Annotated in this window: 103 protein-coding genes and 1 tRNA gene (2 of these 104 only partly in view); 50 read left to right on the top strand and 54 right to left on the bottom strand. The window is 63.5% G+C overall.

Annotated features, from left to right (window positions below):
- Both napA and KI611_RS03355 read right to left on the bottom strand, forming a co-directional pair.
- Positions 1 to 1,909: the 5' portion of a nitrate reductase catalytic subunit NapA gene (gene napA / locus KI611_RS03360; protein WP_226418417.1), read on the bottom strand. 605 nt of this gene lie to the left of the window's left edge; 1,909 of the gene's 2,514 nt are visible here — the first part of the coding sequence; it begins with the start codon at positions 1,907 to 1,909; its stop codon lies off the left edge, out of view.
- Positions 1,906 to 2,166 (bottom strand): chaperone NapD, encoded by a 261-nt coding sequence (locus KI611_RS03355; RefSeq protein WP_226418416.1) that lies wholly within the window; start codon positions 2,164 to 2,166, stop codon positions 1,906 to 1,908. Before KI611_RS03355 ends, napA begins: the two co-directional genes overlap by 4 nt.
- A gap of 298 nt (positions 2,167 to 2,464) precedes the next feature.
- Between KI611_RS03355 and ahpC the strand changes: the two genes are divergently transcribed.
- Both ahpC and ahpF read left to right on the top strand, forming a co-directional pair.
- Positions 2,465 to 3,028, top strand: a complete 564-nt coding sequence (gene ahpC, locus KI611_RS03350) for an alkyl hydroperoxide reductase subunit C (protein WP_226418415.1) — start codon at positions 2,465 to 2,467, stop codon at positions 3,026 to 3,028.
- A gap of 106 nt (positions 3,029 to 3,134) precedes the next feature.
- A complete protein-coding gene (gene ahpF, locus KI611_RS03345; protein ID WP_226418414.1) occupies positions 3,135 to 4,688 on the top strand; it encodes an alkyl hydroperoxide reductase subunit F in 1,554 nt (517 codons plus the stop codon).
- Positions 4,689 to 4,770: 82 nt separating this feature from the next.
- On the opposite strand, the gene tsaD is transcribed toward ahpF, so the two are convergent.
- Complete coding sequence (gene tsaD, locus KI611_RS03340; RefSeq protein WP_226418413.1) at positions 4,771 to 5,796, bottom strand: tRNA (adenosine(37)-N6)-threonylcarbamoyltransferase complex transferase subunit TsaD; 1,026 nt, start codon at positions 5,794 to 5,796, stop codon at positions 4,771 to 4,773.
- Between the two features lie 140 nt (positions 5,797 to 5,936).
- On the opposite strand from tsaD, the gene rpsU reads away from it, so the two are divergent.
- From rpsU to KI611_RS03310, 6 genes are all read left to right on the top strand, one after another.
- Entirely contained in the window at positions 5,937 to 6,149 is a 213-nt protein-coding gene (gene rpsU / locus KI611_RS03335; protein WP_226419868.1) for a 30S ribosomal protein S21, read from the top strand.
- A gap of 91 nt (positions 6,150 to 6,240) precedes the next feature.
- The gene (locus KI611_RS03330; RefSeq protein ID WP_226418412.1) at positions 6,241 to 6,687 is read left to right on the top strand and encodes a GatB/YqeY domain-containing protein; all 447 of its coding nucleotides are present in this window, start codon (positions 6,241 to 6,243) and stop codon (positions 6,685 to 6,687) included.
- A 6-nt stretch (positions 6,688 to 6,693) separates the two neighbouring features.
- Positions 6,694 to 8,430 (top strand): DNA primase, encoded by a 1,737-nt coding sequence (dnaG, locus tag KI611_RS03325; protein WP_226418411.1) that lies wholly within the window; start codon positions 6,694 to 6,696, stop codon positions 8,428 to 8,430.
- A gap of 46 nt (positions 8,431 to 8,476) precedes the next feature.
- Positions 8,477 to 10,456, top strand: coding sequence for an RNA polymerase sigma factor RpoD (gene rpoD, locus KI611_RS03320; RefSeq protein WP_226418410.1), 1,980 nt, complete (start codon positions 8,477 to 8,479; stop codon positions 10,454 to 10,456).
- A 7-nt stretch (positions 10,457 to 10,463) separates the two neighbouring features.
- Positions 10,464 to 10,540: transfer RNA gene (locus KI611_RS03315), tRNA-Ile, on the top strand.
- 357 nt (positions 10,541 to 10,897) lie between these two features.
- Positions 10,898 to 12,184, top strand: coding sequence for a haloacid dehalogenase-like hydrolase (locus KI611_RS03310; protein WP_226418409.1), 1,287 nt, complete (start codon positions 10,898 to 10,900; stop codon positions 12,182 to 12,184).
- A gap of 78 nt (positions 12,185 to 12,262) precedes the next feature.
- Here KI611_RS03310 and KI611_RS03305 read toward each other — a convergent pair whose 3' ends face one another.
- From KI611_RS03305 to eutS, 17 genes are all read right to left on the bottom strand, one after another.
- Positions 12,263 to 12,811 (bottom strand): BMC domain-containing protein, encoded by a 549-nt coding sequence (locus KI611_RS03305; RefSeq protein WP_226418408.1) that lies wholly within the window; start codon positions 12,809 to 12,811, stop codon positions 12,263 to 12,265.
- Between the two features lie 10 nt (positions 12,812 to 12,821).
- The gene (locus KI611_RS03300) at positions 12,822 to 14,138 is read right to left on the bottom strand and encodes a 4Fe-4S dicluster domain-containing protein (RefSeq protein WP_226418407.1); all 1,317 of its coding nucleotides are present in this window, start codon (positions 14,136 to 14,138) and stop codon (positions 12,822 to 12,824) included.
- Positions 14,139 to 14,183: 45 nt separating this feature from the next.
- The gene (locus tag KI611_RS22130; protein WP_319002324.1) at positions 14,184 to 14,780 is read right to left on the bottom strand and encodes a BMC domain-containing protein; all 597 of its coding nucleotides are present in this window, start codon (positions 14,778 to 14,780) and stop codon (positions 14,184 to 14,186) included.
- A 6-nt stretch (positions 14,781 to 14,786) separates the two neighbouring features.
- A complete protein-coding gene (gene eutL / locus KI611_RS03285; RefSeq protein ID WP_226418406.1) occupies positions 14,787 to 15,446 on the bottom strand; it encodes an ethanolamine utilization microcompartment protein EutL in 660 nt (219 codons plus the stop codon).
- Between the two features lie 20 nt (positions 15,447 to 15,466).
- Positions 15,467 to 16,366, bottom strand: a complete 900-nt coding sequence (gene eutC / locus KI611_RS03280; protein WP_226418405.1) for an ethanolamine ammonia-lyase subunit EutC — start codon at positions 16,364 to 16,366, stop codon at positions 15,467 to 15,469.
- A gap of 12 nt (positions 16,367 to 16,378) precedes the next feature.
- Positions 16,379 to 17,740, bottom strand: a complete 1,362-nt coding sequence (locus tag KI611_RS03275; RefSeq protein WP_226418404.1) for an ethanolamine ammonia-lyase subunit EutB — start codon at positions 17,738 to 17,740, stop codon at positions 16,379 to 16,381.
- 16 nt (positions 17,741 to 17,756) lie between these two features.
- Entirely contained in the window at positions 17,757 to 19,184 is a 1,428-nt protein-coding gene (locus KI611_RS03270) for an ethanolamine ammonia-lyase reactivating factor EutA (protein ID WP_226418403.1), read from the bottom strand.
- Positions 19,185 to 19,210: 26 nt separating this feature from the next.
- Positions 19,211 to 20,449 carry an ethanolamine utilization protein EutH gene (gene eutH, locus KI611_RS03265; protein ID WP_226418402.1) on the bottom strand — a complete coding sequence of 413 codons (1,239 nt, stop codon included), beginning with the start codon at positions 20,447 to 20,449 and terminating at the stop codon, positions 19,211 to 19,213.
- Between the two features lie 70 nt (positions 20,450 to 20,519).
- Positions 20,520 to 21,350 (bottom strand): ethanolamine utilization protein EutJ, encoded by an 831-nt coding sequence (gene eutJ, locus KI611_RS03260; protein WP_226418401.1) that lies wholly within the window; start codon positions 21,348 to 21,350, stop codon positions 20,520 to 20,522.
- A gap of 1 nt (position 21,351) precedes the next feature.
- A complete protein-coding gene (locus KI611_RS03255; RefSeq protein ID WP_226418400.1) occupies positions 21,352 to 22,800 on the bottom strand; it encodes an aldehyde dehydrogenase family protein in 1,449 nt (482 codons plus the stop codon).
- A gap of 55 nt (positions 22,801 to 22,855) precedes the next feature.
- On the bottom strand, positions 22,856 to 23,140 hold the full coding sequence (locus KI611_RS03250) for a EutN/CcmL family microcompartment protein (protein ID WP_226418399.1): 285 nt from the start codon (positions 23,138 to 23,140) through the stop codon (positions 22,856 to 22,858).
- A gap of 184 nt (positions 23,141 to 23,324) precedes the next feature.
- Positions 23,325 to 23,615 (bottom strand): ethanolamine utilization microcompartment protein EutM, encoded by a 291-nt coding sequence (eutM, locus tag KI611_RS03245; RefSeq protein WP_226418398.1) that lies wholly within the window; start codon positions 23,613 to 23,615, stop codon positions 23,325 to 23,327.
- A 21-nt stretch (positions 23,616 to 23,636) separates the two neighbouring features.
- On the bottom strand, positions 23,637 to 24,752 hold the full coding sequence (gene pta / locus KI611_RS03240; RefSeq protein WP_226418397.1) for a phosphate acetyltransferase: 1,116 nt from the start codon (positions 24,750 to 24,752) through the stop codon (positions 23,637 to 23,639).
- Positions 24,752 to 25,585 (bottom strand): ethanolamine utilization cob(I)yrinic acid a,c-diamide adenosyltransferase EutT, encoded by an 834-nt coding sequence (gene eutT, locus KI611_RS03235; protein WP_226418396.1) that lies wholly within the window; start codon positions 25,583 to 25,585, stop codon positions 24,752 to 24,754. The genes pta and eutT overlap by 1 nt, the downstream gene beginning before the upstream one ends.
- A 12-nt stretch (positions 25,586 to 25,597) precedes the next feature.
- Complete coding sequence (eutQ, locus tag KI611_RS03230; protein WP_226418395.1) at positions 25,598 to 26,341, bottom strand: ethanolamine utilization acetate kinase EutQ; 744 nt, start codon at positions 26,339 to 26,341, stop codon at positions 25,598 to 25,600.
- Between the two features lie 3 nt (positions 26,342 to 26,344).
- The gene (locus KI611_RS03225; RefSeq protein WP_226418394.1) at positions 26,345 to 26,851 is read right to left on the bottom strand and encodes a EutP/PduV family microcompartment system protein; all 507 of its coding nucleotides are present in this window, start codon (positions 26,849 to 26,851) and stop codon (positions 26,345 to 26,347) included.
- Complete coding sequence (gene eutS / locus KI611_RS03220) at positions 26,830 to 27,177, bottom strand: ethanolamine utilization microcompartment protein EutS (RefSeq protein WP_226419866.1); 348 nt, start codon at positions 27,175 to 27,177, stop codon at positions 26,830 to 26,832. Before eutS ends, KI611_RS03225 begins: the two co-directional genes overlap by 22 nt.
- 491 nt (positions 27,178 to 27,668) lie before the next feature.
- Between eutS and KI611_RS03215 the strand changes: the two genes are divergently transcribed.
- The gene (locus KI611_RS03215; RefSeq protein ID WP_226418393.1) at positions 27,669 to 27,914 is read left to right on the top strand and encodes a FaeA/PapI family transcriptional regulator; all 246 of its coding nucleotides are present in this window, start codon (positions 27,669 to 27,671) and stop codon (positions 27,912 to 27,914) included.
- Positions 27,915 to 28,008: 94 nt separating this feature from the next.
- Here KI611_RS03215 and KI611_RS03210 read toward each other — a convergent pair whose 3' ends face one another.
- The 15 genes from KI611_RS03210 to KI611_RS03140 form a co-directional block, all read right to left on the bottom strand.
- Complete coding sequence (locus tag KI611_RS03210; protein ID WP_226418392.1) at positions 28,009 to 28,812, bottom strand: anti-sigma factor family protein; 804 nt, start codon at positions 28,810 to 28,812, stop codon at positions 28,009 to 28,011.
- A complete protein-coding gene (locus KI611_RS03205; protein ID WP_226418391.1) occupies positions 28,809 to 29,309 on the bottom strand; it encodes an RNA polymerase sigma factor in 501 nt (166 codons plus the stop codon). Before KI611_RS03205 ends, KI611_RS03210 begins: the two co-directional genes overlap by 4 nt.
- 5 nt (positions 29,310 to 29,314) lie before the next feature.
- Positions 29,315 to 29,683: a hypothetical protein gene (locus KI611_RS03200; protein ID WP_226418390.1), complete on the bottom strand. Its 369-nt coding sequence runs from the start codon at positions 29,681 to 29,683 to the stop codon at positions 29,315 to 29,317.
- A gap of 79 nt (positions 29,684 to 29,762) precedes the next feature.
- Entirely contained in the window at positions 29,763 to 30,899 is a 1,137-nt protein-coding gene (locus tag KI611_RS03195; RefSeq protein WP_226418389.1) for a 50S ribosomal protein L11 methyltransferase, read from the bottom strand.
- 66 nt (positions 30,900 to 30,965) lie between these two features.
- Positions 30,966 to 32,879 (bottom strand): LTA synthase family protein, encoded by a 1,914-nt coding sequence (locus tag KI611_RS03190; RefSeq protein WP_226418388.1) that lies wholly within the window; start codon positions 32,877 to 32,879, stop codon positions 30,966 to 30,968.
- A gap of 37 nt (positions 32,880 to 32,916) precedes the next feature.
- Positions 32,917 to 34,209: a sensor histidine kinase gene (locus tag KI611_RS03185; RefSeq protein ID WP_226418387.1), complete on the bottom strand. Its 1,293-nt coding sequence runs from the start codon at positions 34,207 to 34,209 to the stop codon at positions 32,917 to 32,919.
- Entirely contained in the window at positions 34,202 to 34,870 is a 669-nt protein-coding gene (locus KI611_RS03180; protein ID WP_226418386.1) for a response regulator transcription factor, read from the bottom strand. Before KI611_RS03180 ends, KI611_RS03185 begins: the two co-directional genes overlap by 8 nt.
- A 5-nt stretch (positions 34,871 to 34,875) precedes the next feature.
- A complete protein-coding gene (locus KI611_RS03175; RefSeq protein WP_226418385.1) occupies positions 34,876 to 36,177 on the bottom strand; it encodes a GGDEF domain-containing protein in 1,302 nt (433 codons plus the stop codon).
- A gap of 7 nt (positions 36,178 to 36,184) precedes the next feature.
- Entirely contained in the window at positions 36,185 to 36,985 is an 801-nt protein-coding gene (locus KI611_RS03170) for a substrate-binding periplasmic protein (protein ID WP_226418384.1), read from the bottom strand.
- Positions 36,986 to 37,095: 110 nt separating this feature from the next.
- On the bottom strand, positions 37,096 to 40,503 hold the full coding sequence (locus KI611_RS03165) for a UvrD-helicase domain-containing protein (protein ID WP_226418383.1): 3,408 nt from the start codon (positions 40,501 to 40,503) through the stop codon (positions 37,096 to 37,098).
- Positions 40,504 to 40,586: 83 nt separating this feature from the next.
- Positions 40,587 to 42,425 carry a bifunctional diguanylate cyclase/phosphodiesterase gene (locus KI611_RS03160; protein ID WP_226418382.1) on the bottom strand — a complete coding sequence of 613 codons (1,839 nt, stop codon included), beginning with the start codon at positions 42,423 to 42,425 and terminating at the stop codon, positions 40,587 to 40,589.
- Positions 42,426 to 42,586: 161 nt separating this feature from the next.
- The gene (locus KI611_RS03155) at positions 42,587 to 45,292 is read right to left on the bottom strand and encodes a PD-(D/E)XK nuclease family protein (protein WP_226418381.1); all 2,706 of its coding nucleotides are present in this window, start codon (positions 45,290 to 45,292) and stop codon (positions 42,587 to 42,589) included.
- Between the two features lie 24 nt (positions 45,293 to 45,316).
- On the bottom strand, positions 45,317 to 45,577 hold the full coding sequence (locus KI611_RS03150; protein ID WP_226418380.1) for a hypothetical protein: 261 nt from the start codon (positions 45,575 to 45,577) through the stop codon (positions 45,317 to 45,319).
- A gap of 56 nt (positions 45,578 to 45,633) precedes the next feature.
- Entirely contained in the window at positions 45,634 to 47,826 is a 2,193-nt protein-coding gene (locus KI611_RS03145; protein ID WP_226418379.1) for a patatin-like phospholipase family protein, read from the bottom strand.
- A gap of 66 nt (positions 47,827 to 47,892) precedes the next feature.
- The gene (locus KI611_RS03140) at positions 47,893 to 48,552 is read right to left on the bottom strand and encodes an OmpA family protein (protein ID WP_226418378.1); all 660 of its coding nucleotides are present in this window, start codon (positions 48,550 to 48,552) and stop codon (positions 47,893 to 47,895) included.
- 166 nt (positions 48,553 to 48,718) lie between these two features.
- Between KI611_RS03140 and KI611_RS03135 the strand changes: the two genes are divergently transcribed.
- The 6 genes from KI611_RS03135 to KI611_RS22080 all read left to right on the top strand — a co-directional run bounded on the left by KI611_RS03135 (position 48,719) and on the right by KI611_RS22080 (position 59,836).
- Positions 48,719 to 50,773 carry a site-specific recombinase gene (locus tag KI611_RS03135; RefSeq protein WP_226418377.1) on the top strand — a complete coding sequence of 685 codons (2,055 nt, stop codon included), beginning with the start codon at positions 48,719 to 48,721 and terminating at the stop codon, positions 50,771 to 50,773.
- 9 nt (positions 50,774 to 50,782) lie between these two features.
- Positions 50,783 to 52,483, top strand: a complete 1,701-nt coding sequence (locus tag KI611_RS03130) for an autotransporter assembly complex protein TamA (protein ID WP_226418376.1) — start codon at positions 50,783 to 50,785, stop codon at positions 52,481 to 52,483.
- Between the two features lies 1 nt (position 52,484).
- Entirely contained in the window at positions 52,485 to 56,147 is a 3,663-nt protein-coding gene (locus KI611_RS03125; protein WP_226418375.1) for a translocation/assembly module TamB domain-containing protein, read from the top strand.
- Positions 56,148 to 56,252: 105 nt separating this feature from the next.
- Positions 56,253 to 57,176 carry an AAA family ATPase gene (locus KI611_RS03120; protein ID WP_226418374.1) on the top strand — a complete coding sequence of 308 codons (924 nt, stop codon included), beginning with the start codon at positions 56,253 to 56,255 and terminating at the stop codon, positions 57,174 to 57,176.
- 3 nt (positions 57,177 to 57,179) lie between these two features.
- Positions 57,180 to 58,454: a DUF58 domain-containing protein gene (locus KI611_RS03115; protein ID WP_226418373.1), complete on the top strand. Its 1,275-nt coding sequence runs from the start codon at positions 57,180 to 57,182 to the stop codon at positions 58,452 to 58,454.
- Positions 58,451 to 59,836: a DUF4129 domain-containing protein gene (locus KI611_RS22080; RefSeq protein ID WP_264180086.1), complete on the top strand. Its 1,386-nt coding sequence runs from the start codon at positions 58,451 to 58,453 to the stop codon at positions 59,834 to 59,836. Before KI611_RS03115 ends, KI611_RS22080 begins: the two co-directional genes overlap by 4 nt.
- Before the next feature lie 6 nt (positions 59,837 to 59,842).
- Here the strand turns inward: KI611_RS22080 and KI611_RS03105 are convergent, their stop codons facing one another.
- Both KI611_RS03105 and KI611_RS03100 read right to left on the bottom strand, forming a co-directional pair.
- Complete coding sequence (locus tag KI611_RS03105; protein WP_226418372.1) at positions 59,843 to 61,144, bottom strand: ATP-binding protein; 1,302 nt, start codon at positions 61,142 to 61,144, stop codon at positions 59,843 to 59,845.
- Between the two features lie 124 nt (positions 61,145 to 61,268).
- A complete protein-coding gene (locus tag KI611_RS03100) occupies positions 61,269 to 61,847 on the bottom strand; it encodes an SCO family protein (RefSeq protein WP_226418371.1) in 579 nt (192 codons plus the stop codon).
- Between the two features lie 304 nt (positions 61,848 to 62,151).
- On the opposite strand from KI611_RS03100, the gene coxB reads away from it, so the two are divergent.
- From coxB to KI611_RS03075, 5 genes are read left to right on the top strand one after another with little or no spacing between them, the layout of a single operon-like run.
- On the top strand, positions 62,152 to 63,321 hold the full coding sequence (coxB, locus tag KI611_RS03095; RefSeq protein WP_226418370.1) for a cytochrome c oxidase subunit II: 1,170 nt from the start codon (positions 62,152 to 62,154) through the stop codon (positions 63,319 to 63,321).
- Between the two features lie 9 nt (positions 63,322 to 63,330).
- A complete protein-coding gene (gene ctaD / locus KI611_RS03090) occupies positions 63,331 to 64,923 on the top strand; it encodes a cytochrome c oxidase subunit I (protein WP_226418369.1) in 1,593 nt (530 codons plus the stop codon).
- Complete coding sequence (locus KI611_RS03085; protein ID WP_226418368.1) at positions 64,920 to 65,057, top strand: hypothetical protein; 138 nt, start codon at positions 64,920 to 64,922, stop codon at positions 65,055 to 65,057. Before ctaD ends, KI611_RS03085 begins: the two co-directional genes overlap by 4 nt.
- Before the next feature lie 4 nt (positions 65,058 to 65,061).
- Positions 65,062 to 65,670 (top strand): cytochrome c oxidase assembly protein, encoded by a 609-nt coding sequence (locus KI611_RS03080; RefSeq protein WP_226418367.1) that lies wholly within the window; start codon positions 65,062 to 65,064, stop codon positions 65,668 to 65,670.
- Positions 65,667 to 66,533: a cytochrome c oxidase subunit 3 gene (locus KI611_RS03075; protein WP_226418366.1), complete on the top strand. Its 867-nt coding sequence runs from the start codon at positions 65,667 to 65,669 to the stop codon at positions 66,531 to 66,533. Before KI611_RS03080 ends, KI611_RS03075 begins: the two co-directional genes overlap by 4 nt.
- On the opposite strand, the gene KI611_RS03070 is transcribed toward KI611_RS03075, so the two are convergent.
- A complete protein-coding gene (locus tag KI611_RS03070; protein ID WP_226418365.1) occupies positions 66,521 to 66,721 on the bottom strand; it encodes a twin transmembrane helix small protein in 201 nt (66 codons plus the stop codon). The two genes, KI611_RS03075 and KI611_RS03070, sit on opposite strands and share 13 nt — an antisense overlap.
- Here KI611_RS03070 and KI611_RS03065 point away from each other — a divergent pair.
- From KI611_RS03065 to KI611_RS03045, 5 genes are all read left to right on the top strand, one after another.
- A complete protein-coding gene (locus tag KI611_RS03065) occupies positions 66,720 to 67,487 on the top strand; it encodes an SURF1 family protein (RefSeq protein ID WP_226418364.1) in 768 nt (255 codons plus the stop codon). The genes KI611_RS03070 and KI611_RS03065 overlap by 2 nt on opposite strands.
- Positions 67,484 to 68,089, top strand: coding sequence for a hypothetical protein (locus KI611_RS03060; protein WP_226418363.1), 606 nt, complete (start codon positions 67,484 to 67,486; stop codon positions 68,087 to 68,089). The genes KI611_RS03065 and KI611_RS03060 overlap by 4 nt, the downstream gene beginning before the upstream one ends.
- A 9-nt stretch (positions 68,090 to 68,098) precedes the next feature.
- Positions 68,099 to 68,992, top strand: coding sequence for a heme o synthase (gene cyoE, locus KI611_RS03055; protein WP_226418362.1), 894 nt, complete (start codon positions 68,099 to 68,101; stop codon positions 68,990 to 68,992).
- Positions 68,992 to 69,978 carry a COX15/CtaA family protein gene (locus KI611_RS03050; protein ID WP_226418361.1) on the top strand — a complete coding sequence of 329 codons (987 nt, stop codon included), beginning with the start codon at positions 68,992 to 68,994 and terminating at the stop codon, positions 69,976 to 69,978. Before cyoE ends, KI611_RS03050 begins: the two co-directional genes overlap by 1 nt.
- A 122-nt stretch (positions 69,979 to 70,100) precedes the next feature.
- Positions 70,101 to 72,125 (top strand): GumC family protein, encoded by a 2,025-nt coding sequence (locus KI611_RS03045; RefSeq protein ID WP_226418360.1) that lies wholly within the window; start codon positions 70,101 to 70,103, stop codon positions 72,123 to 72,125.
- Positions 72,126 to 72,220: 95 nt separating this feature from the next.
- On the opposite strand, the gene KI611_RS03040 is transcribed toward KI611_RS03045, so the two are convergent.
- Positions 72,221 to 73,249 carry a dienelactone hydrolase family protein gene (locus tag KI611_RS03040; RefSeq protein WP_226418359.1) on the bottom strand — a complete coding sequence of 343 codons (1,029 nt, stop codon included), beginning with the start codon at positions 73,247 to 73,249 and terminating at the stop codon, positions 72,221 to 72,223.
- Positions 73,250 to 73,501: 252 nt separating this feature from the next.
- Here KI611_RS03040 and KI611_RS03035 point away from each other — a divergent pair, with 252 nt between their 5' ends.
- From KI611_RS03035 to bcsS, 6 genes are all read left to right on the top strand, one after another.
- Positions 73,502 to 75,067 carry an ABC transporter substrate-binding protein gene (locus tag KI611_RS03035; RefSeq protein ID WP_226418358.1) on the top strand — a complete coding sequence of 522 codons (1,566 nt, stop codon included), beginning with the start codon at positions 73,502 to 73,504 and terminating at the stop codon, positions 75,065 to 75,067.
- A 235-nt stretch (positions 75,068 to 75,302) separates the two neighbouring features.
- Entirely contained in the window at positions 75,303 to 75,620 is a 318-nt protein-coding gene (locus KI611_RS03030; RefSeq protein ID WP_226418357.1) for a PqqD family protein, read from the top strand.
- Positions 75,617 to 76,705 carry an ATP-grasp domain-containing protein gene (locus KI611_RS03025; protein ID WP_226418356.1) on the top strand — a complete coding sequence of 363 codons (1,089 nt, stop codon included), beginning with the start codon at positions 75,617 to 75,619 and terminating at the stop codon, positions 76,703 to 76,705. The genes KI611_RS03030 and KI611_RS03025 overlap by 4 nt, the downstream gene beginning before the upstream one ends.
- Positions 76,702 to 78,129, top strand: coding sequence for a hypothetical protein (locus KI611_RS03020; RefSeq protein ID WP_226418355.1), 1,428 nt, complete (start codon positions 76,702 to 76,704; stop codon positions 78,127 to 78,129). The genes KI611_RS03025 and KI611_RS03020 overlap by 4 nt, the downstream gene beginning before the upstream one ends.
- 121 nt (positions 78,130 to 78,250) lie before the next feature.
- A complete protein-coding gene (locus tag KI611_RS03015; RefSeq protein WP_264180085.1) occupies positions 78,251 to 80,368 on the top strand; it encodes an urea transporter in 2,118 nt (705 codons plus the stop codon).
- A 169-nt stretch (positions 80,369 to 80,537) separates the two neighbouring features.
- Complete coding sequence (gene bcsS / locus KI611_RS03010) at positions 80,538 to 81,254, top strand: cellulose biosynthesis protein BcsS (protein WP_226418353.1); 717 nt, start codon at positions 80,538 to 80,540, stop codon at positions 81,252 to 81,254.
- A gap of 73 nt (positions 81,255 to 81,327) precedes the next feature.
- Here the strand turns inward: bcsS and KI611_RS03005 are convergent, their stop codons facing one another.
- A complete protein-coding gene (locus KI611_RS03005; RefSeq protein WP_226418352.1) occupies positions 81,328 to 81,819 on the bottom strand; it encodes an ester cyclase in 492 nt (163 codons plus the stop codon).
- A gap of 213 nt (positions 81,820 to 82,032) precedes the next feature.
- On the opposite strand from KI611_RS03005, the gene KI611_RS03000 reads away from it, so the two are divergent.
- The 5 genes from KI611_RS03000 to KI611_RS02980 all read left to right on the top strand — a co-directional run bounded on the left by KI611_RS03000 (position 82,033) and on the right by KI611_RS02980 (position 88,878).
- A complete protein-coding gene (locus KI611_RS03000) occupies positions 82,033 to 85,044 on the top strand; it encodes a PAS domain S-box protein (RefSeq protein ID WP_226418351.1) in 3,012 nt (1,003 codons plus the stop codon).
- Positions 85,045 to 85,223: 179 nt separating this feature from the next.
- Positions 85,224 to 85,607, top strand: a complete 384-nt coding sequence (locus KI611_RS02995; protein WP_226418350.1) for a hypothetical protein — start codon at positions 85,224 to 85,226, stop codon at positions 85,605 to 85,607.
- Positions 85,608 to 86,336: 729 nt separating this feature from the next.
- Complete coding sequence (acsA, locus tag KI611_RS02990; protein WP_226418349.1) at positions 86,337 to 88,076, top strand: acetate--CoA ligase; 1,740 nt, start codon at positions 86,337 to 86,339, stop codon at positions 88,074 to 88,076.
- Positions 88,077 to 88,087: 11 nt separating this feature from the next.
- On the top strand, positions 88,088 to 88,345 hold the full coding sequence (locus KI611_RS02985; protein ID WP_226418348.1) for an acyl carrier protein: 258 nt from the start codon (positions 88,088 to 88,090) through the stop codon (positions 88,343 to 88,345).
- Between the two features lie 5 nt (positions 88,346 to 88,350).
- Positions 88,351 to 88,878, top strand: a complete 528-nt coding sequence (locus tag KI611_RS02980; protein ID WP_226418347.1) for a GNAT family N-acetyltransferase — start codon at positions 88,351 to 88,353, stop codon at positions 88,876 to 88,878.
- 71 nt (positions 88,879 to 88,949) lie between these two features.
- Here KI611_RS02980 and KI611_RS02975 read toward each other — a convergent pair whose 3' ends face one another.
- A complete protein-coding gene (locus KI611_RS02975; protein ID WP_226418346.1) occupies positions 88,950 to 90,161 on the bottom strand; it encodes a glutaredoxin family protein in 1,212 nt (403 codons plus the stop codon).
- A gap of 253 nt (positions 90,162 to 90,414) precedes the next feature.
- On the opposite strand from KI611_RS02975, the gene KI611_RS02970 reads away from it, so the two are divergent.
- The 5 genes from KI611_RS02970 to KI611_RS02950 all read left to right on the top strand — a co-directional run bounded on the left by KI611_RS02970 (position 90,415) and on the right by KI611_RS02950 (position 93,344).
- Positions 90,415 to 91,350, top strand: a complete 936-nt coding sequence (locus KI611_RS02970; protein WP_226418345.1) for an RNase A-like domain-containing protein — start codon at positions 90,415 to 90,417, stop codon at positions 91,348 to 91,350.
- Positions 91,347 to 91,649: a contact-dependent growth inhibition system immunity protein gene (locus KI611_RS02965; protein WP_226418344.1), complete on the top strand. Its 303-nt coding sequence runs from the start codon at positions 91,347 to 91,349 to the stop codon at positions 91,647 to 91,649. Before KI611_RS02970 ends, KI611_RS02965 begins: the two co-directional genes overlap by 4 nt.
- A gap of 71 nt (positions 91,650 to 91,720) precedes the next feature.
- The gene (locus KI611_RS02960) at positions 91,721 to 92,458 is read left to right on the top strand and encodes a transposase (protein WP_226418343.1); all 738 of its coding nucleotides are present in this window, start codon (positions 91,721 to 91,723) and stop codon (positions 92,456 to 92,458) included.
- 143 nt (positions 92,459 to 92,601) lie between these two features.
- The gene (locus KI611_RS02955) at positions 92,602 to 93,093 is read left to right on the top strand and encodes an SMI1/KNR4 family protein (protein ID WP_226418342.1); all 492 of its coding nucleotides are present in this window, start codon (positions 92,602 to 92,604) and stop codon (positions 93,091 to 93,093) included.
- Positions 93,087 to 93,344, top strand: a complete 258-nt coding sequence (locus KI611_RS02950; protein WP_226418341.1) for a hypothetical protein — start codon at positions 93,087 to 93,089, stop codon at positions 93,342 to 93,344. Before KI611_RS02955 ends, KI611_RS02950 begins: the two co-directional genes overlap by 7 nt.
- Positions 93,345 to 93,383: 39 nt before the next feature.
- Here KI611_RS02950 and KI611_RS02945 read toward each other — a convergent pair.
- From KI611_RS02945 to KI611_RS02935, 3 genes are all read right to left on the bottom strand, one after another.
- Positions 93,384 to 94,504, bottom strand: a protein-coding gene (locus KI611_RS02945; protein WP_413464014.1) for an IS3 family transposase whose coding sequence is annotated in 2 segments (ribosomal slippage) — positions 93,384 to 94,258 and positions 94,258 to 94,504 — 1,122 coding nt in all. Because the reading frame shifts where the segments join, the coding sequence is not laid out codon by codon here.
- Positions 94,505 to 94,674: 170 nt separating this feature from the next.
- The gene (locus KI611_RS02940; RefSeq protein ID WP_226418340.1) at positions 94,675 to 95,877 is read right to left on the bottom strand and encodes an ammonium transporter; all 1,203 of its coding nucleotides are present in this window, start codon (positions 95,875 to 95,877) and stop codon (positions 94,675 to 94,677) included.
- 136 nt (positions 95,878 to 96,013) lie between these two features.
- A complete protein-coding gene (locus tag KI611_RS02935) occupies positions 96,014 to 97,195 on the bottom strand; it encodes a murein transglycosylase A (protein WP_226418339.1) in 1,182 nt (393 codons plus the stop codon).
- A gap of 104 nt (positions 97,196 to 97,299) precedes the next feature.
- Here KI611_RS02935 and KI611_RS02930 point away from each other — a divergent pair, with 104 nt between their 5' ends.
- Positions 97,300 to 98,190, top strand: coding sequence for an ATP-binding protein (locus tag KI611_RS02930; protein WP_226418338.1), 891 nt, complete (start codon positions 97,300 to 97,302; stop codon positions 98,188 to 98,190).
- Entirely contained in the window at positions 98,187 to 99,131 is a 945-nt protein-coding gene (locus KI611_RS02925; protein WP_226418337.1) for a Nudix family hydrolase, read from the top strand. The genes KI611_RS02930 and KI611_RS02925 overlap by 4 nt, the downstream gene beginning before the upstream one ends.
- Before the next feature lie 3 nt (positions 99,132 to 99,134).
- Here KI611_RS02925 and KI611_RS02920 read toward each other — a convergent pair whose 3' ends face one another.
- The 5 genes from KI611_RS02920 to KI611_RS02900 are packed head-to-tail and all read right to left on the bottom strand — an operon-like array spanning position 99,135 to position 102,868.
- Positions 99,135 to 99,341, bottom strand: a complete 207-nt coding sequence (locus KI611_RS02920) for a DNA gyrase inhibitor YacG (RefSeq protein WP_226418336.1) — start codon at positions 99,339 to 99,341, stop codon at positions 99,135 to 99,137.
- Positions 99,341 to 100,099: a cell division protein ZapD gene (gene zapD, locus KI611_RS02915; RefSeq protein ID WP_226418335.1), complete on the bottom strand. Its 759-nt coding sequence runs from the start codon at positions 100,097 to 100,099 to the stop codon at positions 99,341 to 99,343. Before zapD ends, KI611_RS02920 begins: the two co-directional genes overlap by 1 nt.
- A gap of 60 nt (positions 100,100 to 100,159) precedes the next feature.
- Positions 100,160 to 100,783 carry a dephospho-CoA kinase gene (coaE, locus tag KI611_RS02910; protein ID WP_226418334.1) on the bottom strand — a complete coding sequence of 208 codons (624 nt, stop codon included), beginning with the start codon at positions 100,781 to 100,783 and terminating at the stop codon, positions 100,160 to 100,162.
- On the bottom strand, positions 100,780 to 101,499 hold the full coding sequence (locus KI611_RS02905; protein ID WP_226418333.1) for an SPOR domain-containing protein: 720 nt from the start codon (positions 101,497 to 101,499) through the stop codon (positions 100,780 to 100,782). Before KI611_RS02905 ends, coaE begins: the two co-directional genes overlap by 4 nt.
- A 4-nt stretch (positions 101,500 to 101,503) precedes the next feature.
- On the bottom strand, positions 101,504 to 102,868 hold the full coding sequence (locus KI611_RS02900; RefSeq protein ID WP_226418332.1) for a TrpB-like pyridoxal phosphate-dependent enzyme: 1,365 nt from the start codon (positions 102,866 to 102,868) through the stop codon (positions 101,504 to 101,506).
- A 166-nt stretch (positions 102,869 to 103,034) separates the two neighbouring features.
- Between KI611_RS02900 and KI611_RS02895 the strand changes: the two genes are divergently transcribed.
- From KI611_RS02895 to KI611_RS02885, 3 genes are read left to right on the top strand one after another with little or no spacing between them, the layout of a single operon-like run.
- The gene (locus tag KI611_RS02895; protein ID WP_226418331.1) at positions 103,035 to 103,589 is read left to right on the top strand and encodes a DOMON-like domain-containing protein; all 555 of its coding nucleotides are present in this window, start codon (positions 103,035 to 103,037) and stop codon (positions 103,587 to 103,589) included.
- A complete protein-coding gene (locus KI611_RS02890) occupies positions 103,586 to 104,803 on the top strand; it encodes an exo-beta-N-acetylmuramidase NamZ domain-containing protein (protein WP_226418330.1) in 1,218 nt (405 codons plus the stop codon). Before KI611_RS02895 ends, KI611_RS02890 begins: the two co-directional genes overlap by 4 nt.
- A 38-nt stretch (positions 104,804 to 104,841) precedes the next feature.
- On the top strand, positions 104,842 to 106,425 hold the full coding sequence (locus tag KI611_RS02885; RefSeq protein ID WP_226418329.1) for an ATP-binding protein: 1,584 nt from the start codon (positions 104,842 to 104,844) through the stop codon (positions 106,423 to 106,425).
- A 69-nt stretch (positions 106,426 to 106,494) separates the two neighbouring features.
- Here KI611_RS02885 and KI611_RS02880 read toward each other — a convergent pair whose 3' ends face one another.
- From KI611_RS02880 to ftsY, 5 genes are all read right to left on the bottom strand, one after another.
- Complete coding sequence (locus KI611_RS02880; protein WP_226418328.1) at positions 106,495 to 107,166, bottom strand: M48 family metalloprotease; 672 nt, start codon at positions 107,164 to 107,166, stop codon at positions 106,495 to 106,497.
- A gap of 253 nt (positions 107,167 to 107,419) precedes the next feature.
- Entirely contained in the window at positions 107,420 to 109,051 is a 1,632-nt protein-coding gene (locus KI611_RS02875) for an NAD(P)/FAD-dependent oxidoreductase (protein WP_226418327.1), read from the bottom strand.
- Positions 109,044 to 109,943 carry a permease-like cell division protein FtsX gene (gene ftsX, locus KI611_RS02870; protein WP_226418326.1) on the bottom strand — a complete coding sequence of 300 codons (900 nt, stop codon included), beginning with the start codon at positions 109,941 to 109,943 and terminating at the stop codon, positions 109,044 to 109,046. Before ftsX ends, KI611_RS02875 begins: the two co-directional genes overlap by 8 nt.
- Positions 109,940 to 110,590, bottom strand: coding sequence for a cell division ATP-binding protein FtsE (ftsE, locus tag KI611_RS02865; RefSeq protein WP_226418325.1), 651 nt, complete (start codon positions 110,588 to 110,590; stop codon positions 109,940 to 109,942). Before ftsE ends, ftsX begins: the two co-directional genes overlap by 4 nt.
- The gene (gene ftsY, locus KI611_RS02860) at positions 110,587 to 111,549 is read right to left on the bottom strand and encodes a signal recognition particle-docking protein FtsY (protein ID WP_226418324.1); all 963 of its coding nucleotides are present in this window, start codon (positions 111,547 to 111,549) and stop codon (positions 110,587 to 110,589) included. The genes ftsE and ftsY overlap by 4 nt, the downstream gene beginning before the upstream one ends.
- A 126-nt stretch (positions 111,550 to 111,675) precedes the next feature.
- Here ftsY and KI611_RS02855 point away from each other — a divergent pair, with 126 nt between their 5' ends.
- The 4 genes in view from KI611_RS02855 to coaD are tightly spaced (at most 38 nt apart) and all read left to right on the top strand, a layout consistent with a single transcriptional unit that may run on beyond the window.
- Positions 111,676 to 113,028: a M16 family metallopeptidase gene (locus KI611_RS02855; RefSeq protein ID WP_226418323.1), complete on the top strand. Its 1,353-nt coding sequence runs from the start codon at positions 111,676 to 111,678 to the stop codon at positions 113,026 to 113,028.
- A gap of 38 nt (positions 113,029 to 113,066) precedes the next feature.
- Positions 113,067 to 114,356 carry a M16 family metallopeptidase gene (locus tag KI611_RS02850; RefSeq protein ID WP_226418322.1) on the top strand — a complete coding sequence of 430 codons (1,290 nt, stop codon included), beginning with the start codon at positions 113,067 to 113,069 and terminating at the stop codon, positions 114,354 to 114,356.
- Positions 114,353 to 114,895, top strand: coding sequence for a 16S rRNA (guanine(966)-N(2))-methyltransferase RsmD (rsmD, locus tag KI611_RS02845; protein WP_226418321.1), 543 nt, complete (start codon positions 114,353 to 114,355; stop codon positions 114,893 to 114,895). Before KI611_RS02850 ends, rsmD begins: the two co-directional genes overlap by 4 nt.
- Positions 114,892 to 115,343: the 5' portion of a pantetheine-phosphate adenylyltransferase gene (gene coaD, locus KI611_RS02840; RefSeq protein ID WP_226418320.1), read on the top strand. The gene runs 43 nt beyond the window's last position; the window shows 452 of its 495 coding nt (coding positions 1–452); the start codon lies at positions 114,892 to 114,894; its stop codon lies off the right edge, out of view. The genes rsmD and coaD overlap by 4 nt, the downstream gene beginning before the upstream one ends.

Raw genomic sequence — 115,343 nt, 5'->3', positions numbered from 1 at the left:
CCTTCTGAATATAGAAGCCCAGCAATTTGGAATCTTCATTATCGAAGCCGGCAGCTGTTTCATTCAGCTTGTACTTGTTCACCACGCCATTGGCGTAGAGCACATCAAACAGCGTCTTGCCCTTGAGCTTCGGCGCCTTGGCGACCAATTCGGCCGGCCAGACTTCCTCGACCTTGAAGCGTTTGGAGAATTCCATCAGTTGCCACAGATCGGAGCGAGACTCGCCCGGCGCCTTGACCTGCTGACGCCAGAACTGGGTACGCCGCTCGGCATTGCCGTAAGCGCCTTCCTTTTCGACCCACATGGCGGTCGGCAGGATAAGGTCGGCGGCCATGGCCGATACCGTCGGATACGGATCGGACACGACGATGAAGTTCTCCGGCTTGCGCCAGCCCGGATAGAGTTCTTCATTGATATTCGGACCGGCCTGCATGTTGTTGTTGCACTGCTGCCAGTAGAAATTGACCTTGCCGTCCTTCAGGGCGCGCGCCATGGCCACGGCGTGGTAGCCAACCTTGTCGGGAATCGTGCCTTCCGGCAGGCCCCACAGCTCTTCCGTATGCTTGCGATGTTCCGGGTTGGTGACGACCATGTCGGCCGGCAGGCGATGCGAGAAGGTGCCGACTTCGCGTGCCGTGCCGCAAGCGGAAGGCTGGCCGGTCAGCGAGAACGGGCTGTTGCCGGGCTCGGATATCTTTCCGGTCAGCAGGTGGATGTTGTAGCAGAGGTTATTCGCCCAGGTGCCCCGGGTGTGCTGGTTGAAACCCATGGTCCAGAAGGAAACAACCTTGACCTTGGGATCGGCATACAACTCGGCCAGCGCCTTGAGATCCTTCTCGGCCACACCGGACAGTTTGGAGACTTTTTCGACGGTGTATTCGGAAACAAATTTCTTGAATTCGTCGAAGGTGATCGGATCGGACTTGCCGGTATCGCCCTTCGGCTTGCCATCAGCGCCAGGATAACCGTTGCTCGTCGCATTCTTTTCCAGAGCGTGTGTCGGACGCAGGCCATAGCCGATATCGGTGGCGCTCTTCTTGAAATTGACGTTCTTGTCGACAAACGCCTGATTGACCTTGCCGTTCTGGATGATGTAATTGGCGATGTAATTGAGGATCGCCAGATCCGTCTGCGGCGTGAAGATCATCGGGATATCGGCCAGCTCGTAGGAACGATGCTCGAAGGTCGATAGCACAGCGACCTTGACGCCCTTGTTCGAGAGCTTGCGGTCGGTGATGCGGGTCCACAGAATCGGGTGCATCTCGGCCATGTTCGAGCCCCACAGCACGAAGGCGTCGGCATGCTCGATGTCGTCATAGCAGCCCATCGGCTCATCGATACCGAAGGTACGCATGAAGCCGGCAACGGCCGAGGCCATGCAGTGGCGTGCATTGGGGTCAAGATTGTTGGTGCGGAAGCCGGCCTTCATCAACTTGGCGGCAGCATAGCCTTCCCAGATGGTCCATTGGCCGGAACCGAACATGGCCAGACCATTCGGCCCCTTGGCCTTCATGGTGGCCTTGGCCTTTTCTTCCATGATGTCAAAGGCCTTGGTCCAGGAGATCGGCGTAAACTCGCCGTTCTTGTCGTACTTGCCGTCCTTCATGCGGAGCAGTGGCGTCTTCAGACGGTCGGCGCCATACATGATCTTGGACAGGAAATAGCCCTTGATGCAGTTCAGGCCACGATTGACCGGTGCATCGGGATCCCCCTGAGTGGCGACGACGCGCCCATCCTGAGTGCCGACCAGAACACCGCAACCGGTGCCGCAAAAGCGACAAGCTGCCTTGTCCCAGCGAATCTCGTCCTTGCCTTGGGCCACAGCTGCACCCGGTGCGGACAAACCTGCCGCAGAAATCGCCGCCGCTGCTGCATTGGCTTTGATGAAATCCCGTCGATTGAGCTTCACGCCTCTACCTCCTCGGTATCTTTTGATTCGTCGTCGCTGTATTGATAGACCATGGCTACCGATACGACGCCGGCAACACCATGCAAGGCCACGTAACTGTCCGCAGCCGAATTGGTATCGTCATCCTCCAGAGTAACGACGACCTTCCCCTCAGGACTCCTGGCATGAATTTCCACACCCGGCATCTGGAGCAACGCCACACATGCCTCTTCGAGGCTTTCTGGCGCAATGTACAAAATGGCACTGGATATGTTCATCCGGCCTAATCCTCCTGGGACACTTACTGTCGATAACTGCTTCGCCGGCAATGTTCCGGATCCTGAATAGATCAGCATTTGATTTGAATCAACTGGATACTGCTGACAGAATCACGCTAGTTCCAATGATGGCGAGGTATTAGTTCTTTTGGACTAAGCGCTGACCACCGACCAAATCGCGCCACTGGAACAGATAGGCAATCGCTATATTGTTTATTTAGGCAATCAATTAGCTCAATTGATTGCCGCCCCCTAATATTGCTCTGTGTTCAATTTTTACCCACCAGGAGAAAACCCCATGTCGCTCATCAATACCCAGGTTCAACCGTTCAAGGCCCAGGCTTTCCACAACGGCAAGTTCATCGAAGTCACCGAAGCCGACCTGAAGGGCAAGTGGTCCGTCGTGATCTTCATGCCGGCCGCCTTCACTTTCAATTGCCCGACTGAAATCGAAGATGCCGCCAACAACTACGCCGAATTCCAGAAAGCCGGCGCCGAGGTTTACATCGTTACCACCGACACGCATTTCTCGCACAAGGTCTGGCACGAAACCTCCCCGGCCGTCAGCAAGGCTCAGTTCCCGCTGGTCGGCGACCCGACGCACCAACTGACCCACGCTTTTGACGTGCATATCGACGCAGAAGGCCTGGCCCTGCGCGGCACCTTCGTGATCAACCCGGACGGCGTGATCAAGACTGTCGAAATCCACTCCAACGAGATTGCCCGCGACGTCTCGGAAACCCTGCGCAAGCTGAAGGCTGCCCAGTACACCGCCTCCCACCCGGGTGAAGTATGCCCGGCCAAGTGGAAAGAAGGCGAAAAGACCCTGGCTCCGTCACTGGACCTGGTCGGCAAGATCTAAGTAATAGTTAGCTCTCAGTTATTAGCTCCTGGTTGTTAGTTGCTGGCGCAAGCCGGCCAGTGACTAGCAACCAGTGTCTAGCGACTAAAAAACCTGAGGAAACATCATGCTCGACGCAAACATCAAGACGCAACTCAAGGCTTATCTCGAAAAGCTGCAACAACCGATCGAACTGATTGCCTCATTTGACGATAGCGCCAAGGCCGAGGAAATGCGCGGCCTGCTGGTCGACATCGCCGAACTCTCCGCCAAGGTCAGCCTGCGTGAGGACGGCACGGCCAATTTGCGCCCCTCGTTCGCCATCGCCCAACCCGGCCAGGCGCCGCGCATTCATTTTGCCGGCATCCCGATGGGCCATGAATTTACCTCACTGATCCTCGCCCTGCTGCAAACTGGCGGCCACCCACCCAAGGTCGATGCCGAGGTTATCGCCCAGATCAAGGCCCTGCCCGGCAACTTCAAGTTCGAGACCTTCATTTCACTGTCCTGCCATAACTGCCCGGACGTTGTGCAGGCCCTGAATCTGATGGCTGTGCTCAACCCCGGCGTGACCAGCACGATGATCGACGGCGGGATGTTCCAGGGCGAAGTCGAACGCCGCCAGATCATGGCCGTGCCGACCGTCTTCCTGAATGGCGAGGAGTTCGGCGCCGGACGGATGAGCATCGAGGAAATCATCGCCAAAGTGGACACCGGCGCAGCCGCCCGTGACGCCGAGAAAATCAATGCCCGCCAGGTCTTCGACGTCCTGGTCATTGGCGGCGGCCCGGCCGGCGCCTCGGCCGCCATCTACGCAGCCCGCAAGGGTATCCGTACCGGTCTGCTGGCCGAGCGCTTCGGCGGCCAGGTGATGGATACGCTGGCCATCGAGAACTTCATCTCGGTCAAGGCGACCGATGGTCCGAAGTTGGTCATGGGTCTGGAAGAGCACGTCAAGGATTACGACGTAGATATCATGAACCTGCAGCGCGCTGCCAAGCTGATTCCGGGCGACCTGATCGAAGTGCAACTGGAGAACGGCGCGACGGTGAAGAGCAAGTCGGTGATCCTGGCAACCGGCGCCCGCTGGCGCGAAATGAACGTGCCGGGCGAGCAGCAGTATCGCGGCAAGGGTGTCGCCTACTGTCCGCACTGTGACGGTCCGCTGTTCAAGGGCAAGCGCGTCGCCGTGATCGGCGGCGGCAACTCGGGGGTCGAAGCAGCGATCGACCTGGCCGGCATTGTCGGTCATGTCACGCTGATCGAATTCGACAGCCAGTTGCGGGCCGATGCCGTGCTGCAGCGCAAGCTGGCCAGCCTGCCGAACGTCACGATCATCACCAAGGCCCTGACCACCGAAGTCAGCGGCAATGGCGAAAAAGTCGATGGCCTGCTCTACAAGGATCGCAACACCGACGAGGTCAAGCGCATCGATCTCGAAGGGATCTTCGTGCAGATCGGCCTGCTGCCCAACACCGACTGGCTGAAAGGTACGGTCAACCTGTCGAATCGCGGCGAAATCGAAATCGATGCCAAGGGCCAGACCTCGGTAGCCGGCGTCTTCGCCGCCGGCGACTGCACCACGGTGCCGTACAAGCAGATCATCATCGCCATGGGCGAAGGCGCCAAGGCCTCGCTGAGCGCCTTCGACCACCTGATTCGCACCTCAGCGCCGGCCTGAACAGCCGGCGACGGAAGCGTCTGATCCTCAGATACCAAGGCCAGCCGGCAACGGCTGGCCTTTTTGCTGTTCGATGGCCCGATTAGCGGCGCGTCGAAATATCCATCAGCGGCCAGCGTGGCTGCACCGCAAAATCGCCGGCGACTTTCGGCAGCGCACCGGCCTGCAAGCGCAAGGCACCGGCCAGCGCGATCATCGCGCCGTTGTCGGTACAGAATTCCAGTTCCGGGTAATAGACCCGAAAGCGCTTGCGCTTCGCCTCGTCATCAAGGGTCGCCCGCAGTTGTTTATTGGCCCCAACGCCGCCGGCCACGACCAATTGTTTGAGGCCGGTCTGCTTGATCGCTTTCAGCGACTTCTTGACCAGCACTTCGACGATCGCCTCCTGAAAGGCGCGGGCCGCGTTGGCCTTGAACTCGTCGGTCAGCTCCGCCTGTTCCCGAACCAGCGTCAGCACCGCGGTCTTCAGGCCGGAAAAACTGAAATTCAGGTCGCCGGAATGCAGCATTGGCCGCGGCAATTGATGAATGCCCGATTGCCCCTGTTCGGCCAGTTTCGACAACAGTGCGCCGCCGGGATAAGGCAAACCGAGCAGCTTGGCGCTCTTGTCAAAGGCTTCACCGGCCGCATCGTCAAGGGTCTCACCAAGCAGTTCGTATTCGCCGACGCCGGTCACCCGCATCAACTGCGTATGCCCACCGGAAACGAGCAGCGCAATGAACGGAAAGCTCGGCGGATTGCTCGACAACAGCGGCGAAAGCAGATGGCCTTCGAGGTGATGCACCGGGATGGTCGGCTTGTCGAGGGCCAGGGCCAGCGCTTCGGCAAAGGCACAACCGACCAGCAAGGCGCCGGCCAGCCCCGGACCGCGCGTGTAGGCAACGGCATCGACGTCGGCCAGGCAGCGCCCGGCACCGCTCAAAGCCTCGCGCAGCAGCGGCACGACACGGCGAATATGGTCGCGCGATGCCAGCTCCGGCACTACCCCGCCGTACTCGGCATGCATCGCCACCTGCGAGTGCAAGGCATGCGACAACAGGCCGGCGGCGCTGTCGTAGAGCGCGATGCCGGTTTCGTCGCAGGAGGATTCAACACCGAGGATCAACATGGGCGCGGATTTTAACACTTGGAGCAAAAAGGTTTTTTGCAATATACTGTTCGGCTTTCCGCGATCATGCGGACACAATTTTTGCGCGCACTGCCGTTTTACTTGACCTGGCAGGCGCCTAACGGAAGGGGGTGATTTACATGCCGAACATTCGAGTCAAGGAAAACGAGCCGTTTGAAGTTGCCATTCGCCGCTTCAAGCGTACTGTCGAAAAGACGGGTCTCCTGACCGAGCTGCGCGCCCGTGAGTTTTACGAAAAGCCCACCGCCGAGCGCAAGCGCAAGGCTGCTGCTGCCGTTAAACGTCAACACAAGCGCCTCCGTAGCCTGACCCTGCCGCCGAAGATGTACTAATCAAGTACATTTCGCAGCAAAAAAGAGCCGCCCGCCTTTAAAAGCCGGCGGCTTTATCTTTTTTCCGGCGATTTTTCTGAAAAAGAAGACCATGAGCCTCAAAGCACGCATCACCGAAGACATGAAAACGGCCATGAAGGCCAAGGAAGCAAGCAAGCTGTCGGCCATTCGCCTGCTGCTCGCCGCCCTCAAGCAAAAGGAAGTCGACGAGCGCGTCGAACTCGATGACGCGGCCGTCGTCGCCATCATCGAAAAACTGACCAAGCAGCGCAAGGACAGCGTTACCCAGTACGAAACTGCCGGTCGCCAGGATCTGGCCGATGCCGAGAAGTTCGAAATCGACATCCTCGCCGCCTACCTGCCGGAAAAGATGAGCGCCGACGAGACCGCTGCTGCGGTTGCGGCGGCCGTTACCGAATCTGGCGCCAAGGGACCGGCCGACATGGGCAAGTTGATGGCCATCCTGAAGCCCCGCCTGGCCGGCAAGGCCGACATGGCGGAAGTGTCGAAACTGGTCAAGGCGGCACTGGCTGGCTAAACATCGATGATCCCGGATTCGTTCATCCAGGATTTGCTCGCCCGGGTCGACATCGTCGACCTGGTCGATGCTTACGTCCCGCTGAAAAAGGCCGGCGCCAACTATGCCGCCTGCTGCCCCTTCCACAACGAAAAATCACCGTCCTTCACGGTCAGCCCGACCAAGCAGTTCTATCACTGCTTCGGCTGCGGCGCCCACGGCACGGCCATCGGCTTCGTGATGGAGTATCAGGGCGTCGGCTTTATCGATGCCGTCAAGGAACTGGCCAGTCGCGCCGGCATGCAAGTGCCGGAAAGCGAAGGGCGCAGCTTCAAGGACGAAAAGCCCGGCCAGACGCGCACGCTGATCGACATCATGGCCCGCGCCGCGCAGTACTACAAGGATCAGCTCAAGGCCTCGCCGCGCGCCGTCGAATATTGCAAGAAACGCGGCCTGAGCGGCGAAATCGCCGGCCGCTTCGGCATGGGCTACGCACCGGACGGCTGGCAGAACCTGCAGGCCGTATTCCCCGATTACAACGCCGAAGAACTCAAGCTGGCCGGACTGGTCATCGAGAACGAGGCCGGCCGCCGCTACGACCGCTTCCGTGACCGGCTGATGATCCCAATCATCAACCCGAAAGGCGACATCATCGCCTTCGGCGGCCGGATCATCGACCAGGGCGAACCGAAATATCTGAACTCGCCGGAAACCCCGCTGTTTGAAAAGGGCCGCGAACTGTTCGGCCTGCCGCAAGCCCGGCAGGCGCTACGCGAAACCGATACGGCGATCGTCACCGAAGGCTACATGGACGTTATCGCGCTGGCCCAGAACGGCGTCGGCAATGCCGTCGCGACGCTCGGCACGGCGACCACGGCAACCCATGTCAACAAGCTGCTCCGTCAGGTCGACCGCGTGGTCTTCTGTTTCGACGGCGACAACGCCGGCCGCAAGGCAGCCTGGCGCGCCCTGGAAAACTCGCTGGAAGCACTGGCCGACAACAAGCGCCTCGGCTTCGTCTTTCTGCCCCAGGACGAAGATCCGGACAGCTACATTCGCACTAACGGCAAGGCCGAGTTCGACCGCCTGGTGCTGCAGGCCATGCCCCTCTCCGACTTTCTGCTGCGCGAACTCGCCCAGCGCTGCGACCTGACCAGCTCGGAAGGCAAGGCGCAGCTGATCTACGAAGCCAAGCCTCTGCTCCTCAAGCTACCGACGCCGCTGCTACGCCTACAACTGGTCAAGCGCCTGGCCGAGGCCAGCGGCTTCGCCCAGAGCGAAGTCGAGCGCCTCTGCGAACTGAAGTCCTTCACCCCAGCGGCCCCGCCCAAATCGCGGCGCACTGCGCCATCGCTGACCCGCAACCTGCTGCGCATCGTGCTGCACATGCCGCAACTAGCCGGCAAACTCCCCATCGACCTGCTGCCCGACACCCCGGAACGCGCCCCGCTGCTTCGCCTGCATCAACTGGTCAGCGCCAACGGCGAAACCAGCAGCTACGCCGGCCTGCGCGAACAACTGCGCGGACTACCGGAAGAGCAGATGATCGAAAACGCGGCAGCGGAACTTCTCGGCCAGCATTTTGACGAAGCGGAAGCCGAAGAGGAATTTCGCGACACCCTGGAGAAACTCCAGGAAGGCGGCCAGAAACGCGCCTTCGCCGAACTGCAGGCAAAAGCCCAGCAATTTGGCGTCGCCGGCCTGAGTGCGGCAGAAAAACAGACCTACATCCAGCTCCTCTCGGGGAAGCAAAATCGTAGCTAAGTTGTGGTATAATTTATGGTTTTCTAGATTTTAATGGATCGCGTTCATGGCTAAGGCAAAAGACACCGCTAAGGAAGCCCCGAAGGCTCGCATCAGCAAAGCCAAGGAAAAAGCTGCCGAAAAGGCGCTGCTCGATGGTGCAATGGCAGAAACCCCGGAGCCGCTCGACGCCGAGGCGCGCAAAATGCGCCTCAAGGCGCTGATCAAGCTTGGCAAGGAACGCGGTTTTCTCACTTACGCCGAAATCAACGATCACCTGCCCGACGACGTCGTCGATGCGGAAAGTATCGAAGCGATCATTTCGACCTTCAGCGACATGAGCATCAAGGTCTTCGACGAAGCCCCGGCTGCCGAAGACCTGCTGATGTCCGATACCGCTGCCGCCGCGACGGACGATGAAGAAGCCGAAGAGCAAGCCGAACAGGCGCTCTCCTCCGTCGATTCAGAATTTGGCCGGACCACCGACCCGGTCCGCATGTACATGCGTGAAATGGGCTCGGTCGAACTGCTGACCCGCGAAGGCGAAATCGAAATCGCCAAACGCATCGAAGAAGGCCTGAAGCACATGGTGCAGGCCATTTCCGCCTGCCCGACGACGATCGACGACATCCTCGAAATGGCGACCAAGGTCGAAGCCGAGGAAATGCGCATCGATGAACTGGTCGACGGCCTGATCGACCCGAACGCGGTTGTCGCCGAGCCGGTTGCCGAAGTGCATGAAGAAGCTGCCGCCGAAGAAGACGAGGATGCCGACGACGAAGACAGCGAAAGCGCCGCGGCCGGTGCCGTTTCGGCCTCCCTGCTGCAACTCAAGGTCGATGCGCTGGAGCGCTTTGCGATCATCCGGGAACTGCACAGCAAGATGCAAAAGGCATTGTCGAGCAAGGGTTCGCAGGACAAGACCTATCTGAAGATGCAGCAGCAGGTGTCCGACGAGCTGATGAACATCCGCTTCACCTCGCGCTCGATCGAAAAGCTGTGCGATAGCGTGCGCGGCATGGTCGAACAGATTCGCCGCTCGGAGCGCAAGATCCAGCAGATCTGCGTCGATCGCGTCAAGATTCCCCGCCAGCAGTTCATCCAGTCCTTCCCGGGCAATGAAGTCAATCTCGAATGGGCCGACGCCCAAATCGCTGCCGCACCGAAGACCTACGTCGCCATCCTGACCCGCAGCGCGCCGGACATCAAGGAACAACAGAAAAAACTGCTCGCCCTGCAGGATCGCATCGGCATCTCGCTGAAGGAACTGAAGGAAATCAACAAGCAGATGTCCACCGGCGAAGCCAAGGCTCGTCGCGCCAAGCGCGAAATGACCGAAGCCAACCTGCGCCTGGTCATCTCGATCGCCAAGAAATACACCAACCGCGGCCTGCAATTCCTCGACCTGATCCAGGAAGGCAACATCGGCCTGATGAAGGCGGTGGACAAGTTCGAATACCGTCGCGGCTACAAGTTCTCGACCTACGCCACGTGGTGGATCCGTCAGGCCATCACCCGCTCCATCGCCGACCAGGCACGGACCATCCGCATCCCGGTGCACATGATCGAAACGATCAACAAGATGAACCGGATCAGCCGCCAGATCCTGCAGGAAACGGGTGCCGAACCCGATCCTGCAACGCTGGCCAAGAAGATGGACATGCCGGAAGACAAGATCCGCAAAATCATGAAGATTTCCAAGGAACCGATCTCCATGGAAACCCCGATCGGCGACGACGACGACTCGCACCTCGGCGACTTCATCGAAGACCAGTCCACCCTGCTGCCGGCGGACGCGGCGATGTATTCCAGCCTGCGTGGCGTCACCAAGGAAATCCTCGACACGCTGACGACAAGGGAAGCCAAGGTCCTGCGCATGCGCTTTGGCATCGAAATGAACACCGATCACACGCTGGAAGAAGTCGGCAAGCAATTCGACGTCACCCGCGAGCGCATCCGCCAAATAGAAGCCAAGGCGCTGCGCAAGCTCCGCCACCCGAGCCGTTCCGACAAGCTGCGCAGCTTCATCGACACCAACGGCAGCTAAAGCTTTCGGGCCTGTAGCTCAGTTGGTTAGAGCAGAGGACTCATAATCCTTTGGTCCACGGTTCAAGTCCGTGCGGGCCCACCAATATTGAAAAGCCAACCTTCCGGGGTTGGCTTTTCTTTTTGTGCCAACCCACATTGGCGTGATGCATGAACGCGGCAATCGGGAGTCGATTGCCTCCCGCCGCGGGAAGTGTTTTCTCGTCTCGACACACTCCCCCTGCCGGCCGACTAGGAGCATAATTGATGGGCGTCCTGTTCGCGGGTCGTGGGGGGAGAAGCCTCTGCTGCACACGGTTAACAACGACTCGCGATTGTTTTATGTTGAAAAATGCGTGATCTACCGTCAGATCTTTTATTTATCGATCTGGCGCACATAATGTCCCGCAAGACATTGCTGGTAGTAGTTTCTTTTTAGCGATAACGAAAAAGGAGATACGCGATGAAACACAGATCCGCTGCACTGTTACTTGCTGCAGTCTTTTCCGCCACGATGCTCGGCGCCTGTTCGACGGAGCCGGTATCCGGAGTATCCCAAAGCCAGTCGGCGATAAAGCTCGCCGATCGCAACTGGGACAACTTCAACCGGGCGAAAATCGAAAAGTTTCTCAACACCTACGGCAAGAACAGTCCCTCATACAATCCGGCGAAGCCGCCTTACGCCGTTTTCGACTGGGATAACACGATGGTTTTCCTCGATGTCGAGGAAGCAACCTTCATTTATCAGTTGGAGAATCTCCGCTTTGCCATGACGCCGGAACAGATGGACAAGGCGTTGCGGATGGAGGTGCCGAAAACCAATTTCGCCAAGGATTACAACAACGCGGCCGGTCAGCCGGTCAATATCGATCTGGTTGTTCCTGATGCGGTCGACAGCTACCGCTGGATCTACAACAACTACAAAGGCATGAAGGGCCAACTGTCGCTGGCTGACGTCAAGAAGAATCCGCATTACGCGAATTTCACGACCAAAGCCCGCTACATGTATGAGGCGATTGGCGACACCTTCGACGTCTCGATTGCCTATCCTTGGGTTCTCTATCTATTCACCGGGATGAACGAGCAGCAAGTTCGCCAGATGGTCAACGAGACGCTCGAATGGCAAAAGACGCAGCCGATCGAGAAAGTTAAATGGACCAGCCCGGCTTCGCTGCTAGGCAAAGCCGGCGTTGTCTCGGTCAGTTGGAAGAACGGTCTGCGCCTGATGCCGGAAATGCAGGACGTGTTCACCGCCTTCCGTGAAGCGGGTATCGATATCTGGGTCTGCACGGCATCCTTTGTCGATGTGATCAAGGAAATTTCGTCGAACCCGAATTACGGCTACAACAATCCGGCTGATCGGGTAATCGGCATGGAACTCGAGCGGGACGCGAACGGCATCATCCAGACCGAATTCCGGCGTGGTTATGTGCAAACACAACAGAAAGGCAAAACCAAGGCGATCGAACGCTTCCTGGTTTCGAAATATGGTTATGGTCCGAGTTTTGTGGCCGGCGACAGCGAAGGCGACATGAACATGATGCAGGACTTTGCCGACACGAAACTGGTGCTGATCGTCAATCGTCTGAAGGGCAAGGACATCGCCACGCTGTCAAAACAGGCAGTGGACTCCTACCGCACGCCGGATGCGAAGATTTTGCTGCAGGGGCGCAACGACAACACGGGTGAATTCGTGAAGTCGCAAGCCCACATCAAGTTTGGCGCCACCCAAGGCCAGATCCTCAAGTAACGAGAAACCTGCTGCCTGCGGGCAGCAGGTGGGCAAAAAAACCCCGCCGCCTCCGGAAACGGAGCGGCGGGTTTTTTATTACATCAGATGTTCGATGACCTGCTTGTGCGGACGGGGAATGACGACGCGCTGCACCAGCATGCCCTTGTCGCCGGCCACTTCGCTACCGATCCGAACGCCGGCCTCGACGTCGGCAACATCGCCGGTGAAGACGACATAGCTCTTGCCGCCGATGCCGAAAGCCAGATGCATGCGCACCGGCTCGACCTTGGCGGCCTTGACCGCCGCGTCGGCCGCTTCGATGGTCGAGGCGACCGAGAAGGTTTCGATGATGCCGAGCGCCAGAACCTTGCCGATCGAATTACCGCCGCCAATCGCCGGCATCACCGAGGGATGGATATTCGGAATCAGGAAGTGATCGACGACATTCGGTCCGTCGAGGGCGATGGCGGCCTGTACCGATTGCTTGACCGAGGCGATGTCGCCGCCGACCAGCACGATGTATTTGCCCGGGCAGATCGCCTTCGAGACGAGGATCGTCACCTCGGCGGTCTTCGCCATCACGTCGCTCGCCTCGATGCCTTTGGCGATACTCGAGTACTCCACCAATCCGATTGCATGTAACACGCTAGTCTCCTTATGAACGGCTGATCGTGACGAACTCGTCCGTCACTTGTGTCACACGGCCATCGATGCTGGCATGAATGCGAGCGCCCATGGCCCCTTCGGGTATTTCGCCGATCGGCTGCCCGCAACTGACCTGGTCGCCCTGGCTGACCAGCGCCAGGCTCGGCGCGCCGATATGCTGTTTAAGTGGAATCCTGACTTGCGCCGGTGTCGCCGCCGCCTCGACAAACGGCGCCGGTACGTTGTAACTCCCGATGCCCAGGCGCTCGATCAGGCGCAGCGAAGGCACCAGGCGGTATTCGGCCATCGGGTCGAGCGGGTGCAACTCGCCTTCGTAATGCAGTCCCTGTTCGCGCATCTGGGCTTTCAGGGCAATGTTGATGCGCATCGGCGAGATATCGACCGGGCACGCCCAGGCTTCGCAGATGGCGCATTCCGAGCAGGTCAGGGCGCTCAGCAGGGTCGACGGCGAACCGACATGGTTATAGCTCAGCGACCGGACGATCAGGTGCGGCGGCAGTTCGTGACCGATCAGGTGGCGCGGGCACAACTCGGTACACAGACAGCACTGCTCGCAGGTCGTCTTGGCGATGCGCAGCACCGCATCCATGTTCTTGCGGTGGCGAAGAACGACGATATTGTCTTCCGGTAGCACGATCAGCGCGCCGGTCGTCTTGGTCACCGGCGTTTCCATGTCATGCACCAGATGCCCCATCATCGGTCCGCCTTCGACAACGGCCGTACCGCTGCGGGCCGGCCCGCCCGACATGCTCAAGGCTTCGGCGTAGGAGGTGCCGATCGGCACGCTGACCGTCACCGGATTGTGCACCGCGCCGGTCACGGTCAGCGCCCGGTGAGTCACCGGACGCTCGGCTTCGACGGCGTGGGTCACGTTGATCAGCGTCTGGACGTTGCTGACGATCACCCCGACATCCAGTGGCAGCTTGCCGGGCGGCACGCGGCGGCCGGTCGCCATCCAGATGGTGATCACTTCATCGCCGGCCGGGTACACGTCCTTCAGGATGTGGATGCGCATTTCCGCCGGCAGCAGCGGTTCGAGCACGGCGATCGCCTTCTTGTATTTTGCTTTCAGCGCGATGATGCCTTCCCTGGCGCCGGTTGCCTGCATGGCATAGCGCACGCCCCTGATCAACTCCTCGGGATGGTTGGCCATCAACTGCTGGTCCACGCGTAACAGCGGCTCGCATTCCGCCCCGTTGACGATCAGGATCTCCGCCTTGGCCGCCAGCTTGACATGGGTCGGAAAGCCGGCGCCACCGGCACCGACGATGCCGGCCTGGCGAATTTTCTGGAGAATGTCGCTCATCTGCTGCCCTTTCCTGTGCGTGGCGCCCGGCTCATCGGTTCGTTCTCAGCCAACGAGATAACGCGCCCCGGTGCGGCCGAGCCGGCCGGCGGCCGCCCATTGTTCCAGCAGGGCGCGGGTTTCGCTTACCGGCTGCTTGAAGTGACGCGCCACTTCCTGCGTGGTGCGTCCCCGATTGCTCGATCCGATATAGGCCAGAAGCGCCCCCGCTTCGCTGTCATTCGGCCAGCCGGCCGGCGAGTCGGCGGGCCTTGGCGGCACTTCAGACGTCTCTTCTGACGCAGGCTGCTCAATGATTTTGCTAACCTGGGTAACCGCTTTGCTGCGCCGGCCATTGAAGCCGCGCCGGCTCTTGTCGGCTGCGGCGAGCAGCGGCCCGGACAGGTTCCAGGTATCCGGATCGGGACGCCCGATGACCAGTTGCGCCAGCACGGTGCCGAGTTGCGCGGCGGCGGCAACCCCGGCATCGACGGCCGCCCGGCAGGAGCCGAGATCGCCTTCGACGATGACCGTGACGAAACCCGGTGAGATCGAATGCTGGCGCAGCAGCCGGACATCGGCCGCCTTGACCATGGCATCGCCGGCGGCAATGGCCGGCACCCAGCCGTGCACTTCGATCAGGCCGATCGAGTTCCAGTTCATCGCAACTCAGCTAACCCGAATCGGGTCGGCTGCCACTTCCAGTACGGCCTGCGCGAAGGCATCGCAGGCGGCCTTGCAGGCGGCCTGGCTGCCGGTCATGAAGGCACCCGAGTAGTTCGTTTCGGACGGTGGCGGGACATACATCACCATCTGCACATCGGCGGCTTTCAGCGCCGCATCGATGCCGTAGGTTGCCTCCAGCGGCGGCGCAATCAGGTACGCCATCGGCAACCCGGCCTTGATCCCGGCAACACCCGACAGGTAAGTCCCGGTCCGCGAGATCAGATGCGAGAGGAAGGCGATCGAGCCATCCTCGTTGGCGCAACGGAAAGCCGGGCCGGACTCGATAGTGGCGATCGCCGAGTCGAGGCCGGAACGCACTTCGCCGGGCGTCGGGCCGCCGAACATGATCAGCACCTCGCCAGCCGTCGGCGATGAACTGTGGGCGGCACCGGCATAGAGCGAACGGCCATAGACCACTTCCACCCTGGCCTGCTTGGTCGCTTCATCGGCGGCGATGTAGGTGACATCGTCGGAGTCCGCGGTCAGCAGCCCCAGACAGTTGATGTGGTCGCCAAGCTTGAGTTGTTTCTTGAAGTCGGCGTGCAGCGAAGCAATAAGACGCACCGCGCGGACCGAGGGTTTGATGATGTCCATTACAGCCATGACGTTCTCCTTGTGCGGAATCAGGCGCGATTCAAATTGATGCCGCTGGTTTGCTTCTGCAACATCTGCTTGGCCAGGTCGACAATGACTGCGGCGGCTTCGACCGGCGGCGTGCCGGAACGATGGATGTTGGAAATACAGGTGCGATCGGACTCGACCGTCTTGGCCAGGGTCGGGCTATACACCATGTAGCATGACATGCTCTCGGACTGCCCGAGGCCCGGTCGTTCGCCGATCAGCAGGATGACCACCTTGGCGCCGAGCAATTCGCCGATCTGGTCTTCCAGCTTGACCCGGCCGTAGCGGACGAAGAACGGCGTCCCTACCTCCAGTCCGGCGCTCTGCAGCCCCTTCAGTAGCGGCGGCAGGATTTCGTCGAAGTTGGCGGTAATCGCATCGGTCGACAAGCCGTCCGAAACCACGACCTGGACCTGCGGGTTCTTCTTGCACTTGGCAAGCACCGTGTCGATCGCCTCCTTGCTGAGCCGCCGCCCCTTGTCCGGACGGGTCAGGTATTCGTCCTTGTCGGAGATTTCGGTATGCACTTCGAAAAACCCGGTCTTGGCCACCCATTCGCCGGGAATTTCCTTGAGCACCGTATCCTTCGAGCGGGAATGGTCGGCCAGGAAGCGCAACAAGGCGGTTGTCCGCGGCCGCGGGCCGCAGCGGCCGCCGGCCACCCGGGCGCCGGTACTGCGCCGCAGGTCTTCCAGGACTTCCTTGCGATGCGGGCTCTGCACCCCGATCCAGTTTTTTATGTCGTCACTGCCGAGATCGGGCAAGGAACCTTCATCCCGCCGGGCCGGCGCCGCGGCCGACTGGCTCACGGCGCAAACCGTACTGTTGCCGGCACCTCCGGCATCCGCCTGGAGCTTGCTCATGACGGCCTGGACGATATCTTCGATCTGTTTCTGGTCCATTCTGCTTACCTCTCAGAAGAATACCGAGGCGTCACCCGCCTTCGGGGTCAGGGTGCCGTTTTCCATCAGGCCCATGCGTTCCAGCCAGGCCTCGAACTCGGGGGCCGGGCGCAGGCCGAGCAGTTGGCGGATGGTTGCCGTGTCGTGATAGGCCGTGGTCTGATAGTTGAGCATGATGTCGTCACCCATCGGCATGCCCATGATGTAGTTGCAACCCGCCGTGGCGAGCAGGATCATCAGGTTTTCGTTGGAGTTCTGGTTGGCTTCGGCATGGTTGGTATAGCAGCAGTCGACGCCCATCGAAATGCCGGTGAACTTGCCCATGAAGTGGTCCTCAAGGCCGGCCCGCAAGATCTGCCGGTCGTTGTAAAGGTATTCCGGGCCAATGAAACCGACCACGGTATTGACGATGAACGGGTCATAGCGCCTGGCCAGTCCGTAGTTGCGGGCCTCCATCGTCAGCTGGTCGGCCCCGTAGTGGGCATTCGCCGACAGCGCCGAGCCCTGGCCGGTTTCGAAGTACATCACGTTGGGCCCCGCCACCTTGTTGTGATTGCGCGCCACCTCATAGGCCTCATCGAGCAGGGCGATGCTGACCCCGAATTCGTTCAGCCCCTTCTCGCTGCCGCAGATGCTCTGGAAGATCAGGCCGCTCGGCGCCCCCTGGCGAATCGCTTCCATCTGCGTCGAAACGTGGGCGAGAACGCAGCCCTGAGTCGGGATGGCGAACTTTTCGATCACCTCGTAAATCTGGTTGAGCAGGCGCTTGACGTTCTCGACATTGTCGGTGACCGGGTTGACGCCGATCACCGCATCGCCGGCACCGTAGGACAAGCCTTCGTAGATCTGGGCCAGGATGCTTTTCACATCGTCGCGGGTGTCGTTCGGCTGCAGCCGGCAACTGAAGCTGCCAGGACGGCCGATGGTGGTGTTGGCCTTCTTGACCACCGGCATTTTCTTCGCCCCGTAGATCAGATCGGCGTTGGAACAAAGCTTGGCGACTGCCGCGACCATTTCCGAGGTGATGCCCTTGCGCAGGTATTCGACGTTTTCCAGCGTCGTCGTGTCGCTCAGGATGTATTCACGCAGTTCGCTGACCGTCCAGTTGCGAATGGCGGCAAACGACGTTTCATGCACCGCATCCTGGATCACGCGGGTGACCGCATCATCCTCATAGGGAATCGCCGGATTGTTGCGCAGGTCGGCCAGCGACAACTCACTGAGCACGTGCTTGGCCGCCACGCGCTCTTGCGCGGTCTGTGCGGCAATCCCCGCCAGAATGTCGCCGGAACGCAAGTCGCCGGCCTTGGCCAGCACATCCTTGACGTCCTTGAACTGGTAGGTCTTGCCAAATAGTTGAGTGGTCAGTTTCATCTCGTCGTCTTCCTTTTCATGAAGGAAATGCCAGTGATTTGACAGTCAGCGGCACAATGTCGCCGCCAAAATAACTTTTCCCGATATCGACGTAATCGCCCTCACGGGTTTCCACCTCATCGATGACGGCCAGTTCGCGGCCCTGGATATCGGGTTGCAACTCCATGCCGAGCACCTTGCCCATATCCTGGCGGGCGATGACGATGAGCGGGTTTTCCGGATTCGGGTGGCGCGAAATGAACTGGCGTAACGCCGCGCTGCAGTCGAGGACGACGCGATAGGAGACGGCTAGTTCAGGCGGAATGGCCAGGGCATAGCGATCGGCGCCAAGGTCGATGTCCATGCGCCGGGCCGAGGTTTCCCAGGCTTCGCACAACTGGCCCGAAGAAAAATCGGCGATGGCCAGTGAGGGATGGACGACCGGCACGTTGCGGATCGGCAGATTGGCGTAATTGAGCCAGATCGTGCTGCCGGACAGCGACAGCGAATAGGCGCCGGCCCCGATCACCGTAGCGCGCAGGGTCTGTTTCGGCTCGCGCACCGGCATCTTGGCGAAAGCGCGGTGACGATGCAGGGCGGCGGCCAGCAGCGGCCCGAGATCGCCGAAGGAAAACGCGGCATCCGGGGCAACCGGATGGTAGTAACACTCGCCGACGCCGCCGGAGAGAAAAATCGCATCAAGCGCATGACCGGGACGCAAGCTGTCGGTCATCAGCAGATCGCGGGCCAGCGGCGACGGCTGGCCTTCGATGACCTCGACGATCAGGACCGCCATGCGCTCGGCGACAGCCTCCAGGCGAGCGCGGTCCAGCGAGGATCGGTCGGCGGAGCCGAACAAGGCATCGATGATCTTCTGACCGGGCGCATGGACGAAATCGACCCGCCCTGCCGTATCGGTTTCGACCAGATGGCCGCCGACATTCAGGCAGGCCGTGTCGTCGACGCGGCCGCAGTCGAAGACGACATAGTTCGAGGTGCCGCCACCGATATCGATATTGAGCACCCGCGCCGAATTGCTGCTCGAGTATTCGCCGGCGCCCGAGCCGTGGCCGGCAATGATCGATTCAAGGTGCGGCCCGGCCGTGGCGACGACGAAATCGCCGAGCGATTCCGCCAGTTGCATCACCGTCGCCCGCGCGTTGCGGGCTTTCAGGGTTTCGCCGGTGACGATGATGGCACCGCTTTCGACCTGCTGGCGCGTCAGGCCGGCCGCCTGGTACTGCTGGTCGACGAAGGCGGCCAGTTCGGGCAGGCGGATATGGCCGTCATGATCGACCGGCGTGAAGATCACCGGACTGACATAGGTGATTTCCCGCCGGGAAAACTCGTAATGCGGTACCTGCGAGGCCGGCGCCCGGTTGATCAGCTCGAGCGCCGAAAAGATCACCTGCGTCGTCGTCGTGCCGACGTCGATGCCTACGCTGTTGATCTGCCGGGAACTCATTGTGGTCCGCTTTTTCCGTTGCCGTCTCAGGCTTCGCTCGTGGTCGCCGTGGCCTTCGGCGCGATCAGCATGGCCACCGCCAGGGCGGTGAAACCGCCGACCAGCTTGCCGACGATGACCGCGAAAATCATGCCGGGCATGTTGGCGGCGGTGAAGCCGAGATGGTCGCCAAAGGTGAAGGCGGCGCTGACGCAGAACGCGACGTTAAGCACCTTACCGCGGTCATCCATCTTGCTCATCATGCCGAACATCGGGATGTTGTTGGCCAGCGTGGCGACCATGCCGGCCGCCGCGTGGTTATTGATCTTGAGGAGCAGGCCGATGCGCATCAGCGGCTTCTCGAACCAGCGCGTCAGCAAGAAAACCATCGGGTAGGCACCGAGCAGGACGCAGGCGATATAGCCGATGACCTCGACGGCGCGCATCACTTCACCGGGCTTGTCGCCGGCGATCATGAAGATCGGATCCATGCCGGGCAGAATTTCCAACCCGATTGTCGCCTTGGCGACCGCCAGGGCAAGTCCGACGGTTATCAGGCTGACCAGGATCTTGGCGAAGATCTGGAAGCCACTGATCATTTTTTCCGGAATCAGCCACAGGCCGACGGCGACCAGCACCGAGAAGAACAATACCGGAATCAGATTCATCAGGATCATCGCCAGGTTGAAGACGACCGGTTCGCCATTGACCGTGACCCCGGAATTCATCGCTACCAGGCCGCCAGCGATGCAGCCGAGCGGAATGGTGACGATGCCGGCGAGTACGCCGAGCGCCAGGAAACGGCGGTCTTTTTCATCGATGATGCCGATGGCGACCGGGATCGAGAAGACGATGGTCGGCCCCATCATGGCGCCGAGAATCAAGCCGGCATAAAGCCAGGCGGCGCTATCGACGACACCGTTCACCGTCGCCAGCTCCTTGGCCAGGAAGAAGCCGCCCATGTCGTTGGCCAGCAGCGTGGTGGCGAACATCGCCGGGCTGGCCCCGACCGCCTTGTAGATTGGGATGACCACCGGACCGAGCAGTTGGGCGAGGACGGGAGCCAGGGCAATGACGCCGACCATGGCCAGCCCGAGGGCGCCCATGGCCATGAAGCCTTCTTCAAACTGGGCGCCGGCCCCGGCGAAGCCGCGGCCAACGGCGCCGAGTCCGATCTTGCCGAGGACCGCCTCGGCTCCGCCGAATTGGTTGAGGATGCGGTCCAGCGCGGCGATGGCCATGAAGCCCATCATCACCATCATGATTACCTGGTTGATCGTTTCCATGGCTAGATTCCAAAAATTGGCAGGAGAAGATGTTGTTTCATTGTTTTGCTGGCAGGCGATTCAGAAGTCGTCAATGACCGCCAATCTCCCGGTAGGCTGCAATCGACAGCGGAGTGAGGAACAATGGCTGGCTGGGCAGATGGACCGTCAACCCGGGAAATTCGCTGGCGAACAATTCGCGGACGCCGGGCAAGGCGCATGAGCCGCCGGACAAATAGAGCTCGTCGACCTGATGGCCGGCCAAGTGCTGGCGGACGATATCGCACATTTTTTCGAAGACCGGCTGGACGACCGGCCAGACGCCATCGCCGTCATGGCGTTTGAGAATCTCGGCCTCTTCCAGGGGGATCCGCCGGTTGCCGGCCAGGGTCAGCGAGACGTGATGGCCGCCGGTCGGCTCATCACCGGAATAGACGATCTGACCGTCGCGCACGACGGCGATGCCGGTGGTGCCGCCACCGATATCGACGACGGCGGCGCGCTCGATGCCGAGCAGGCTGGCAACGGCCGAAGGCTCATCGATGACCTGGGCGACCCGCAGGCCGGCCGCTTCGATGACATTCACCGAGATGCGCGGATTGGTGCCCGGCGGGAATGAGGTGTTGGCGCTCTCCAGCGACTGGCCAAGACGCGCCTGCAGACGTTCGAGCTGGTTGCGGACGATCGTCACGGCGCCGAAGTAGTCCCAGACAATGCCGTCGCGCACCACATCGGCCCAGTCGAGACAGACGGCGACGGGGTTGTCGTCGGCATCGAGAACCATCGAGACGATATCACTGGTCCCCAGATCGATCCCGAGGCGCAACGGTCCGCCGACGCGAACCGGATTGGCGTCGTTGATCAGCGCTGCCGCCTGATCGAGGCGGGGGGCCAGCCAGTGTTGGAAATCGCGGCGCGGCATCTCAGACAATCCGGAAGTGGTCGACCAGCACGCAGCGACGCAGGCGAACGAAACTGCTGGCCGAGGTAACGCCTTCACCGGTCGGCGTCGAAATGGTCATCGTCGTCCAGCCCTCCCCGCCAAAACCGAGGCCGGCCAGGCAGGGGCCGTTCTTGACGAAAATGCTGGTATTGATTTCGTTGGCCATGCGATCGAGGTTGTCGAGATTCTTGGAATGCATGGCCGCCGTATGGTGATAGCCGCCTTCCAGCTGCACCGCCAGATCGATCGCCTCGTTGGCATGGCCGGCCCGAATCAGCGGGATCACCGGCATCATCAGTTCGGTCGTCGCAAAGGGGTGATCGGCCGGGGTTTCGACGAACAGCAGGCGGGTGTCGGCCGGCACATCGAGACCGATCTGGCGAGCGATCAGTGCCGCATCCCGGCCAACCCATTTGCGGTTGACGATACCTTTGCCGCAATGGCCGGGCGTCGCGGGTTCCATGCCGGTCAGCAGAACATCCTGCAGTTGCCGGCCCTGGGCGGCCGTCAGTTCGACCGCCTTGTGCTTCGCCATCTCGTGTTTCAGCGCATCGGCCACCTCGGCGACGACGATGATCTCCTTCTCGTCGACGCAGATGATGTTGTTGTCGAAGCTGGCGCCCCAGACGATATCGCGCGCGGCCTGGACTATGTTGGCGGTTTCGTCGACGACGACCGGCGGATTGCCGGCGCCGGCGGCGATCAGCCGTTTGTCGGTATGACGCCGGGCCTCATGGACCACCGCCTCGCCGCCGGTGACGACCAGCAGATTGACTCCGGGATAGCGGAACAGCCGCTGGGCGACTTCGATCGTCGGTTCGGCGACCGTGGTCACCACCCCCTCCGGCCCGCCGGCCGCGACCACCGCTTCGTTGATCAGGGCGATGATCCGTTGCGAAGTCCGTTTGGCTGCCGGGTGCGGGGCAAAGACCACGGCGCTACCGGCCGCGACCATGCTGATGCTGTTATTGATGATGGTGCAGGCCGGGTTGGTCGACGGCGTAACCGATGCGATCACACCCCAGGCGGCATTTTCCGTCAGCGTCAGGCCGCGGTCGCCGGTGATGACCGCCGGATGCAGAGTTTCAGGGCCCGGCGTCTGGCGCGCCTGGGCAATGTTTTTGAGTATCTTGTCGTCGACCCGCCCCATGCCGGTTTCGCTGACGGCCAGTTCGGCCAGCTCACGGGCGTACTGTTCACCGACCGCACGAATGGCGGCGACCACCTTGTTGCGGGTGGCGAGCGAGCGTAACGCCCGGTAAGCCTTGTCCGCCGCGGCAACTGCATCGTCAAGCTCGACAAACACACCGGGCGCCAGCTTCCCGGCACTGCCCTTCGGTTTTTCCCCGGCGAGCAGCCCCGGGTTTTGACCGACCGACTGCAAAACTGCGCGAACGATCCGTTCGACTTCGTTGGCATCCAGATCCACGTTGATCTCCTGCTTTCAGGGGAAACCCCGTCCAACAACCAAACTTTCCGCGTACTTACTTGTGGTACGTGACGCGGTCCCCGAGGACAACCTCATCGACAATCCCGACGACGCTCATGTCGACCGGGACATCGTCGCTCAGCGTTTTGCGGGCGGAGCTCCCCTGCACGACGAGAACCCATTCGCCCGTGCCGGCGCCGATTCCATCCGCTGCGACGTGTGTCGAGCCCTGCGGCTTGCCATCGGCATCGATGAAATCGATCAGCAACAGACGATCCCCTGAAAAGCCCGAACATTTGACGGTTGACACGACTTGTCCGACGACAACTGCGAGTTCCATGCTTGCCTCAACTCAAAAAAGCAACCCTTGAGCTGACGACTGGCAGCCCATTGGGAAATGCGATGACTGATGGATGGTCATCCGCATGCAATACCCTCTGCTCCTCTGTCCCGCACCGGCCGACGAAGGCCGCGGGGCATGGCGGGAGTTCCGGTCGGGGTGGGGCAGGATGCCCCGCCCCCGATCAGTCTTCGAGAGTGCCGCGCATCTTGATCGGGAAAATTTCTTCCAGATCGCCATGCGGACGGGGAATCACGTGCACCGAGACCAGTTCGCCAATACGCTGGGCGGCTGCGGCGCCGGCATCGGTTGCCGCCTTACAGGCGGCGACGTCGCCACGCACCATCGCGGTCACCAGACCGCCGCCGATTTGTTGGTAACCGACCAGTTTGACGCGCGCTGCCTTGACCATGGCATCGGATGCCTCAATCAGTGCGACCAAGCCTTTGGTTTCGATCAGTCCGAGAGCTTCCATTTGCTTTGCCTCCTTAGGGTTTTACAACATTGAATGCGTGGCGGGAACCGGTGCACTCACGAACGGTGAAGCCGTGTAGAGCGGTGTGTTCTCGTTGCGCGACAAACTTGCCTGTGTGCTTGCTGTTACCAGATTATCGTTGGCAATGGGCGTTGCCATTTTGTTCGCGATCAAGCTCGCTTCAATCATGTCACCGACGCTGCACCCCCGCGACAAATCGTGCATCGGCCGGCGCAAGCCTTGAAGCATCGGTCCAAGCGCGGTGTAGTTGCCGAGGCGCTGAGCAATCTTGTAACCGATATTGCCCGCCTCGAGCGATGGAAAGATGAAGACATTGGCCTGGCCGGCCAGCGGGCTGTCAGGCACTTTCAGCAACGCGACCGACGGCACATAGGCGGCATCGAACTGCAACTCGCCATCGATGCGCAGCTGCGGGTCGCGCTGGCGGACCAGTTTGACTGCGGCACGGACCTTCTCGACCGCTGGATGCTTGGCACTGCCGCCACTGGAGAAGGAAAGCAGCGCGATGGCGGGCTCGATGCCGGTCACCGCACGGTAGCTGGCCGCCGTGGTCAGCGTGATATCCGCCAGCTGCTCCGGGCTTGGTTCGGGGACCACGCCACAGTCGGCAAAACCAAGTACCCGCTTGCGCTCCGGATCGAGCATGAAGAAGATGCTGGAAACCGTGTTGTTGCCTTCGGCCAGACCAATCACATGCAATGCGGCGCGGAGCACCGACGAGGTGGCCGAGAGGTTGCCGCCAATGCAGTAATCGACATCGCCGCTCGCCACCATCATGGCGCCAAACCACAAGGGGTCAGCAAGGTGCAGAAGAATCTCCTCCCGGGGCATCGGCGGCTGGTTTTTCTCGGCCAGCTGCGCGGCGAAAAGATCGGCATAGCGGGCAAGCTGCGAGGCGCACGCCGGGTCGATGATCGGCACGCCGCCGCTGAGCAAGCCGTGGTGCTGACTCAATGCCCGCAGGCCGAACGGATTACCGAGCAGAACGGGCCGGGCGAGCCCCTGGGTCAGCAGGCTGCTCGCTGCCAGAATGGCCCGGGTGTCCTGCCCATCGGGGAAGACGACACGCGCCGGATGTTGGCGACACCACTCGGTGCAGGTCCGGATCAGGTCCATCAGGAATGCCCCCCCGGCTGCTCGGGCCCGCCAAGAGTGGCGACGTAGCTGAGCATCATCAGCACATAGACCGCACTGCTCAGCCGGTTGAGCGATTCCAGGATATCCGGCCGCGTCAGCTGGTAATTGGCATCGATGTAGACATTGGCGGCCGCCAGTTCGGCTTCGCGAATCAGGGCGCGCAGGAGATTGAGGCGGGCCACCATTACGCCCTGGGCGGCATCCGGCACGATATGGTCATGGCCGAAATAACGCAAAGGGTCATGCGACAGGCGATGAATGGCTTCGGCGTCGAGTTCGCCCATATGGATGGCCGGCACCGTCTCGCCGGTCACTTCGCCACGCAACACCATGCCCAGACAGGAGCGGACATCGGCCAGCCAGAGCGCCACCTTGCCGTCGCCGCCGCTCGCCGGCAGTTCGCTTTGCACCCAGACGGCATGGGCGATGACGGTATCGAGCTTGCCGCGCAAATGCATGCGCGGGTGGTTTTTGGCGACCAGTTGCCGGGCGTCGAGATGGGTCATCGCCTCCGACTTGTGCGCGACTTCCTGGCCGCACAGCGTACACGCTGCCGCTTCCCGGGTGGCCTGGCTGGTCAGCGGATGTACCTTGAGGCGCGCCACCGCTTGATCACCCGAGTCGCGCGGCGCCGGGCCGCTTTCAAGATAGGTCCGCCCGGCGGCGTCGATGAACTTGACGCCGATGCGCCGCTCGCCGATCAGCGTGCGTGCCGCCGGCGTCAACTGCCCCTCCGCCGGCAGATGAATCTCGGTGCCGGGGGCGAGGCTGAAGTGTTCGCGCAGCCAGGTTTCGGTGATGAAAGTGCCCATGGTTTTCGCCGGTTACTGGTTTTGCCAGTCCGCCGGATAGGTGACGTAGAGGAAACGCACGTTGCTCGGCGAACCGAATTCGATGGCCGAGCCTTTGGGAATGAAAATGACGTCGCCGGGCAGGCCGATGACGGTCTTTCCCTGATGGCGAATATGCAGCTCGCCCTCGAGGATCACGTCGATTTCGTCGTAGGTCAGCGTCCAGGGGAAAAAGCAGTTGCTCCACGCCATGTACCCGGCAGCCATCGGACTGTGGTCGCTGGCCGTGATCACGTCGCTCAGGCCGACCGTATTGCCGGCCCCGGCGCCGTCGAAGCGGGAGAACTGAACCGAACTGCCCTTGACATGCTTGATGCCGTACCCGGCGCCCTCGGCATTGGCCTCGGCCGGGCCGGAAGCGACAGCGGCGACGCCGGCCGATTTCTCGTCGAGGGCCTTGCGAATCAATTGCTCGATAACGTCGTCGGAAACGCTGCCTTTCGGCAAACGGGCGACGATGGCAGCGCGAATTGCGGCGAGCTCTTCGGGATGCGGCGCCGGGCGCTCGGCGCGGTGCGGGATGGCCGATGCAGCGGGAACGGCAGTGCCGGTCTTTTCTTTCCGCGGCGCGACGCTCTCAACCAGTTCGATGTGCAACTGGGTCGCCAGCGTCCGGGCCTCGGGGGTAATGATGGTCGCCGGAAGTTCGACCTCAAGCCGCTGTTTGCCGGCGGCGTGCTGCTGGCGGATGGTTTCCGCAGTGATCAGTTTTTTCATGAGCTAAACCTCCAACGCCGTGGCGGATTCGGCCTCTCTTTGAAATTCGAGAAGCCGGAGGGCAAGGGGTGCAATGCTTTCGGGATGCTGGCTCGAGATCCGAAAAACGTCCCCGGCGATTCCCTGTTCGCGGAGCAGTGCTTCGACACGGTCAGGGTCAGCCTCGGGCAGATCGGTCTTGGTCAACGCGACGACCAGGTGCTTGCCCGGGTAGATCTGCAGAAAACCCGGCGGCATGCGACAGGCGAAGTCGTCGGCGGCATGGACATAGACCAGGGTGCCGACATCGGCGGCGGTATTGATCAAGGCACGGTAAAGGCGGGGGTGGCTGAAAAACTCGCCCGGCGTATCAACGCCGAGATCGCTTTCGTATTCGACCGCCTGCGTTTTCTGAACGTCGCTGCCGCGCTCGAACAGGGCATTGAACAGGGTCGACTTGCCGGCGCCGACCGGCCCCATCAGCATGAAGGCGTGCGCCCGGTCGATGATTACGTCTTTGTGGTCTGACATACCGCATACCCCAAGGAACGCTCAAGCGTTGCTATGACCTGGTTCAAGGCTTCTTCGACTGAGCCGACCGAACCGTAGATGACCAGCGCGCCACTGAAACGATCGAGAAAGCCGATCTGGATGTTGGCAGCCTTGGTGGCGATGTCGCCAGCGATCATCGCGGTTTCGCCGGGCGTGAGGGTCATGATGCCGATCGCTTCGGCGCCCGGAACACCGATTTTTTTACTCAGCTCGTCGGTCGGGTGAGCGATCAGATGGGCGAGAGTCACCTGCTTTCCAGGAACGAATTCCTGGATGATGCGCTCTTTTTCGACTCGGTTTTCCATTGCCATGAACTTCGGTACGCCCCCGTGTTGGATGTACTTATTCCGCCGTTCCGTCTGCTTCGATACTATGCCAAGCGCAGCCAACGCGCAATCGACATGCTGGCCGACAAGCGATGCAAATGCAGAGTAGGCGTGCATCTCCGGAACTACTGTCGCGACTCGCCCGGGCCGTTGACCGGTCGCGCTCGACAGTCTTCACGAAAAACCGGATTATCCGTTGATTTTGTTAGCAAAATCGTCATTTGAGGGGTATACTGTGCGGTTCCAAGGTCTTCTGTAACGCAAAGGCAAACGAGCCTCTTCATCCCGGCTCACCATCCTTTGACCTCCGGCGCAAGCCGGTGCAGACCACCAACGAATCAAACACTTAGCCTCGGCAACAAACCGGGGGCTGTTGCTTTACTGACTACATGCACCGACGGTGTAGCCATTTTTGGTCAATGCGGGATAGGCATACGATACCTGCAGCCATCTTCTTGAAAGGATTTCACATGCCCACCAACCCGGTCCTCGAACACCTGAAGAAGCACGGTCAGCTACTAGACTCCGAGATTGCCGCCGCAACTGGGATCTCGCTTAAACAAGTCCGTCTCTCGCTGACCGATCTCTCGGAGCGCGGCGAGATTTCCCGTTGCACCGTGACCACCTTCAAGGATGGCAAGCCCATCGAAGGCTTCCAGTGCCGCGTTTCCGGTTATTTCCCGCCGGCCGCTCCGGGCCGCAAGCCGACCAAATAGTCTGCCTTGGCAACCGCTTCCGGTTGCCCGGCTTGACTGAGCCAGATAACGAACGGGATGCTCGCAATGAGCATCCCGTTTTGTTTGGCGCCGATTATTTCGGCTCCAGCTGGTCGTAAACCGCCGTCGCGACTTTCGCCAATTCGCCCTTGGCGATGCTGGCCGACAAGGCATAGGAAAATTCTCCGTCGATCCAGTAGAAGACATTGACCTGCCCTTCCCTGGCAAAGCGGAAGCCGGTATCGCCATTGACTTGTCTTTCGGTGCTGACGTAGAGCGTCAGGCGCTGGCCGCTACTTTCCTGATACATGAACTGCGCGACCGGACCGGCGTTGCCCGGCAACAACCGGCCGCCGATCAGTTCGTAGCCGAGCCCCGCCAATTTGGGCGGGCGTACCGGGCTGCCCAGACGCTTCGACAACCACTTGACGAGCAGTTCTTCCTGATCGGCGGCGATTTCAACCGGCCGCCGGAGATCGGGACTATAGACGGCGTGAGCCACGGCAGCTTGGCGGGCCAGCGGAATCGCGGCAGCCAGGCGTTCGTTCGGCTGATACTGGAGATGCCCGAACCAGCCGGCAACGCCGCCCAACAGGGCGATCAGCAAACCGGCAGCAATGCGCTGCACGAACCAGCCCGGTAACCAAGACCCGGGCGGCGCCTCGCCCGTCGCAACCGGCGGCTCGGCCAACCGGCGCAGCGTTGCGGGCAACGGCTCGGCGAGCAGCGGAGCGAATAATTCGCGCAGGGCGTCCCGTTGCCCGCGGTAGGCCTGCAGGCGCTCGGCCGCCTCGGCATCGTTCGCCAGATAGGCATCGATCTCGCCACGCCGCGCCGCCGGCAGGCGGTCGTCGACATAGGCGTGCAGATCGGCTTCGCTGATTGGCAAGGAACTCATCGGACAACTCGCAAAATTGATGAAGACGAACGACCAGCGAGAATCTGGCGCAGCCGTTCGCGGCCGCGCGACAGGCGCGACATCACGGTACCGAGCGGAATGGCCAGCGCCCCGGCGACTTCCTCATAGCTCATTTCCTCCAGCGCGACGAGCAGCAGCACGGCGCGTTGCTCTTCCGGCAATTGGCCGAGCGCCGCTTCGAGATCGCCGACTTCCAGCCGGTCGCTTTGCGTCGCCCGGCTCGGCGCCAGGCAATCCGCGTCGTCGATCGCGACGGTGCTCAGACCGGGGCGGCGCAACTGATCGACGCGCAGGTTGTGCATGATGCTGAACAGCCAGGCGCGCAGGTCGCTCCCCGCACGCCACTGGGCAAGGCGCGACCAGGCCCGTTCGAGCGTGTCCTGGACCAGATCGTCGGCAGCCGCGCGATCGCCAACCAGCGCCCGCGCGTAACGCCGCAGGCGGGGCAATTCGGCCAGGATCGCGTTTCTCTCCACCGGGCTTAGGGTTTGGCGACGTGCCAGAGGTTGTTGAAGCCATCGCCGGTCTGGTCGCCCGGCTTCTGATCCTTGCTCCAGTAATACAGCGCCTTGCCCTTGACTGCCCACTGTTTCTTGCCATCGTCGCGGGTGACCACGGTGTAGGCGCCGCTCGCCATCTCGTCATCGCCCAGCAGGGCGGGCGGCCAGTTGGTCGCGCACGGACCGTTGCACATGCTCTTGCCGTCGGCATCCTTGTCGAAGGTATAGAGCGTCATGCCATTGTTGCCGGTGAGCACGCCACCGCTGGCCATCGGCGGTGCCGCGCCGGCGGTACCGGCAAACAGCGTGGCGGAAACAAGCAGGGCGAACGTCAGTTTGTCTCTTTTCATGATTTTCTCCGTTGGTTTTGGGGTGCTACACGGGATATACGAAAATCAGTCCGCCAATATTCCTGCCGCCGACAATTATTTATCCGCTGGCCAGCCCGAGCCGCCACAGCGAGGTCACTTCCGCAGCCCGAGCGGCATGCAGCGGGTCGCTGCGGTCGCTGGCCTTGGGATGCTGCGGACGGGTGTCGAGGCGGCCAAGCACGGCGAGACCGGCGGCGCCGATCCAGCCGAGCAGTTCGTCCCGGGTGCGCAGGCCGAGGTGTTCGGCGAGGTCGGAGATGATCAGCCAGCCCTCGCCGCCCGGCGCCAGATGTGCCGCGAGGCCGCCGAGGAAGCCGCGCAGCATGCGCGAATCCGGGTCGTAGACGGCATATTCGATGGGCGAACTGGGTTGCGCCGGAACCCAGGGCGGATTGCAGACGACCAGGGGCGCCTGCCCGGCCGGGAAGAGATCGGCCTTGATCACCTCGACGGCGGCGCTCAAGCCGAGTTTCTGCACATTTTCGCTGGCGCACTGCAGGGCGCGTTGATCCTGATCGGTCGCCAGCACGCGCTTGACGCCGCGCCGGGCAAGCACGGCGGCCAGGATGCCGGAGCCGGTGCCGATATCGAAGGCCAGTTGGCAGGCCGCCGGCAACGGTGCCGTGGCGACGAGATCGACGTATTCCCCGCGGACTGGTGAGAAGACGCCGAAATGCGGATAGATGCGGCCCTCGACCGCCGGCACCGGGATGCCTTTCTTGCGCCATTCGTGCGCGCTGACCACCGCCAGCAGTTCGCGCAGCGCGACGACGGAGTCTTCGCCGCCCGGACCATAGGCTTCGTGGCATGCCTGCCGGACATCCTGCGCCCGGTGCAGCGGGACGCTGTAATCGGCGGCCAGCGGCACCAGCAGCAGGCCGAGCAGCGCCGCACGGCGGCCCTGGCTGCGCCGATGTTGGGCGAAGGCGGCGGCCGGCGTCGCCGGCTTTGGCCCACTTTTCGTGCGGGCCTGGCGGTCGGCCCGCTGAGTCAGGGCCTGCAGCAATTGGCGGGCATTCTGCCAGTCGCCGCGCCAGAGGATCGCCGTGCCATCGGCGAGCAGACGGTAGGCGGCATCGGCGCCGAGCCGGTCGTCACCGACGACAACCTTGGCATGCGGCGCGATGGCCGCTTCGGAGCGCCAGCGGGCAGCATGCGGCGCGCCGGCTTCAAGCCATTCGATTGATGAATTCATCGCCGCATTGTAGGCGATTCGCCCCGCCGGCCGGCCCCCGCCAGCGCCAGCGGGGGTGACTGCCGCCTACAAGCCGCCGCGGCCGGGCGCCGCGGCTTCGCCATGTTCGCCGTGCCGATCCATCAGCAGCGCAGCGCCCTGGAAGTAGGCAATCGCCTCTTCGGCCAACTGGGGATTGGTCGGCATCGGCTGGGCGTCCTTGCCGTCGGCGCTGATCTTGAAGGTTTCGATCTTGCGCCGGGGCTCCAGCACCGTCATCACGTCGCCCTTCAGGTAACCGAGGTTCTGGTAGGTCGACAGCAGCGCCCGGCCCTCTTCCGGCGGCATGCGCAGGATGTCGCGGCCGACGAAGTGATCGTCGCCTTGCAGGCCGAGCATGGCGAGCATGGTCGGCACCAGATCGATCTGGCTGGCCAGCGTATCGACGCGCTTCGGCGCGATCAGCTTCGGCGCATAGACGATGGCCGGAATGTGGTAACGATGCACCGGGATCTTCGCCTTGCCGGCGCTGCTTGCGCAGTGGTCGGCGACGAAGACGAAAATGGTGTTGTCGAACCACGGCTTCTGCTTGGCCATTTCGATGAACCGGCCGACCGCATAGTCGGCGTACTTGACGCCGCCACGGCGCTTGCCGGGGGAAGGAATGTCGATGCGCCCTTCCGGGTAGGTGAATGGCACGTGGTTCGAGGCGGTCATGATGTGACCGAAGAACGGACGCCCGGCGGCGGCATCGGCATCGATTTCGCCGAGCACCTGATCGAACAGATGTTCGTCGGCGACGCCCCAGACATTTTCAAATTCGATCAGGCCGTCCTTGAAGCCGGTCCGGTCGGTGACCTGATAGCCCTGCGCCGCGAAGTAGCCGTTCATGTTGTCGAACATGCCATAACCGCCGTACAGGAAATGCGGCGACCAGCCGCGGGCGGCCAGCGCGCCGCCAAGCGTGTTCAGGTTGGTGATGTTCGGCCAGCGCACGACGGACTTGCCGGGCAACGGCGGCAAACCGGCGGAGAGCGCTTCGAGGCCACGCACCGTGCGGGTGCCGGCGGCGTAAAGACGGGTGAACAGCAGGCCTTCCTTGGCCAGGCGATCGAGATTGGGGGTCAGCCCTTCATCGTTGCCAAAAGTCGCCATGTATTCGGCCGACATGCTTTCCATCATCACGACGACCACGTTCGGTTGCTTGGCCGGCTTGTAGGCGACCTTTTGCACCGGTTGCTGGGTCGCCGTCACCAGGCCATGGCCGGACAGGCGTTGCAGGTCGGTCATCACTTCGCCATCCGGCCGGGTGGCGTAAAACTGGCGGTAATTCAGCTTGTTCTGACGGGCCGCCCAGAGGAAGCTGCGCCAGCCGTTGTCGGCCAGTTCGTTGGCGTAGGTGTTGGCGGCAAACTCCGGCGGCGCCATCTTGTAGGCGCTGACCCAGGCGACGACCAGCAGGCCGAGCGCCCAGCCCAGTTGGCTGCGCCGTTTGACATCGACCGCCAGGGCCAGGCGCAACGGGCGGCGCAGGCCCCAGAAGACGACGGCGGTCAGCACGGCCAGTGCCGCGACAATCTTGCCGACCGGATAGGATTCCTTGATGTTGCCGATCACTTCGGTGGTGAACACCAAGTAATCGAGGGCGATGAAGTTGAAGCGAACGCTGAACTCGTCCCAGAAAATGCCTTCCGAGACCGCGACAAAAAACAGTGTGAACAGATAGACGGCGAACAGCGGCCGGCGCAGCCGGTCGCGCCACTTGGCGCTGAACAGCAGCTCGAAGACCAGCCACGGCGAAGCGACCACGGCCGCTGCCGGAATGTCGCGCAGCACGCCGAGGGCCAGCGGAACGAGCAGAACGTCGAGCGTCTGCTGGCTGAAGATCACTGCATGGACGAGCAGCACGATCCGGGTGAGCAGAAAAACGCCCATCGCAATCAGCCCCGTCAAACCCCAGACGCGCAGTCCGTGCCCGTTCAAACCATCGAATCGCTTCATCGCCAACCACCGCAAAATGTATTGCGCGACAGTCTACTCAAGCGCCTGTGAGGAAATTGTGAGGCACCGCGTAACGCGACAGGCCGGCGCCGAAATCGACGGTTATTTCACCGCCGCCCGCTGCGGCATTGCCGGCGCTGACCTGCCAGCCGCTGGCCGAACAGACGTGACGGACGAGGGCCAGACCAAGGCCGTTGGCGCCGCGCGGGCCGACGAAAAAGCGGTCGAAAACGCGCGCCAGATCCTCTTCGGCAAAGCCGGGCCCAGTATCGCGCACGACCAGTTTGCTCTCGGCGAGGCGGCAGACGATCTCGCCGGTGTCGCTGTAACGCAGCGCATTATCGAGCAGATTGCGCAGGACCAGATCGAGCAAGGCGGGATCGGCGCTGACCGTGCTGCCTTCGGGTATTTCCAGGCGCAAACCGACCGCTTTCGGCGCCGCCAGCATCAATGCCGCCCAGACCGACTGGATCGCCGCTAGCAGCTGAATTTCCTCGAGCAGCGCCGGTTTCGCCTCGCGGGCCAGGATCAGCAGGCTATTGGCCAGGCCGTTGATGCGGTCGACGCTGTCGACGATGCGATTGCCCCGCCGGGCGACGGTCTCCGGCAGGTCCGGCAGGGCCGCCAGCAATTCGGCATCGGTGCGGATGCCGGTCAGCGGCGTGCGCAACTCATGCGACAGATTGGCGGCGAAAGCCCGTTCGCGTTCGAGCATGGCGCCCTGCCGCGCCCGGTAATGATCAAGGGCCTCGGCCACCGCCTGCAGTTCGCGCTCCATGCCGGGCTCGACCAGCGACCCCGGCGTTTCCTGCTCGACCCGGAGGGCCAGACGTTCCAGGCGGCGTGTCAGGCGGCCGGCCAGATGGAAGCCGGCGATCAGCGTCAGCAAACCGAGCAGCAGCGAGGCGCTGAGCGTCGTCAGCATCAGGCTGTCGAGCCGCGACTCGTGATCGTCGACGTCGTAGGCCAGGATATAGCGGGCGCTCTCATCCTCGCGGACGGCGACGTGATATTCCTTGCTGCCCAGATAAACCTCATGATTGCCGACCGCCAATCCGGCCAATAGCGGCGGTACGGCGCCAGCCGTCTCGCCCCGGCCGACCCGGTACAGCCACATCGCCGGGGTATTGGGCAGCGCGGCATTCGGCGACTGGCGCCAGATTTCCATGCTGTAGGCAATCTGGGCGTCGAGTTGGTGGTTGATGAACTCCTCTTCCTTCTTGTCGAAGAGCAGGACCGTGACCACCGAGTGCACCAGCAGCACGAGCAGGGCCAGCGCCGCCAGCGAGGCGGCGACCCGGAAGCGCATGCTGGGGCCGCGTTCAGGCACCGACGAGCTTGTAGCCAAGGCCATGGACGTTCTGGATGCCGATGGCCGCGTCGTCGCCGACCGCCTTGCGGACGGTGTGCAGGACGCTGCGCAGATTGTCGCTCGACGCTTGCTCATGGCCCCAGATGGCGATTTCCAGTTCGCGCCGGGAAAACAGGCGATTCGGATGCGGCATCATCACCGCCAGCAGGCGACTGGCCTTCGGCGGCAAGGCCAGCCGGCGGCCGTTCAGGCGAACCTCCTGGGCGACGCCATCGTAAGTCAGCGGCCCGGCGCTCAACGGTCCGCTGTCGGGGCGGCCGCTGCTCCGCCGCTGCAGCGCCTGCAGCCGCGCCTCGACCTCCTTCAGGGCGAAGGGTTTGGCCAGATAGTCGTCGGCCCCGGCGGCGAAACCAGCCAGCTTGTCGTCCAGCGCATCGCGCGCCGTCAACATCAGGATCGGCAGCATGTTGCCGGCACCGCGCAGCTGGCGGGCCAGGCTGGCCCCGTCGCCATCCGGCAGATTGCGGTCGAGCACCAGGGCGTCGATGCCGCCGGCCGCGAGCAGCGGCCGGGCCGCCGCCAGCGTCATGGCAAAGTCGCACTGATGGCCGCAGGCCTCGAGAAAATCGTAGAGATTCTCGGCAATCACGCGGTCATCTTCGACAATCAGGATATGCATCGGCCCTAGGCATCAAGCGGAAGATCGGCCGCCACATCGCCGCCGGCCACGACGACCCGGTTGCGGCCCTGGTGTTTCGCGGCATAGAGGGCATCGTCGGCATGCTTGAGGGCGATTTCGAGCGGGCACTCGCTGGCGTCGGCCAGCCCCATGCTCAGCGTGACCCGGACCAGGCGCCCGTCGGCCAGGCGGATATCGTAATCGGCGCAGCGGGCGCGGAACCGTTCGGCCAGCTTGGCGGCTTCGGCCAGCGAGCTTTCCGGGAACAGGAAGGCGAACTCCTCGCCGCCGTAGCGCCCGACCAGATCCGACTGGCGCAGCGTCTCCTGCATCAGCGCCGCGACGGCGCGGAGGACCGTGTCGCCGGCGGCGTGACCATAGCTGTCGTTCAGTTTCTTGAAGAAATCGAGATCGGCCATGCCGACGGTAATCGGCCGCCGGTAGCGCTGGGCGCGTTGCAGCTCGGCATCGGCCAGCAGCATGAAATGGCGCCGGTTGGTCAGCCCGGTCAATCCATCCTTGTTGGCCAGATTTTCCAGCGCCTGGCGGGCCTCTTCATTCTGCAGCAGCGACGCGTGCAACTCGCCGATCGCCTCCTCGACGACCTGAATCTCGATCATCGGCGAGGCCGCGAATTGCGGGGCCGGCCGTTCGACGCTGAGGCCCGACAAGGCCTTGTCGATCAGCTGTAGTGGGTGGATCAGGTGAGCCCGCAGCAAGACCAGGAAAATCAACAGGAACAGGCCGACCACCACCATCGCCCCGTACAACTTCAAGCGGGCCAGATTCATCGCCGCCGCGACGTCGCCAAGGTCTTTCGTCGCCAGGATGGTTCCCTGAATCGAAATATCGTCGACCAGCAGGCCGAGGCGGGCCGACAGCCGCTGCCATTCGGGCAGATTGGCGGCGAAGGCATTTTCGTCGCGGCTTGACTGGCGGAGCACATCGACCAGAAAACGCTCGAGCAGGCGCGCCTGCTCGGCTGCCTCCCGATGCTCCAGGACGCTCGGATGACTGGCCACCAGCGTCACGACGAACATCGCCTGCTGGCGGGCTTGCGGCGTACTGGCCGCGAAGACCCGTTCGCCTTCCTGACGCAGTTGCTCGAGATTGCGGGAGAGCCGCTGGTGACGGATGATCTCGGGCACCGTCTGGTCCTGCAGACGGGTCGTCGAATCGATCACCCGCTGCTGGTCGAGCGCGATGAGCACGACCATCGCCCCGAAAATCAGGACAAACAGGGCGGCCAGCAAGGCAAAGGCCCGACCGGCCCGAATGCCCTTGAAACCGGAAAAGTTATCGATCATCCCGGCCTCAATCCAGACTGAAAGGAAAATGCCGCCGCACGATGCGGTGGTAGGTGCCGTCGGCGCGCATCGCGGCGATGGCCAGGTTGACGCCCTCCCGCAAGGCACCGTCGGTTTTCGGCAGGGCGATATGGACCGTGCCGCCCAGCCCGCTTTCGGTCAGCGGCCGGCCGGCAAACTCGAAGGCCCCGGCCGGCTCGGAATTCAACATGGCGTAGGCGCTGAGCATCGGAAACAGGCAGAAATCGACCTTCCCTTCGCGCAACAGGGTGAGGGCGTCACCTATCGTCGGGGCGGTGAGTACCGTCAATTCCTGTGCCAGGGCAATGCTCTGCAGATAGCGGTGTTGCTGCGTTTCGGCGACGACGCCGAGGCGCGCCCCGCGCAAGCTGGCCAGGTCCGGCTCACGGCCGAGCCGCCTGGTAAAACGCTGTGTCGTCGCCGGCGCCGCCAGCAAGCGCGAGGACGAACGCCAGAGCGGGTCGCTGAAGGCCACTTGTTTTTCGCGTTCCGGCGTCCGCAGATAATTGCCGAAACCGAGCTCGAACTTTCCGCCCTCAATGCCCGGCAGTATTTCGCCGAACAGCACATGGCGCGTCACGCAACGGGCATTGATCCGCCGGCAGATTTCGCGCGCCAGATCTTCATTGAAAGCGATCAGACCGCCGCTCTGCGCGCCGCCCCTGGCGGACTGGCCGGGCGCTGGCGAGAGGTTGTTCTGCACCCCCAGGGCAATGCGCAATGACCCGGCCTGGGCGACGGAGGCGCAGGCAAGCAAGAGCAGGACGATGGATAAAAAGGCGCGCATCAATCAAGTCTGAAGGGCTGAAACCGGGGGCGCAACAGGAGGAACATGCCGCCTCACTCGCTAGTATCGATCGGCAAAGTATAACAATGAAGCGTTTTCCGGCGCCTCGCTTATCCGGCCGGCCGGGCCGGCAATTCGAGCAACTGACCTTGCAGCGGAAAATAGATCGCCATCCGTAGCGGCCGGGCATCGGCACGGAACAAGGCGGCGTAGCGCTCGAGTTGCGGCCGGAACTGTTCGGCGCGTTGCGGCAGATCGACCGCCGACCCGCGCACCGTCTTGTAGTCGACAATCCAGCGGCAACCGTCGGCGACGAAAACGCGGTCGATCACGTGATTCACCGCCGCCTGACGGGCCGCGCCATCGGCGGTCGCCGTATCGGACAGGCTGCTCCACGCCTGCTCGGCGGCGCCTTCCGGATGCTCGGCCAGGACCCAGCGGCCGCTCTCCGAGGTCAGCGTCGTGCGTACCGCCTGTACCGCTTCGGCGGCCCCGCCGGCCGCCGCGCTGGCGTCATGCCCCTGGTTCTGCAGCCAGCGCCGCCAGGCCGGCTCGAGACCGGCCAGGCGATCGACCGGCCAGTGGGCCAAACCCTGCCCGGCAATCAGTTCGAGACAGCGATGGACCAGCGTGCCGACCGACGCCTCGAGCGCCAGGCCGGCTTCGACGGCGTCCGGCTGCTCGGCGTTGCCGGCGGCCGGGGCCGCAGTCGCCGGCAGATTTGCCAGCAGCGGCGGCACACCGGGCGCGATCAGGCGGACCAGCGGCGGCACGAAAGTCGCCGGATCGATCTCGCCGGTCGCTGCAGCCGGCGCCACGCCGCCCCTCAGAGCGGTGGCAAACACCGGCTGGGCGACGCCCGGCCAGAGCAGCTTGAGCAGCGAGCCGCCGGCCGGCGCCTTCAAGCCGTCCTCCTTCTTGTCGTCGGCCTGTGCCACGCCGACCAGGTGCAGGCGGCGGATGGCACGGGTGGCGGCGACATAGAGCAGGCGCTCGTCTTCGTGCGCGGCGCGCTCGCCTTCCAGTTTCTTCAGGTAGTCGTAGGTGCTCGGCAAGTCATTGCCGGCGCCCTTGGCTTTCAGCGGGGCGACCAGCAAATGTTCGCTGCCGTCGGCCCCGGCCACTTCGTCCCAGAGCAGCAGGCTGCTCTCGTTAACCCCGGTGATGCGGTGCAGGCCGGGCAGGATCACGGTCTCGAATTCGAGGCCCTTGGATTTGTGGATGGTCATCATCTGGATGCTGTCGCCAGCCCGGGCGTCGGGCGGCGCGAACAGCTCGGCGGCCGCGGCGGCGAGCGTTTCGGCATTCAGCTTGCGAGCCGCCGCCAGCTTGTCCACCAGCCGGAAGAAAGCCTCGACGTCGGCCATCGCCTCCGGCGCCTCCAGGCACTGCGGGCCGCCGAGCATCAGCCAGACGCCCTCCAGCCAGCGCCGCGGGTGGCGGCGGTCCTGATGCGCGAAGGCCTGGCCCAGGACGGCGCGGACATGACCAAGGCGTTGCCGGCCATCGTCGGACAGCCGGGCGAGACGCGTCTCGTCCTGCATCAGTTGCCAGATGGTGCGCTGCTTGTCGTCCGCCGCCAGCGCGTGCAGATCGGCCAGCAGCAAGCCGCACCACGGGGCGCGCAGGACGGCCAGCCAGTGCACGCGGTCGGCCCGGTGGGCGAGCGCCGAATACAGGGTGAGCAAATCCTGGACATGCTGGCGGGCCGCCAGCCCTTCGATCTCGACCGCCTGGAAACGCAGGTCCGGCGCCCGCCGGCGGATCTCGGCGACGAGCGCGTCGAGATGGCTGCGCGCCCGGACCAGCACGGCGATGCGCTCGTCCGGGCTGACCCGGCGGCTGGCGAGAATCAGATCGAGAACGCGGCGCCCTTCGTCCTCGGCAGCATCGCTGTCGTCGCGGGCAATCAGCGCCTCGACGCTGACCCCGCTGTCGGGGTAGGCGGGCCGGGTGGCGGCCGACTCGGCGTAGCAGACGGCGCCGGAACCGGGATTATCGGCGGCCGGAAAAATGCTGGGAAAACTGGCATTGACCCAATCAACGATGCCGGGAAAGGAACGGTTGTTGCGGAACAAGCGCAGGTGTTCGAGCCGGATGTCGCCGATGCCGCGTTCGCGGACGCGCAGGAACAACCCGACATCGGCCTTGCGGAAGCGGTAGATCGACTGCATCGGGTCGCCGACCACGAACAGCGTCCGGCCGTCGTCCGGCATCCAGCCGCGCGTCAGCTTTTCGATCAACGAGACCTGGCTCGGGCTGGTGTCCTGGAACTCATCGACCAGCAGATGGCGAATGCGGTAGTCGAGCGCCTCGGCCAGGTCGGTCGGTGCTTCGTCATCGCCGAGCGCCAGCCCGGCACGGGCGGCGATTTCGATGAAATCGACCTCGCCGGCCTCCTGAAAGGTCAGCCACAACTGCCCGGCGGCCAGCCGGAGCAGGCGCGAGAAGCATTCGACGGTGGCCCATTCGGCATCGCTCAATTCCGGGTAGGGCAGACTGCCCAACTGACCGAGCCCGGCTTCCAGCTCGGGAACGGCGGCCAGATCGGCGAGCAACTCGCCCATCGCCTCCTTCTGCGCCTTGACCGCCTTGTCGGCCGGAAAACCGATGTTCTTGGTCAAGGCCTTGCGCAGCGTCCCGGTGCCGGTCAGCAGCAGCGTCGCCAGCGCCTGCCAGCGGGCCAGATCGGCGATTTCGCCGGCCAGCGGCGTCGTCCACTCGAGTAGCGGTGCGAGCACTTCCGGCACGTTGGCCGCGGCGAAGCGGGCGAGCGGCATCAGCCGGGCCTGCCAGCCGGCATCGAGCAGCCCGGCCAGCTGCGCCAGATCGCGTTCGATCAGGGCGGCAAAGCCGGCTTCGACTTCGTCCCGCATCTCGCCGCTTTCGATCCGCGTCGCATGGTGCAGCCACTGGTCGCGGCGGCCGAGCATGGCGACCAGCAGGCGCTCCAGGCGGCCGGCATTGTTGTCCATGAAGGCCAGCGCGGCGGCCACCACATCGGCATCGGCCCCCTCGCCTTCGAGCATTTCCAGCGTCCGCCGGGCGGCGGCCGCGTAATGCGCCGCGGCATCGTCGCTGACGCCGGGCTGGCTGCCGAACCGGCTGAGATACGGCATCTGCCGAGCCAGGCTGGCGCACAGCGCGTCGAGCGTGGTGATGCGCAGGCGCCCGGGATGGCCGAGCAGGCCCCAGGTCCGCGCCCGGTCGTGAGCCAGCACCCGCTCGGCCAGCTCGAAAGTCAGGCGTTTGTGCGGCTGTTCCGGCAGTTCGCCGGCCGCGGCGCGTTCCAGGCTGCCGAGGATACGGTCGCGCATTTCGGTTGCCGCCTTGTTGGTGAAGGTCAGCGCCAGCACTTCTTCCGGATGCTCGACGACGGCCAGCAGGCGCAGGTAGCGCTGCGTCAGCAACTCCGTCTTGCCGGCCCCGGCCGGGGCCTCGACGATGAAAGAGGCGACGTCGAGAGCCCGGCGCCGGGCAGTTTCGTCCTCTTGCAGGCGGTCGACCGCAGCGTTCATCTGGTTATCCTGGAAATTGTCCGGCGCGCCACGGCGCGGCGCCCGGCCGCAATTGTCCAATATCTCGGCCGTTTCGTCCCGCCTCAAGTCTCGGCCGGCGAGAAACGAATGCAGTCGCGGCCGGCGTCTTTCGCCCGATACATCGCGATATCGGCCAGCTTGAGCACCTCTTCCTCGGTGAACTCATGATTGAGGAACATCGCGACACCGATACTCGCCGTGCAATGCAGTTCGACGCTGCTCAGCGAACCGTCCTTGGCCCGGACTTCGAGCACGAACGGTTCGCCGATGGCCAAGCGGATCTTGTCGGCGACCATCCCGGCCTCAAGCATCGACGGCCCGAGATCGACGTTGAGTTCGCCCAGCATGACGACGAATTCGTCGCCGCCGAAGCGCGCCACGGTGTCGATCTCGCGGACGCACCGACTGATCCGCTCGGCCGCCTGGACCAGCAGGCAGTCGCCGACGCAATGGCCGTGGATGTCATTGACCGGCTTGAAATCGTCGAGATCGAGGAACATCAGCGCCCCATAGCGGCCACTCCGCCGGCTTGTCGCCATCGCCTGCTGCAAGCGGTCGTTCAACATCCGGCGATTGGGCAGCTGGGTCAGGGCGTCGTAGAAGGCGAGGTGATGGATCTTTTCCTCGGCCGCCTTGCGCTCAGTGACGTCATGGGTGACCACCACCACGTATTTGACCGCCCCCTGCTCGTCGCGGATCACCCCGCCGTGCGACTCCATCAGGCGGATGCTGCCGTCGGGCCGCATGAAACGATACTCAAGATGCTGCCCGACCCCGCTAACGACGCTCTCCCGGAAGGCCTGCACGACGCGCTCCCGGTCGGCCGGATAAACATCGAGAAAGGACGTGGTGCCGGACAGATTGCGCTCGCCGAGCAACTGGGCATAGGACGGGCTGTTGTAAACGCGCCGCCCATTGGGGTCGAGGACGGCGATAAAGCCCTCGATGCTCTCGGCGATCAGGCGGAAGAATTCCTTCTGCTCGCGCAAGGCGTCCTCGACCTGCTTGCGCCCGCTGATGTCGTGGAATTCGCCGAGAATGCACTGTCGGCCATTCAGGACAAACGGGCTGCCATTGATGTCGACGTAGATGATCCGGCCGTCATGGCGACGCACCGGGATGTTCTCGGCGGCCTCGATTTCGCCGCTCACCAGTTGGGCGAAGGCCTGGCTCACCTGCGGCACCTCGGCCGCCGGGTGAATGTCGGGAACGGCGAGTTCCGACAGTTCGTCGCGCGAATAGCCGACCATTTTCAGGAAAGCTTCGTTGGCACTGAGCAGGCGCTTGCTGGCCACATCGGCAACGACCAGGCCGTTGCGCGCCTTGTCGAAAATCGCCCGGTAACGCGCCTCCGACTCCTCGCGGGCGATTTCGGCATTCTTCTTGTCCGAGATATCGGTCAGCGTCACGTGCACGGCGAGCCTTTCATCCTCCCGGCGCACCCCGAGACAATCGAGTTGCAGATAAACGACGCCGGCCGCCGGTCGCTGCAGCTTGAATTCAGCCGTTTGCTGGCCACCGCGCAGGATCAGCGAGGCGAACAATTGTTGCCAGCGCTCGGTATCGTCCGTTGCCAGATAGGCGGCAAAACGGTGGTCAAGCAGGTCGTCGCGCGCGATGCCGAACAGTTCGGCACCGGTCAGATTGATTTCGGCAATCAGCCCGTCGCGCGTCAGGGTCAGATAGCCGACCGGCGACAGTTCATAGAGATCGAGGTAACGGTTGTGCGCCGCCTCGATTTCGGCCAGAGCCTGGCGCAACGCGGCATTCTTGTCTTCCAGCTCGCGTTTCTGGCATTCAAGCTCGTGCAGCAACGCCGGCATCGACAGGTCGGTCCCTCCCGTATCCTGCCGGTGCGCCGCATCGCCTGCTGCCGACGCCCGGCCAGCCTTGTCCTTCATCAGCGGAATCTCCTTGCATGACGCGATGGTGCTGTCGGCAGCACCGGAAAATCAGTCAATTTGCTTTTCCACTATAGGCCAATCCAATGCCAAATAGCTGGCCGACCGGTGGATGCCGCACGTCCACCAGCTAGCATACACCGGCGCCCTGCCGTCGCTGCTCAGTCGGCGACTTTGGCCTGCGCTTCAGCCAGCAGACGCTGGCGCTCGGCCAGACGGAGCAGCGGCTTGACTTCACAGTACTGCAACGCCTTGGCGTCGGCGAAACTGACCCCGGCGACACCCTGGCGAACTTCGCGGGCGACGGCATGCAGGCGTTCGCGCCAGTGCATGACGACGGCGATCCAGTCGGGGAATTCGGCCGGATCGAAAATCTTCTGCTTGTCGTCGCCGACCCCCTGGACACCCGGCAGGATGTCCTTTTCGTCGGCCACCCCGGCGAACCCCGGCTTGTCGAGCAGGACCTTGGCAAAGACCACCGCCGCCACCTCGTCGGCGACCAGCGCCGCGTAGATCGGCAATTGCGGCTCGGTCAGCCGGGCCGCGGCCCAGTTCTTGATGTCGATGGCGGCACCGGTCTTGTAGTCGATGATGACCTGCCGGCCATCGGCCAGCTGGTCGATGCGGTCGACTACCATTTTTACCCGGATCTCCTCGATCTCGACTTCGGCCGGCTGCTCGCAGGCGACCACCGTGAAATCCAGCCCGCGCTTGGCTTCGACGGCCAGCCAGACGATCAGCAGTTTTTCCAGGCGGGCCGCTTCCAGTTGGCGGAAGCGCTCCGGCAAACTCACCCGGCGCTCCGTTTCAAAGGTCTCCAGCGCCTGCCGCACCGCCGCCCCGATGACCTGCGCCAGCGCGGCCGGGGCCAGCGCAGCCAGCGCCTGCGAGCTGCGCACTTCACGCCAGAACGCTTCCAGCGCCTCATGCACCAGCGTGCCGCGAGCCGCCGGATCGAGGCCTTCGACCGGTTCCTCCATGGCTTCGCCGCCCAGCCGGTACTGGTAATAGGCCCAGGCCGGGCAGATCGCCTGGGCGCGCAGCAACCAGCTGCCGCCGGAGACTTTCTCGCCCTCGGCGACCGGCGGGGCCAGCGCATCGGCCCGCTGCTCGCAGGCGATGCCTGCCTGGGCAGCCAGTTGGCGGGCCAGCCCATCGTCGACCGCCGGCCCGGTAGCGGCCGCCGCCAAGCCGGCGATCAGCGGACTGGGGCGGAGTATCCGGTTGCCGTCGGCCAGCGCATACGAAAACGTCACATCGGGCGCGGCGAGCAACAGCCGGGCATGGACGCGCGTCGCGAAATCGAGTTCAACCTCGGCGCTGGCATGCGCCGCGCCGGCCGCCCGCAACAGTTCGGCCGGCAGCAGCGGATTCGGTCGAGGCGCCGGCGGCCAGAGGTCGTCATTCATCCCCATCACCCACAGGGCGTCGAAAGCCAGGCCGGCGCTTTCGAGTACGCCGAGCACCTGGATGGCCGGCTGGCCGCGCGTTTCCGGCTGGAAGATGCGCTGCCGGCAAAGCTGCGTCAGACGACGGACGGCTTCGCCAAACGACAAGGGACCAAGCAGCGCGTCGAAGCGGCCGAAGCCGTCGAGGACTTCGCCGAACGCCCGGCAGGCCTGGAATTCGTGGCTGGACAGCGGCCGCTCGCCGGGCCAGCCAAGCGCTTTCAGCGCCTGGCGGAAACGCGCCGACCATTCGCCGGGCCGCAAGGTTTTCGGCAGACCGTTCAGCGTCTCGATAAAAGCCTGCAGCGCGGCGATTGTTTGCGGACAGAGCGGCGGCGCTTTTTCAGCCAGCCGTTCGGCCTGCCGGATCAGCGCCGACAGCGTCGTGAAATACGGCAGGTCGCGGCGCAGCGTGGCATCGAGCCGAGCCCGCCCGTCGGCTTCGTGCTCGGCAGCCGCCCAGCCGCCGGCCAGCAACAGCGCCGACAAGCGGCTCTGCTCGACCTTGCCGCGGCCTTTGCCGACCGCGCCGACGGCCAGCAGATCGAGGCCGGCGCGGATCAGCGGCAGATCGGCCAGGGTCCGGCCGAGCGAAAAGTTGAAGGAACGCGCCACTTCACCGGCATCGGGCCGAATCAGCGCCGGGTGCAGGGCATCATCGAGGGCGAATTCCAGCCGGTCGCGCACGCCGGCCAGATCGGGTGCCACCACCCCCAGCCGGGCGGCCGGATGAGCGGCCAGCTGGGCGCTCGCCCAGGCCGCGATGGCGGCACATTCGGCAGCGCTGTCGGGACAGGCCAGGCGCCGACGCGTTCCGGCGCCATCCGCTGCACTGCCCTCGTCGAGGCGGTCGGCGGCATTGTCGACGATGACCCCGCGTGCCGTCAGCGCCGCTGCCAGGTGCTCCTCAAGCGGCGTGCGGCGATCGAATCCGGCAAAAAACACGGCCGGCGGCAAGCTGAAATGACCGGCTTCGATCAAGCCGATCAGCTGCCGATGCAGGCTGGCCTGGTCGAGCCAGTGGCCGCTCCGGCAGCGTTTGACGAATTCGGCCTGCCAGCCGAGAAAGAGGCGGGCTTCGTCGGACAGCGTGGCGCCGCTCGGGCGGATCTGCCAGATCGTCGCGAGGGCGTGCGCCTCGGCCGCCGAGGCCGCCATGCCCTGGATATCGAAAAGCGGCGCCGCCTCGGTCAGCGACGCTTCGATAACGTTTTCCCAGAGCAGCCGCTCGGCGAACGGGTCGAGGCCGCCCGGCAGTTCGGCGATGCCGCTGAGCAAGGCTTCGTCGGCCAGCGTCGCCAGCCATTGGCCGACGGTCAGCGCCTGCCGCGTCCGCCAGACGGTTTGCCCGCCCGGCACCGCGCCGCGCAAGGTTTGGGCAAGGCGGGTCGTGGCGCACAGATAGAGGGTTTGGCTCATGCGATTGGCCAGCAGTCCGGTCGCTCAGTTGGCTCTGGCCGGCCGCGCCGGACGGGCGGGGGCCGGCAGCGTCGGACGTTCCGGTTTCGCCGGTTTGACCACCGGCGAGGCCGGTCTGGCCGTCGGCCGCGCCGGGGCCAGCGAACGCGTCTCGCTCCCGAGCGGGCCGGGCATCGCCGGGCGCGCCGGACCCGGCGGACTGGCCGGAACGGCGTTGCTTTGGGCGAGGCCCATGCCGGCCGACAACAGGCTGCCGACCAGGCAGATCAGGAAACGCAATTGCATGATTTTCTCCAGCACATCAATTCGGGCAGTATGCCAGCCGCCGGCACGCGGTGCCGTCAGGGTGTCCCGACAAAAAGGAAAATATTGGAAACGCCGCTGGTCGAGTAGCCGAGACCGAAATAGGCCGGACCGAACGGCGTTTCGCCGCCGATATAGATCGCCGTCGAGTCGAGAACCCCGTTGAGTTTCGATTCGCTGTAGCGCATCCCGACCTGCGCCGCCTCGAAGGACAGCCCGAGGCGCATGTCGCCGCGCAAGCCGAGCGGCAGGCGGCCGATGATCTGCTCGGTGCGCAGACCGGCGTAGCGGATGTCGTCGCCGATGATCTGGTTCGGCGCGAAGGCCGTCATGTTCTGGAAGCCGCCCAGCATTCCCGCATCGTAGAGCGGCAATTCGCCCTTTGGCGAACCGATGTAGCGAAGCCGGGCATTGAACACCGTGCCGCCGAACGCGAAGGCGCCGCGCAGATCGGCATCGGCCCGCGAATAGTTCTGCTGCGGCGAATCGAAATACGACAGCTGGGCGGCCCAACCCCGGGTCGGAAAGTACATCCGGTCGAACTGATCGAAATCGAGTGTTGTCCGCCAGCCGCCGAATTTCTGGTCGGCGCTCGGCAACGAGGGCGAGCCGATATCGAGATCGAAGAAACGATGCCGTTCGACCCAGCCGAGACGGACCGGCCCGAGCAAGCCGACATTGGCCCCGAGGTAGGCGCCGATGCCGCTCTCCGTCGCCTTGTACTGGGCAACCCGGCGATCGTCCTGAAAGACGTTGATCTGGGCCTGCTCGACGCCGGTCGTCGCTTCGGCAAAGAAGCGCTGCGCCGGATCGAGCGGCTGGTAGAAATTGGCCCCCAGGCGATGGGTCGAACCGATTTCGCCGGTGACGATCAGTTCGCCGCCCAGCTTGTTCAGCCAGGTCCGGTGATAGGCGGCGCGCAACGAAAAAGCCGAACCCTGGCTGTTGTCGGCCTGCAGGTTGACGGCGAAGCGCAGGTAATCCGGCCCCCAGCTTTTCTCGACCGGCATGACGCGCAGGATGTTGCGCTCGCGCTGCTGCAGCACCGTGTAATCGACGCTTTCGTAGTAGCCGTCGCCATACATCCGGAGCAAATCGCGGTTGATGCTGCTCGGCCGGATGGTCTGCCCCGGCTCGACATGCAGATGGCGCTCGATCACCGCGCGATTGACCCGGTCGAGGCCGACGATTTCGATCTCATCGATCTTCGGCGAGATCCGGTTGAGCACTTCGATACCCCGCCACCACGCCGCATAGCGCACCGGGTCTACGGCCAGGCGGGCCAGTTGACCGCTCATTGCCTCGGCCGCCTCCCGGCCGCGATCGGCCGTTTCGGCATGGCGCTCGAAATCGCCGGCGGTGATGCCGTTGAGCTCGGGCTTGATGTAGATGTCGTCCGGTCGCAGCGTGGCCAGCGAGCGCGTCACGTTCTGTTCGGTCAGCAGGTTGACCATCTGGGTCGACACCGTCAGCAGCGAGCCGACATCTTCGGCCTTGAGCAGCGGCGAGCCGACATTGACGACGATCACCACGTCGGCCTGGCAGCGCTCGCGCACCTCGCCGATCGGCACGTTGTCGACCAGGCCGCCATCGACCAGCTTGTGCCCGCGATGGAGGACCGGCGCGAGCAGGCCGGGCACCGACATGCTGGCCCGCATCGCCGTCGCCAACGATCCGTCACGCAAGACGACGCGTTGGCCGGTGCCGATATCGGTGGCGATGATCGACAACGGCAGCGGCAATTGCTCGATGCCGCGTTCGCCCTGATTGGCGCGCACCAGCTGGTTGAAGAACAGCTTGATTTTCTGCCCGGCAACGACGCTCGACTGGTATTTGACGCCATTGGTCACGACGCCGCTCTCCGAGCCCGGCAGGTAGCGGCTCGATACCGCCTTGTTGCGATAGCTCATCTCCGAGTATTCGGGATTGTCGATGAACATGTCGTTCCAGTCGGCGCTGGCCAGGCTCTGCCGCATCACGGCCGGCGACATGCCGGCCGCCCAGGCCCCGGCGACCAGGGCGCCCATGCTGGTGCCGGCGACACAATCGACCGGCACGTGCAGTTTTTCCAGCACTTCCAGTACGCCGATGTGCGCCGCGCCGCGCGCCCCGCCACCGCCGAGCACCAGGCCGACGCGTGGCCGGCGCGGTTCTTCGGCGGCGTGCGCGACAAGGGCGACAGCCAGCAGGGCAACAATCAACGGGCGGATCAAACGGCAGCAAATGGGCATGGGACAAAACCGGTAGTTACAAAAAAGCCCTGCCGAAGCAGGGCTTTTCGTTGAAGCGTCGGCTGATTACTTGGTGCCGATGACTTCGATATCAACGCGACGATCCGGTTGCAGGCAGTCGATCAGCGCCTTGGACTTCTTCTCGCCCTTGCACTTGTTGCCGGTGACCGGTTGCTTTTCGCCCTTGCCTTCGGTGTAAACACGGTTGGCTTCGATACCCTTGGCAACCAGGTATTCCTTGACCGCGGCAGCGCGCTTCTCGGACAGCTTCTGGTTGTAGGCGTCGCCACCAATACGGTCGGTATGGCCGACGGCCAGGATCACTTCGAGCTTGATCGCCTGGGCCTTGGAGACCAGTTCGTCAAGCTTGGCCTTGCCTTCCGGACGCAGTACAGCCTTGTTGAAGTCGAACAGGGCGTCAGCGGCGACGGTTACCTTTTCGCCAACAATGCCGGTCTTCGCCGGGGCGGCGCCGGTTGCAGCGCTGGTCTTCGGTTCGCAGGCTTCCTTCGGCAGCAGGTCCTTGTCGCATTCGCAACCGGCGGCGTCCTTGGCGGCAGCAGCCGGGGTCCAGTAGCCGGTACGCCAGCACAGGCCGAAGCCGCTCTTGGCGACGACGTCGCGCTGGTCGATGACATAAACGCGCTCTTGTGCTTGAGCGACATTGGCAGCGAAGCCGATACCGGCCAGCAGTGCCAGAACCAGTGATTTCTTGACGATGTTCATAATGAGGGTATCCCTGTCGAAAATTTTAGACCCCCACATTGTAAGGGAAACCGTCTCAATCTATTACGAATAGTTGCTTTCCTGCGCCGCGGCCATGCAAAGAGAATTCCGGTTTTTCGCCACGGGTCAATTACCATAGGCCCTTGATTTCGATTCACGGATGGTAATGGCAAGCATCAAAAGATTTGTCCATTGGCTTCTCGGCAAGCCAACGTCGAGCGACCAGCCGGTGGTTGCCGCCCTCGCCCGGTTTCGCGACCCGGAAGCCGACGCGCTGGAACTGATCCGCCACCTGATCAGTGTCCTGCGCCCACAGAACCGGCGCGACGATGAATCGGCCGGGCGCTATCAGCGCATGCTGAGCGAACTGGAGGTCGATGGCGAACTGCGCCGGGCTTTTCGTGCCCATATCGTGCATTTCATCGCCGCCCGCCGGCTGATGACCTTCTTTACCGACAGCGGCATCCTGCCGGGTACCGGCTTTTTCTCCGAATGGTGGCGCATCCTGGGCAATCGCCTGCTGCCCGAAGCGCTCGACGAGCGCCAGTTGAAGGACTGCCTGCACGTCATTTTCGACCGCCCCACTGACTGGCGCTGGCTGGAGCGCATCCCCGACGGGGCATCGCAACGTTTCTGGGCGCTCATCGCCCCGGCCGAGGAATTGCGCAGCCTCGACTGGCGCGCCATCGAGGAACAGATGCTCGACGCCGTGCTGCTGCTTGCCCACCGGGTCAGCGGCCTCGGCATCGAGGGCGAGCTGATGCGCGCCTCGCCCGATTTCGACGACCATACGCCACGTTTCATCGCGCTGTCGGCCGAAGCGCTGGACTTCGTCAATGCTTTCCGTGCCGCGCAGAGCGACCCGGCACAGACCGCCGACGACGGCAGCCAGTTGCTGGTCATCGCCGCGCAATGCCAGGACACCCTGCAGCGCATCCGCAAACGGGCCCTGAGCATCGGCACCAGCCTGCACCTGTCCTATATCCTGACGCGCAGCGAGCAAAGCCTGCTGCGCCTGCACGAATTGGTCGCCATCCTGACCGGCGGCGGCCATGCCGAAGCCATCGAGGCTTCGGCCGGCTTCGCCCGCGCCGCCTTCCTCGCCGAGAATCGCCGGAACAGTCTCGGCTTCTACATGACCCAGCTGTCGCGCCTGCTCGCCGTGCGCGTCACCGAGAACGCGGCGCGCTCCGGCGAACACTACATTTGCGAGACGACGGCCGACTACCGCCAGATGTGGCGCTCGGCGGCCGGGGCCGGCGTGCTGATCGGCGGCATGGCGCTGCTCAAGATCTTTACCGCCGACCTGCACGCCCCGCTGTTCGTCGAAGCCTTCCTGTTCAGCATGATCTACGGCCTCGGTTTCGTCCTCATCTTCCTGCTCGGCATGACGGTGGCCACCAAGCAGCCGGCGATGACGGCGCAAACGCTGGCCGGCCTGCTCGGCGATCTGAAGCCGACCCGCGCCGCCGACCTCGAGCGCCTGGTCGATGTCGTCGCGGCGGTCAGCCGCAGCCAGCTGGCGGCCATTGCCGGCAACGTGATGGTCGCCCTGCCGGTGGCCATCGCCATCGGTTTCGGCTTGAGCCACTGGCTCGGCGGGCCGGTCATCTCGACCGACAAGGGCGCCCACCTGATCGCCGATCTCGACCCCTTGAGCTGGGCCCTGCCGCACGCCGCGATTGCCGGCTTCTACCTGTTCCTCTCCGGGCTGATCACCGGCTATTTCGACAACAAGGCGGCCTATGCCAACATCGGCCAGCGCATCGGGCGCCTGCCGGGGCTGCGCCGCCTGTTCGGCGACGAGCGGGCCGGGCGTTTCGGCAACTACATCCAGGAACGGCTGGGCGGCCTGATGGGCAACTTCCTGTTCGGCTGCATGCTCGGTTCGACCGGGGTAATCGGCACCATCCTCGGCCTGCCGCTCGACATCCGCCACATCGCCTTCTCCTCGGCCAATCTCGGCTACGCGCTGATCGGCTTCCAGTTTGCCCTGCCGGTCCAGGCCGTGCTGTGGGCGGCCTTCGGCGTCGCCGCGATCGGCTTCACCAACCTGGCGGTCAGTTTCTGGCTGGCCCTGCGCACCGCCCTCGGCGCCCGGCGCATTCAGTTCGAGCACTGGGGGCCGTTGTTCTCGGCGATCTGGTTGCGCTTGCGCCAACAGCCGCGCAGTTTCCTGCTGCCCCCGAAGCCGTCGGCGGACGCTGCCGCCGGCAGCTAGAATGCGGCGGTGAGCAAAGCCTCGGCGGCGTCCCGGCGCCTCTTCCCCATGCTGTTGATGGCGCTCGCCGCGCCGCTCGCGGCCGGCGAGATCGAGCTGCAGGCAACCGATGCGATCAGCGAACTGCTGACGCCCTACCTGCCGGCCGAGGCCGGCAGCCGGCACAAGCTGGAAGAGCAGCTCGGCGAGATCCTGGCAACAGAGGGCTATTTTTCGCCACGTCTCGAATTCGCCGATAGCGACGGCCGGCTGCTGCTGAAAGTCGATCCCGGTCCGCGCACCACCATCGGCCAAGTCGATGTCGCCATCGACGGCCCGCTCGCGGCCGAGACCCGGGCGGCGCTGATCGCCGGGTGGTCCCTGCCGGTCGGCCGGCCGTTCCGCCAGGCCGACTGGAATACCGCCAAGCAGCAGGTGCTCGGAGAATTGCTGGCGACCGAGCATGCCGGCGCCCGGCTGGTCGATAGCGCCGCCGAAATCGACACCGCCAGCCAGCGCGCGACGCTCAGCGCCCACTACGACGCCGGCCCGCGCTACCGCTTCGGCGAGCTGCGCATCACCGGCCTGCAACGCTACACGCCGGACCTGATCGAACGCTACAACCGCGTCGTCCATGCCGGCGAGCCTTACCGCGCCGACCGCCTGAACACGTTGCAGAGCACGCTGCAAGCGACGCCCTACTTCGCTTCGGTACAGGCGACGCTCGATCCGGCGGCCAGTGACGCCGATATCGATGCCGACGGGACAATCACCGCCCCGGTGCTGCTCGCCGTCCGCGAGCGCCAGCCGCACCGCATCGGCTTCGGGGCCGGCGCCAGCTCGAACACCGGGGCCCGCGTCGAGGTCAATTACCAGACCCCCAATCTCTTCAGTCAGGCCTGGGAACTGAACAGCGGCGTGCGCCTCGAGCAGAAGCGGCAAACCGCCTACGCCGACGTCTTCCTGCCGCCCGACAGCAAGAACCGCCGGCACAGCGTCGGCCTGATGGCCGAAGGCAGCGACATCCAGGGCTTGCGGACCGAGCGCTACGCGTTTGGCGCGCAGACCGTGCAGCAGCGCGGCAGCATCGAACAGCGCCTGTCGCTGAACTGGCAGGAAGAACGCCGCAATCCGGACGGCGCACCGGAAACCACCAGCCGGGCGCTGGTCCCCAACGTGATGTGGACCTGGCGCCGGGTCGACAGCCTGCTCGACCCGCACCACGGCATCGTGCTCCAGGCGCAGGTCGGCGGCGGCGCCAAGGCGGCGCTCTCCGACCAGAACTTCGTCCGCCTGCACGGCCGCTGGTTGCAGTACGTACCGCTCGGCCGGGTCGATACGCTGACCCTGCGCGGCGAGGTCGGCTACACCCAGGCCGATTCGCGCCGGCGCATTCCGCAGGATTACCTGTTCCGCACCGGCGGCACCGGCACGGTGCGCGGCTATGCCTACCAGAGCCTCGGCATCAAGGAAGGCGCGGCGACGGTCGGCGGGCGCTATCTCGGCGTCGTCAGCGCCGAAGCCACGCACTGGCTGAACGACAGCTGGGGCATCGCCGCCTTCGTCGATGCCGGCGATGCGATCGACGACCTCGCCGACATCAAGCTGGCCGTCGGCTACGGCCTCGGCGCGCGCTGGCGCAGTCCGGCCGGACCGATCGGGGTCGATCTGGCCTACGGTCAGCGGACCGGCGAAGTGCAGTTGCACTTTTCCCTGGCAATTCCCTTCTGAGATGCGCCGCGCCCTTGTCCTGAGCGCCGCGCTGCTCCTCGCCACCATTGCCGGCGGCACGGTCTGGCTGGCCGGCAGCGCCAGCGGCCTGCACCAACTGGCCCGGCTGGCCGGCAGCGCCAGCGGCGGCCGGCTGCAGATCGAGCGGCCGAGCGGCCGCCTGCTCGGCCCACTGGATATCGCCACGCTACGCTGGCAAACGCCGGAGCTGCAGGTGCAAGCCGAGCAGATCCATGTCGACTGGTCGCCCGCCGCGCTGTTGCGCGGCAGCCTGGCGATTGCCGAACTGCGTATCGAGCAACTGCACATCGTCAGCGCCCCGAGCGCGGCACCGACGCCGCCGCCGACCGACCTGCGGCTGCCGCTGGCGGTCGACATCGATCACGTGCTGATCGCCGCGCTGCACTACGGCAACCTGCTGACCGCCAGCGACATCGCCGGGCGCCTGAGCAGCGACGGTCGCCACCATCGCCTGAGCGACTTCCGGGCGCGCGCCGCGGATATCGCCGTCAGCGGCCAGGCGACGCTGGATGGCGCGTCGCCCTTGCTGCTCTCGGCCGGTGCCGAACTCACCGGCCAGCTCGCCGAGCAGCCGCTGGCCCTTGCCGTGCAGGCCGCCGGCCGGCTCGAACGCCTGGCGCTGCAGGCCGTCGCCCGCCAGGGCATCGAAGGCGAAGCCGAGGTGGTGCTCACCCCCTTCGCGCCGGCGGCTTTTGCCAGCGCCCGCATCGCCCTCGCCAATATCGATCCGGCCGCCTGGCAGCGTGCCGCGCCCAAAGCCCGTCTCAGCCTGCGCGCCGACCTCGCGCCACAAGGCGACGGCGTGGCCGGCGAATTCACGCTGAGCAACCCGCAGCCCGGCCCGCTCGACCGCCAGCGCCTGCCGCTGGCCAGCCTCACCGGCCGCCTCGACTGGCAGGGCGCCAGCGCCCGACTCGACAATCTCCAGGCCGGGCTGGGCGGCCCGGGCCAACTGAGCGGCCACGGGCAATGGGCGAATGGCGCGCTGGCCCTCGATCTCGATGCCCATAACCTCGACGCGGCGCAAATCGTCTCGGCACTGCGGCCAACCCGGTTGGCCGGGCCGATTACTGCGAACCTCGCCGCCAACCGGCAAGCCATCAAGCTCGACCTGAAGGACCCCAAGTTCACCCTGCGCGCCGCCGCCAGCCATGCCGGTGAGAAAATCAACGTCGATCGCCTGGAAATCGGCGCCGGCGACGCCCGGCTGGCCGCCAGCGGCGAACTGGCGATGAACGACAAGCTGGCTTTCACCGCCCGCGGCGACCTCAGCCATTTCGATCCGAGCCGCTTCGCCAAGGTGCCGGCTGCCCGGATCAATGCCCAGCTGACCGCGCAGGGTCAGCTGGCACCGCGCCCGGTCGTCACGGCCAGCTTCGCGCTGACCGACAGCCTGCTCGCCAAACAGCCGCTGACCGGACACGGCAAGCTGAGCATCGACTGGCCCCGCATTCCGCAGGCCGACATCGCGCTCGCCGCCGGCGCCAACACGCTGCAGGCGCGCGGCGCCTTCGGCCGCCCCGGCGACGCGCTGAGCATCGCCATCGAAGCGAACCAACTGACGCCCTACGGATTGGAAGGCGGCATCAGCGGCCGACTGGCGCTGAGCGGCACGGCCCGGCAACCGAAACTGGCGGCCCGCGCCGAGGCTGCCCTGCTCGGCCACCCGGATTTCGGCCGGCTGAGCGGCCTGACACTGGCGGCGGAAGCCGGCGGTCAGCCCGACTCGCCGCTGCTGATCGACCTCGCCATCGCCCAGCTCGCTACGCCAACCCAGCCGGCCCTGGCCAGACAACTGCGCGTGCACGGCGAAGGCAGCAATCAGGCGCACCGGCTACAAGCCAGCGGCGAACTGGCCGGTCAGCTCGCCCTGAACATGACGGCCGAAGGCGGACTGAGTCAGGGCGCGCACAGCCCGACCTGGCGTGGCCGCCTGCTCGACGCCAGCCTGCGCGGCCCCGAGCCGGCCCGCAATGTCCGCCTGACCGCCCCTGCCGCACTCGAACTGGGTGCCGAGCAGTGGTCTTTCGGACCGGCCCAGCTGGCCGGCGACCCGCTCGACTGGCGGGCCACGCTGCAGGCCGCGGCCGACCCGCGCCAATTGCGGGCCAGCCTGAGCGCCCGCGGCTCGCGGGTCGGCCAGATCGACGGTCAATTGAACGCTGGCATGCAGGGCGCCTGGACGCTCAATCAGCAGGCACCGTGGCAAGGCAGCCTGAAATCCGACATCGCCGACCTCGGCTGGCTGGCCGAACTGATCGGCGACGAATGGCAGAGCGCCGGGCGCTTCTTCGGCAAACTGAAACTGAGCGGCAGCCCGGCCCAGCCGCTGACCAACGGCCGCTTCCGCGGCGAGAAACTGGCGCTGCGCCGGCCCGACCAGGGCCTCAACCTGGCCCGTGGCGAACTGCTCATCGACCTCGACAACAACCTGCTGCGCGTTCGCCAGCTAAGCTTCGACAGCCTGCTGCAAAACATGCCGCGGCCGCTGCGCCTGGCCGGCCGCGAAGCAGTAACCAAGTTGACGGAGCAGCCGGGCCGCCTCGAAATATCCGGCGAGACGCAGATCGACCGCAGCAAGGGCGCCGACAGCGGCTTTCTCGACTTCCACCTCGACCGGCTCGGCGCCTGGCAACTGCCCGACCAGTGGGTAGCCGTTTCCGGCGACGGCCGGCTGACCTGGCAAGGCGACACCTTCGGCGCCAAGGGCAAGCTGGCGGTCGATGCCGGCTACTGGCAACTCGCCCCGAGCGGCGCGCCACGGCTGTCCAGCGACGTCATCATCAAGCGCCCCGGCGCGGCCAAAACGGCCGCCACGCTGCGCCCGAAACTCGATCTCGACATCAGCACCGACCTCGGCCAGAACTTCTACTTCAACGGCGTCGGTCTAGCGACCCGACTGGCCGGCAACATCCGGCTGCAGGCCGCCGGCCGCGACCTGCCACGGGCCAGCGGGACGATCCGCACCCGCGACGGGCGTTTCGACGCCTATGGCCAGCAGCTCGCCATCGAACGCGGCATCCTTACCTTCCAGGGGCTGCTCGACAACCCGGCACTCGACGTCCGCGCCATGCGCAAGGGCCTCAGCGTCGAGGCCGGCGTGCAGATCGCCGGCACGGTGCAGCGGCCGATCGTCAAACTGGTCTCCGACCCGGAACTGCCGGACGCCGAAAAGCTCGCCTGGCTGGTCCTCGGCCACGGCCCCGACCAGATGAGCGCCGGCGACGCGACGGTGTTGCTCTCGGCAGCCAGTGGCCTGCTCGGCAACAACTCGGGCAATCTGGTCCAGCAGCTGAAAACCACGTTCGGCATCGACGAACTCGGCGTCCGCCAGGGCGACATCGGCAGCACCGGTAGCCGCCAGCTGAGCAGCCGGGTGGCCGGCAGCACGGTCGATACGGCGGCCACCACCGGCAACCAGATCCTCAGCGTCGGCAAACGTCTGTCGGCCAACGCCCTGCTCTCCTACGAGCAATCGCTCGGCCGGGCCGAAAGCATCGTCAAGCTGACGGTCAACCTGACGCGGCAAATTTCGCTGATCGGCCGGGCCGGCAGCGACAATGCGCTGGATATTTTCTACACGCTGACCTTCGGGCGCGCCGAGAATCAGCGCCCGCCGCGAGACGCCAGCCAAACCCGATAATGCCATTGTGGTAATCTGCGAGTCGTCGTCGCCGGCCTTGAGCACGGCACCAACAGCCGCCAAACGGCCATCTTGAATGATCCCGCCCGCGCCATAGAAAAACCCATGAAAAACATCCAGTCACTGATCGACAACGTCGAGAAAGTCATCGTCGGCAAACGGCCGGTCATCGAGTTTGCCGTCATTTCGCTGCTCTGCCGCGGCCATGTCCTGCTCGAGGACGTTCCGGGCACCGGCAAGACCATGCTGGCCCGTGCCCTGGCCCGCTCGGTGGCGGTCGACATGAAGCGCCTGCAATGCACGCCCGACCTGCTGCCATCGGACATCACCGGGGTGCCGATCTACAACCAGAAAACGACCGATTTCGAGTTCCGCCCCGGGCCGGTATTCACCAACATCCTGCTCGCTGACGAAATCAACCGCGCCACGCCGCGCGCCCAGTCGGCGCTGCTCGAATGCATGGCCGAGTTCCATGTCAGCGTCGATGGCCACACCTACCCGCTGCCGAAAATCTTCATGGTCCTCGCCACCCAGAACCCGATCGACATGGCCGGCACCCACCCGCTGCCGGAAGCCCAGCTCGACCGTTTCTTCGTCCGCCTGCACGTCGGCTACCCGAGCCTCGACGAAGAAGTGCGCATCCTGGCGGCCCAGGCCCTGCGCCACCCGATCGACGATCTGCAGCCGGTGATCGACGAGTCGGCCATCCTGGCCGCCCGCGATGCGGTCAAGGCGGTCCATATCCATGCCGATGTCGCGACCTATATCGCCCGCATCTGCGCCGCTACCCGCCAGCATCCCGACCTCCGCCTCGGTGCCAGCCCGCGCGGCACGCTGGCCCTGGCCAGCGGCGCCCAGTGCCTGGCCTTTCTGCGCGACCAGGCTTTCGTCTCGCCCGACCTCGTCAAGACGATGGCCGGCCCGGTCATCGAACACCGCCTGATCGTCCGGCCGCAGGCCGCGGCGATGGGCCGCACGGCGCGCGACATCCTGCGCGAAGTGCTCGACCAATTGCCGCCGCCGATCTAGGCCATGCCCCAGCCCTCGCTCGCCGGCTGGCTGACGCTGCGCCGCAAGGCCATCGTGTTGCTGGCGCTGACCGTCGTCGCCTATCTTTCCGCGCTGAACCGCGACCAGTCGCTGCCTTGGGCGATCGGTGCGCTGCTCGGCGCCACGCTGCTCACCGGCTTTCTCTGGCCGCGCTGGCTGGTCCGCCGCCTGAGCGTGACGCGGCGCGGCCCGAGCCGGGCCGAGGAAGGCGAAACCATCCGCTTCCGGGTCGAGGTCAGCAACCCGGGATGGCTACCCCGTTTCATGGTCGAACTGGTCGACCGCCTGCCCTTCGTCGGCCTGGCCGATCCCGAACAAGGCGGCGGCGAGAAGGTGCTCGGCGTTCTGGCCTACCTGCCGGGCCGGCGCACCAGCGCCTTCGACGTTCCGGTACTCTGCGAAAAACGCGGGCATTACCGGCTCGGCCCGGTCAGTCTGGCCTCCAGTTTCCCGCTCGGCCTGGCCGAAGCGCGTCTGCGGCGCAACGACGGCGTCCAGGCCCTGACCATTTATCCCGATGTCTTCAGCATCCTCGGGCTGCCGCTGCACGGCGCCCCCAGCCAGATTCACCGGGGCGGCTACCTGCTGCCGGAAGGCGCCGGCGCCGCCGAGTTTTCCGGCTTGCGCGAATACCGCCGCGGCGACAACCCGCGCCATATTCATTGGCCGACCACCGCCCGCCTGAACGAGCTGATGGTCAGGGAGTACGAACCGCTGGCCTCGGCCTGCCTGAGCATCGTGCTCGACCAGGCCGCCGAATCGAATGTCGGCCTCGGCAAGGAGTCGACTTTCGAATACGCCGTCCGGGTCGCCGCTTCAATCGCCCGTTATGGCTGCACCCAGAGCATCCGCACACGGCTTGCTGGGGCCGGCGGGCAAACCTGGCTGCAAGGCCAGCCGGGCACCGGCGACGCCCACTACCAGGGCATCCTCGACCAGTTGGCGGTGGTCGATTGCGATGGCGTGACGCCCTATGCCCGGCTGCTTGATCAGGTCGCGCAAACCACCATTCGCGGCGAGACGGTGGTGATTTTCCTCGCCGAGCAAACGGCCAGGACGCGCGAAACGCTGCACGCCCTGACCCTGCTCAGGGCCAAGCAGGCCAATCTGTTCGCGGTGATTTTCGACCGCGACTCCTTCACCGCGGCCGGCCCGGCCGGCGACAACGCCCAGCTCACCGCCGCCCTGATCGAACTCGGGGCCTGTTACGTCCCGGTCCGCCGCGGCGACGACCTGGTTCAATTGTTCAATCGATGAATCCGCCGCTCACCTACTTTTCCGCCTATCTCGGGCTGTTCGCCGCGCTGAGCCTGGGCGTTGCCTGCAATGCCTTCCTCGACATCGGCTACGGCAGTTTCTCCACCGAGGTCATCCTGTGGGCGGCCGTCTTCGCCTGGACGCTGCGCGTCGGCTGGAAGCAACAGGGCAGCCCGCAGGAAAGCGGCCAGCAACAACAAAAAATCGTCCTCATCCTCGGCTTTGTCGCGACCGTCCTGGTGTTCATGCCGCTCTGGGGACTGCCGCGGGCCGGCATCTACCTGCTCGCCGTGCTCCAGGCGGCCCAGAACTGCGTGACCACCAGCCGCCGCCAGTTGCACTTGGGCCTGCTGGTTTCGGCGGTGATGGTGATGTTCGCCGCATCGCACTATCGCGCCGACTGGACCATGCTGTTCTACTTGGCGCCCTACGTCGCCGCGGTGGTCTTCACGCTGGTCTCCGAACAGATCAACCGGCGTGCCGAAGATCTACGCCAGGTCAGCCTTGGCCAGCCGACGGCCGGAGGGCAGGGGATGGCCATCGCCGCCGCGACGACGACCATTCTGCTACTCGCCACGAGCTTCTATCTGCTGACGCCGCAAGTCACCTGGCCACAATTGTTCTGGCGCTACGGGCAATTGAGCAATATCGGCCTGCTTGGCGAATCGCCCGGCAGCGGCGGAGCCGGGCAATCGGGTGGCGACGGGGCAAGCGGCGGCGCCGGGTCGGACGGCGCAGCGGCTGGCCAGAACGGTCCCGGCGACGGGCAGCCCGGCGCGGGCAACCCATCCACCCGCGGCTGGCCGACGCCGGGCGAAATGCGCGCGGCGGCCGATCGCCCGGGGATGCCGCACTGGCAGTCGACGACCATCAAACAATTGGCCAACCTGAGCGAAAGCCTGCAGCAGAGCCTAGCGCCAGTGATGGAAAACCTCGAGGCACTGTGGAATGCCATCAAGGAGTGGCTGCAGAAACATCGCACCGCCGCCTGGCTGAGCCTGTTCGCGCTGTTGCTGCTGATCCTGCTCGGCGTCATCGCCCTGCTGCTCCGCGAGGTCAAGGTCGTCACCTGGCTGCGCACGCGTTACGACTACCTCCGGCTCGGCCTGCTGGCGCAGCACGCCAGCGGCAGCGCGGGAGCCCGACAGTATTACCAGGCTATGGAAAGGCTGTTCGTCATCCAGGATACGCCCCGCCCACCGGCCGCCAACACCCGCGAATATCTCGCCGCCATGACCCAGTTTCGCCCCCACCTGGAGGCTGAAACATCGGCGCTGACCCGGCTGTTCGAGACGGCCCGCTACGGCCGCGCAACAGCCGACGCCAACGATCTGAAGCAGATGCGGCGACTGTACCGGCAGCTTTTCGACAAGCTCGGTTAGCGGCGCTCAATTGCCGGCGGCGCGGTTCAGGCGAACGGTCAGCGAGAAGGTGCTGCCGACGCCCGCTTCGCTGCTTACCCGGATGTCGCCGCCCATCAACTGGGCCAGACGCTTGCTGATCGCCAGGCCAAGGCCGGTGCCGCCATATTTTCGGCTCAGCGAACCATCGCCTTGTTCGAAGAGCGAGAACAGACGGTCGATGTCCTTGCCGGCGATGCCGATGCCGCTGTCCTGCACTTCAATGCTCAACTTGATGCTGTCCGGACCCAGCTCGGTCAGCCCGGCGCGCAAGTTGATCCGGCCCTGGTCGGTGAATTTGACGGCGTTATCGGCCAGGTTGAGCAGTATTTGCTCCAGGCGTACCGGATCGCCGCGCAGCAGCGTGCTGCTGACTTCCGGCGGCACATGAACCGCCAGTTGCAGGCCTTTGTCGCCGGCCTTGCGGCCGAGGGTCGCGGTGATGTTGTCGAGAATTTCGGCCAGCGTGAAGTCCTGGCATTCCAGGGTCAGGCGCTCCGCCTCCAGCCGCGAGATGTCGAGGATGTCGTTGATCACGGCCAGCAGGCGACGCGAGGCGCCGTCGATCACCGTCAGCCGGTGGACCAGCGCCGGGTCGGTGGCGTGGCTGCGGGCCATCGCGGTCATCCCCATGATCGCATTCATCGGGGTGCGGAGTTCATGGCTGACCGTGGTCAGGAAGATGGTTTTGGCTCGACTGGCCGCCTCGGCCGCCTCCTTGGCGATGGAGAGGGCCGCCGTGCGCTGTTCGACCTCGGTTTCCAGATGGCTGCGATGGGCCGCCAGGGCGTCGTTGGCGACTTTCAGCGCTTGCGTGCGCTCGTCGACCAGCGCCTCCAGTTCATGATTGCGTTCCTGCAAGCGCCACATCGGGTAGACCTCGCCCTCTCTGGCCAGGCCGAAGGGGATCGAAATCCCGCTGTGGGCGATCATCCAGGCGTCGCCTTCGCGCCGGAAGACCAGCACCAGGCGGGCCGTTTCGCGCGCCAGAACGGGGTCGTGTTGCGGCAGGTGAATATGGAAAAAGGCGGTCGCCGCGACGACGTCCTCGGCCAGATCCTGCGGCGCGAAGTCGAGCATTTCGATCCGGATCCGCCCGGGCACCTGCGCGAAATCGAGGCGGGTGACCCGGATCCACTCGTCCCGGTCGGTGACCAACCGGTCGCTGCTCCCGGCGTAGCCGCTGAAGTTCTCGCTGAAGCGCGTCGTCAGGCGCTCGTCGCGCGAGGCGTACATCTCGATGTACTCGTCGAACAATGAACGAATGAGGCGCTGACGTTCCGGTTGCATCGCACCATATCCCATAAAAATGTCAAAAATGCCAGGCCAGCATACATGACTATGCTGCGTTGTCAAAGAACTGTGCGGCACCGGCGATCGGCAGCCTCGACCTTGGCCGCCGGACGGCTGGCCGCTAGTCGGCGAGCAGCAGGCGCAGGTCGGCGACAATGTCGGCGACGGCGGCGCCATCCTTGACGTAGAGCCGGAGGCGGCCGGCCGGGTCGTAGAGATAGGCGCCGGCCGAATGGTCGAGAACGTAACCGAGGCCGCCGCCAACCTCCTTGCGGGCGCTGAAGACGCGGAATTCGCTGGCGGCGGCGCGGGTCTGTTCGGCATCGCCGCGCAAGCCGAGGAAGCTCGGGTAGAACCAGGGCACGAAGGCCTTCAGACGTTCGGCGCTGTCGCGCTCCGGATCGAGACTGACGAACAGCACCTGGACCTTGGCCGCGTCCGGCCCGAGCGCCTTCATCGCTTCGGCGAAGCGGGCCAGCGTGCCCGGGCAGATATCCGGACAGGAGGTATAGCCGAAGAAGACGACCACCGCCTGGCCGCGAAAATCGGCCAGCGAACGCAGCCGGCCGTTGTGATCGGGCAGGGCCAGCTGGCGGCCGAACGTGGCGCCGGTCAGATCGGTCGCGCGGAAGGCAGGCGCTTCCCGGCTACAGGCGACTGCCAGCAGACAACACAACAATATGCACAGGCGATTAATCATCAATGAGTAAATTAATTGAACTTAAGTAAATGTATCCGATTCTGAATGCTGACGTCGCTTCTCACAAGGGAGGAAGGGGATGGCCGATTCAGCGAGCCACGACAGCAAGGCGCAATGCCTGGTTGCCCGGTCGTCCCTGCGCCCCGCTTTCCTTGAAGCGCGGCCACTTGCCGAAGCCCGTCAGCATCCCCGGCACAACAGGAGCAGATGTCCACCAGAGCATTGAGGCTAGAACCGGGCATCTGGGCAGCGCAAAAAAAGACAACGCGGAACCAGAGGCCAGGCAACACAGGAGGAGGCTTGCTTGAAGACCGATTCTCGATCATCGCGCTGTCTGCTGGCCAGCCTGGCAGCGCTGCTGCCGCTGCCTGGCCTGGCGGCCTACAACTACAACTTCCCGGAACCGGTGACGCCGATCGCCCGGGAAACGCTGCACATTCACAACGAGTTCATGCTGATCATCACCGTGCTGTTCGTGGTGGTGTTCGCCATCATGATCTACTCGATGATCCGCCACCGCAAAAGCATCGGCCACCAGCCGGCCAAGTTCGTCGGGCCGAGCGGCGCGCTGCAGTGGTTCTGGGTGCTCATTCCGTTTGCCATCCTGCTCTTCATCGACTTCGTGCTGATGGGCATCCCGGCGGTCCAGGCGATCATCAGCATGGAAGACACCAAGACGCGCGCCGACATGGTGCTCAAAGTCACCGGCATGCAGTGGAAATGGCAATACGAGTACCCGGAAGCCGGCGTCAAGTTCATCAGCACGCTGGCCACGCCGCGCCAGCAGATCAGCAACGCCGAGGCCAAGGGCGAACATTACCTGCTGGAAGTCGACAACCCGGTGGTCCTGCCGGTCGGCAAAAAGGTCCGCGTGCTGCTCACCTCGACCGACGTCATCCACACCTGGTGGGTACCGCAGTTCGGCGTCAAGCGCGATGCCGTGCCCGGCTTCCTGCGCGAAACCTGGGTGCAGATCGACAAGCCCGGCATCTACCGGGGCCAGTGCGCCGAGCTGTGCGGCAAGGACCATGGCTTCATGCCGGTGGTTGTCCAGGCGCTGCCGGAAGCCGAATACCTGGTCTGGCTTGAGACCAAGAAGGCCGAGGCCAAGGCAGCAGCAGGCGGCGCCGACCGGACGTGGAGCAAGGACGAACTGCTGGCGACCGGCAAGGAAGTTTACGAGAAACAATGCGTCGCCTGTCACCAGACCAACGGCCAGGGCCTGCCGCCGGCCTTCCCGGCGCTGGCCGGCAGCCCGGTGGTCAATGCGCCGCTGTTCGGCGCCGACGGCAAACCGGCCAAGGACAGCCATCTCGACCGCGTGCTGAACGGCAAGGTCAACACCGCGATGCAGGCATTCCGCAACAGCCTGTCCGATGTCGAACTGGCCGCCGTCGTCACCTACGAACGCAACAGTTTCGGCAATACCCGGGGCGACATGGTCCAGCCAGCCCAGGTCAAGGCCCTACGCTAGGAGATTGGCATGAGCGCAAGCACAACCCACCCCGCCGGCCACGCCGAGCCTTATTCCGGCGGCGTCATGCGCTGGTTGACGACGACCAACCACAAGGACATCGGCACGATGTACCTGAGCTTCTCGCTGCTGATGTTCTTCGTCGGCGGCGCGATGATCCTGGCGGTGCGGGCCGAATTGTTCCAGCCCGGCCTGCAGCTGATGCAACCGGAATTCTTCAACCAGCTGATCGGCATTCACGCGCTGGTAATGATCTTCGGCGCGCTGATGCCGGCCGCCACCGGCTTCGCCAACTGGATGCTGCCGCTGATGCTGGGCGCCCCGGACATGGCGCTGCCCCGGCTGAACAACTGGGGCTTCTGGCTGCTGCCGCCGGCCGCCTTCCTGCTCACTCTGCCCTTCAGCCTGGCCGTGCTCGGCATCGGCGACGGCGCGCTGGCCACCGGCTGGACCTTCTACGCCCCGCTCTCGGTACAGGGCGGCATGGGCGTCGATTTCGCCATTTTCGCGGTGCATATCCTGGGCATCTCGTCGATCATGGGGTCGATCAACATCATCGTCACCATCTTCAACATGCGCGCCCCCGGCATGACCCTGATGAAGATGCCGCTCTTCGCCTGGGGCTGGCTGATCACCGCCTTCATGCTGATCGCCACGCTGCCGGTGCTGGCCGGCGCGGTGACCATGCTGCTCACCGACCGCCATTTCGGCACGCATTTCTTCGACGCGGCCGGCGGCGGCGACCCTATCCTCTTTCAGCATCTGTTCTGGTTCTTCGGCCACCCCGAGGTGTACATCCTGCTGCTGCCGGTCTGGGGGCTGATGCCGCACGTCCTGTCCACCTTCTCGCGCAAGCCGACCTACGGCCACACCGCGCAGGTCTACAGCTTCATCTGCATCGGCCTGCTCTCGGTGGTGGTCTGGGCGCACCACTTCTTCACCGCCGGCATGCCGGTGCCGGCGCTGATCTATTTCATGTTCAGCACCATGGCGATTTCGATACCGCTGGCCGTGCTCTTCTTCTGCTGGATCGCCACGATGTGGAAAGGGGCGATGAGTTTCGAGACGCCGATGCTGTTCGCCGTCGGCTTCATCGTCCTGTTCGGCATCGCCGGCCTGACCGGGCTGATCCTCGCCGACGTCGCGGCCGACGCGCAGTACCACCACAGCTACTTCGTCGTCGCCCACTTCCATTACGCGCTGTTCGCCGGCGGCATCATGGGCGTGATGACCGGCGTCTATTACTGGCTGCCGAAATGGACCGGCCACATGTACAGCGAAAAGCTCGGCAAGCTGCATTTCTGGCTGACGGTGTTTTCCTTCAATCTGACTTTCATTCCGCAATTCTTCCTCGGCCTGGCCGGCATGCCGCGACGCATTCCCGATTACGCGCTGCAGTTTGCCGAATTCAATGCGATCTCGACCCTCGGAGCCTTCATCCTCGGCTTCAGCCAGCTGCTCTTTGCCTGGAATATCTGGGCCTGTATACGGGGTGGCCCGAAGGTCGAGAACCGCGTCTGGGAAGGTGCCGAAGGCCTGGAATGGGAACTCGCCTCGCCACCGCCGCACCACAGCTGGGAAATCCAGCCGGTGGTCAAATGAGCGAAGCGAACATGACCCAGCGTTTTTCCGCTGACGAACTGCAGCGCCGCCGCGCCGCCGCGCGCCGCCTCGGCTGGCTGCTCGGGGCCGTGGCGCTGGCGATCTACATCATCGGCCTGTTCATCAAACGCTAAGCCGATGGAACAGGCCCATCCCGCCCCCGCCAAGCACGCCCGCCTGATCGGCCGGCTGTTGCTGCTGGTCGCCGCCGCCTTCGTCTTCGCCTTTGCCCTGGTGCCGCTCTACAACGTGCTCTGCGAAGCGACCGGTTTCAACGGCAAGAGCGCCGGGCGCAGCACCGGCTTTGGCGTCGGCGGCCTGCTCACGGCGGGCGGCCCGACCCCGACGCCACGGGTCGATGTCAGCCGCAGCGTCCGCGTCGAATTCACCGGCACGGTGATGCCCGGCCTGCCCTGGGAGATGCGGCCGCTGACCTTCAGCCTCGATGCCCATCCCGGCGAACTGCAGCAGGTCAGCTATCTGGTGCGCAACACTTCGGACCGCCGGATCACCGGCCAGGCCGTGCCGAGCATCAGCCCCGGCCAGGCCGCCCGCTACTTCGACAAGATCGAGTGCTTCTGCTTCACCCAGCAAACCCTCGGCCCGGGCGAAGCGGTGGAAATGCCGCTAGCTTTCATCATCAAGCCGGAGATGGCGGACGACATCACCCACATCACGCTGTCCTACGCCTTTTTCAGCATCGACGGACAACGCCAGACCCTGACCACGCCCCGGGAGGCCCGATGAGCAGCCACAGCACGCCCGCACGCCAACACTACTTCGTGCCCCAGCCGACGCTCTATCCGGTCATCCTGGCCGGCGGCATGTTCTTTCTAGCGCTCGGCTTCATCCAGGCGATCAATGGCTTCGACCTCGGCCGCTGGGTCATGCTCGGCGGCTTCGCGATCATCGTCTATGTGCTGTTCGGCTGGTTCGGCCGGGTCATCGGCGAATCGCGGCGCGGCGCCTATCGCGACTGGGAAGACGTTTCCTTCCGCTACGGCATGGTCTGGTTCATCGCCTCGGAAGTGATGTTCTTCGCCGCCTTTTTCGGCGCGCTGTTCTACCTGCGGGTGATCGCCGTACCCGAACTGGGCGGCATGACGGCCGCCCACGGCACCAGCCTGTGGCCGGAATTCGCCGGCACCTGGCCGAGCAGCGGCCCGAAAGGCAACCCGTTCACGCCGATGGGCGCCTGGGGCATCCCGGCGATCAATACCTCGCTGCTCTTGAGTTCCGGCGCCACCCTGACCTGGGCGCACTGGGGGCTGCTGCGCAACCAGCGCTGCCAGTTGATCATCGGGCTGGCCGCGACGGTGCTGCTTGGCATGCTGTTCATCGGCTTCCAGGCCTACGAATACCACCACGCCTACAGCGAACTGGGCCTGACCATGGGGGCCGGCGCCTATGGCGCCACCTTCTTCATGCTCACCGGCTTCCACGGTTTTCACGTGACGCTCGGCACCATCATGCTGGCGGTGATCCTGCTGCGCAGCCTGAACGGCCATTTCGACAGCGAACGGCACTTCGCCTTTGAAGGCGTCGCCTGGTACTGGCACTTCGTCGATGTCGTCTGGCTGCTGCTCTTCGTCTTCGTTTACTGGGTGTAGCCGGCGATGAAACCGAAGCGGAAGGCCAGCAGCAACAAGGCGAACAGCGCGATCGACAGACCGACCCGCCAGGTCAGCAGGCGCACCGTGCGCGTCCCGGCGCCTCGCTCGCGATAGAGCGAAAAAAGCCCGGAAAACAGACTGACGACAATGGCCAACACCAGCAAAACCACCACTACCTTGATCATGGAAGACGCTCCGGCGACGCGAACCGGGTTTCAGTATGCGCGTCCGCCGGCCGGCCGGGCAAGGACCAGCCGGCGCTGGGTGGCGATCCTCGGCGGCATCCTGCTCGCCTTCCTGCTCCCCGCCTTCATTTCGCTCGGCCTGTGGCAATGGCGCAAGGCCGCAAGCAAGACCGCCATCCAGGCCCAACTCGACCGGCGCAGCCACGACGCGCCGATCACCCTGCCGACGACGATGGTCGACGCCGAATCATTGCGCTTTCACCGGGTCGCCCTGCGCGGTCGTTTCGATGCCGGCCGGCAGACCCTGATCGACAACCGGCTGTATCGGGAACAGGCCGGCTACCACGTCATTACGCCGCTCCGCCTCGAAGGCTCGACGCTGCATGTGCTGGTCAATCGCGGCTGGGTGCCGGCCGCCGCCGACCATCAGCAATTGCCGGCGATCGGCGTGCCGGATGGCGTGGTCGAACTGAGCGGCATCGTCGTCACGCCCGGCCAGCGCTTTTTCAATCTGGCGCCCCAGCCGGTCAGCGGCTGGACGCCGGTTTGGCAGAACCTCGATCTCGAACGCTTCCGCCAGGCCCTGCCCTATCCGATCCAGCCGCTGGTCGTCCAGCTCGACGCCGATTCGGCGCACGGCTTCGTCCGCGACTGGCCGCGCCCCGACGAGCGGGCCGAACGGCATCGCAGCTACGCGCTGCAATGGTTCGGTTTCGCCGTCGCCAGCCTCGGCATCTGGGGCTATTTCCTGGTGCGCCGGCCATGACCACGAGCAGCGCACCGCTACCGCTGGCCCGCCCGTCTTCCGGGTTGCCGATGCTGGTCCTGATCGTCACGCTGCTCGCCCTGCCCTTTGCCATCGCCGCCGGGCTTTATCTGCTCGGCTGGCAGCCGGCCCGCACCGGCAATCACGGCACGCTGCTCAACCCGCCGCAGCCGCTACCGGCCGACGGGCTGCTCGACAGCGCCGGGCGGCCGCTGGCGACCGCCGAGCTGCACGGCAAATGGCTGCTCATCCTGGCCGGGCGCGGCGCCTGCGATGCCGCCTGCCGCGGCCGGGTCGACGAGATGCGCCGGATCCAGGTCTCGCTGAACAAGGACATGGGCCGCCTGCGCCGCGTCGTGCTGACCGACAACGCCGGCGACAGCGGGCTGACGGCGCTTCGCCAGCAGCAACCCGACCTCGTAGTCGGCGCGGCGCCCGCCCTGTGGCTGCCATGCAAGGACCAGCCGACCGAACAAGACGCCTACCGTCTTTACGTCGCCGACCCGCAGGGCCAGCTGATCATCAGCTACCGCCCGGACGTCGCCGGCAAGGCGGTGCGCGCCGACCTCGACCGACTGCTCAAATTCGCCTGGACCGGCTAGGAGATCACGATGGAAACCGTTGCCCCCCGCCCGCTGCCGCTCGGCCAGCACTTCGCCGCCTTCGCCCAGCTGTGCAAGCCGCGGGTCAACAGCCTGATCGTGTTTACCGCGATGATCGGCATGTTCCTGGCGACCCCGGGCTTCCCGCCGCTGCTCCGCTTCCTCGTCGCCTCGCTCGGCATCGCGCTGGTCGCCTTTGCCGCCGCCGCCCTCAATTGCCTGGTCGAGCGCGGCATCGATGCGCGGATGGCGCGCACCCGCTGGCGGGCCACCGCGCGCGGCGACATTTCACCGCTCGAAACCATGACCCTGGCCCTGTTGCTCGGCGCCGCCGGCCTCTGGCTGCTGCATGCCTTCATCAACGACCTGACGCTGTGGCTGACGCTGGCCACCTTCGTCGGCTACACCGTCGTCTACACGCTGATCCTCAAGCCGGCGACGCCGATGAACATCGTCATCGGCGGCGCTTCCGGCGCCATGCCGCCACTGCTCGGGTGGACCGCGATGACCGGGCAGGTATCGGCCGAGCCGCTCGTTCTCTTCCTGATCATCTTCCTGTGGACGCCGCCGCACTTCTGGGCGCTGGCCTGCTACCGGCGCGACGACTACGCCCAGTCCGGACTGCCGATGCTGCCGGTGACGCATGGCGTCAAATTCACCTGCCAGCACATCCTGCTGTACACCGTGATGCTCGCCGCCGCCAGCCTGATCCCGGTTTCGCTGGGAATGAGCGGCTGGTTCTACCTGACCGCCGTCAGCCTGCTCGACCTGGTCTTTCTCGGCTACGCCGTGGCGCTCTGCCGCGCCTACAGCGACGGACTGGCACGGCGCGCCTTCCGCTATTCGATCATCTACCTGACGCTGCTCTTCGCCGCGTTGTTCGCCGACCGCCTGTTCGTCTGATGCGCCTCTACCGCTACCTGTTGATCCTCGCCGCCGGACTCGCCCTGGTCGTCGTCGGCCTGGGCGCCTGGGTCCGGCTGTCCGATGCCGGCCTCGGCTGTCCCGACTGGCCGGGCTGCTACGGCCACCTGCTCGGTGTCCCCGAACACGCCGCCGACAGCGCCAAGGCATGGAAGGAAATGACCCATCGCTACGCCGCCGCCAGCCTCGGCCTGGTCATCCTCGGCATCTGCCAGCTGGCCTGGCGCCTGCGGCCGCGCATTTCGCCGTTGCTGCCGACAGCGCTGGCCGGCATCGTCTTCTTTCAGGCGCTGCTCGGCATGTGGACGGTGACGCTGCTGCTCAAACCGCTGGTGGTCAGCGCCCACCTGCTCGGTGGCATGACGACGCTGGCGCTGCTCGTCTGGCTCAACCTGCGGCAGCACAGCCGGCCGGCCGGCCCGACGGCCAGCCCGGGTCTGCGCGCCGGCGGTCTGCTCGGACTCGCCCTGCTCGTCATGCAGATCGCCCTCGGCGGCTGGGTCAGCAGCAATTACGCGGCGCTGGCCTGCGCCGATTTTCCAACCTGCCAGGGCCGCTGGCTGCCCGCCATGGACTTCGCCGAGGCCTTCACCGTGCACCGCGAACTCGGCCAGACGGCGGCCGGCAGCCTGCTGTCGACCAGCGCCCTGACCGCCATCCACTGGGGCCACCGGCTCGGCGCCCTGTTCATCCTGCTGACCGTCGGCAGCCTCGGTCTTGCCCTGCTCCGCCGCCCGGCCTGGCGCGCCTGGGGCGGGCTGCTGCTCGCACTGCTGGCGCTGCAGATCGGCCTCGGCATTGCCAATGTGCTGCTCGCGCTGCCTTTGCCGCTCGCCGTTGCGCACAACGTCGGCGCCGCACTTTTGCTCAGCGCGACGCTGGCGCTCAATTTCCGGCTATGGGATGGCGTTCAGGCGATGCGCCGACGCTCCGGAAAACCGATGACGCTGGTTTTAGGCGAGTAGGCGAAGCCCTACCCGCTCTCCGGCTGACCCCGACACAGTTCGCGATACAGGCTGATTGGCTGGCCGGCCAGGAAACGTAAGCTGCGTATTTAAGGCAATGGCGCGCGTTGAGGAGTCTTGCCATGACGAACTTCGAGACACTGGTCAATCCCGCCCGGCCATACGAAACGGACGTCGCCGCCGAGCTGGCCGTGCGCGGCAACCGGCGGCGCCTGCGGGTATTCCTCCGGACTTTCCTGACGGTCCTCGCCGTCGGTCTGATATTTACCTACTCGCGCCCGGCGGAATACCGCGCGCAAGCCAGAATAGCCATCAAGACGGCCGGCGCCGTCACCGCACTGGCCGCTGCTCAGCCCGGATCGGCAACGGTCACGACGGCGGCGAACGGCGCCACGGCCGGCAGCCTGCTCGGCGAAGCCGGGCGCATTCTGAGTCGTCCGCAGATCGATGCGGCGCTGGTCACATTGCACCAGCGCGGCGTCGACGTCTCCGGATTCGGTTCCGATCCGGCCCTCGGCATCCAGGCCGCCTTGAGCGCCGAACCGATCCCCGAAACCAATCTCGTCGATCTGACGATGACCGGACCACAGCCCGAGCATCTCGCGGCGATCCTCAATGCCCTGATCGAAGCCTATTCGTGGCAGACCCTGGCCAGCTATGCCAGTTCGGCAACCAGCGAAAACGCGACCTTGCGCCAGGAACTCGACAATCTCGACCGGCGTCTGGCCGAGAAAACGAAGGCATTGGACGATTTTCGCCGAGCGGCCGACATCGTCTCCGGAGAGCGGGACGAAAACCAGATTCTGGCGCGGGTGAAGGGACTGTCGGAGTCCCTGAACCAGGCCGGCGACAAAGTCGCCCAAGCCGACGGCCGGGTCCGTTCGCTGCGCGAATCGCTGACCGCCGGCAAGAGCGTGGTCCGGGCCCGCGACAACCCGACCCTGGCGGCGCTCGAAACGCGCGCCTCGCAGCTGCGCGAGGCGCTGCGCGAACAGGAACGCATCTACACGCCGCAATTCATGGCGATGGACCCCAATGCGCGCGGCATGCGCTCGCGCCTGGCCGATCTCGAGGGACAGATTGTCGAACAGAAAGGTAATGCGGGCCAGGTCGCCCTCCGCGAAGCCGAGGACGACCTGGCGGCGAGCCGGCTGGCCCAACTGAAGCTGCAAAGACAGATTGCCGAGGAGCGCAGCGCCGTGCACTCGTTCGCCAGGAACTTCACCACCTTCAAATCGATGCAGGACGAACTGGCGCAGCTCGAAGCCAGCCGGCGCAGCCTGTCCGAACGCCTGTTGCGGAGCGAAACCAGCGAAACCTCACGGATGCCCGCCGTGCAGGTGGTCGAATCGGCGGTCGCCGCGCCGGATATCTGGCGGCCGGATTATTCGCGCGACGCCGCCATCAGCTTCGCCGTGGCCCTCGTCGCCGGCCTGCTCGCCATGGCCCTGATCGAGCAGTTCAATCGCTCGCCGCCGGCCACGATTCAGGCGCCAAGCCAGCCGCAACCCTGGATCACCCTGCTCGCCCGGCAACCGTTGCCGGACAAGCTGCCGCCACCGATCGAAGCTGCTCAGGCGCTGCTCCCGGGGATCGCCGATCTGCCGCGCGAGCTAGCGCAAGCGGAAGTCGCCGGCCTGCTGCAGGCCGTGCCTGACGAAGATTTCCCGTGGGTGACCCTGCTCCTGTGCGGCGCGACACCGGCGGAAATCCGCCGCATCACGGCTGCCGATCTGCACCGGGAAGCGGCGGCCATTCGCATTCCGGGGCCCGCCGCCCGCTCGATCATCCTTCCGGAAATGCTGTTCGGCCAACTGGCTGCGATTGCCCTGCGGCCGGATCACCAGCGCAGCGAAGTCGTCGAGCTACCGCATTCCGAAGATGAACTGAAACGCCGGCTGATCTGCGCCGCCCACGATGCCGGCCTGGACGATCCGGCGACCGTCACGCCGGAAACGCTACGCCATACCTGTATCGCCCATCTGCTCAGACAGGGGCTGCGCTTCAGCGATCTTGAGCATATTGTTGGCACGCTGCCGACCGAGGCATTGCGCGAATACGCCGGCCTTTCGCCAGTCGGCGTGCGGCGCACGCTGGCCCAGATCGAGCCGCTGATGCCGGCACTGCAAACCCTCGCCCGGAGCTGAAGGAAGCCGGCCCGGCCAGACAAACGACGGGGCAGCGCAACTGTTCGTTACGCTGCCCCGTCAACCATCTGCTTAGCTGACCCCAAGCCGGTCCGTCAGCGCGGTTCTTGCGTCGGCGTTCCGCTCTTCGCCAGACGGGTCATCTTCCAATCCACATCGGTCCCTATCGTATGCTCGATGAAGAAGGCCAGCATCCGTTGGCGGCTGTCTTCCGCCGCTTCCTTGTTATGGCCGAGCGACTTCCCGAGATATTTCTGCGGCATGATGTTGAGGTCGAACGAGTGGGCGGCACCGGGGTAGGTTTTCAGCTGCAAGTCCGCCTTGGTCGACTTGACGCCTTCGCATTCGCTGGCCGGCGTCCAGTCGTCATCGGTGCCCGCGAAAACCATCAACGGCGACTCCAGTTCGACCTTGCGACCACCAAACGAGCCACACCACGGGTAGTAGGCCGCCACCGCCCGATAACCGCCATCGGCGGCCTGAGCGTCGCGCGGCGCATCGCCCTTGGCGACATTGATGGCAACGCTGCCGCCATTGCTCTGGCCCATCAGAAAGATGTTCTTGCCATCGACGTAATCTTGCGAACGCAGATATTTCAGCGCGTCGTAAGCATCGGAAGTTCGATAGTCGAGCGCGTCGCGCTGGCTCCTGATGCTTTCGCAAACCTTGCCGCCGCCGATGTTGCGCGGACCAAAACTATCGAGGTCGAGGACGACGAAACCATGCTCGACGAGATATTCCGCATAGGCCCGCATCGCGTGCCGTACTGCCGGTTGCCAGCCGCCACAGCCGTGCATCAGAACGACCGCCGGGAAGGGACCATTACCTTCGGGCTTCGAGATATCGGCGCGCAATTTCACGCTGTCGGCGGTATAGGCATTACTGGCTTCGAAGCTGACTTTTTCGGTCGCCTGCGTCGGCGCGACAAACAAGGCGGAGATGCACAACAGGGCGGTACTGGCTAGACAACGTCGATCGCCGTGCCGCTTTTCGGCCCATGGCGAAACGCCACCGGCCCGCTCGTCAGCCTCTTTCCGGCGGTCACGTCCCGAGCGCCGATCAACAAACGGCATCAGATCGCTACCGAGAACACTCCAGTCATCCTTTTCTCTACGGTCCGCCATTTTTTGGCCTCCTGTTCCTTGCTCTCCGGAACGATCAAGGCAACTCCGGAAATAACACGCTTCACTTTTCTGTTGAATTTGTTGTTTTTGACAGCTTTTGATAACTTCACTATATACGCTGATTGTCATTCTCGCCACCCGAGTTTTTGCGATGGGTCAACTAGAATTAATTTGGGTCTGATACTGGAGCCAACCAAGACTATAGTTATTTCAGGTGTAGTTTCTTCAACATAACTGAGTGGAGAAAAAAAAATGAAAACTTTAGCAAAAACGACTTTGTATACTGCCACGCTGCTCGCGTCATTCGCTCTCGTCGGCTGCGCAAACGTCGTGCGGGTCGCCCCGCATACAGACCTCAAGGTTCTCGACCCGGTCTGGACAACCGCCTATATCACGCGCAACCACGGTTACCTGGTTTATGACACGTTGTTCTCGCTTGACGAGAGTTTCGAGCCGCAACCGCAGATGGTGAACAAATGGACGGTTTCCGATGACAAGAAAACCTGGACATTCACCCTGCGCGACGGGCTGAAATGGCATGACGGAACCGATGTCACGGCGGCCGACTGCGTCGCCTCCCTGGAACGTTGGGGCAAGCGTGACGGCGTCGGTCAACAGCTGTTCCGCGACGTGCAGAACATCAGCGTCGGTGATGCCAAGACATTCACCATTCAATTCAAGGAACCCAATACCTTCGTGCTCGAAGCGCTGGCCAAGGTTTCGGCCAACGTTCCGTTCATGATGCCCAAACGCGTGGCGGAAACCGATCCGTTCAAGCCGATTCAGGATGCCACCGGCTCCGGCCCGTTCATTTTCAAGAAGAGTGCCTGGGAACCCGGCAGCAAGGCCGTCTATGTCAAGAACAGCGACTACGTACCACGCACCGAGCCCCAATCGCTGGCGGCCGGCGGCAAGGTAGCCAAGGCTGATCGCATCGAATGGATCTACTATCCGGACCAGGCTTCGGCCGTCGCGGCGCTGATTGCCGGCAAAGTCGATTATGTCGAATCACCATCGACCAAGTCGATTCCGGTACTTGAGGGCAAGAAAGGCATCGTCGTCACCTCGACCGATCCGCTCGGCAATATCGCCATGGTCCGCTTCAACACCCTGCTGCCACCGTTCGACAAGCCGGCGGTTCGGCGTGCCGTTTTGCAAGCCATGCAACAGGAAGACTACATGGCGGCGGCCTTGGGCAACCCGAGCTTCTGGCGAGTCTGCCATTCGGTATTCCCCTGCGGAACGCCACTGGCCAACGATGCAGCCAGCGACCTGATGAAGCCAGCCGGACTTGAGGCAGCGAAAAAGGCACTGCGCGATGCCGGCTATGACGGAACGCCCGTCGTGATTCTGAACCCGGTGGACAGCCCGGTTATCTCGGCCTTCACCAAGGTCACGGTCGACAAGTTGCGCAACCTCGGCATGACCGTTCGCGTCGAAGACATGACTTGGGCCGCGCTGACCGAACGCCGCGCCAATCGCGACGCAGTCGGGGCCGGTGGCTGGAATATCTTCCACACCTGGTGGCTGGCCGCAGACGTCATGGATCCGATGGCAATCGCCTTCTCCGGCGACCGGACAACCGGCTGGTACGGTTGGCCGAACGACCCGGTCCTTGAAGACTTGCGTGGTGCCTATGTCCGAGCCAAATCGGCCAACGAGCGGAAGCAGATCGCCATGAAGGTCCAGAAGCAAGTTGCCGAAACCGGTGTCCTCGGTGTCCTCGGGCAGTTCTTCGAGCCGGTTGCCTACAGCACCAAGGTCAAGGGCATCACGACGCCAGTCCAGTTCTACTGGAACATGTACATGGACGAATAAACTCAGCCAATCGAGTTTGCGGCGTTTGCTGATTCGATAGCTCGCGTAACCATCCCGGGATGGTCGCACTGAGCCCCCCCGGTCTTAACCGACCGGGGCCTCGGCGGCCCGTTCAGTCCGGCCTGGCCTGTGTCGGCAAACGCTGTTTATCAATCGTGTCCAGTTGGCGAGCTACTTTTGGCGGCCAGGCCAGTTACAAAGGCGGCCGCGATGGACCTCGACGCTTAAGCGAATCATGCACACAAAAACACCAAAAATTGCCCGTTCGAAGGAAGCCGGCCGAGGCGGCGAAAGCACTTTGCCAGCGCTGAAGTTTTTCGGTTCGGAATTTGTATTGAATACGGAAACCGGGATGTTCTACCGGGTTACCCCGACAGCAATACTGATTTTGCAGGCCATCCAGCAGGGCACCAGGAGCGAGGCTTTGGCTGACGTGATCCAAAGACATTGTGCGGTCAGCCGCATGACAGCCGTACGCGATGTCGAACTGTTGATCAACGAATTGTCGGTACGCGGCATATTGACCTCGAACATTCCCGGATGTGGGAAATGAAAAGCGAAAAATTAGTTGTTGCCGTCAGCGGATTGCATCGCGGCGAAAACCCCCAACCGGGGGCGGCGGTGATCGCCAGTTTGCGGCGGCACTTTCCGGATATCCGCATTGTCGGTCTGTCCTACGACCCGCTGGAAAGCAGCCTGTATGGACAGGGACTTGACCACCCTGATGTCGCCTACCTGATTCCCTATCCCGGCGCAGGCGTGCAGGCCTTGCTCGAACGTCTGACCGAGATCGACCGCAACGAGGAACTCTCGGCGGTCATTCCTTGCCTTGATTCCGAAATCGAGAATTACATCGAAATCCAGGCGCCGCTCGGCAAACTCGGCATCCGCTGTCTGCTGCCGTCACTGAAGGCCTTCGAAGGTCGTCACAAATCCAACCTGTACAACCTTTGCCGCAAGATCGGCGTGCCGGCACCGGAAACCCGGGTGGCCATGAACGATTACGCCGTGGCGCAGTACGCCGGGGAAATCGGCTATCCGGTCTACGTCAAGGGCCGCCTCTATGAAGCGCAACTGGTCAATTCCGGGCTGGATCTGCCGGCCGCCTATCAGGACATCGTCCGCGTCTGGGGCTGGCCGCTGATCGTCCAGGAAATGATCGTCGGCGAAGAGTACAACGTCACCGGCGTCGGCGATGGCAAGGGGGCGATAGTCCAGAGCTGTTCAATCAGAAAACTGCTGCGTACCTCGCATGGCAAAGGCTTTGGCGGCATCGTCGTCGCCAATCCGGAACTTGATCGCCTGGCCGCGGCGATCATCAAGGAGCTCAAGTGGAACGGTCCGTTCGAGCTTGAATTCCTCAAGGGAAATGGCAAGCCCTATACCCTGTTTGAAATCAATCCCCGCTTCCCGGCATGGATCGACTTCCCGTCGCAACTCGGATGCAACATGCCGGCCTTGCTGCTCGAGCGACTTTTAGACCGGCCGGCGAGTCAATCCGGCAAATGTACGGCGGGGCAGATGTTCGTTCGGCACAGCGTCGATCTGGTCGACGATTTTGCTGGTTTCGCCGCCATGGCAACCAGCGGTGAGCGAACGTTACGCCCTGAACAAAGCGGTTCGGAGTTAAGAAAATGAGCGACAACTATCTTCCCCCTGAAATCAGCAACGAACTCGGCCGCATCGGCCCCAGTGCGGCGGCTGACCGGAACTTCTACGCACGCGGCGTGACCTCGAAAACCCTGTTCGGGATCGACGGGATACCGGTCGCCGAACTCGTCGAAAAATTCGGTTCCCCCCTGTTTGTCTTTTCCGAACATCAAATCAGGGAGAAGGCGCGCCATTTGCGCGAAGCCTTCAAGAGCCGCTATCCGAACACCAGCTTTGCCTGGTCATACAAGACGAATTACCTGGCAGCCGTTTGCCAGGTTTTCCACCAGGAAGGCTGGATTGCCGAGGTGGTGTCCGACTTCGAATACGAGAAGGCCAGAAAACTCGGCATTGCCGGCAAGGACATCGTCTTCAATGGCCCCTACAAGCCACGCGCCATCCTCGAAGTGGCGATTCGCGAAGGGGCCCTGATCCAGATCGACAACTGGGATGAGCTGTGCCTGATCGAGGAACTGGTCAAGGACATCCCGCAACCGCTCAATGTCGGCATTCGCGTCTGGCTCGATGCGGGCATCCGCCCGATCTGGTCGAAATTCGGTTTCTCCCTGGAGTCCGGCGAAGCCGGCCGGGTCGCCGCCAGAATCGTCGCCAACCCGAAGCTGCAACTGCACACCCTGCATACCCATATCGGAACCTACATCCTCGAACCGGCGGCCTATGGCATCGCGGCCCGGAAACTGGTCGCACTGCGCGAACAGATCCGGGTCGAGTATCAGCATCTCGTCCCCTGCCTCAATCTTGGCGGCGGCTTCCCGTCGCAAAGTTTGTTGCATGGCATGGTCGGGGCACCCGAGCTGTTGATTCCGGCGATCGAACGCTACGCCGATGCGGTCGCCGCGGTCCTCAACGAATTGCCACCCAAGTTGCGGCCGGCCTTGCGCTTCGAAACCGGTCGCCATCTGATCGACGAAGCCGGCTACCTGCTCACCTCGGTCGTCGCGGTCAAGGGCGTGCGGCATCCGGTGGTCACCGGGGCCGATTGGTCGCTGCGGGATTACAAGGAACAGCTGATCCTTGGCGACGATGCCAAGGCAAGTTATCTGATCGATGCCGGCGTCACCTTGTTGTACACCGGGGCGTGGTATCAGATCAACGTCTATCCGGCCGAGGCGCGCAATGCCCCGCTCTCCCCGGTTCGACTGTACGGGCCGTTGTGCATGGCGATCGATGTCGTGCGCTACAGCGTCGACCTGCCGCCCCTGAATGTTGGCGATGTGCTGACGCTGCATCCGGTCGGCGCCTACAACGTGACCCAATCTATGCAATTCATTACCTACCGCCCGGCGGTGATCATGATCAATCAGCAGGGCGTACCGGAACTGATCAGGCGGCGCGAAGTGCTCAACGATGTTGACGGACCCGAGCGCCTTCCCGCCCACCTGAAGACCTGAGGAGGTCATCATGAGGTCGTCGAGCATCGCTGGGAACTGGCTGCCGGGCAAGACGATTCGGCATGGCCGGTGGGCCCCGCTAGACGGGATCAAAGAATTCCTTCGCCAACTCGGATACGGCTTGGGTAGCATTTTCTTCATTTCGAATCCGTGGATCGGCTTGATCCTGTGGGCGGCCCTGTTCGCCAATCCGCGCCTGGGCGCCTTCGGCGTGCTGGGACTCGGCGTCGGCATGGCTTGCAAGCGGCTTCTCCGGCTGGGCGACGCACCCAGCCAGGGAGCGGGCATCAAGGCCAACGCCTTGCTCTCCGCGGTAGCCACCGCCTGGTTGACCAGCGCGGTGAGCATGCCCCTGTGGGTACAACTGATGGTTGCCGTGTTGGCGGCCGGGACTGCCGCCATCGTCACCGGAGCGGCGATGGCCGTGCTTCAAACCTCGCGCTTTCCGGTCATGGCTACCGGCTATTGCGTGGTCGCCAGTTGTCTGTTCGTGCTATGCCCGAATTGCACCGTACTGGCCTCTGCCACCATGGCGCCGTGGCTGCAGCCGACCGATGCATTGGGCTGGCTTGAATCTTTCGTCCGTTCGATGGGCGGGCTGGTTTATTCGCCATCGCTCCAGTTCGGGGCGCTGGTCTGCCTGGCCATGCTGCTCTGGTCGCGGGCCGCATTCCTTACCGGCGTCATCGCCTGGAGCAGTGGCGCGCTAGCCGGCCTGGCCTTCCAGGCGCTCGGCTTCCCGTACTTTTTCCTGCCGCTGTCCTACAACTTCTTCCTGGTCGGCGTCGCCCTGGGCGCAGTGTTGTTCCTGCCCACCCGGAAGACCCTGCTGATTTCGCTGATCGCCGGCGTGCTGTGCTCCTTCGTCGGATTGACGCTGCAGGTGGTTTTCGCCGGCGGTTCAATCTCTTACCTGCCCATTTCGTCGATGTTGACCATCTGGCTCGGGATCGGCGCACTGATGCTGGCCGGCCGCAATGCCGTCGCCAAGCGCTACAGCTCGTCGCGCTTTCCGCCGGAAGTGGCCTGGTGTCGCGACGCCTGCCTGGCTCAGCGGTTTGGCGACAGCGATCCCTTGCTGGCCGTTCCGCTCAGCGGGCCGTTGCGGGTTTCCCAGGGATTCGCCGGGGGTATAACCCATGCCGGCGCCTGGAGCCACGCCTTCGATTTTCAACGCCCCGCCGGCCACGATGGCGGCGCCGGTGAAAATGAGTCGATCTGGGGGGCCACGGTGCTTTCGCCGGTCGCCGGAATCATCGAGCGGGTCAGAAACGATGTTCCGGACAATCCGTTGGGCGGCTCGAATTTTGCCGACAACTGGGGCAACCATGTGGTGATTCGTCTGGAGCGCGACGGCTGGCTTCTGGTTGCCCATTTGATGCGCGGCTCGATTGGCGTCAGCGTCGGAAGCCGCGTCGAGCCCGGGACGATCATCGGGCGCGTCGGCAATTCAGGGCGCTCGCCCGAGCCGCATCTGCACATGCAGATTCAGGTTGCAGCGAAAGTTGGCGCCCCGACCAAGCCATTCAAACTGGCCAACTATCTGTCCCATAACGACAGCAGCGGGGCATGGCTGCGCTGGACAGCTTCCGGCATCCCGATTCGCGACAGCCTGCTCGAGGCGGCTACGCCGAATCCGCAAGTGTACAGCCTGCTATCGACGATGATGCCCGGCTCGGCTGTCTGGTTCTGCGCGATATCCGGCGATGTGCCGGCCCGACTGCGTCAGGCGAATGCCGATCGCACGACCAGGATCGCGGTGACGCTCGACGAGGCTGGCCGGTATCGCTTCGATGCCGGAAAGGGCGGACGCCTGCTCGCCTCGCTCGACCCGGATGCCTGGCGGATCACCGAGCTCGAGCGGGTGCAATCCTCGTTTCTCCGGCTGTTCGGCATGGCGACGCCGTGCATTCCTTACGCTTCGCAGGTTGGCATGACCTGGGATGACGTGCCGCCGCTACTGGTCTCCGGCATGGGGTTTGCAGACTCGCTGGCGCCGTTTTTCGGCAAGCATTTCCCGAAGGGCCATTACGAATGCCAGGAAGTCCCGCAATTCCAGGGGGCAATCGTTATCAAGGCCAGCTTCGAAAGCAGCGACCCGCTCTGTCCAAGCGTCCTGACATGCCGTTTCGAACGCCTGCGCGGGCCGGTATTCCTGCGCGCCGAATACCCGTCCGGCGCGATCGAGTACTCGCTGCTCTCGTTTGAACCGGGCCTGTCCCAAAACAACGGAAACTGATACGGGATCCCTGATTTTTAGGGCATTTTGATGCAAATACGTCAAAAACCAAGGATTAACGTCGATTCGGGCAGCACGTTTCAAGAGGAGGCAATGCCAAGCTGTTTTATACTTGTCGGGAACATAGATTGATAAATTTTTCTGTATTGACGTTTTTGAGGTGATTGATATGCGATCTAACGTAATGCTGCCGTTGTTGCTGGCCAGCTCTCTCCTTCTGACGCCGGGCCTGGTCAGGGCCGAGGAAACAAAGACCGGGGTTCTGGTCGGCGTGGATGCCCGCGAAAAATCGGCTTACGGCTATCTCGGTCTGACGCACCACTTCGGCAAACATGTGCTTGATGACGGTTTCATTGCCCGCGCAGTCGCTTTCGGCGGCAAATACAAGTACAGCAGCGCGGCTGTTGCTGGCGGCGAGGTCAAGGGCGACTACACCGCCGTCGAAGCCCTGTTCGGCTACCAGAAAGTGCTCACCGCGGTCACGCTGCGCGGTTATGTCGGTGCCGAGTACGAAGGGAACGATCTGTCCCCGGAAAACACCTATGACCGCAACCGCGGCGACCATTTCGGCGCCAAGGTCCGCGGCGAGATCGAAACCGACTTTGCCGCTCCGTACTATGGAAACCTGATTGCCACCTACAGCACGGCACGCGACCGTTACTGGGTGCGCGGGCGGGCCGGTCGCGATTTCGCGGGCTACGTCGTCGGACCGGAAATTCTCCTGAGCGGCGATCGCCAGGTCGATGAGCAACGCCTTGGCGTCTTCCTGAATTTCCGCACGCTGTTGCCGGCCTTGCTGTCCATTTCTGCCGGCCAGGCGAAGACCGAGCGAACCAGCGCAGGTTATACGCCTTACGTGGCGATGGAATTGTCGGCGACCTTCTGATTCGCTCAGTCGCTTGATAAAAAGGGAAGGCATGACAACATGCCTTCCCTTTTCTTTTGGGCCAGCGCTTAACTCATTGAAGTTTCAGCGCGGAGTCCCAGTGCTCGGCGATCTTCCCGTCTTCGATGCGGAACAGATCGAACCATGTGGTGGTGTGTTTCTTCGCCGGGTTCTTGCTGTCGGCCACTTCGCTGACCAAGCTGACCATCACGAAGTTTCCTTCGGCAACGACGGCGACCAGCGGGGCCAGGACCCGCGGCTGGACAGCCTGTGGCTTGACGTTCTTGGCGATCTGCTGAACCAGCGCGGTGCGGCCGGTTTCGACGTTCGGGTTGTGCTGGATATAGCCCTCCGTGACGTACTTGCCGACCTGATCGACGTGTCCGGCTTCGACCACTTCGCGCCAGAAATCGTAAACAAGCCTCTTGTTGCGGGCCAGTTTCGGGTCGGGACTGGTCAACAAGGAGTCGTGGTTGCCTTGCGCGACAACCGGCACTTGCGCCATGGCCATGCCGGAGGACAGGGCCAGGAAGACGGAGAGAAAGACTGCGTATAGCGACTTCATGATATGACACTCCTTACTCTTTGGAATCACTACCATTTATAGACCCATGCGGCCTTTCGGCCTTTGCTCCTGGTCAACTGCCGATTCGAAAGCGATCAAAATCGCGCCGGCCGCCCGGTTTGGGGAAGCCGAAAACGACATTTTTCAGGGTAGTATCAAAAGCAAATGGCAATAAAGATGGCACCCGGCGTGCCAGTAACGAGGCAAAACAACATGTCCGAGCGTGACAACGCATTCGTGCCGACCAGCCGCCAGTGGCTGGTCGCCATTGCAGCGCTGATCGTGCTGCTGGGCGCGGGTCTTTACCGCATCCACACGCTGCTCTACCACCATGCACACGATATGGCCGAGCAACAGCTGTATTCGGTCGCCTCGCTGAAATCCTGGGATATCAAGCGCTGGCTTGATGACCGGGTGATCATGCTGACCCAGCCCCACGATGGGGTCATCGCCCCCAACCTTGCCCGTCTATTGGCTAACGGCGACACGGCCGGCCCCAGCCGGGCATTGCAGACCCGGCTGCGCGACCTGATGGCGGCCAATCCGGAATTCAAGGCAGTCTCGCTCTACGACGCGGCCGGCCATCAGCTCATTGGGGATGCACATGCCCATCCCCAATTCGATGCACCGCACCGCACCGCAGTCCGTCAGGCGCAGGACTCCCGCCGCCCGGTCTTTGTCGATTTTCACCGAACCGGCGAGGCCGCCGAGGATGTCGTGCTGGACATCCTGGCGCCCTTGTTTTTCGAAGGCAGCGGCGATTCCGAGATGATCGGCTACCTGTTGTTTCAACTCGATCCCAAACTGGTGATTTACCCGATGATCAACCGCTGGCCGGTGCCCAGCGACACCGCGGAAAGCATTCTGGCGCGCCGCGAAGGCAACCAGGTGGTTTTCCTCAGCCCCTTGCGGCATCAAGCGGCGCCGCCGCTCAGCCTGCGCCTGTCGGTCGACACGCCGGGACTGATCGCCGGCAAATCCCTGCGCGGCGAAGGCGATGTGCTGGCCGGCAGCGATTACCGTGGCGAAGCGGTGCTCGGCGTCGTGCTCGACATTCCCGGCACCGACTGGCTGCTGATCACCAAGATGGACGACAGCGAAATCTATCGGGAAGCCCGGCGCAACTTCGGCTGGATCGCCGCCGCCGCCGTCTTCCTGCTGATCGTGCTGCTGGCGCTCGGGCGAGTCTTCGCCACGGCCTTGGACGCCAGGGCCCGTGAAGCACACTATCGCGTGCTCGCCGAAAGCGGCAGCGATGTCGTCTGGCTCTACGATCTGGGCACCCAGCGCTTCATCTATGTCAGCCCCGCCGTCGAACGCATGCGCGGCTACACGGTAGCGGAAGCGCTGCAGCAAAGCATGCAGGATCTGCTGACGCCGGAGTCCTGGCAGATGATGAATAGCGAATTGCCGAATTGGCTGGGGCGCTTCGCGGCCGGCGACCAGTCGGTCCGTACTCGGCACTTCGAGCTGACCCAGCCACGCAAGGACGGCACGCTGATCGAGACCGAGGCGGTCATGACATTGCTTACCGACGCACAGGGTCAGGTTCGCCAGATACAGGGGATTTCGCGCGACATCAGCGCCCGCAAACGGGCCCAGGAAGAGCTGCACAAGCTTTCGCTGGCGGCCGAGCAGAGTCCGGTGAGCATCGTCATCACCGATCTCGAGGCGACGATCGAATACGTCAATGAAGCCTTCGTCCATTCCAGCGGCTACCCGCGCGCCGAGGTGCTCGGCCAGAACACCCGCATGCTCCGTTCGGGGCGGACCCCGAAGGCCAGCTACGAGGAAATGTGGCGCAATCTGACCCGTGGCCAGCCGTGGCGCGGCGAACTCTATAACCGGCGCAAGGACGGCAGCGAATACCTGGAGCTGGTCGGCATCAACCCGATACGCCAGCCGGACGGCCGGGTGACCCATTACCTGGCGGTCAAGGAGGACATTACCGAGCGACGGCGCATCGAAGTGGCGCTGGCCGAAAGCGAGGAGAAATTCCGCACCATCTACGACACGATCAACGATGCCATTTTCCTGCACGATGCCAGCAACGGCCGGGTTCTCGATGTCAATGCCGGGGCCTGCCGGATGTACGGCTACAGCCGCGAGCAACTGCTCACTCTCGATCTGGCCAAGCTCACGGCCAACCACGAGCAGTACACGCCGGAAGCCGCGCTGGAATACATCCAGCGCGCCAGGGAGCAAGGCTGGCAGTCCTTCGAGTGGTTGGCCCGCGACAGTACCGGGCGCGAATTCTGGGTCATGGTCAATCTGAAAATGATGCAGGTCGACCACGGCGAACGGGTCCTCGCCGTGGTCCGCGATATCGACAGCCGCAAGCATGCCGAAGAGGAGTTGCAGCATGCGCTGGCCGAGGCCAGGGCGCTCAACGCCAAGCTGGTCGAGGCGCAGAACCAGTTGCTGCAATCGGAGAAGATGGCCTCGATCGGCCAGCTCGCCGCCGGCGTCGCCCACGAAATCAACAACCCGATCGGCTTCGTCTCCTCCAACCTCGGTACGCTGGAACGCTACCAGCAAGACATTTTCTCGATCACCGCCGCCTATGAAGCGGCCGAAGCCAGCCTTGGCGCCGATGCCGGCCAACTTGCGGCCATACGGGCGCTCAAGCGTGACCGGGACTTCGAGTTTTTGAAGACCGACATCGTCCAGCTGATGGCCGAATCGAAGGACGGCCTCGCCCGGGTCGCCAAGATCGTCCGCGATCTCAAGGACTTTTCCCGCGCCGGCGAAGCCAATTCGCAATGGGCCGACCTGCATCAGGGACTCGACTCGACGCTCAACATCGTCTGGAACGAGCTCAAGTACAAGTGCACCGTGCACAAGGAATACGGCGACCTGCCGCCGGTCTGGTGCGTGCCGTTTCAGCTCAACCAGGTGTTCATGAACCTGCTGGTCAATGCCGCCCACGCCATCCCGGACAAGGGCGAGATCACGCTGCGGACCGGCCGCCAGGGCGATCAGGTGTTTGTCGCCATCGGCGATACCGGCAGCGGCATCGCGCCGGAGAACCTGACGCGCATCTTCGATCCCTTCTTTACCACCAAGCCGGTCGGCGAAGGCACCGGCCTGGGCCTGTCGCTGGCCTACAGCATCGTCCAGAAACACCGCGGCCGCATCGAGGTAAGCAGCGAACTCGGCAAGGGCACGACCTTCACGGTCTGGCTGCCCATCGAAGCCAGGGAGATGGAAGCCACCGCCGATTAGCTCGCCAAAGCCGCGGCAAGCAGACAAGTCAGAACTCGGCGCATTGCCGGGTTTTGCCTTTAGGAGCGGCCGCTCGGGCTTGCCACCCGACCGGAACTTCGGCACGATGCGGCTGCTTCAATTTGTTGGGGACAAGCAATTCTGCGCCCCCAACCATTCAAATCAGTCGGAGACCAAATATGTCCACTTTCACCAAAGTGACCCTGTACACCGACACCGATGGCCATGCCAAATTCCGCGAGGAACAGGTGGCGCTGACCGAGGGCTCGCCCCAGGCGATGCTGTCGTCGGTATTGCCGGCAATCGGCTGCCAGTTTCGCCAAAGTCCGATTGGCTTTCGCAGCCAGTTCCACTGCACCACCGATGAGCAATGGCTGTTCGTACTCAGCGGCGAAATGAAAATCGGCCTTCAGGACGGCAGCAGCCGCAACTTCAAGGCCGGCGATCACTTCTACTCCGCCGACCTGCTACCCGAGGGCACCAGCTTCGATCCCGCTGTGCACGGCCACTGGAGCTGCCAGGTTGGCGAGGATCCACTGGTGACCTTGTTCGTCAAGGTCTGAATAAAACCCGGGGCATTCTTTCCGGGATGCCCGTGCCGACAGCCCGAAGCTAATTGATCAGCCATTGGCCAGATTCGCGGCGCTTCGGGCGGCAACCGGCCAAATTCGGGCCGTGATCACCCCGGCGAATAGATTAAGAAAAAATTTACCGTTGATGAAAATGAGTCAGTTAAAACCCGCGTGGCATGAATTCGTTCCCTTCCAAACGAATGACGACAAGGCCCAACGTGACCAGGCCAACCATTCATTGCACCGAGCCTGTCACGGAAAGCCGCTCAGTCCGGTAGTTTTAGACATTAAAGGCCTGTTGCTGTGACCGACACAATTGCTATCGGAATTGCCATATCCATTTTCGCGCTGCCATGCTGGCTCTTGGCAATGGCTATTCGGCACTTCGTTCCATTGATCCGTGGTTTTCATGCCCCTCTGTGGGCCTACGCATTAGGGCCAATTTCATTTGCCTCAGATCGCTACTTTTCCGAAGCAGCGCGCCCGCACCGCAAACCCTTCCTCCGCTTCGTTTCGGCGTTTATTCTTGTGTCACTTGCTTTACTCGCCGTCGCTTCGGGATGGCTCCCCTCCCACCTCTAATCCACGGGGCCGGGTAGTCCCTACGGTTTAGCGAAAACACCAAATAAACTGTTCAGAAAAGCGTGCACCGCCAGAGATAAACTGTCGCGGCCGCTTCTCCCGACTCACCACCTGACAGCAAGGCCTCGGAGGACACCGATGAGACCACCGGTTATTCGCAAGTCACCGCTCCATTCGCGCTCCGCAGCCGCGACGAACGATGGCACCGCGTTTTCGTGGGCGCAGGTGAGCCGCGAGCTTGGCGTATTGCCCGATGGCAGTCTCAATATCGCTTACGCGGCGGTGGACCGGCATGCCCATTCAGCGCTGGCCGACAAGGCGGCCTTCCGGTTCTTGCGGCCGGACGGCAGGGCGCGTGCCGTCAGCTATCGGGAACTGGCCGGACTGACCGACCGCTTCGGCAATCTCCTCAAGTCGCTGGGCGTCGCCAAGGGCGATTGCGTGTTCGTGCTGTGCGGCCGCATCTGCGAGCTTTACGTCGCCGTACTCGGCGCCCTGAAGATCGGCGCGGTGGCTTCGCCGCTCTTTCAGGCCTTCGGGCCGGAGCCGATTCGCAGCCGCATCGCACAGGCCGGGGGCAAGGTGCTGGTGACCACGGCCAGTACCTACCAACGCAAAGTGGCGGCCTTGCGTGCCGATCTGCCAAGCCTCGAACACGTGCTGCTGGTCGACGACCTCGGTAGCGGCCCCATTCCCGGTACACTGGATCTGCAGGCCCTGCTGCGCACCGCCCCGGATACACCGGCGCTCGTTGCGACCGGCCCCGAAGATCCGGCGCTGCTGCATTTCACCAGCGGCACGACCGGCATGCCCAAGGGCGCCATCCACGTGCATGGCGCGGTGCTCACGCATTACGCCACGGCGCGGACGGCCCTCGATCTGCAGCCGGACGACGTATTCTGGTGCACCGCAGATCCCGGCTGGGTGACCGGAACGTCATACGGCATCATCGCCCCGCTGGTGCTTGGCGTGACCAGCGTGGTCGACCAGGCCGAGTTCGATGCGGCGCGCTGGATCGACATTCTCGAAACCGAGCGGGTAAATGTCTGGTACACCGCGCCGACGGCGATTCGCATGCTGATGAAGGCCGGGCCGGAATTGTTCGCCGGCCACCGCTTCCCCGACCTGCGCTTCATCGCCAGCGTCGGCGAAGCGCTCAATCCAGAGGCGGTCTGGTGGGGGTTGGATGTCCTCGGGCGGCCGATCCATGACAACTGGTGGCAGACCGAAACCGGCGGCATCATGGTTGCCAACACCGCGGCGCAGGACATCAAGCCCGGCTCGATGGGGCGACCGCTGCCCGGCATCAGCGCCCATGTAGTCCGCCGCCGCCCCGGCCGGCCGCTCGAATTGCTTGAAACCCCCGGCGAGGTCGGGGAACTGGCGCTGGAAGCCGGCTGGCCGTCGATGTTTCGCGCCTATCTCGACCAGCCGGACCGCTACGCCGAATGCTTTGCCGGCCCGCTGTACCTGAGCGGCGACATGGTGCGGCGCGATGCCGATGGCTACTACTGGTTCGTCGGCCGGCGCGACGACGTCATCAAGTCGGCCGGGCATCTGATCGGACCGTTCGAGGTCGAGAGCGTGCTGCTGGAACACCCGGCGGTGGCCGAGGCGGGAGTGATCGGCAAGCCGGACGCGCTGGCCGGCGAGATCGTCAAGGCCTTCGTCGCACTCAAACACGGCGTCGCGGCAACGGAAGCCTTGCGCCTGGAATTGATGGCCCATGCCCGCCTGCGCCTGGGTGCCGCGGTGGCGCCCAAGGAAATTGCATTCGTCGAAGCGCTGCCACATACTCGCAGCGGCAAAATCATGCGCCGCCTGCTCAAGGCCCGGGAGCTCGGCCTGCCGGAAGGCGATAGTTCGACACTGGAGTAACGGGAGAGAAGATGAACCTGAACGACGCGCAGATCCGCGCCCAAGTGCTGGAAATCCTGAAAGCGCTGGCGCCGGAAATCAAGCCGGCCCAGATCATCCCCGACCAGCCGCTGCGCGCCCAGATCGATCTCGATTCGATGGACTGGCTGAACGTCCTGGCCGCGCTGCATGAGCGGCTACAGGTGAACATCCCCGAAACCGACTACGGCAAGCTCCAGACGCTCGATGGCATCGTCGCCTACCTGGCGGCCAAGACACCGGCGGGCTGAACATCGTGAGCGACTATCCGGCCGATCTCGTTCGCACCCGTTACCTGTTCGACGGCAGCCCGGTGACGATCCGCCCGATCCGCGCCGCCGACGCGACCCTGGAGCAGGATTTCGTCAAACATCTGTCGCCCGACTCGCGCTACAAGCGCTTCATGTCGACCTTGAAGGAACTGGCGCCGGGCAAGCTGAAGTACCTCACCGAGATCGATTACGAGCGGCACCTGGCCCTCGTCGCGATCATCCAGCGCGATGGGCAGGATCTGGAGATCGGCGTCGCCCGCTACGTTGCCAACCCGTCAGACAACAGTTGTGAATTTGCCGTGGCGATCGACGATGCATGGCAGGGCAGCGGCGTCGCCGGCCTCCTGATGCTGACGCTGATCGACGCGGCCAAGGCGCGCGGCATGGCGAGCATGGAGGGCTTCATCCTGGCCGGCAACGACAAGATGCTCAAATTCGCCCGGCAGCTCGGCTTCACCCTGCACCGCGACGTCGACGACCCCGGCATGGTCCATGCCGTGCGGCCCCTCTAGCTGGAATTGCTCGGGCGGCCTGGCCTGAGCCGAACGCGCTGCCGCCGAGGGCAAGGACTACCGGCACGCTGCTAGTGCGGCAACAGCAGATAAACACCGAGGCCAAGCATGACCAGTCCGGCCACCAACTTGAGGAATCGTCCCTCTTTTTCCTGCAGGCGACGATGGCTTAACGTGACGACACCGATCCCGAGGACAATGATGTCGTCCAGCATGTACATCGCGTCATAGAGCAGCAGATAGCCGTAGTAATCGATGCGGTCGAGGTTCCGCAGCGTCAGTATCCGGGTGTAGAGCGCCGGAAACCCGGAGGTGCACAGCAATTCGAAGATCTGCACCAGCACGGCGAGCAGCACCGTGCCGGCCAGGGCCGGCCAGAGGTGCTCGGCCCGGAGAATCGCACGCAGCCGCGCATAGATGCCCGGCTTGGCAGAGGCGGGAATGGACAAGCTGATGCCTCGTCCGAACGCCAGGAAATCCTTGAGGTTTATTGCGCCAGCAACGATCGCGAGCAGGGCGATGGCAATCTCGGAAACACGCGACAGCCCGACCAGCAGGAACAGGTTGAGCCAGGCGGCCATGAAGCCAAAATAGGCGATTCCTTCAATCGCGATGAACGTTCCGGCGATGAGCAGCATTCGGCGCCGATCGCCGAGCGTCGCGAGCATCGAGATGATCAGGATCAGCACCCACATTGAACAAGGGTTGAAGCCGTCAAGCAATCCGATGACGATGGTAAACAACGGCAGGCCGAGTTCATTGACGCTGACCTGACGGCTGGTAAACGGGATTTTTATCGAATCGCCGTTCGGGGCCTGACAAACCGTCTCGTCCGCGACGCCGCAAACCGGCATCGAGCCAGTTCCGACCGGGTGTTGTGCATGACCGAGCACGGCACGTATCTGTACGCCCGTGGTGGCCGGGGTTTCGAAACCGACGATCAGTTCGCTGCCGACCAGGATGGTCGGCACGCCCGGCTGGGCGATGCCGGCCTTCGCCGACAGTGCAAGCAGACGCGCCAGGGCATCCGGGTTGTGTCGAACGTCAACGACGGTCACATGCAGGCCCGGTTGTTCGCCAGCCAGGTCGTCGAGAAAGCTCTTGGCCGCTTCGCAATGCGAACAGCCATCCCGGACGAAAAGCTCGATCCCGGGTAACGGCATCGCTTCTGCTGCCACCGCCGGAATCGCCTGGCCGGCCATGAGAATTGCCGTCAGAACGATGACTCCGACTACGCGGAATATCCGGAACCACGAACCCGTCGTTGCATATCGATTTTGCATGGCAAAACTATACCCTCGAGGGAGCGCCTGTTGAATTTCCTGTTTTTAGGGCGCGACTGCTCGTCCGATTTTAGCTATCGATCATAATAATAGGGGACAGATCACGTTTATTTCTCCCAACTTAGCGACAACGCACACCAAAACCAATTCACCCCCTCGGCAAAAATCGTGGTCTGTCCCCTATTATTTGGAGAATGTCAAGGCTTGTGCTGATGACACGCAGTGCATCAATGACAAAGTCCGCAATGCGATCTTGCTCAGTATTCGTCAGGGTAACTCGATAGACCAAGCAAACGCACAAAGTGCGATTAAGGTACTTAGCCAGTTGGCGGGCGATCCGACAGTCCAACTGAGCAATGAAAATCGAGCAGCCATCGCCTACCTTGGCGGTAAGAATGTGCTTGATTACGTCGATTGGAACCAGAAACCCAGTTCCGCAATCCCATCAAGCACGTCCTCTAATGGTTCCTTCGCCTCGAATTGGAGCTACATGGGCAGCAATGCTTCAGGCGTCGGGCTTGGTACGCCAGACAATCGGTCTGCCTCACAAATTGACGCTTCAGTCAAAGATACGGCTTATTCCTTCTTGCTGTCTCCTCTAGCCGCGACAGCAATTGCCTATGCACCCGTTCCCGCCCTTGCTAGCGGCGCATTGGATTTGGGTATCCAAAAACTGGATGGTAAAGATGTCAGCCTTACGGAGATAATGTTTTCTATGGCCACGGGGCCAATAGGACTGGGGGTGACGACCGAGAAGCAGGCGGTTGGCGTTGTTACAAACAGTAAAGCGCCGTTCAGCCGGCTTGTTGATGGAGGAGGCTTGCAAGCTCATGAGAATGCTGGCGGACACTTATTGGAGAAGCACGTTGGGCAAACTGAGCAAGATTTGATGACACGTCTTGCAAACGAGCCAAAAATCAGTGGTTCTTCTTCTTTCTATGACCGCGCCACGGCTGAAAATGCTTTATCACAGACATTGGATGTAAACCAATCTGTGGTTCAAAACTGGCTGAACGGAACGTCTAACCGTTTGCGTCTGGACTATTCATCGTCTAGTCCAGTTGGTATTTCGGTGACTCGTGGAGCGGCAGGTGCGGTAGACGCCAGCTCTGCCAGGGCAATTTTGCTTCGTGACCCATCAATGCCAACAGGATATAAGATTCTTACAGGATTCCCAACATTACCATGACATCTCAAAAGCTAAATGCGTTGGAGCAGTTGTTAGGCTCCTACTTTCACCAAGATTGGGCTGAAGAGTTCGATAGCGACAAGTCGGCTATTCAGGCGATTATCGAGTCCGAGCCAAAGGAACAGCTTTTGGCTGGTGCACATGAAATTGATGAACTTCTAGGCTCATCGCTGACCAGCGACGAGCTTGGGGAGGTTCTTATCAATAAGCTTGGCTGTTACTTTGATCCCGCTACGCTTGGGCTGACTTGTGAGCAGTGGCTAAAAAAGGTTCGGCAAGAATTTCAACACCAGCACTAATCAGAAATAATAGGGGACAGACCACGATTTTTTCATAGTCTTGGCACCTTGGTATTTAAAGGAGCCTTTCCTTGCCCCGTCGCCCCCGCCTCGCCCTGCCGGGCATTCCCCTACACGTGATCCAGCGCGGCAACAACCGCCAAGCCTGCTTCTTCGCTGACGAGGATTATCGCTTTTACCTGGAGTGGCTGTCGGAGCATGCAGGGAAGACTGGCTGCCGCATCCACGCCTATGCACTGATGACGAACCATGTGCATTTGCTGATTTCCGCCGACAAGGCCGAGGCGCCTGGCGTCTTGATGAAGGCTTTGGGCCAGCGTTACGTGCAGTATGTGAATCGGGTGTATCGGCGTAGCGGCACCTTGTGGGAAGGTCGCTTCCGCTCCTGCCCGATCCAGGAAGAGGCGTATCTGCTGGCTTGCCAGCGCTACATCGAACTGAATCCGGTACGGGCGGGAATGGTGGAGCATCCGGGGAGCTACCCTTGGTCGAGTTACCGTGCTAATGGGCAGGGAGAAGAGAACGGGCTGATTCGACCGCATGAACTTTACGTTGCGCTAGGGCGGGATACAGAGGGTCGGCAAGCTGCCTACCGGGAGTTGTTTCGTTACGAGTTAGAGCCAGGGGTGGTGGACCAGATTCGGCGGGCGACGAATGGTAATTTTGTGCTGGGCAGTGAGCGCTTTGCGACAGAGGTAGCGGCGGTAATCGGCCGACGGGCGCAGCCGGGCCAGCCGGGGCGGCCGCGAAAGAAGCCTGAGCCTGAGTCGGGGGAGTTATTTGGGGGCAAAATAAAGAACTCAAACTGAATGACGGAGGAAACCGTGGTCTGTCCCTGTTTCTGGTGCACAACGACATGGTGGAACATTACCCCTGCACCTCAGCCAGGGCATACTACCTTACATGCTCCAGGGCGACCGCTAGACCAATTGCAAAACCAAGTGAGATAACAATGTACGAATTCATGCACCACCTAAAGCGCCTCCCCAATCCTGGTAAGGTGATGGGTTTGCATGAAAACTTTTTTTTCCCCGTTGACGAGGCAAGGATTTGTCAAGCGGAAGATGTGTGGGGATTTAAACTTCCGATACAGTTAGTTGAGTTTTATCGAGAGATAGGTTGGGGGCAGTTACAAACAGGTACGAATGGAAATACTTCGGATTTCAATTATGTAGCAAGCATTGATGAACTCACGGCGCTAGCAAAAGGAACATCGGATTGGCTAATGCCTTATAGTCAATTAGAGCCGGACACACTCCCATTTTTCCAACGCGACGTTGATCTTTTCCTATGCCTCCATCCTCAGAGTGAAAATCCGAATGCTGTTTACTGGATGTGGGGGGAAAAGCTGCCAAATGATGGAAAAATATGTGATTCTCTCGCAGAGTTTTTCCAACGTCTTGTCGAAGACCCGAACTGGTTTAATCCACCTGCTGCGTGCTAAATACGAACCTAGCAATAGGGGACAGACCACCTTTTCCAATATCGTCAGATTGCAACATCGGCGTCACGCTCGACACCTCGGTCAGCGCCGTACTCGATCACCAGACCACCGGCAGCGGCACGGCCATCCCCAACCGGGCCAACGCCAGCGCCAGCCAGATCGCCACCCCGGCGATCCCCAACACCAGCCTCTACCACGTCCTTCCCGCCGCCAACAGCCACGCGCTGGTCGTGAGGTGCCCCCGGATTTAGTGCCAAGGGCGTTTTAGTAAAAGTCCTTGGTTTGCACTGCTAAAGACATCCTTTCCCGACGGGATCATCGGGATCACTGGATCGATGCTTGGCCGCAAACTCTGCGGGCGTCAGATAATCCAGTGAGCTATGTGGCCGATGCTGGTTGTAGTCTCGGCGCCAAGCGGCAATCAGGATACGAGCCTGGGGCAAGCTCGTAAACCAATGGTCGTTCAGGCACTCATCCCGGAACCGGCCGTTGAAACTCTCGATGAACGCATTCTGCGTCGGTTTGCCTGCCTGGATCAGCTTGAGCTGCACGCCATGCTGGTAGGCCCATTGGTCCAATGCCTTGCCGGTAAATTCTGGCCCCTGGTCAGTCCGGATCGCCTTGGGATAGCCCCTGAAACGAGCCGCCTGATCGAGCACTCGGGTCACGTAATGTCCTGATATTCCGAAATCGACGGCGAGATCGATGGCCTCCTTGCTGAAGTCATCGACGATGGTCAGTACCTTGATCCGGCGGCCATTGGCCAATGCATCACTGACAAAATCCATCGACCAGACCTGGTTTGGCGAGGACGGCAATTCCAGCGCCTGCCGCTCGACGGCCACACCATGTCGCTTCTTGCGGCGCCGAACCGATAGGCCGGCATCGCTGTAGAGGCGATAGATACGCTTGTGATTGACCTGAACGCCCTCACGGCGAACCAAGGCATGCAGACGGCGATAGCCGAACCGGCGACGCTCGCCGGCTAGCTCAACCAGTCTTGCCTGCAATTGCTCATTCTCTGGCTGTGCCGTCGATTCGTACTGCAGGACCGTGCGCGACAAACCCACCAGCAGGCAGGCACGGCGCTCGGAAATCGTTGTCGATTCTCGCATCACCATGACTGCCTCACGCTTTTGCTGGGGGCTCAGCGTTTTCGGCCTAAAGCAGCCTTAAGTGCCTCGGCATCGAGGATCGATTCGGCCAGCAGTCGTTTGAGCCTGGCATTCTCCGCTTCGAGATCCTTCAACCGCTTGGCATCCGGAACCGACATGCCGCCAAACTTCGCTCGCCAGTTGTAGAACGATCCGTCACTGAAACCATGTTGCCGACACAGTTCCTTGATCGGTATGCCGGCTTCTGCCTGCTGCAAAAAACCGATGATCTGCTCTTCTGAAAACCGCTTCTTCAAGTCCATTCTCCTTCTCGAAAACGGACTTTACTAAATTCCCCTTGGCACTGTTTTTTGGGGGCACCTCAGGACATAGAAAAAGAAGAGGGGGCTACAAATCCCCCTCTTCTAAAATGCCCGACAGACTTAATTGTCTCCCGACAGACTTAATTGTTTCCTATCAATCATCACTACCAATTCGACTCCCGCTCCGGTGTCGAGGTGATTTTGTGGATGCTGAGGTCGGCCCCTTGATATTCCTCTTCCTGATCCAGGCGCAAACCGAGCACTGCTTTCAGGCCGCCGTAGACCAGCGCCCCGCCGGTCATCGCTACGACAATCGCCAGGCCGGTCATGATCAATTGCGGCATGAAAGCGACGCCGCCAGCCCCGCCGAGTGCCTTGCTGCCGAAGATACCGGCGGCGATGCCGCCCCAGGCACCGCATAGTCCGTGCAGCGGCCAGACGCCCAGTACGTCGTCGATCTTCCAGCGGTTCTGGGTCAGCGTGAACATGAAGACGAACAAGCCGCCGGCCACGCCACCAACGACCAGCGCCCCGATCGGGTGCATCAGGTCGGAACCGGCGCAGACGGCAACCAGACCGGCCAGCGGGCCGTTGTGGGTGAAGCCCGGGTCATTCTTGCCGACCATCAGGGCGACCAGTGTGCCACCGACCATCGCCATCAGCGAGTTGAGGGCGACCAGACCGGTGATCTTGTCGAGCGTCTGGGCGCTCATCACGTTGAAGCCGAACCAGCCGACCGTCAGAATCCAGGCGCCAAGCGCCAGGAAGGGAATCGATGAGGGCGGGTGGGCGGAGATCCGGCCGTCTTTGGTGTAGCGGCCATAGCGGGCGCCGAGCAGCAGAACGGCCGGCAGCGCGACCCAGCCGCCCATGGCATGCACCACAACGGAGCCGGCGAAATCGTGGAATTCTTCGCCAAAGGTGGCCTTGAGCCAGGACTGGAGGCCGAAGGCGTGATTCCAGGCAATGCTCTCGAAGAACGGATAGACAAAGCCGACCAGCAGAAAGGTGGCGATCAGTTGCGGATGAAATTTGGCACGCTCGGCGATACCGCCGGAGATGATGGCTGGAATCGCCGCGGCAAAGGTCAGCAGAAAGAAGAACTTGGTCAGCTCGTAGCCATTTTTCGCCATCAGCGTATCGACGCCGGAGAAGAAATTGACGCCGTAGGCGATGCTGTAACCGATGAAAAAGTAGGCGACGGTGGACATGCCGAAATCGGCCAATATTTTGACCAACGCATTGACCTGGTTCTTCTTGCGAACCGTGCCGACTTCAAGAAAAGCAAAGCCCGCGTGCATGGCCAGCACCATGATGGCGCCAAGCAGGATGAAAAGTACGTTGCTGCCGGATTGATACGCTTCCATGAAACCCCCAGACAAAGATCCCGAGGGCGAAAGCAAGCACCATTCCAGTGCGCAAAACATGTTACAAATCAGTGCAATGCGGACAGCATCGCACAAATACAAGCACCTGTTTGGTGCTTGTATTTAAAACAACGCCTTATTGCGGTGCATCCACTCCGCTCATCAGTGCAGCCTCCGGCGGCAGCAGCACCCAGAGCCGGCCGCTCTGCTTCATCCGCCCGGCCTGCTCGCCCGCTTCCTTGCCAAAGCCCCAGAAAAAGTCGGCGCGCACCGCCCCCTTGATCGCTCCCCCGGTATCTTGGGCCATCACCAGGCGGTTCAGGGCCTGCGCCGAATTCGGCCGGGTCGTCGCAAGGAAGACGGGAACGCCGAGCGGCACCGAGCGCGGATCGATGGCAATGCTGCGTTCGGCGGTCAATGGCACGCCCAGCGCGCCGACCGGACCATCCTTGCCGTTCGGCATCTCACGGAAGAAAACGTAACTCGGGTTGGCATTCAGCAAATCGTCCAGGCGCCCCGGATTGGCCCGCGCCCAGGCCTGGATGCCCTGCATCGAGGCCTCTTCCAGCTTCAACTCGCCGCGCTCGACGAGCAGCCGGCCGATCGATTGATAGGTGTGGCCGTTCTGGTCGGCATAATTCAACCGCACCGTGCTGCCGTCGCTCAGCTTGAGTCGTCCGGAGCCCTGAACCTGCAGGAAGAACAGCTCGACCGCGTCGTCAACATAGGCCAGCGTCTTGCCCGGAAACTTGTCGCCGTGCGCCGCGATTTCAGCCCGCGACCAGTACGGTACGACCTTGTTGCCTTCCAGCCGGCCGCGCACGCGCTTGCCCTTCAGTTCCGGGAAGAGCGACGACAGCTCGACGGTCAGCAGATCATCCGGCACGCCGCGGACGGGCTGCTCAAAGCCCTTGGTGCGCTGGCGGCTGCCGCGCAACAGCGGTTCGTAATAGCCGGTAATCATGCCGCTGACCGAAGCGTCGCCAGCTACCACGGCAAACGGTTTCAGATGCTGCTCGAAGAAACGACGCGGATCGAGATCCGGCTTGCCGTCGGCCGCCCGCGCCAGATCGCAGACCCGCTTCCAGGCCGGGCCATGCGGCCGGCCGGCCATGCCGCGACAGGAGAGCAGGAAAGCCGGCCAGGCGGCGGCGGGATCGTCCTCGGTCCATCCCGGCAGGTCGGCCCAGCTTGCCGGCTGAAGCGACCGGGAGAAGACGACCGGCGGAACGGGCACGGTGACCGCCGGCGGCGCCGGGCAAGCCGGACAGGCGGCACACGGGGCGCAGGCGACGGGCGCCGCGGGGCGCGGCAGCATGGAACAGCCGGCCAGCAAAGAGACAGTGAGAAGAATTGCGGCTTGGATTTTTTGCATGGCTTTCGTTAGAGTTCGAGGCTTCGTCTGAAAGTATACCTGCCCCGATGCCCAATTCCCTGCCGTTAGATCGCCTGCTTGCCCGGGTCGAGGCCGTCCTCGGCCGCTTCGAGGCCACCCTGCCGCCGACCCCGCCATTGCCCGACTGGGACGCCGCCATCGCTTTCCGCTGGCGCAAGAACCAGAGCCGCAGCTGGCTGCAGGCCATTCGCCATCCGCACCCGATCCGCCTGGCCGACCTCAACAACATCGACGACCAGAAAGAGCGGATTACCGCCAACACCCGCCAGTTCGTCGCCGGCCAGCCGGCCAACAACGTGCTGCTCACCGGCTCCCGCGGTTCGGGCAAGTCCTCGCTGGTCAAGGCGGTGCTCAACGAATACTCGGCCAAGGGGCTGCGCCTGATCGAGGTGGACAAGGAAGACCTGACCGATCTGGCGGACATTGTCGACCTGCTCGAAGGGCGGCCGGAACGCTTCATCATCTTCTGCGACGATCTCTCCTTCGAAGCCGGCGAAACCGCCTACAAGGCCCTGAAATCGGTGCTCGACGGCTCGGTCGCCGCGCCGCCGGAGAACGTGCTGATCTACGCCACCTCGAACCGCCGCCATCTGATGCCCGAGTATTTCGCGGAAAATCTCGACACGACGCGGGTCGATGACGAAATCCACCCGGGCGAAGCGATCGAGGAAAAGATCTCGCTGTCCGAGCGTTTCGGCCTGTGGATTTCCTTCTACCCATTCAGCCAGGACGACTACCTGAACATCGTCAATCACTGGCTGCGCTATCTCGGGGTCAGCGAGAAAGTGATTGCCGCCAGCGAACGCGACGCACTGAACTGGGCACTCGGCCGCGGTTCGCGCTCGGGGCGCGTCGCCTGGCAGTTCGCCCGCGACCTGGCCGGCCAGCAGAAGCCGGCACGAAAGTCCGCCAAGTGAGCGGCATCGTCGAAGTGGCTGCCGCCGTGATGCTGCGGGCCAACGGCACGGAATTTCTCCTTGCCCAGCGCCCCGAGGGCAAAGTCTATGCCGGCTACTGGGAATTCCCGGGCGGCAAGGTCGAACCCGGCGAGTCGGTGCGCCAGGCATTGATCCGCGAATTGCAGGAAGAGCTCGGCATCACCGTCACGGAATGCTCCCCGTGGCTGACCCGCCAGTTCACTTACCCGCACGCCACCGTCCGCCTCAATTTCTGGCGGGCGACGGCATGGACCGGCGAGATCGGCATCACCGCCCCGCTCGAACATTCGGCGGTGAAATGGCAGGCGTGCGGCACGGCCGCGACGGTGGCCCCGATCCTGCCGGCCAATGACCCTATCCTCAAGGCCCTGGCGCTGCCGACGACAATGGCGATCACGATGGCCGAAAGCGAAGGCGTCGAGCGCCAGCTGGAACGCCTCGAACAAGCCCTGCAGCAGGGTCTGCGCCTGATCCAGGTGCGCGACAAGGGCTGGCCGCCGGCCCGCCGCCTGGCATTCGCCGAGGCGGTCACCCGGCTGGCGCACGCGCATGGTGCGCTGGTCGTCATCAACGATGATGCGGAAATCGCCCGCCAGGCCGGAGCCGATGGCCTGCACCTGTCGTCCGGCCAGTTGGCCGCCTGTACCAGCCGCCCTGATTTCACCTGGGTCGGCGCCTCCTGCCACAGCGCCGACGAAATCGCCCGGGCCGGCGAACTCGGTCTCGATTACGCCCTGCTCGGCCCGGTCTTGCCGACGCCCAGCCACCCGGAAAGCAGCGGCCTGGGCTGGCCGGAGTTTGGCCGGCGGCTCAATGGCAACCGCTTGCCGGTGTTCGCTCTGGGGGGGATGGAAAACGAACTGCTGACCGCAGCGCAAAACCACGGCGCCCACGGCATCGCGCTGATGCGCGGCTGGTAAGGCTCAGTCCTGCGGCGCCTCGGGCAGTTCGCTGCCCTCTTCGCCCGGGCCAGGCTGCACCGGAATGCGATACGACTCGCTGGCCCAGCAACCGAGATCGATCTGCTTGCAGCGCTCGGAGCAGAACGGCCGCCACGGATTTTCCGGGGCCCAGATGGACTCGCCGCCGCACTGCGGACAACGAACCTTGCGAACTTTTGCGGTGGTCATCAGAGGTTGCAGAAAGTCAGGTCGAACTCGACATCGCGCTCGCAACCACGGGCCTTCAGTTCGCCGGCCGGCGGTTTGGTGAAACGGATGTTGAGGAAATATTTGTTGGCGCTGACTTCCGGGATGGCCGGCTCGTCGATGTCGAGCGAAACGCGCACCATTTGTGCCGCGGTGCCGCCGAGGTTGAGCTGGAACTGGCCGTTGATCGCCGTGTAGTTCTTGGGCCGGCCGCTCGAGCGCAGCAAACGCAGCACGATCGCCGCCGCGTCGCGCATCGGCACCATCGGCTTGGTCCAGCCAGCCAGGGCCTCGCGCCGGACTTCCGGCTTGCGGTGCAGCCACCAGTGGTAGGACGGCAAATCGAATTCGCAGACGCCGCCGGGAATCGCCGCCCGGCTCTTGATGCCCATCAGCCAGTCGTTGTCGCGCAGGTACTGACCAATCTTGCCGGTCATCGCGAGCAGCGCCGCCGAAGATTGCTCGATTTCGTAAAGGGCGCCGGACAGCGCCTCTTCGGAAATATCGGGATTATTGCGGTAGGCCAGCAAGGTCTGGCGCTGCCGTTCGAGTTCCTGAATCAGATCCATCTTGAGGTCGGCACGGCCCGCCACCTCAAGGATTTCAAACAGCGTAACCAGCGCCGCGTGGTGCTCCAGCTGGCCATCGGACTGCAGAAAGAACCCCGTTTTTTCGAACAAGTCTTCGAGACGCAGCAGTGTGCGGATGCGCTCGTTGAACGGGTATTCGTAAGTTATCACGCGGGCTGTGTCCGAAGAAACGGAAAATTGTTTGAATTTTGAGCCATTTGCATGCAAATCTCAACAGTTTGCATTAAGTATTTCTGCGGAAAGTTGTAGATACTTTAGATGCAAGGCATCAACCTGCCCGGCAAGGCAGGCCAAATCCCCATCATTGACCACCACGTCATCAGCCACGGCCAGTCGCTGCTGACGCGTTGCCTGGGCAGCCATGATCGCTTTGACCTGGTCGGCGGACAACCCGTTCCGTGCCATGACGCGCTCGATTTGCCGGCTTTCCGGGCAATCGACGACGACGATCCGCTGGCAGCGCTGGCGATACTCGCCTGACTCAACCAGCAGCGGCACGGCGAGAATGACGTAGGGTGCGGCGGCGGCCCGGCAGCGCTCGGCGGCCAACTGGCGAATCAGCGGATGGAGGATCGCCTCCAGTTGCGCCCGGGCGGCCGGATTGGCAAACACTCTTTGCCGCATCGCGGCGCGATCCAGCGCCCCTTGGTCATTGGCCACCGCGGGGCCGAACTTGGCCAGTAGCGCCGGCATCGCCCCGCCACCGGCCGCGGTCAGTTCGTGCGCGATGGCATCGGTATCGACCAAGACCGCCCCGTTCTTGACGAACAACTCGGCGACAGTGGACTTGCCGCTGCCGATGCCGCCGGTCAGGCCAACGACGTAGTCGCTCACTTGCAGCCCTGCGCCTCGGCTTTCGGCAATACCTTGCCGACCGCCGCCAACAAGGCCGCCTTGGCGGCCGCCGGGCCGCTGGCTTGCAGGTTGACCGTACTATCCTTGCCGGGACGTGGCGCCAGGCGGGCCGAGCGAACGCCCTTGTCTTTCAACTCGGCCAGCCGGTCCTGTCCACCCTTCTCGCTGGAAAAGACACCGAGCGAAATGGCGTAGCGATTAAACCCGTCCGGCACGATGAAGTAGTCGGTGACGCCGAACTGGCGCAATTCCCCGGCCTTCTTTTCAGCCGCCGCCTTGTTCGGCAAGGGGGGCACAAACACCCACCAGCCGCTACCTTCGGCCGCCACCAGTTGCCGGGCCAGTTTGAATTCGGCGAAGCGGCCGGCCAGCACCGTGCCGAGCTGATCGGCCTCGGCGACCGGGAGATGCTCCCAGAGCAGACAAACCGGCTTTTCTGCAGGCTTGGCGACCACTTCCGCCTTGGCTGTTTCTTCCACCCTAGCCTCGACCGCAACCGGTTCCGGCTTTACCGGCTCCGGCGCCTTGACCGGCCCGGCCGGCGCTTCGCCCCGGGAGACGATGCGCATGCGCTCGGGCAGGACCTGCTTGTCGAGGCGTACCGCATCCGGGTTGTCCGGCCGGCCGAAGTAGCCGGCGCTGAAGGCGTAGAACAACAGATTGCCGAGGACGAGCAGAAAAACGAGGATTTTCACGGATTCAGCCGACCTTGGGCAGATGCTTCAGCGATTCGACAATCGCTTCGGCCGGGTAGTCGAAATCTTCCAGCTGACCGGAAAAATACTTGTCGTAGGACGCCATGTCGAAATGGCCGTGCCCGGTCAGGCTGAACAGGATGGTTTTCGCTTCGCCGGTCACCTTGCACTTCAGCGCCTCGTCGATGGCGGCGCGAATGGCGTGGCAGGACTCGGGCGCCGGGATGATGCCTTCGGCCCGGGCGAACTGCACGCCGGCCTCGAAGGTGGCGACCTGCGGCACGGCCAGCGCCTCGATCCGCCCTTCATGCAGCAACTGCGAAACGAGCGGCGAATCGCCGTGGTAGCGCAAGCCACCAGCATGGATGCCGGGCGGCATGAAGTCGTGGCCGAGCGTGTACATCTTCATGATCGGCGTGTAGCCGGAGACGTCGCCGTAGTCGTAGGCGTAATGGCCCTTGGTCAGCGTCGGACAGGAGGTCGGCTCGACGGCAACGCAGCGCAGGTTGGTGGCGCGCTTATCGCCGGCCGCCTGATCGGCCAGGAAGGGGAAAGCGATACCGCCGAAGCTCGAGCCGCCGCCACAAGGTCCGAAGATCACGTCCGGGTAGAGGCCGATCTTGTCGAACTGCTTCTTGGCTTCAAGACCGATCACCGTCTGGTGCAGCAGCACGTGGTTGAGGACCGAGCCGAGCGTGTAGCAGGTGCCGGAATCGGCCGCCGCTTCCTCGACCGCTTCGGAAATGGCCAGGCCGAGCGAGCCCTGGTTGTTCGGGTCGGCGGCCAGCGCGGTGCGCCCGGCATTGGTCAGGTTGGTCGGGCTGGAGAACACCTCGGCGCCCCAGGTCTGCATCATCGAACGACGGAACGGCTTCTGCTCGTAGCTGACCTTGACCATGAAAACGCGCACCGGCAGGCCGAACATCTGGCCGGCGAAGGCAATCGACGAGCCCCACTGGCCGGCACCGGTTTCGGTGGTCAGCTTCTTGGTGCCCGCCAGCTTGTTATAGAAAGCCTGCGGCACGGCGGAATTCGGCTTGTGCGAACCGGCCGGCGAAACGCCTTCGTATTTGTAGAAAATCTTGGCCGGCGTACCCAGCGCCTGCTCCAGACGCAAGGCGCGACACAGCGGGGCAGGACGCCACAACGCATAGATCTGGCGCACTTCTTCGGGGATGGCAATCCAGCGCTCGGCCGACATTTCCTGCTCGAGGATCGGCCCCGGGAAGATTGCCCCCATCTTCTCGGCCGGCACCGGCAGGCCGTCCGGCCCGAGCGGCGGGGCCGGCGGAGTGGGCATGTCGGCGACGACGTTGTACCAGTGAGTGGGGATTTCTTCCTGCTCTAGATTGATGCGTAGCGGCGTCATATTTTTATCTCCCTGCATGCTGTTCGGCAAAGGCGGTAAATTACCCCAAAAGCCCCGGGCAACCAAGGGCGCAGGGTGGCTATCGACGACTATTCGGCATCCACCGCAGCAGGCTGCCGAATCAGCGGGTAAAGTACCGCCTTTGCCAATTTTCGCGCCCGAGCCCTTGCCTGCCTCCCGCCATCACGCCCTGCTCTGCCACCCCGCCAGCCCCTGTGCTGCCATCCAGGGCATCACGGCGGAGGCAAGCTTCAACGTGGCCGGCCGGCTGACCTTGAGCTACCGCCTGAGCGGCGACCCGCAGGCGATCCTGCTTCCCACCCCGCAGTCGCCTGGGCCGGCCGATGACCTGTGGCAGCACACCTGCTGCGAAGCCTTCATTGCGTTGCCCGGCAGCCCGGCATACCGGGAATTCAACTTCTCGCCGTCCGGCCAGTGGGCGGCCTATCACTTCGCCGATTACCGGAGCCGCACCCCCGATTTCCGACAGGCCGGCGTACCTGACATTGCCTTTCGCCGCCTGGCCGACGGCTTTCAACTGGACGCCTGTCTCGGCCCCGAATTGCTGCCGGCCGGCGACACGCTGCAGCTTGGCCTGAGCGTCGTGGTCGAAGCCGGCAATCACCAAAAAAGCTACTGGGCTCTGGCGCATGCCGCCGGGCGCCCCGATTTCCACCTCCGTCAGAACTTCACGCTGACCTTGCCCATCAAATCCACATGACTACTGCCATCCAATTCGGCATCGACCGGCTGCTCGCCGACCCCGCCCTGCGCCGTCCGCTGGCCGGCCGCCGCGTCGCGCTTCTCGCCCACCCGGCCTCGGTGACCGCCGACCTCACCCATTCGCTCGATGCGCTGGCCGCCTTGCCGGACCTCACGTTGAGCGCCGCCTTCGGCCCCCAGCATGGGTTGCGCGGCGACAAGCAGGACAACATGGTCGAATCACCGGACTTTCTCGATCCGCAGCACGGCATTCCGGTCTTCAGCCTGTACGGCGAAGTGCGCCGGCCGACCGCGGCGATGCTCGACACTTTCGACGTGCTGCTGGTCGATCTGCAGGACCTCGGCTGCCGGATCTACACCTTCATCACGACACTGCGCTACATGCTCGAAGCCGCCGCCCGGCATGGCAAGACGGTCTGGGTCCTCGACCGCCCCAACCCGGCCGGCCGGCCGGTCGAAGGACTGACCCTGCGCGACGGCTGGGAAAGCTTCGTCGGTGCCGGTCCGCTGCCGATGCGCCACGGGCTCACCATGGGCGAACTGGGGCAATGGTTCATCGCCACGCTGCAGCTTGACGTCGACTACCAAGTCATCGAGATGCAAGGCTGGCAACCGGAGGCCGCCCCCGGATACGGCTGGCCGCTCGGCGAACGCAGCTGGATCAACCCCAGCCCGAACGCGCCCAACCTGTCGATGGCCCGCGCCTATGCCGGCACCGTCATGCTCGAAGGCACGACGCTGAGCGAAGGGCGCGGCACCACCCGGCCGCTTGAGCTGTTCGGCGCTCCGGATATCGACGCCCGCGCCGTGCTCGGCGAGATGCGCCGCCTCGCGCCGCACTGGCTCGCCGGCTGCCGATTGCGCGAGTGCTGGTTCGAACCGACTTTCCACAAACATGCCGGCCAGCTCTGCCACGCCATCCAGATCCACGTCGAGGATCGCAGCTACGGGCATGCCGCCTTCCGTCCGTGGCGCCTGCAGAGCCTCGCCTTCAAGGCGATCCGCCGGCTCTACCCCGACTATCCGCTGTGGCGCGACTTCGCCTACGAATACGAGCATGACCGGCTGGCCATCGACCTGATCAACGGTTCGCCGCTGTTACGCGAATGGGTCGACGACCCGGCCGCCCGGCCGGAAACCTTCGATGCGCTCAGCTCGGCCGACGAGCTGGCCTGGACGGAACAACGCGCGGCCTTTCTGCGCTATCGCTAGCCTCGCCGCACCGTAATGCGCCACCGACCAGGCCCGGGATGAGCAGTCGCCGACCAACCGAAGCAGCGCCGCCCCCGGCCAGCCAGCGCACCATTCCGCGGCTGATTCGCGAGCGGCGCTGGTGGTGGTTGCTGCTCGCCTTGTGGGCCGGCATCGTCGCCATCTCGCTGCAGACGCAGACCGAACAGATTCGCCGCCAGGCGACGGAGATCGCCATCGAAGGCGCGCGCAACATGTTCCGCATGGTGATCCTGACCCGCAACTGGAATTCCAGCCACGGCGGCATCTATGTACCGGTTACCGAGCACACCCAGCCGAACCCCTATCTCGAACATCCGCAACGCGACGTGATGACAACCGATGGCATCGCGCTGACCATGATCAACCCGGCCTACATGACCCGGCTCATTGGCGAGATGGCCGAATCCGCCTCCGGTGCCGTTTTCCGGCTGACCAGCCGGCGCCCGATCCGCCCGGCCAACGCGCCCGATGCCTGGGAGAACCAGTCCTTGCTGGCTTTCGAGCGCGGCGTCAAGGAAACCATCAGCGTCGAACCCGGGCCGGACGGCGAAATGCTGCGCTACATGGCGCCGCTGCCGGTCAAAAAAAGCTGCCTCGACTGCCACGCCAAGCAAGGCTATCGCGAAGGCGACATTCGCGGCGGCATCAGCGTTTCCCAGCGCTATGCCGGGATCGCCGCGGCAACCCGGAGCGGCACCGAAAAAGCGCGGCTGACCCATGCCATATTCTTTCTGCTGGTCGGCGGTGCCGGCTGGCTGCTCCTCGAAATGCTGCGTCGGCGCTGGTTTGACCTGGCCGGCAAGATCGAGGAACTGGAAGAAGCGCATGGCCAGCTGCTGCAATCCGAAAAGATGGCGTCGGTCGGCCAGTTGGCCGCCGGTGTCGCCCACGAAATCAACAACCCGGTCGGCTTTGTCAATTCCAACCTGGGCACGCTGAAAAAATACAGCCAACAACTGCTCGACCTGCTCGAGGCCAGCCGTTCCGGCAAGGCCAGCGCCGCCGATTTTGCCGCCGCCGACCTCGTATACTTGAAAGAGGACATGGCCGACCTGCTGCGTGAATCGCAGGAAGGCCTCGAACGGGTCAAGAAAATCGTCGGCGATCTCAAGGATTTCTCCCGTGTCGACCAGGCCGAATGGCAGGATGCGGATCTCAACGCCGGCATAGAAAGCACCCTGAACGTCGTCTGGCACGAGCTGAAATACAAGGCCGAGGTCAAGCGCGAGTATGGCGAACTGCCACCGGTCCCCTGCATTCCGGCCCAGATCAACCAGGTGGTGATGAACCTTCTGACCAACGCCGCCCATGCCATCGAAGAGCGCGGCACCATCACCGTGCGCAGCGGCTGTGACGAGCGCTGGGCCTGGATCGAGGTGGCCGATAACGGCAAGGGCATGACGCCGGCCGCGCTGCGGCGCATCTTCGAGCCGTTCTATACGACCAAGGCGGTCGGCAAGGGCACCGGACTAGGTCTGTCGCTCGCCTACGATATCGTCCGAAAACACGGCGGGCGCATCGAAGTCAGCAGCGACCCCGGGGCCGGCAGCACTTTCCGGGTCCTTCTGCCGCTGGCCGGAATCGCCAGCGAAAAAAGCTGAACGAAAAAAGACCGGGAAATCCCGGTCTTGGTCACTGCCTGCCGCCGTCCATAACGAACGGCAGCGCGATTACTTCTTCGCCGCGAGGCGTTCGCGCATGTGCTTGGCCCGCTCGCTGGACGGCGGATGCGAACTGAACATGCTGTTCTCGTCGCCGAGCTTGGCCTGTTTCTCGAAAGAGCTGACAAGGCCGTTGCGATTGAGTTTCGCGGCAGTCAGCAAGTCAAACGCGTAGTCGTCGGCCGCGCTCTCCTGGACTTGGGAAAACTGGGCATTGACCAGCTTTTCAGCCAGCTCGCCCAATTGCGAATTGCTTAGCGCCGCGACTGCCGAGTTGCCGGCCGAAGCAGCCACCTGACGCGCCGCCGAAGCGGCATAGGCGGTCTGCATGGTGGACTTGGTGTGACCGAGCGCCACATGACCGATTTCGTGGCCGATCACGGCCCGCACCTCGTTGTCGTTCATCAGCTTCATCAGGCCGCCATAGACACGGACGCAGCCGTTGCCCATCGCCCAGGCATTAACGTCCTTGGTCAGATAAACCTTGTAATCGAGCGGTACGCCATTGACGGTTGCCGGCATGCCCTTGACGATCTTGGCCAGTCGCCTGGCCTCCGGGCTTTTCGCCGCAGCAATGCTGGACTGACCGTCGAGCGTCGCGCAGGATTTGTCGGAAAGATCCTTGACGTCGGCATCGCTCAGCGTCGCCGCCTTGAGGGCCGAGGCGCCGGCGGAAACCATTCCTCCGGCATTATTGCCGTTGATTCCGGCGCTGCCCGTGTTGCTGCAAGCCACCAGAAACAAACTGGTAAAAGCCGCGAGAACGCCAATCTTAAAAGCCCCCGGCACGGCCTTGCTGTTGCCAATAACATATCCGCTAAGCATCACAACCTCTGAAAAATTGAAAAATAGTCACGAAGCAACAAACTGCCCCGGGAAGCCCGTGACTATGCACCCCCACCCGCCAACCGTCAAGCCAATGTCATTAAACGGATCAGCCTGAGCGCATCTTCCGGATGACCCGCTGGGCCGCGACGACACCGCGATACTGGGCTTCTTCGAACAGCGAAAAGCCGGACAGATCGGCATGCGCCAGCGTCAGGCGCGGACTGTCGAAAGCGGCCAGCACGGCGCGGGCGCCACCCCACAGGCTGCCCGGCACCGGCCGACGCATGGCGTGGCCGTTGCGAAAAACATCGAGACGGGTGGTCAGCCGACGGATGTCGGGATGGATCCCTTCGAGTTCGGCCAGGATGCCTTCGGCCCAGGCTTCGCGCGGCGTTTCGAGCAGCAAGCGGCGGCCCTCGGCTGGTGCCACTTCGTGCAAGGCGCGGTAATAGGTAAAAACCGTCCCGCGCAAATGCCGCCGGATCAACTGATGGGTCGCCACCACGTAGCCGAGACCAGGGCTGTCGTAGAGCACGTTGTCCCAGGCCGGTGCGGCGCCATGTCGTTCTTCCGGGAAGTCGGCGAGATGCAGGTTGGCCGTCAGCCACGGCGCGTAATCGCCGGCCAGGGCCGCCGCCCGCAGCTCGGCCGGGATCGCCGGCCAGACGCGGGGCAGCACGAAAGCGGGGGCCGCCCAGATCAGCTGCCGGGCCTCGAAGCGCACGGTCTTGTCGCCGACCAGCACATCCACCGCCAGCGTCGACTTGCCCGCCGCGATGCGCCAGACCAGCGCCTCGGTCAACAGGCGCCCGGCGGCATGGCGCGCCAGGCCGCGCATCAGCCAGGCGTTGCCGTCCGGGGCGGTCAGCACGGCATCACTGGTCGCGTTGGCTGCCTGGCCATTGCGACAGGCAAAATAATGCAGGCCGGCCCAGGCCGAGGTCTGCTCACAAGCTGTGCCGTAATCGTCGCGGCAGGCGTAATTGGCCAGCCAGCGCAGGGTCGGCGCGGTGAAGCCGTGGTCGGCCAGCCACTGGCTGAACGACAGCCGATCGAGCGCCCGCCACTCCGGGTCGCGGCTCGACAAGGCCATCGGGATGGCGAAGACCCGCCGACCATCGCGCCCCCTAGCCGCCTTGAGCTCCTCCATGCGCGTCTGGAAGCGCCGCTGCTGCTCGCGCTCGGCGGCATCGACACCGCGTTGCGGCAGCAAGCCATCGTCCCACAAGCCGTGGCGATAGACCCGCTCCTGCGGCGTCGCACACAGGAAGCGTTCGTCGTAAGTCGGCTTGGCGGCTGCCGGATCGCCCTGCAACACGCCCAGTTCGGCCAGCAACTCGCGAACGCTGGTGGCCTCCGGGCCCGGCAAGGGCAGATAGTGGGCGCCCCACGGATAGGCGACGAGCGGCGATTGCCCGGCCCGCGAATTGCCGCCGGCCTCGCCCTCCATTTCCAGCACGAGAAAGTCGTCGACCGCCGCCTTGTTCAATTGCCAGGCCGCCGATAGTCCGGAAATGCCGCCGCCGACGATCAGCACGCCGGTTTTCCGGACTTCCGATGGGGCGGGGAAATGGCCGTCACGCAGGCGATGGCCGAGGGCATGCGCCATGCCGAGCAGCTGACCGGGCGGCAGCGGCGGCTTGCCGACCGGCGCGCAACCGGCGAGGGCTGCTGCACCGACGGTACGAAGAAAATCCCGGCGGCTGGTGCCAGCCTTTGGCTTGATGGGACTAATCAAACTTCCGGAGCGACAGGCTGACCGACAGTTGGGCGCCGAGCCAGCCAAGGAAAGCCCCGGCCCCAGCCAGCGCCGCGATTTCACCGACGCCCGGCGTCCGCAGGCTGAAGCTGCCGCCGTAAAGCGCCGCCAGTTCGCTGACCGGGCCGGCCAGCAAACGCAGCGCCCCGAGCACCAGGGCGGCCGCCAGCAGCCCGCCCAGGGCGCCCTGCAGCGCGCCGAAGTAATAGAAAGGCCGGCGGATGAACACATCGGTCGCCCCGATCATCCGCGCCACTTCGATTTCGGCAGCCTGCGCCATGACCTGCAAGCGTATGGTATTGAACGTCACGGCGATCAACCCGGCGGCAAAGATGCCGGCCAGCATCGACAAGGCCAGCCGACCGAGCTTGAGGAAGGCGTCGAAACGCTTAACCCAGGCCGAATCGAGTTGGACATGCTCAACCTTGGGCCAACTGGCGATCTCCTTGCGCAGGATCTCCAGCGCTTCCGGTTCGCTATTGCTCGGCTCGACGATGAAGGCGTCGGGCAACGGGTTGCGCGGCAGGCTGGCGACGATCTCGGCCATCCCTTCGCTCTTCTGCATCCGCTTCAGCGCCTGCTCCTTGGGAATAAATTGCCATTTGCCATCGGCCGCGGCGCGCAGCCGACTCTCGATTTCGCCGACCTCCTTCTTGCTCGCCTCAAGGCTCATGAACAGGCTGATCTGCTGGACACCGGAGGCATTGCGGCCGAGATCGCGGAGGTTGTCGAGCAGAACGTAGCCGAAGCCCGGCAAGGTCAGCGCGATGCCGATGACGAGCAGCGACAGCAGGGTATTGAGCGGTGTCGACCACAACCGGCGGAAAGCCGAAGCAAGCGCCGCGCGGTGCTGGGAAAGCCAGGCGTTCACAACAACCTCCCGTGGTCGAGACAGAGCACGTTGGGGTGATAGCGCTCGATCCAGTTCTGGTCGTGAGTGGCGACGACGACGGTGACGCCGACCTGATGAAAGGACGAAAAAATTTCGAGAATGCTGCTCGCCGATTCGTTGTCGAGATTGCCGGTCGGCTCGTCGGCCAGCAACACCGTCGGCCGATTGACCACGGCGCGGGCGATGGCCAGGCGTTGCTGCTCGCCGCCGGACAGCGCAATTGGCCGGGCCTTTTCGCGGGCCAGCAGGCCGACCTTGTCGAGCGCCGCCTGGGCGCGGCGAATCGCCTCGCGGCGGGGCAAGCCGACGATCTGCAGCGGCAGCAGCACGTTGTCGAGCACGCTGCGATCGAACAGCAGTTTCTGGTCCTGAAAGACCATGCCGAAATTGCGCCGCAGATAAGGAATGGCACTACGCCGCAGGGCCGCCAGGTTCTGGCCGTTGACCACCAGGCTGCCGCTGGTTGGCCGTTCGATCGAGGCGATCAGTTTGACCAGCGTGGTCTTGCCGGCGCCGGAATGGCCGGTGATGAACACCATCTGACCGGCCGATATCTCGAAACTGACTTCCTTGACGGCTTCGTAGCCGCCCGGATAGCGTTTCGTCAGGTTGCTCGCGACGATCATTCGAATAGCGCGTCGACGAAATCTTTGGCGGAGAACGGGCGCAGATCGTCGATCTGCTCGCCGACGCCGATGAAGCGGATCGGTTTCGGACACTGCCGGGCGATCGCCGTGACGACGCCGCCCTTGGCGGTGCCGTCGAGCTTGGTCAGAACCAAACCGGTGACATGGATCGCCTTGTCGAAGGCCCGGACCTGCTGCAGCGCGTTCTGGCCGATATTGGCATCGAGCACGAGCAGCGTTTCGTGCGGGCCGCTCGGATCGATCTTCTGGATCACCCGCCGGACTTTGGCGATCTCTTCCATCAGGTGCAACTGGGTCGGCAGACGGCCGGCGGTGTCGGCCAGCACGATGTCGATACCGCGCGCCTTAGCGGCGGAAATAGCGTCGAAGACCACAGCCGCCGGATCGCCGTTGTCCTGGGCAATGACCGTGATGTTGTTGCGCTCACCCCAGGTTTCCAGCTGTTCGCGGGCGGCGGCGCGGAAGGTGTCGCCAGCGGCGAGCAGCACGCTCTTGCCCTGGTCCTGGAAATACTTGGCCAGCTTGCCGATCGAAGTCGTCTTGCCGGCACCGTTAACCCCGGCAATCATGATCACGTAGGGCTTGTGGCCGCTGACGTCGAGCGCCTGTTCAAGCGGCTGCAGGGTTTCGAGCAGGGCGTTGGCCAGCGCCTGCTGGATGCCTTCCGGCGTATCGAGCTTGTCGCGCTTGGCGGCTTTTTTCAACTCGTCGAGCAGATGGGTGGTTGCCTCGATGCCGCAATCGCTGGTCAGCAACAGCGTTTCCAGCTCTTCGAGCAGTTCGTCGTCGACCTTGCCGCGCGAGAAGATGGATTTGAGCTTGCCGCCCCACTGGGCGCGGGTCTTGGCCAGCCCCTTGAAGAGGCGTTCGCGCCAGGACGGGGCGGCCGGGGCTTCGACCTTGGTTTCAGGCGCGGATTTTTTCAGGAAACTGAACATGGGGAAAGTGGTCTCAAGCCAAGCTGACAGGCGGACGGCAAGCCGTTAAGATGCCACCCGAATCGATGCAAATTTGCTCCTGATTTTAGCAGAAAGACCACTCGGAAAGCCCTGCAACCCATGCGAATGCAACAACTCCTCCCCTTTTTGCTGGCTCCCTGGCTGCTTACCGCGGCCCACGCCAATCCGTATGAAACGACGCTGCAGAACGGCTTGCGCGTCATCGTCAAGGAAGATCACCGCGCCCCGACCGCCGTCCAGATGGTCTGGTACCGCATCGGCAGCATGGATGAAATCGACGGCGGCTCGGGCGTTGCCCACGTCCTCGAACACATGATGTTCAAGGGCACGCCGAGCGTCGGCCCCGGCGAGTTCAACAAGCGCGTCGCCGCCGCCGGCGGTCGCGACAACGCCTTCACCAGCCGCGACTACACCGCCTATTTCCAGCAGGTGCCGAAAGAGAAGCTGGACGATGTGATGCAGCTCGAAGCCGACCGGATGCGCCATCTGAATGTCGACGCCAAGGAATTCGCGCAGGAGATCAAGGTCGTCATGGAAGAGCGCCGCATGCGCACCGACGACAATCCGCAGGCCAAGCTGTTCGAACAGATGAATGCCGTCGCCTTCCAGGCCCACCCCTACCGCCGGCCGATCATCGGCTGGATGAACGACCTGGAAACGATGACCGCGGCCGATGCCAAGGCCTGGTACGACACCTGGTACGTGCCGAATAACGCCTATGTGGTGGTAACCGGTGACGTCGAGCACAAGGCCGTGTTCGCCCTGGCCGAGAAGTATTACGGCGGCCTCGAAGGCCGCCCCCTCGTGCCGCGCCGGCAACAGGTCGAACCGGCGCAGGAAGGCCCCCGCCAGGTCACCGTCAAGGCGCCGGCCGAACTGCCGGTGTTGATCATGGCCTACAAGGCGCCGATATTGCGCGATGTCGACCAGGACAGCGAACCCTACGCCCTGGAAATGCTGACCTCGATTCTCGACGGCCACGACGCCGCCCGCTTCAACAAGAAACTGGTCCGCGAGGACAAGGTGGCGCTGTCGATCGGGGTCGGCTACGACAATACGGCACGCGGCCCCGGCATGTTCTACTTCTCCGGCAGCCCCTCGGAAGGACGCACGGTCGGCGACCTCGAAGCCGCGCTGCGCGCCGAGATCGCCCGCGTCCAGAAGGACGGCGTCAGCGAACAGGAACTCAAGCGGGCCAAGGCGCAACTGGTCGCCGGTCAGGTATACAAGATGGACTCGATGTTCGGCCAGGCGATGGAAATCGGCCAGATCGAAGCGGTCGGCCTGCCCTATCAAAAAATCGACCGCATGCTGGAAAAGCTGCAAAAGGTCAGTGCCGCCGAAGTACAGGCGGTCGCCAGGAAATACTTCACCGACGATACGCTGACCATCGGCATCCTCGACCCGCAGCCCCTCGATGGCAAAGTGCGCCGCCCGGCCACCGCCACCCGCCACTGATGCACCATCAAACCCAAAGCTGGCACCAGAAAAACACCATGAAAAAGCTGTTGACCGCAGTAACCGCCCTGCTGATCACGCAAGCCGCGCTGGCTGGCGTCAAGATCGAACACTGGGTAGCGCCTTCCGGCGCCCGCGTCTATTTCGTTGAAAGCCGCGTCCTGCCGATGCTCGACGTCCAGGTCGATTTCGCCGCCGGTTCGGTCTTCGATCCGGCCGGCAAATCCGGCCTCGCCGCGATGACCCGGGGCACCCTCGACCTCGGCGCCGGCAGCCGCGACGAATCCGCCATTGCCGAGCAACTGGCCGACATCGGTGCCAACCTCGGCGGCGGCGCCGACACCGACCGTGCCAGCGTCGCCCTGCGCACGCTGTCGGCCGCCGAGCAACGCGAACCGGCGCTCGCCATCCTGCGCAGCGTGCTGCACCAGCCGCGCTTCGATGCCGCCATTTTCGAACGCGAAAAAGCGCGCACCATCGCCAGCCTGAAGGAAGCGATGACCCGGCCCGACAGCATCGCCGGCAAAGCGTTCTGGGGCGCCCTCTACCCGACCCATCCCTATGGCCAACAGGCGACGCCGGAATCGGTCGCCGGGCTGAGCCGCGACGACCTCGCCGCCTTCCACGCCCGTTACTACACGGCGGCCAACGCCAGCATCACGCTGGTTGGCGACATTTCGCGCCGCGAAGCCGAACGCATTGCCGAAGCGCTGACCGCCAGTCTGCCCAAGGGCGAAGCGGCGGCCCTGCCGGCGGCTCCGCAGCCAGCGAAAGGCAGCCTCATCAAACTGGCCCATCCGGCCAGCCAGGCCCACGTCTATATTGGCCTGCCGGCCATCGAGCGCGGCAACGCCGATTTCTTTCCGCTGCTCGTCGGCAACTACACGCTCGGTGGCGGCGGCTTCGTCTCCCGGCTGATGAAGGAAGTGCGCGACAAACGCGGCTATGCCTACAGCGTCTACAGCTATTTCGCCCCGCTCCGCCAGGCCGGCCCCTTCCAGATCGGCCTGCAGACCAAGCGCAGCCAGGCCGGCGAGGCGATCAAGGTAGCCCGCGACGTCCTCGACGGCTTCCTGAAGGACGGCCCGAGCGAGGAGGAACTGCTCGCCGCCAAGGCCAACCTGACCGGCAGCTTCCCGCTGCGCCTGGACAGCAACAAGAAGCTGCTCGAAAACGCGGCGAACATCGGTTTCTACGGTCTGCCGCTCGACTATCTCGACAGCTACCAGGCGAAAGTCCAGGCGGTTACGGCCGACGATATCAAGCAGGCTTTTGCCCGCCACGTTCGCCCGGACAATCTGATCACCGTGACGGTAGCCGCCGATTGAACTCGGTGCGCATCATCGGCGGCGCCTGGCGGCGCCGCGTGCTGAAGTTTCCGGACAGCGAAGGCCTGCGCCCGACGCCGGATCGCGTCCGCGAAACGCTGTTCAACTGGCTCGGCCAGGAGCTCGACGGCTGGCACTGCCTCGACCTGTTCGCCGGCAGCGGCGCGCTCGGCTTCGAGGCGGCATCGCGCGGCGCAGCCCAGGTCGTGATGGTCGAACAATCACCCAAAGTGTTGGCGGCCTTGCGCGAAAATGCGGAAATTCTGCAAAACCCGCGCGAAGTGGAGATCATCCGCCGGGATGCGCTACAATATTTGGCCTCGTCCAAGACCAAGTTCGACCTGATCTTCCTCGATCCGCCCTACAAAAAAGGCTGGATTCCCCGCCTGGAGCCACTCCTTCCCGGCGTTCTGAAAGAAGATGCCGCGGTCTACGTCGAGGCGGAGCACGAAATAGAATCGCTTGGCGATTGGCGCACGGTGCGCCATGGCAAGGCGGGGGAAGTCCACTTTCACTTGTTGCGGCGGCAGACAGCTTGAATAAACTCAATCATCGCGTGGCGATCTACCCGGGCACTTTCGACCCGATCACCCGGGGTCACGAAGATCTCGTGCGCCGGGCCGCCGGCCTGTTCGACAAGCTGATCCTGGCCATCGCCGAAAGCCCCTCGAAGCAGCCGCGCTTTCCTTTGGCCGAGCGGGTCAGCATGGCGCAGGAAATCCTTGGCGATGTCAAGAACGTCGAAATTGTCGGCTTCAACACGCTGCTCATGGATTTCGTACACGAGCAGGGCGCCAAGGTCGTCGTGCGCGGCCTGCGTGCCGTCTCCGACTTCGAATACGAATTTCAGATGGCGGGAATGAACCGCAGCGTCTATCCCGAGGTCGAAACAGTGTTTCTAACCCCGGGCGAACAGTACATGTTCATCTCCGCCACGATGGTCCGCGAAATCGCGCGACTGGGCGGCGATGTCAGCAAATTTGTGCA

The organism is Dechloromonas denitrificans (assembly GCF_020510685.1).
Classification (GTDB): Bacteria; Pseudomonadota; Gammaproteobacteria; order Burkholderiales; family Rhodocyclaceae; genus Azonexus; species Azonexus denitrificans_A.
The sequence above is the reverse complement of the archived record's forward strand: the minus strand, read 5'-3'. Positions and strand labels throughout refer to the sequence as shown.

Excerpts from the sequence above, each read along its gene's own strand:
- ahpC (WP_226418415.1), top strand. The coding sequence starts at position 2,465 with ATGTCGCTCATCAATACCCAGGTTCAACCGTTCAAGGCCCAGGCTTTC.
- KI611_RS03125 (WP_226418375.1), top strand. The coding sequence starts at position 52,485 with ATGCGCCGCGCCCTTGTCCTGAGCGCCGCGCTGCTCCTCGCCACCATT.
- KI611_RS02885 (WP_226418329.1), top strand. The coding sequence starts at position 104,842 with ATGAGCAGTCGCCGACCAACCGAAGCAGCGCCGCCCCCGGCCAGCCAG.
- eutS (WP_226419866.1), bottom strand. The coding sequence starts at position 27,177 with ATGGAAAACCGAGTCGAAAAAGAGCGCATCATCCAGGAATTCGTTCCT.
- ftsY (WP_226418324.1), bottom strand. The coding sequence starts at position 111,549 with ATGTTCAGTTTCCTGAAAAAATCCGCGCCTGAAACCAAGGTCGAAGCC.
- KI611_RS03170 (WP_226418384.1), bottom strand. The coding sequence starts at position 36,985 with ATGCGCGCCTTTTTATCCATCGTCCTGCTCTTGCTTGCCTGCGCCTCC.
- eutC (WP_226418405.1), bottom strand. The coding sequence starts at position 16,366 with ATGGACCAGAAACAGATCGAAGATATCGTCCAGGCCGTCATGAGCAAG.
- KI611_RS02890 (WP_226418330.1), top strand. The coding sequence starts at position 103,586 with ATGACTACTGCCATCCAATTCGGCATCGACCGGCTGCTCGCCGACCCC.
- KI611_RS02900 (WP_226418332.1), bottom strand. The coding sequence starts at position 102,868 with ATGACGCCGCTACGCATCAATCTAGAGCAGGAAGAAATCCCCACTCAC.
- KI611_RS03275 (WP_226418404.1), bottom strand. The coding sequence starts at position 17,740 with ATGAAACTGACCACTCAACTATTTGGCAAGACCTACCAGTTCAAGGAC.
- KI611_RS22130 (WP_319002324.1), bottom strand. The coding sequence starts at position 14,780 with ATGAACTGGAACTCGATCGGCCTGATCGAAGTGCACGGCTGGGTGCCG.
- KI611_RS03210 (WP_226418392.1), bottom strand. The coding sequence starts at position 28,812 with ATGAGTTCCTTGCCAATCAGCGAAGCCGATCTGCACGCCTATGTCGAC.
- KI611_RS03065 (WP_226418364.1), top strand. The coding sequence starts at position 66,720 with ATGGAAGACGCTCCGGCGACGCGAACCGGGTTTCAGTATGCGCGTCCG.
- dnaG (WP_226418411.1), top strand. The coding sequence starts at position 6,694 with ATGATCCCGGATTCGTTCATCCAGGATTTGCTCGCCCGGGTCGACATC.
- KI611_RS03355 (WP_226418416.1), bottom strand. The coding sequence starts at position 2,166 with ATGAACATATCCAGTGCCATTTTGTACATTGCGCCAGAAAGCCTCGAA.
- KI611_RS03225 (WP_226418394.1), bottom strand. The coding sequence starts at position 26,851 with ATGTCAGACCACAAAGACGTAATCATCGACCGGGCGCACGCCTTCATG.
- KI611_RS02995 (WP_226418350.1), top strand. The coding sequence starts at position 85,224 with ATGTCCACTTTCACCAAAGTGACCCTGTACACCGACACCGATGGCCAT.
- KI611_RS03080 (WP_226418367.1), top strand. The coding sequence starts at position 65,062 with ATGGAACAGGCCCATCCCGCCCCCGCCAAGCACGCCCGCCTGATCGGC.
- KI611_RS03300 (WP_226418407.1), bottom strand. The coding sequence starts at position 14,138 with ATGAGCGACATTCTCCAGAAAATTCGCCAGGCCGGCATCGTCGGTGCC.
- ahpF (WP_226418414.1), top strand. The coding sequence starts at position 3,135 with ATGCTCGACGCAAACATCAAGACGCAACTCAAGGCTTATCTCGAAAAG.
- KI611_RS03060 (WP_226418363.1), top strand. The coding sequence starts at position 67,484 with ATGACCACGAGCAGCGCACCGCTACCGCTGGCCCGCCCGTCTTCCGGG.
- eutQ (WP_226418395.1), bottom strand. The coding sequence starts at position 26,341 with ATGAAAAAACTGATCACTGCGGAAACCATCCGCCAGCAGCACGCCGCC.
- KI611_RS03000 (WP_226418351.1), top strand. The coding sequence starts at position 82,033 with ATGTCCGAGCGTGACAACGCATTCGTGCCGACCAGCCGCCAGTGGCTG.
- KI611_RS03070 (WP_226418365.1), bottom strand. The coding sequence starts at position 66,721 with ATGATCAAGGTAGTGGTGGTTTTGCTGGTGTTGGCCATTGTCGTCAGT.
- KI611_RS02965 (WP_226418344.1), top strand. The coding sequence starts at position 91,347 with ATGACATCTCAAAAGCTAAATGCGTTGGAGCAGTTGTTAGGCTCCTAC.
- KI611_RS03175 (WP_226418385.1), bottom strand. The coding sequence starts at position 36,177 with ATGATCGATAACTTTTCCGGTTTCAAGGGCATTCGGGCCGGTCGGGCC.
- KI611_RS02940 (WP_226418340.1), bottom strand. The coding sequence starts at position 95,877 with ATGGAAGCGTATCAATCCGGCAGCAACGTACTTTTCATCCTGCTTGGC.
- rpsU (WP_226419868.1), top strand. The coding sequence starts at position 5,937 with ATGCCGAACATTCGAGTCAAGGAAAACGAGCCGTTTGAAGTTGCCATT.
- KI611_RS03330 (WP_226418412.1), top strand. The coding sequence starts at position 6,241 with ATGAGCCTCAAAGCACGCATCACCGAAGACATGAAAACGGCCATGAAG.
- KI611_RS03180 (WP_226418386.1), bottom strand. The coding sequence starts at position 34,870 with ATGCATATCCTGATTGTCGAAGATGACCGCGTGATTGCCGAGAATCTC.
- ftsE (WP_226418325.1), bottom strand. The coding sequence starts at position 110,590 with ATGATCGTCGCGAGCAACCTGACGAAACGCTATCCGGGCGGCTACGAA.
- KI611_RS02850 (WP_226418322.1), top strand. The coding sequence starts at position 113,067 with ATGAAAAAGCTGTTGACCGCAGTAACCGCCCTGCTGATCACGCAAGCC.
- KI611_RS03135 (WP_226418377.1), top strand. The coding sequence starts at position 48,719 with ATGGCAAGCATCAAAAGATTTGTCCATTGGCTTCTCGGCAAGCCAACG.
- KI611_RS03150 (WP_226418380.1), bottom strand. The coding sequence starts at position 45,577 with ATGCAATTGCGTTTCCTGATCTGCCTGGTCGGCAGCCTGTTGTCGGCC.
- KI611_RS03005 (WP_226418352.1), bottom strand. The coding sequence starts at position 81,819 with ATGAAGTCGCTATACGCAGTCTTTCTCTCCGTCTTCCTGGCCCTGTCC.
- eutJ (WP_226418401.1), bottom strand. The coding sequence starts at position 21,350 with ATGCCGCGCCGCGATTTCCAACACTGGCTGGCCCCCCGCCTCGATCAG.
- KI611_RS03040 (WP_226418359.1), bottom strand. The coding sequence starts at position 73,249 with ATGGCGGACCGTAGAGAAAAGGATGACTGGAGTGTTCTCGGTAGCGAT.
- rpoD (WP_226418410.1), top strand. The coding sequence starts at position 8,477 with ATGGCTAAGGCAAAAGACACCGCTAAGGAAGCCCCGAAGGCTCGCATC.
- KI611_RS03165 (WP_226418383.1), bottom strand. The coding sequence starts at position 40,503 with ATGAACGCTGCGGTCGACCGCCTGCAAGAGGACGAAACTGCCCGGCGC.
- KI611_RS03020 (WP_226418355.1), top strand. The coding sequence starts at position 76,702 with ATGAGCGACAACTATCTTCCCCCTGAAATCAGCAACGAACTCGGCCGC.
- KI611_RS03140 (WP_226418378.1), bottom strand. The coding sequence starts at position 48,552 with ATGAACATCGTCAAGAAATCACTGGTTCTGGCACTGCTGGCCGGTATC.
- KI611_RS03085 (WP_226418368.1), top strand. The coding sequence starts at position 64,920 with ATGAGCGAAGCGAACATGACCCAGCGTTTTTCCGCTGACGAACTGCAG.
- KI611_RS03120 (WP_226418374.1), top strand. The coding sequence starts at position 56,253 with ATGAAAAACATCCAGTCACTGATCGACAACGTCGAGAAAGTCATCGTC.
- KI611_RS03195 (WP_226418389.1), bottom strand. The coding sequence starts at position 30,899 with ATGAATTCATCAATCGAATGGCTTGAAGCCGGCGCGCCGCATGCTGCC.
- KI611_RS02935 (WP_226418339.1), bottom strand. The coding sequence starts at position 97,195 with ATGCTGCCGCGCCCCGCGGCGCCCGTCGCCTGCGCCCCGTGTGCCGCC.
- KI611_RS03145 (WP_226418379.1), bottom strand. The coding sequence starts at position 47,826 with ATGCCCATTTGCTGCCGTTTGATCCGCCCGTTGATTGTTGCCCTGCTG.
- acsA (WP_226418349.1), top strand. The coding sequence starts at position 86,337 with ATGAGACCACCGGTTATTCGCAAGTCACCGCTCCATTCGCGCTCCGCA.
- eutT (WP_226418396.1), bottom strand. The coding sequence starts at position 25,585 with ATGGGCACTTTCATCACCGAAACCTGGCTGCGCGAACACTTCAGCCTC.
- KI611_RS03105 (WP_226418372.1), bottom strand. The coding sequence starts at position 61,144 with ATGCAACCGGAACGTCAGCGCCTCATTCGTTCATTGTTCGACGAGTAC.
- KI611_RS03050 (WP_226418361.1), top strand. The coding sequence starts at position 68,992 with ATGCGCCTCTACCGCTACCTGTTGATCCTCGCCGCCGGACTCGCCCTG.
- KI611_RS03270 (WP_226418403.1), bottom strand. The coding sequence starts at position 19,184 with ATGAGTTCCCGGCAGATCAACAGCGTAGGCATCGACGTCGGCACGACG.
- KI611_RS03045 (WP_226418360.1), top strand. The coding sequence starts at position 70,101 with ATGACGAACTTCGAGACACTGGTCAATCCCGCCCGGCCATACGAAACG.
- KI611_RS02975 (WP_226418346.1), bottom strand. The coding sequence starts at position 90,161 with ATGCAAAATCGATATGCAACGACGGGTTCGTGGTTCCGGATATTCCGC.
- KI611_RS03035 (WP_226418358.1), top strand. The coding sequence starts at position 73,502 with ATGAAAACTTTAGCAAAAACGACTTTGTATACTGCCACGCTGCTCGCG.
- KI611_RS03075 (WP_226418366.1), top strand. The coding sequence starts at position 65,667 with ATGAGCAGCCACAGCACGCCCGCACGCCAACACTACTTCGTGCCCCAG.
- eutL (WP_226418406.1), bottom strand. The coding sequence starts at position 15,446 with ATGGCTGTAATGGACATCATCAAACCCTCGGTCCGCGCGGTGCGTCTT.
- bcsS (WP_226418353.1), top strand. The coding sequence starts at position 80,538 with ATGCGATCTAACGTAATGCTGCCGTTGTTGCTGGCCAGCTCTCTCCTT.
- KI611_RS03190 (WP_226418388.1), bottom strand. The coding sequence starts at position 32,879 with ATGAAGCGATTCGATGGTTTGAACGGGCACGGACTGCGCGTCTGGGGT.
- KI611_RS03025 (WP_226418356.1), top strand. The coding sequence starts at position 75,617 with ATGAAAAGCGAAAAATTAGTTGTTGCCGTCAGCGGATTGCATCGCGGC.
- eutH (WP_226418402.1), bottom strand. The coding sequence starts at position 20,449 with ATGGAAACGATCAACCAGGTAATCATGATGGTGATGATGGGCTTCATG.
- KI611_RS02880 (WP_226418328.1), bottom strand. The coding sequence starts at position 107,166 with ATGGTTTCCGCCGGCGCCTCGGCCCTCAAGGCGGCGACGCTGAGCGAT.
- eutM (WP_226418398.1), bottom strand. The coding sequence starts at position 23,615 with ATGGAAGCTCTCGGACTGATCGAAACCAAAGGCTTGGTCGCACTGATT.
- KI611_RS02920 (WP_226418336.1), bottom strand. The coding sequence starts at position 99,341 with ATGACCACCGCAAAAGTTCGCAAGGTTCGTTGTCCGCAGTGCGGCGGC.
- KI611_RS03160 (WP_226418382.1), bottom strand. The coding sequence starts at position 42,425 with ATGAAGGACAAGGCTGGCCGGGCGTCGGCAGCAGGCGATGCGGCGCAC.
- KI611_RS03115 (WP_226418373.1), top strand. The coding sequence starts at position 57,180 with ATGCCCCAGCCCTCGCTCGCCGGCTGGCTGACGCTGCGCCGCAAGGCC.
- KI611_RS03250 (WP_226418399.1), bottom strand. The coding sequence starts at position 23,140 with ATGGAACTCGCAGTTGTCGTCGGACAAGTCGTGTCAACCGTCAAATGT.
- cyoE (WP_226418362.1), top strand. The coding sequence starts at position 68,099 with ATGGAAACCGTTGCCCCCCGCCCGCTGCCGCTCGGCCAGCACTTCGCC.
- pta (WP_226418397.1), bottom strand. The coding sequence starts at position 24,752 with ATGGACCTGATCCGGACCTGCACCGAGTGGTGTCGCCAACATCCGGCG.
- KI611_RS02930 (WP_226418338.1), top strand. The coding sequence starts at position 97,300 with ATGCCCAATTCCCTGCCGTTAGATCGCCTGCTTGCCCGGGTCGAGGCC.
- KI611_RS02855 (WP_226418323.1), top strand. The coding sequence starts at position 111,676 with ATGCAACAACTCCTCCCCTTTTTGCTGGCTCCCTGGCTGCTTACCGCG.
- tsaD (WP_226418413.1), bottom strand. The coding sequence starts at position 5,796 with ATGTTGATCCTCGGTGTTGAATCCTCCTGCGACGAAACCGGCATCGCG.
- KI611_RS03200 (WP_226418390.1), bottom strand. The coding sequence starts at position 29,683 with ATGAAAAGAGACAAACTGACGTTCGCCCTGCTTGTTTCCGCCACGCTG.
- KI611_RS02955 (WP_226418342.1), top strand. The coding sequence starts at position 92,602 with ATGTACGAATTCATGCACCACCTAAAGCGCCTCCCCAATCCTGGTAAG.
- KI611_RS03100 (WP_226418371.1), bottom strand. The coding sequence starts at position 61,847 with ATGATTAATCGCCTGTGCATATTGTTGTGTTGTCTGCTGGCAGTCGCC.
- KI611_RS22080 (WP_264180086.1), top strand. The coding sequence starts at position 58,451 with ATGAATCCGCCGCTCACCTACTTTTCCGCCTATCTCGGGCTGTTCGCC.
- KI611_RS03155 (WP_226418381.1), bottom strand. The coding sequence starts at position 45,292 with ATGAGCCAAACCCTCTATCTGTGCGCCACGACCCGCCTTGCCCAAACC.
- KI611_RS03030 (WP_226418357.1), top strand. The coding sequence starts at position 75,303 with ATGCACACAAAAACACCAAAAATTGCCCGTTCGAAGGAAGCCGGCCGA.
- KI611_RS03215 (WP_226418393.1), top strand. The coding sequence starts at position 27,669 with ATGCCCACCAACCCGGTCCTCGAACACCTGAAGAAGCACGGTCAGCTA.
- ctaD (WP_226418369.1), top strand. The coding sequence starts at position 63,331 with ATGAGCGCAAGCACAACCCACCCCGCCGGCCACGCCGAGCCTTATTCC.
- KI611_RS03310 (WP_226418409.1), top strand. The coding sequence starts at position 10,898 with ATGAAACACAGATCCGCTGCACTGTTACTTGCTGCAGTCTTTTCCGCC.
- KI611_RS02985 (WP_226418348.1), top strand. The coding sequence starts at position 88,088 with ATGAACCTGAACGACGCGCAGATCCGCGCCCAAGTGCTGGAAATCCTG.